85 protein-coding genes, 1 rRNA gene, 1 other RNA gene and 1 pseudogene (1 of these 88 running past the window's edge) are annotated in these 115,343 nt (G+C 69.8%); 51 read left to right on the forward strand and 37 right to left on the reverse strand.

From position 1 onward, the window contains the following. The first annotated feature begins 141 nt into the window (after positions 1-141). Positions 142-258 (forward strand): 5S ribosomal RNA (gene rrf / locus ACZ4RZ_RS27975). A 117-nt stretch (positions 259-375) separates the two neighbouring features. On the opposite strand, the gene ACZ4RZ_RS27980 is transcribed toward rrf, so the two are convergent. From ACZ4RZ_RS27980 to ACZ4RZ_RS28000, 5 genes are read right to left on the reverse strand one after another with little or no spacing between them, the layout of a single operon-like run. Next, the gene (locus tag ACZ4RZ_RS27980; RefSeq protein WP_467748646.1) at positions 376-1,686 is read right to left on the reverse strand and encodes a DUF58 domain-containing protein; all 1,311 of its coding nucleotides are present in this window, start codon (positions 1,684-1,686) and stop codon (positions 376-378) included. Further along, positions 1,686-2,675, reverse strand: a complete 990-nt coding sequence (locus ACZ4RZ_RS27985; RefSeq protein WP_467748971.1) for an AAA family ATPase — start codon at positions 2,673-2,675, stop codon at positions 1,686-1,688. The genes ACZ4RZ_RS27980 and ACZ4RZ_RS27985 overlap by 1 nt, the downstream gene beginning before the upstream one ends. Next, positions 2,675-3,865: a DUF4350 domain-containing protein gene (locus ACZ4RZ_RS27990; protein ID WP_467748648.1), complete on the reverse strand. Its 1,191-nt coding sequence runs from the start codon at positions 3,863-3,865 to the stop codon at positions 2,675-2,677. The genes ACZ4RZ_RS27985 and ACZ4RZ_RS27990 overlap by 1 nt, the downstream gene beginning before the upstream one ends. Beyond that, on the reverse strand, positions 3,862-4,608 hold the full coding sequence (locus ACZ4RZ_RS27995) for a DUF4129 domain-containing protein (protein WP_467748650.1): 747 nt from the start codon (positions 4,606-4,608) through the stop codon (positions 3,862-3,864). The genes ACZ4RZ_RS27990 and ACZ4RZ_RS27995 overlap by 4 nt, the downstream gene beginning before the upstream one ends. Positions 4,609-4,612: 4 nt before the next feature. Beyond that, positions 4,613-5,977 carry a DUF7847 domain-containing protein gene (locus ACZ4RZ_RS28000; RefSeq protein WP_467748652.1) on the reverse strand — a complete coding sequence of 455 codons (1,365 nt, stop codon included), beginning with the start codon at positions 5,975-5,977 and terminating at the stop codon, positions 4,613-4,615. 140 nt (positions 5,978-6,117) lie between these two features. Here ACZ4RZ_RS28000 and mtnA point away from each other — a divergent pair, with 140 nt between their 5' ends. Both mtnA and ACZ4RZ_RS28010 read left to right on the forward strand, forming a co-directional pair. Next, on the forward strand, positions 6,118-7,263 hold the full coding sequence (mtnA, locus tag ACZ4RZ_RS28005) for an S-methyl-5-thioribose-1-phosphate isomerase (RefSeq protein WP_467748654.1): 1,146 nt from the start codon (positions 6,118-6,120) through the stop codon (positions 7,261-7,263). A 168-nt stretch (positions 7,264-7,431) separates the two neighbouring features. Beyond that, positions 7,432-7,575, forward strand: a pseudogene (locus ACZ4RZ_RS28010) (helix-turn-helix domain-containing protein); the annotation flags it as partial. Positions 7,576-7,749: 174 nt separating this feature from the next. On the opposite strand, the gene ACZ4RZ_RS28015 reads toward ACZ4RZ_RS28010, so the two are convergent. After that, complete coding sequence (locus tag ACZ4RZ_RS28015) at positions 7,750-8,559, reverse strand: PRC-barrel domain-containing protein (RefSeq protein ID WP_467748656.1); 810 nt, start codon at positions 8,557-8,559, stop codon at positions 7,750-7,752. Positions 8,560-9,238: 679 nt separating this feature from the next. Here ACZ4RZ_RS28015 and mtrA point away from each other — a divergent pair. The 6 genes from mtrA (at position 9,239) to ACZ4RZ_RS28045 (ending at position 17,023) form a co-directional block, all read left to right on the forward strand. Next, positions 9,239-9,928, forward strand: coding sequence for a two-component system response regulator MtrA (mtrA, locus tag ACZ4RZ_RS28020; RefSeq protein ID WP_015659998.1), 690 nt, complete (start codon positions 9,239-9,241; stop codon positions 9,926-9,928). Between the two features lies 1 nt (position 9,929). Then, positions 9,930-12,017: an MtrAB system histidine kinase MtrB gene (gene mtrB, locus ACZ4RZ_RS28025; RefSeq protein ID WP_467748658.1), complete on the forward strand. Its 2,088-nt coding sequence runs from the start codon at positions 9,930-9,932 to the stop codon at positions 12,015-12,017. Continuing rightward, positions 12,007-13,851: an LpqB family beta-propeller domain-containing protein gene (locus tag ACZ4RZ_RS28030; RefSeq protein WP_467748660.1), complete on the forward strand. Its 1,845-nt coding sequence runs from the start codon at positions 12,007-12,009 to the stop codon at positions 13,849-13,851. The genes mtrB and ACZ4RZ_RS28030 overlap by 11 nt, the downstream gene beginning before the upstream one ends. 273 nt (positions 13,852-14,124) lie before the next feature. Further along, on the forward strand, positions 14,125-15,063 hold the full coding sequence (locus ACZ4RZ_RS28035) for a ComF family protein (RefSeq protein ID WP_467748661.1): 939 nt from the start codon (positions 14,125-14,127) through the stop codon (positions 15,061-15,063). Between the two features lie 314 nt (positions 15,064-15,377). Beyond that, positions 15,378-16,070: a ribosome hibernation-promoting factor, HPF/YfiA family gene (hpf, locus tag ACZ4RZ_RS28040; protein ID WP_373294433.1), complete on the forward strand. Its 693-nt coding sequence runs from the start codon at positions 15,378-15,380 to the stop codon at positions 16,068-16,070. Between the two features lie 206 nt (positions 16,071-16,276). Next, positions 16,277-17,023: a response regulator gene (locus ACZ4RZ_RS28045; protein WP_399405583.1), complete on the forward strand. Its 747-nt coding sequence runs from the start codon at positions 16,277-16,279 to the stop codon at positions 17,021-17,023. Positions 17,024-17,070: 47 nt separating this feature from the next. Here the strand turns inward: ACZ4RZ_RS28045 and ACZ4RZ_RS28050 are convergent, their stop codons facing one another. Further along, positions 17,071-18,261, reverse strand: a complete 1,191-nt coding sequence (locus ACZ4RZ_RS28050; protein ID WP_467748663.1) for a winged helix-turn-helix domain-containing protein — start codon at positions 18,259-18,261, stop codon at positions 17,071-17,073. A 290-nt stretch (positions 18,262-18,551) separates the two neighbouring features. Next, positions 18,552-19,136, reverse strand: a complete 585-nt coding sequence (locus ACZ4RZ_RS28055; RefSeq protein WP_467748664.1) for a GNAT family N-acetyltransferase — start codon at positions 19,134-19,136, stop codon at positions 18,552-18,554. Positions 19,137-19,380: 244 nt separating this feature from the next. On the opposite strand from ACZ4RZ_RS28055, the gene secA reads away from it, so the two are divergent. Beyond that, a complete protein-coding gene (gene secA / locus ACZ4RZ_RS28060) occupies positions 19,381-22,194 on the forward strand; it encodes a preprotein translocase subunit SecA (RefSeq protein WP_467748666.1) in 2,814 nt (937 codons plus the stop codon). 170 nt (positions 22,195-22,364) lie between these two features. Here secA and ACZ4RZ_RS28065 read toward each other — a convergent pair whose 3' ends face one another. Further along, positions 22,365-22,781, reverse strand: coding sequence for an Rv3235 family protein (locus tag ACZ4RZ_RS28065; RefSeq protein ID WP_467748668.1), 417 nt, complete (start codon positions 22,779-22,781; stop codon positions 22,365-22,367). Between the two features lie 811 nt (positions 22,782-23,592). Here ACZ4RZ_RS28065 and ACZ4RZ_RS28070 point away from each other — a divergent pair. Further along, positions 23,593-24,108 (forward strand): DUF6912 family protein, encoded by a 516-nt coding sequence (locus tag ACZ4RZ_RS28070; RefSeq protein ID WP_467748670.1) that lies wholly within the window; start codon positions 23,593-23,595, stop codon positions 24,106-24,108. A 168-nt stretch (positions 24,109-24,276) separates the two neighbouring features. Further along, complete coding sequence (locus ACZ4RZ_RS28075) at positions 24,277-24,942, forward strand: HAD family hydrolase (protein WP_467748671.1); 666 nt, start codon at positions 24,277-24,279, stop codon at positions 24,940-24,942. 262 nt (positions 24,943-25,204) lie between these two features. Here the strand turns inward: ACZ4RZ_RS28075 and ACZ4RZ_RS28080 are convergent, their stop codons facing one another. After that, a complete protein-coding gene (locus ACZ4RZ_RS28080) occupies positions 25,205-25,771 on the reverse strand; it encodes a DJ-1/PfpI family protein (protein ID WP_406169805.1) in 567 nt (188 codons plus the stop codon). Between the two features lie 721 nt (positions 25,772-26,492). On the opposite strand from ACZ4RZ_RS28080, the gene ACZ4RZ_RS28085 reads away from it, so the two are divergent. From ACZ4RZ_RS28085 to ACZ4RZ_RS28100, 4 genes are all read left to right on the forward strand, one after another. Continuing rightward, positions 26,493-31,433 carry an NAD-glutamate dehydrogenase gene (locus ACZ4RZ_RS28085; protein ID WP_467748673.1) on the forward strand — a complete coding sequence of 1,647 codons (4,941 nt, stop codon included), beginning with the start codon at positions 26,493-26,495 and terminating at the stop codon, positions 31,431-31,433. 285 nt (positions 31,434-31,718) lie between these two features. Next, the gene (locus tag ACZ4RZ_RS28090; protein WP_467748675.1) at positions 31,719-32,141 is read left to right on the forward strand and encodes a GtrA family protein; all 423 of its coding nucleotides are present in this window, start codon (positions 31,719-31,721) and stop codon (positions 32,139-32,141) included. A gap of 37 nt (positions 32,142-32,178) precedes the next feature. Then, positions 32,179-35,046: a bifunctional glycosyltransferase/CDP-glycerol:glycerophosphate glycerophosphotransferase gene (locus tag ACZ4RZ_RS28095; RefSeq protein WP_467748676.1), complete on the forward strand. Its 2,868-nt coding sequence runs from the start codon at positions 32,179-32,181 to the stop codon at positions 35,044-35,046. Then, positions 35,043-36,194 (forward strand): glycosyltransferase, encoded by a 1,152-nt coding sequence (locus tag ACZ4RZ_RS28100; protein WP_467748678.1) that lies wholly within the window; start codon positions 35,043-35,045, stop codon positions 36,192-36,194. The genes ACZ4RZ_RS28095 and ACZ4RZ_RS28100 overlap by 4 nt, the downstream gene beginning before the upstream one ends. Before the next feature lie 45 nt (positions 36,195-36,239). Here the strand turns inward: ACZ4RZ_RS28100 and ACZ4RZ_RS28105 are convergent, their stop codons facing one another. Further along, entirely contained in the window at positions 36,240-37,064 is an 825-nt protein-coding gene (locus tag ACZ4RZ_RS28105) for an ABC transporter ATP-binding protein (RefSeq protein WP_467748680.1), read from the reverse strand. Then, positions 37,057-37,971, reverse strand: a complete 915-nt coding sequence (locus tag ACZ4RZ_RS28110) for an ABC transporter permease (RefSeq protein ID WP_467748681.1) — start codon at positions 37,969-37,971, stop codon at positions 37,057-37,059. Before ACZ4RZ_RS28110 ends, ACZ4RZ_RS28105 begins: the two co-directional genes overlap by 8 nt. Before the next feature lie 171 nt (positions 37,972-38,142). Between ACZ4RZ_RS28110 and ACZ4RZ_RS28115 the strand changes: the two genes are divergently transcribed. Beyond that, entirely contained in the window at positions 38,143-38,769 is a 627-nt protein-coding gene (locus ACZ4RZ_RS28115) for a TetR/AcrR family transcriptional regulator (RefSeq protein ID WP_467748683.1), read from the forward strand. Between the two features lie 27 nt (positions 38,770-38,796). On the opposite strand, the gene ACZ4RZ_RS28120 is transcribed toward ACZ4RZ_RS28115, so the two are convergent. From ACZ4RZ_RS28120 to ACZ4RZ_RS28145, 6 genes are read right to left on the reverse strand one after another with little or no spacing between them, the layout of a single operon-like run. Further along, positions 38,797-38,979 (reverse strand): hypothetical protein, encoded by a 183-nt coding sequence (locus tag ACZ4RZ_RS28120; RefSeq protein ID WP_467748685.1) that lies wholly within the window; start codon positions 38,977-38,979, stop codon positions 38,797-38,799. Next, the gene (locus ACZ4RZ_RS28125; protein WP_467748687.1) at positions 38,976-39,656 is read right to left on the reverse strand and encodes a class I SAM-dependent methyltransferase; all 681 of its coding nucleotides are present in this window, start codon (positions 39,654-39,656) and stop codon (positions 38,976-38,978) included. Before ACZ4RZ_RS28125 ends, ACZ4RZ_RS28120 begins: the two co-directional genes overlap by 4 nt. A gap of 46 nt (positions 39,657-39,702) precedes the next feature. Further along, positions 39,703-40,641 carry an ADP-ribosylglycohydrolase family protein gene (locus ACZ4RZ_RS28130; RefSeq protein ID WP_467748688.1) on the reverse strand — a complete coding sequence of 313 codons (939 nt, stop codon included), beginning with the start codon at positions 40,639-40,641 and terminating at the stop codon, positions 39,703-39,705. 44 nt (positions 40,642-40,685) lie between these two features. Beyond that, a complete protein-coding gene (galE, locus tag ACZ4RZ_RS28135) occupies positions 40,686-41,666 on the reverse strand; it encodes a UDP-glucose 4-epimerase GalE (protein ID WP_467748690.1) in 981 nt (326 codons plus the stop codon). Between the two features lie 56 nt (positions 41,667-41,722). Then, positions 41,723-43,318, reverse strand: coding sequence for a glycosyltransferase family 2 protein (locus ACZ4RZ_RS28140; RefSeq protein ID WP_467748692.1), 1,596 nt, complete (start codon positions 43,316-43,318; stop codon positions 41,723-41,725). A 55-nt stretch (positions 43,319-43,373) separates the two neighbouring features. Then, on the reverse strand, positions 43,374-44,654 hold the full coding sequence (locus tag ACZ4RZ_RS28145) for a glycosyltransferase 87 family protein (RefSeq protein ID WP_467748693.1): 1,281 nt from the start codon (positions 44,652-44,654) through the stop codon (positions 43,374-43,376). 93 nt (positions 44,655-44,747) lie between these two features. Here ACZ4RZ_RS28145 and ACZ4RZ_RS28150 point away from each other — a divergent pair, with 93 nt between their 5' ends. Beyond that, entirely contained in the window at positions 44,748-46,313 is a 1,566-nt protein-coding gene (locus ACZ4RZ_RS28150) for a glycosyltransferase family 39 protein (RefSeq protein ID WP_467748694.1), read from the forward strand. Here ACZ4RZ_RS28150 and ACZ4RZ_RS28155 read toward each other — a convergent pair. Then, a complete protein-coding gene (locus ACZ4RZ_RS28155) occupies positions 46,310-46,816 on the reverse strand; it encodes a MarR family winged helix-turn-helix transcriptional regulator (protein WP_467748696.1) in 507 nt (168 codons plus the stop codon). The two genes, ACZ4RZ_RS28150 and ACZ4RZ_RS28155, sit on opposite strands and share 4 nt — an antisense overlap. A gap of 125 nt (positions 46,817-46,941) precedes the next feature. Here ACZ4RZ_RS28155 and ACZ4RZ_RS28160 point away from each other — a divergent pair, with 125 nt between their 5' ends. Then, a complete protein-coding gene (locus ACZ4RZ_RS28160) occupies positions 46,942-47,355 on the forward strand; it encodes an organic hydroperoxide resistance protein (protein WP_467748697.1) in 414 nt (137 codons plus the stop codon). A 400-nt stretch (positions 47,356-47,755) separates the two neighbouring features. Beyond that, a complete protein-coding gene (locus ACZ4RZ_RS28165) occupies positions 47,756-49,402 on the forward strand; it encodes an arabinofuranosyltransferase AftB family protein (protein ID WP_467748698.1) in 1,647 nt (548 codons plus the stop codon). Between the two features lie 84 nt (positions 49,403-49,486). On the opposite strand, the gene ACZ4RZ_RS28170 is transcribed toward ACZ4RZ_RS28165, so the two are convergent. After that, positions 49,487-51,067 (reverse strand): hypothetical protein, encoded by a 1,581-nt coding sequence (locus ACZ4RZ_RS28170; protein ID WP_467748700.1) that lies wholly within the window; start codon positions 51,065-51,067, stop codon positions 49,487-49,489. 540 nt (positions 51,068-51,607) lie between these two features. On the opposite strand from ACZ4RZ_RS28170, the gene ACZ4RZ_RS28175 reads away from it, so the two are divergent. Continuing rightward, the gene (locus ACZ4RZ_RS28175) at positions 51,608-52,633 is read left to right on the forward strand and encodes a hypothetical protein (RefSeq protein ID WP_467748702.1); all 1,026 of its coding nucleotides are present in this window, start codon (positions 51,608-51,610) and stop codon (positions 52,631-52,633) included. A gap of 23 nt (positions 52,634-52,656) precedes the next feature. On the opposite strand, the gene ACZ4RZ_RS28180 is transcribed toward ACZ4RZ_RS28175, so the two are convergent. The 7 genes from ACZ4RZ_RS28180 to ACZ4RZ_RS28210 all read right to left on the reverse strand — a co-directional run bounded on the left by ACZ4RZ_RS28180 (position 52,657) and on the right by ACZ4RZ_RS28210 (position 67,400). Beyond that, positions 52,657-54,903 carry a bifunctional glycosyltransferase/CDP-glycerol:glycerophosphate glycerophosphotransferase gene (locus ACZ4RZ_RS28180; protein ID WP_467748703.1) on the reverse strand — a complete coding sequence of 749 codons (2,247 nt, stop codon included), beginning with the start codon at positions 54,901-54,903 and terminating at the stop codon, positions 52,657-52,659. A 4-nt stretch (positions 54,904-54,907) separates the two neighbouring features. After that, positions 54,908-57,112, reverse strand: a complete 2,205-nt coding sequence (locus tag ACZ4RZ_RS28185; protein ID WP_467748705.1) for a bifunctional glycosyltransferase/CDP-glycerol:glycerophosphate glycerophosphotransferase — start codon at positions 57,110-57,112, stop codon at positions 54,908-54,910. 123 nt (positions 57,113-57,235) lie between these two features. Then, on the reverse strand, positions 57,236-59,503 hold the full coding sequence (locus ACZ4RZ_RS28190) for a bifunctional glycosyltransferase/CDP-glycerol:glycerophosphate glycerophosphotransferase (protein ID WP_467748707.1): 2,268 nt from the start codon (positions 59,501-59,503) through the stop codon (positions 57,236-57,238). A 151-nt stretch (positions 59,504-59,654) separates the two neighbouring features. Beyond that, entirely contained in the window at positions 59,655-60,563 is a 909-nt protein-coding gene (locus ACZ4RZ_RS28195) for a carbohydrate ABC transporter permease (RefSeq protein WP_467748709.1), read from the reverse strand. Then, a complete protein-coding gene (locus ACZ4RZ_RS28200; RefSeq protein WP_467748711.1) occupies positions 60,560-61,903 on the reverse strand; it encodes a carbohydrate ABC transporter permease in 1,344 nt (447 codons plus the stop codon). Before ACZ4RZ_RS28200 ends, ACZ4RZ_RS28195 begins: the two co-directional genes overlap by 4 nt. A 7-nt stretch (positions 61,904-61,910) precedes the next feature. Further along, complete coding sequence (locus ACZ4RZ_RS28205) at positions 61,911-63,317, reverse strand: ABC transporter substrate-binding protein (protein ID WP_467748713.1); 1,407 nt, start codon at positions 63,315-63,317, stop codon at positions 61,911-61,913. Positions 63,318-63,623: 306 nt separating this feature from the next. Then, entirely contained in the window at positions 63,624-67,400 is a 3,777-nt protein-coding gene (locus ACZ4RZ_RS28210) for an FHA domain-containing protein (protein WP_467748715.1), read from the reverse strand. 456 nt (positions 67,401-67,856) lie between these two features. Here ACZ4RZ_RS28210 and ACZ4RZ_RS28215 point away from each other — a divergent pair, with 456 nt between their 5' ends. The 4 genes from ACZ4RZ_RS28215 to ACZ4RZ_RS28230 all read left to right on the forward strand — a co-directional run bounded on the left by ACZ4RZ_RS28215 (position 67,857) and on the right by ACZ4RZ_RS28230 (position 73,320). After that, on the forward strand, positions 67,857-69,557 hold the full coding sequence (locus ACZ4RZ_RS28215) for a serine/threonine-protein kinase (RefSeq protein ID WP_467748717.1): 1,701 nt from the start codon (positions 67,857-67,859) through the stop codon (positions 69,555-69,557). Between the two features lie 179 nt (positions 69,558-69,736). After that, positions 69,737-70,978 (forward strand): serine/threonine-protein kinase, encoded by a 1,242-nt coding sequence (locus ACZ4RZ_RS28220; RefSeq protein WP_467748719.1) that lies wholly within the window; start codon positions 69,737-69,739, stop codon positions 70,976-70,978. Positions 70,979-71,233: 255 nt separating this feature from the next. Continuing rightward, a complete protein-coding gene (prfB, locus tag ACZ4RZ_RS28225; RefSeq protein WP_467748721.1) occupies positions 71,234-72,340 on the forward strand; it encodes a peptide chain release factor 2 in 1,107 nt (368 codons plus the stop codon). Between the two features lie 326 nt (positions 72,341-72,666). Next, positions 72,667-73,320: a hypothetical protein gene (locus tag ACZ4RZ_RS28230; RefSeq protein ID WP_467748723.1), complete on the forward strand. Its 654-nt coding sequence runs from the start codon at positions 72,667-72,669 to the stop codon at positions 73,318-73,320. 95 nt (positions 73,321-73,415) lie between these two features. Here ACZ4RZ_RS28230 and ACZ4RZ_RS28235 read toward each other — a convergent pair whose 3' ends face one another. Beyond that, entirely contained in the window at positions 73,416-73,607 is a 192-nt protein-coding gene (locus ACZ4RZ_RS28235; RefSeq protein ID WP_028805018.1) for a hypothetical protein, read from the reverse strand. 375 nt (positions 73,608-73,982) lie between these two features. Here ACZ4RZ_RS28235 and ftsE point away from each other — a divergent pair, with 375 nt between their 5' ends. From ftsE to ssrA, 5 genes are all read left to right on the forward strand, one after another. Then, positions 73,983-74,672 (forward strand): cell division ATP-binding protein FtsE, encoded by a 690-nt coding sequence (ftsE, locus tag ACZ4RZ_RS28240; RefSeq protein WP_369246992.1) that lies wholly within the window; start codon positions 73,983-73,985, stop codon positions 74,670-74,672. Positions 74,673-74,705: 33 nt separating this feature from the next. Next, positions 74,706-75,626, forward strand: a complete 921-nt coding sequence (ftsX, locus tag ACZ4RZ_RS28245; RefSeq protein WP_467748724.1) for a permease-like cell division protein FtsX — start codon at positions 74,706-74,708, stop codon at positions 75,624-75,626. Between the two features lie 67 nt (positions 75,627-75,693). Then, positions 75,694-76,860, forward strand: a complete 1,167-nt coding sequence (locus tag ACZ4RZ_RS28250) for a S41 family peptidase (RefSeq protein ID WP_467748726.1) — start codon at positions 75,694-75,696, stop codon at positions 76,858-76,860. A gap of 103 nt (positions 76,861-76,963) precedes the next feature. Next, positions 76,964-77,497 (forward strand): SsrA-binding protein SmpB, encoded by a 534-nt coding sequence (gene smpB / locus ACZ4RZ_RS28255; protein ID WP_467748972.1) that lies wholly within the window; start codon positions 76,964-76,966, stop codon positions 77,495-77,497. Positions 77,498-77,623: 126 nt separating this feature from the next. After that, positions 77,624-77,993, forward strand: a transfer-messenger RNA (tmRNA) gene (ssrA, locus tag ACZ4RZ_RS28260). 69 nt (positions 77,994-78,062) lie between these two features. Here ssrA and ACZ4RZ_RS28265 read toward each other — a convergent pair. From ACZ4RZ_RS28265 to ACZ4RZ_RS28295, 7 genes are all read right to left on the reverse strand, one after another. Next, positions 78,063-80,981 carry a glycoside hydrolase family 3 protein gene (locus ACZ4RZ_RS28265; RefSeq protein ID WP_467748728.1) on the reverse strand — a complete coding sequence of 973 codons (2,919 nt, stop codon included), beginning with the start codon at positions 80,979-80,981 and terminating at the stop codon, positions 78,063-78,065. A 49-nt stretch (positions 80,982-81,030) separates the two neighbouring features. Further along, on the reverse strand, positions 81,031-82,041 hold the full coding sequence (locus tag ACZ4RZ_RS28270) for a LacI family DNA-binding transcriptional regulator (RefSeq protein WP_467748730.1): 1,011 nt from the start codon (positions 82,039-82,041) through the stop codon (positions 81,031-81,033). Between the two features lie 2 nt (positions 82,042-82,043). Beyond that, entirely contained in the window at positions 82,044-84,293 is a 2,250-nt protein-coding gene (gene yicI, locus ACZ4RZ_RS28275) for an alpha-xylosidase (protein ID WP_467748731.1), read from the reverse strand. 11 nt (positions 84,294-84,304) lie between these two features. Further along, complete coding sequence (locus ACZ4RZ_RS28280; protein ID WP_467748733.1) at positions 84,305-85,126, reverse strand: carbohydrate ABC transporter permease; 822 nt, start codon at positions 85,124-85,126, stop codon at positions 84,305-84,307. Then, the gene (locus ACZ4RZ_RS28285; RefSeq protein WP_467748735.1) at positions 85,123-86,088 is read right to left on the reverse strand and encodes a carbohydrate ABC transporter permease; all 966 of its coding nucleotides are present in this window, start codon (positions 86,086-86,088) and stop codon (positions 85,123-85,125) included. The genes ACZ4RZ_RS28280 and ACZ4RZ_RS28285 overlap by 4 nt, the downstream gene beginning before the upstream one ends. Then, positions 86,085-87,377: an ABC transporter substrate-binding protein gene (locus tag ACZ4RZ_RS28290; RefSeq protein ID WP_467748737.1), complete on the reverse strand. Its 1,293-nt coding sequence runs from the start codon at positions 87,375-87,377 to the stop codon at positions 86,085-86,087. Before ACZ4RZ_RS28290 ends, ACZ4RZ_RS28285 begins: the two co-directional genes overlap by 4 nt. Before the next feature lie 391 nt (positions 87,378-87,768). Beyond that, positions 87,769-89,112 carry an MFS transporter gene (locus tag ACZ4RZ_RS28295; protein ID WP_467748739.1) on the reverse strand — a complete coding sequence of 448 codons (1,344 nt, stop codon included), beginning with the start codon at positions 89,110-89,112 and terminating at the stop codon, positions 87,769-87,771. A gap of 83 nt (positions 89,113-89,195) precedes the next feature. Between ACZ4RZ_RS28295 and ACZ4RZ_RS28300 the strand changes: the two genes are divergently transcribed. From ACZ4RZ_RS28300 to ACZ4RZ_RS28365, 14 genes are all read left to right on the forward strand, one after another. Continuing rightward, complete coding sequence (locus ACZ4RZ_RS28300) at positions 89,196-90,188, forward strand: LysR family transcriptional regulator (protein ID WP_467748741.1); 993 nt, start codon at positions 89,196-89,198, stop codon at positions 90,186-90,188. 344 nt (positions 90,189-90,532) lie between these two features. Next, positions 90,533-91,576 (forward strand): hypothetical protein, encoded by a 1,044-nt coding sequence (locus ACZ4RZ_RS28305; protein WP_467748743.1) that lies wholly within the window; start codon positions 90,533-90,535, stop codon positions 91,574-91,576. Beyond that, positions 91,576-93,786 (forward strand): glycosyltransferase, encoded by a 2,211-nt coding sequence (locus ACZ4RZ_RS28310; RefSeq protein WP_467748744.1) that lies wholly within the window; start codon positions 91,576-91,578, stop codon positions 93,784-93,786. The genes ACZ4RZ_RS28305 and ACZ4RZ_RS28310 overlap by 1 nt, the downstream gene beginning before the upstream one ends. Next, entirely contained in the window at positions 93,783-95,045 is a 1,263-nt protein-coding gene (locus ACZ4RZ_RS28315) for an acyltransferase family protein (protein WP_467748746.1), read from the forward strand. Before ACZ4RZ_RS28310 ends, ACZ4RZ_RS28315 begins: the two co-directional genes overlap by 4 nt. A gap of 203 nt (positions 95,046-95,248) precedes the next feature. Continuing rightward, entirely contained in the window at positions 95,249-95,905 is a 657-nt protein-coding gene (locus tag ACZ4RZ_RS28320; protein ID WP_467748748.1) for a hypothetical protein, read from the forward strand. Beyond that, positions 95,905-96,942: a hypothetical protein gene (locus ACZ4RZ_RS28325; RefSeq protein ID WP_467748974.1), complete on the forward strand. Its 1,038-nt coding sequence runs from the start codon at positions 95,905-95,907 to the stop codon at positions 96,940-96,942. Before ACZ4RZ_RS28320 ends, ACZ4RZ_RS28325 begins: the two co-directional genes overlap by 1 nt. 128 nt (positions 96,943-97,070) lie before the next feature. Further along, positions 97,071-97,394, forward strand: coding sequence for a hypothetical protein (locus ACZ4RZ_RS28330; protein ID WP_467748750.1), 324 nt, complete (start codon positions 97,071-97,073; stop codon positions 97,392-97,394). Next, positions 97,391-98,740, forward strand: coding sequence for a zinc ribbon domain-containing protein (locus ACZ4RZ_RS28335; RefSeq protein ID WP_467748752.1), 1,350 nt, complete (start codon positions 97,391-97,393; stop codon positions 98,738-98,740). The genes ACZ4RZ_RS28330 and ACZ4RZ_RS28335 overlap by 4 nt, the downstream gene beginning before the upstream one ends. Positions 98,741-98,767: 27 nt before the next feature. Beyond that, positions 98,768-99,430, forward strand: a complete 663-nt coding sequence (locus ACZ4RZ_RS28340; RefSeq protein WP_467748754.1) for a hypothetical protein — start codon at positions 98,768-98,770, stop codon at positions 99,428-99,430. Positions 99,431-99,454: 24 nt separating this feature from the next. After that, positions 99,455-100,144 (forward strand): hypothetical protein, encoded by a 690-nt coding sequence (locus ACZ4RZ_RS28345; protein WP_467748756.1) that lies wholly within the window; start codon positions 99,455-99,457, stop codon positions 100,142-100,144. 487 nt (positions 100,145-100,631) lie between these two features. Further along, on the forward strand, positions 100,632-101,186 hold the full coding sequence (locus tag ACZ4RZ_RS28350; RefSeq protein WP_467748758.1) for a hypothetical protein: 555 nt from the start codon (positions 100,632-100,634) through the stop codon (positions 101,184-101,186). A gap of 194 nt (positions 101,187-101,380) precedes the next feature. Next, positions 101,381-102,352, forward strand: coding sequence for a hypothetical protein (locus ACZ4RZ_RS28355; RefSeq protein ID WP_467748760.1), 972 nt, complete (start codon positions 101,381-101,383; stop codon positions 102,350-102,352). 176 nt (positions 102,353-102,528) lie between these two features. Beyond that, complete coding sequence (locus ACZ4RZ_RS28360; protein ID WP_467748762.1) at positions 102,529-103,911, forward strand: nitrate/nitrite transporter; 1,383 nt, start codon at positions 102,529-102,531, stop codon at positions 103,909-103,911. Positions 103,912-104,010: 99 nt separating this feature from the next. Continuing rightward, positions 104,011-105,162, forward strand: coding sequence for a uroporphyrinogen-III synthase (locus ACZ4RZ_RS28365; RefSeq protein WP_467748764.1), 1,152 nt, complete (start codon positions 104,011-104,013; stop codon positions 105,160-105,162). On the opposite strand, the gene ACZ4RZ_RS28370 is transcribed toward ACZ4RZ_RS28365, so the two are convergent. Then, a complete protein-coding gene (locus ACZ4RZ_RS28370; RefSeq protein ID WP_467748765.1) occupies positions 105,111-105,674 on the reverse strand; it encodes an anthrone oxygenase family protein in 564 nt (187 codons plus the stop codon). The two genes, ACZ4RZ_RS28365 and ACZ4RZ_RS28370, sit on opposite strands and share 52 nt — an antisense overlap. Before the next feature lie 163 nt (positions 105,675-105,837). Between ACZ4RZ_RS28370 and ACZ4RZ_RS28375 the strand changes: the two genes are divergently transcribed. The 6 genes from ACZ4RZ_RS28375 (at position 105,838) to ACZ4RZ_RS28400 (ending at position 113,237) form a co-directional block, all read left to right on the forward strand. Continuing rightward, complete coding sequence (locus ACZ4RZ_RS28375; protein WP_467748767.1) at positions 105,838-106,425, forward strand: CGNR zinc finger domain-containing protein; 588 nt, start codon at positions 105,838-105,840, stop codon at positions 106,423-106,425. A 359-nt stretch (positions 106,426-106,784) separates the two neighbouring features. Beyond that, a complete protein-coding gene (locus ACZ4RZ_RS28380) occupies positions 106,785-107,315 on the forward strand; it encodes a sigma-70 family RNA polymerase sigma factor (protein WP_037619265.1) in 531 nt (176 codons plus the stop codon). Continuing rightward, on the forward strand, positions 107,312-108,136 hold the full coding sequence (locus ACZ4RZ_RS28385) for an anti-sigma factor family protein (protein ID WP_467748769.1): 825 nt from the start codon (positions 107,312-107,314) through the stop codon (positions 108,134-108,136). The genes ACZ4RZ_RS28380 and ACZ4RZ_RS28385 overlap by 4 nt, the downstream gene beginning before the upstream one ends. 83 nt (positions 108,137-108,219) lie before the next feature. Then, entirely contained in the window at positions 108,220-110,775 is a 2,556-nt protein-coding gene (locus ACZ4RZ_RS28390; RefSeq protein ID WP_467748771.1) for a HelD family protein, read from the forward strand. 395 nt (positions 110,776-111,170) lie between these two features. Next, entirely contained in the window at positions 111,171-112,604 is a 1,434-nt protein-coding gene (locus ACZ4RZ_RS28395; protein ID WP_467748772.1) for an NAD-dependent malic enzyme, read from the forward strand. A 351-nt stretch (positions 112,605-112,955) separates the two neighbouring features. Continuing rightward, on the forward strand, positions 112,956-113,237 hold the full coding sequence (locus ACZ4RZ_RS28400) for an HU family DNA-binding protein (protein ID WP_007382399.1): 282 nt from the start codon (positions 112,956-112,958) through the stop codon (positions 113,235-113,237). A gap of 253 nt (positions 113,238-113,490) precedes the next feature. Here the strand turns inward: ACZ4RZ_RS28400 and murA are convergent, their stop codons facing one another. Next, positions 113,491-114,831: a UDP-N-acetylglucosamine 1-carboxyvinyltransferase gene (gene murA / locus ACZ4RZ_RS28405; protein WP_467748774.1), complete on the reverse strand. Its 1,341-nt coding sequence runs from the start codon at positions 114,829-114,831 to the stop codon at positions 113,491-113,493. A gap of 280 nt (positions 114,832-115,111) precedes the next feature. On the opposite strand from murA, the gene ACZ4RZ_RS28410 reads away from it, so the two are divergent. Continuing rightward, positions 115,112-115,343, forward strand: partial view of a YqgE/AlgH family protein gene (locus tag ACZ4RZ_RS28410; RefSeq protein WP_467748776.1) — the 5' end (the start) only. Its footprint extends 341 nt past the window's final position; the window shows 232 of its 573 coding nt (coding positions 1-232); it begins with the start codon at positions 115,112-115,114; its stop codon lies off the right edge, out of view.

Below are 115,343 nucleotides of genomic sequence, written 5' to 3' on the forward strand. Positions count from 1 at the left end.
CCGCTGGAGGTGACTGGTACTAATAGGCCGAGGGCTTGTCCTCAGTTGCTCGCGTCCACTGTGTTGGTTCTGAAACCACGAACAACCCCATGCCCGGGGGCCACCGGGCATGGTGCGGTAGTTTGACAAGTTTCATAGTGTTTCGGTGGTCATAGCGTGAGGGAAACGCCCGGTTACATTCCGAACCCGGAAGCTAAGCCTTACAGCGCCGATGGTACTGCAGGGGGGACCCTGTGGGAGAGTAGGACGCCGCCGAACTAATTGTAGAGAAACCCCCGTACCGGGAAACCGGTACGGGGGTTTTCTGCGTTCGGGATCATTTTCGGCATACTTCCAGGGGCCTCTTGAAACAAGAGGCCCCTTTTTTGCGTCCGCTTACAGCCGCCCCGCGGCCTTGAGCGCCAGATACGCGTCCGCGAGAGCAGGCGCCAGGTCGTCCGGAGGCGCGTCGACGACCGTGACACCGTGGCGCCGAAGCTGTTCGGCGGTGCGATGTCGTTCCGTCTCGGCCTGGGCCGCGGCGGCCGCTTCGTACACCGCTTCGGCGTTTCCCCGGGCCTTCGCCATACGGGCGATGTGCGAATCGGCCACCGATGCCACCAGGACCGTATGGCGCTGAGTGAGGAGCGGGAGCACGGGGAGCAGGCCCTCCTCGACGGGGGCCGCGTCGAGGCTGGTGAGCAGCACGATCAGGGATCGGCGCGGGGCCGTACGGAGTGCCGTGGCGGTGAGGCCGCGGGCGTCCGTCTCGACGAGTTCCGGTTCGAGGGTCGCCATCGCGTTGACCAGGGAAGGGAGGACGTCGCCCGCCGCGCGGCCCTGGACGAGGGCGCGGACTCGGCGATCGTACGCGAGGAGGTTCACGCGGTCGCCGGCCCGGGAGGCCAGGGCCCCGAGGAGCAGAGCCGCGTCCATGGAGGCGTCGAGGCGTGGGGCGTCACCTACGCGGCCGGCAGAGGTGCGGCCCGTGTCGAGGACCAGAAGGATGTGTCGGTCGCGTTCGGGGCGCCAGGTGCGTACGGCGACCGTGGTCTGGCGGGCGGTTGCGCGCCAGTCGATGGAGCGGGTGTCGTCGCCGGGGACGTATTCGCGAAGGCTGTCGAATTCCGTGCCCTCGCCCCGCGTGAGCACGCTGGTGCGGCCGTCGAGTTCGCGGAGCCGGGCCAGTTTGGAGGGGAGGTGCTTGCGGCTGGTGAAGGGCGGCAGGACTCGTACCGTCCAGGGGACTTTGTGGCTGCCCTGCCGGGCGAAGAGGCCGAGTGGGCCGTATGAGCGGATGGTCACGCGGTCCGCCTGGCGGTCGCCGCGGCGGGTGGGGCGCAGGCGGGTCGTGAGGCGTCGGCGTTCGCCGGCGGGGACCCTAAGACGGTGACGGGAGGCCGCTACCTCGGTGCCGGGTTCCCAACTGCTCGGTGGCCACGCGTCGCGAAGGTGGGCGCGCAGGGGGCGGCCGGAGGAGTTGGTGACGGTCAGGGTGACGTCGGCGGTTTCGCCGAGGCGTACCGAGGTGTCGCCGGAGCGGGTCAGCCCGAGGCGCCGTACAGGAGCCGCGAGGGCGGCGTCGCAGGCGCAGGCCAGGGCCAAGGGCGCGTTCACGGCGAGGATGCCCGTCCAACTCGGCTCCCAGATGCCTACGGGGAGTGTGCCGAGGGCCGCCAGGAGGGCGGCACGTCCGGTGAGTGCCATCAGCGGGGGACGGGGACGTGGGCGAGGATCGCGTTGATGACGGAGTCGGCCGTCACGCCCTCCATCTCTGCCTCGGGGCGGAGTTGGATGCGGTGGCGGAGGGTGGGGAGGGCCAGGGCCTTTACGTCGTCGGGGATGACGTAGTCGCGGCCGGTCAGCCAGGCCCAGGCGCGGGCCGTGGCGAGGAGCGCTGTCGCACCACGAGGGGACACACCGAGGGTGAGGGACGGCGAATCGCGGGTGGCGCGGCAGATGTCGACTACGTAGCCGGTGATTTCGGGGGAGACGGCTGTCTTGGCGACGGCGGCGCGTGCGGCTTCGAGATCGGCCGGCCCGGCTACGGGGCGTACGCCGGCGGCGCGCAGGTCGCGCGGGTTGAAGCCCTCGGCGTGGCGGGTGAGGACGTTGATCTCGTCCTGGCGGGACGGCAGAGGGATCGTCAGTTTGAGGAGGAAGCGGTCCAGTTGGGCTTCGGGGAGGGGGTATGTGCCCTCGTACTCGACGGGGTTCTGGGTCGCGGCGACCAGGAACGGCTCGGGGAGCAGTCGCGGAGTGCCGTCGACTGTGACCTGGCGTTCCTCCATCGCTTCGAGGAGGGACGACTGGGTCTTGGGCGGGGTGCGGTTGATCTCGTCGGCGAGGAGGAGATTGGTGAAGACCGGGCCCGGCTGGAAGGAGAACTCGGCAGTGCGGGCGTCGTAGACGAGGGAGCCCGTGACGTCGCTCGGCATCAGGTCGGGAGTGAACTGGACGCGCTTGGTGTCGAGTTCGAGTGCGGATGCGAGAGCGCGGACGAGCAACGTTTTGGCGACTCCGGGGACTCCTTCAAGTAGAACGTGTCCGCGGCAGAGGAGGGCGACGACGAGACCGGTCACGGCGGGGTCCTGGCCGACCACGGCTTTGGCGATCTCGGCGCGGAGGGCCTCCAGGGAGGAGCGGGCGGTGCCCGGATCCCCGGCGTACCCGGCGTTGTCAGTGGTCGGGTCCATCATGAACGGCGTACCTCTCTTTCGAGGGCGTCGAGTTGGTCGGCGAGTGCGATGAGGGCCGCGTCGTCGCGGGGTGGCGGCCCGAAGAGGAGGGAGTGCAGGGCCTGGCCGTCGCCTTGGAGGTGGGCGGACAGGGCGGGAAGCAGGGCCTCGGGCGCGTGTGCCTGGGCGGGGGGTACGCCGATGAGGGGGGCGAGGCGGGTGCGGGTGGTGGAGCGCAGAGCGCTCGCCGCGCGGTCGCGGGCGTTGGCTTTGCGGTAGAGGCGGGCGCGGCCTTCGACGGTTTCGGAGGCGCGGATCGCGACGGGGAGGCGTTCGGGTACGAGGGGGCCGAGTCGGCGTGCCCGCCAGAGGGCGGCCAGGGCTGCCGCGATGAAGAGCTGCAGCGTGCCCCAGAGCCAGCCCGAGGGGAGCAGGTCGAAGAAGCTCTGGTCGCCCGCGTCGGTGGCCGAGGTGTCGGAGAGGGAGGGGAGGTACCAGACCAAGTGGGAGCGGGAACCGAGCAGTTGAAGGGCGAGCGAGGCGTTGCCCTGCTCGTCGAGGCGGTCGTTGTAGAGGATGTCGGGGGCGCCGAGTACGACGGTGTCGCCGCTCCCGGAGGCCGCCGGGAGGCGCAGGAGCGCGGGCAGGCCGTCGCTGGGGTAGCACGCGTCGGCGCCTGGATCGGTGGTGGTGTAGCGGACGCCGCCCGTGTCGGCGCTGCCCGCTCGCCGGGCGGCGGGCAGGGTGCAGTCGGGGGAGAGCGTCGAGTCGAAGCTGACCGCGGGGTCGGCGGTGACCCTGGGGGCGAGGGTGCCGAGCGAGGCCGACCCGGGGGAGATCAGGATCGTACGTCCGTCGGACTTCTCGGTCGCCGTGTGAAGGAGCGTCTGCTGACGTTTGGTCAGCAGGTCGGGGGCGGCGATCAGGAGAGTGGTGTCGGAGCCGGCCGCGGCGCGGGCCTTGTCCAGAGTGGTGACCACGCGCGTGGACACGCCCCGTTCGGCGAGGAGTTCGGCGACGGCGCGGCTGCCGTAGGGGTCGGCGGAGCGCGGGTCGAGGCGGCCGTGCTGGGCGTCCGAGCGGACCGCAGCGATTGCTACGGCGGCCGCCAGCAGGATCACGAGCGCGATGACGACGCCGCGGGCGCGGGTCCACACCTGGCGGGCGGTGGGCGAGACAGAGGTGGACGTAAGGGTGGCCTCGGTCATGAGGCGGCCCCCTGGCGGCCGTTGTGGGCCGTGCTCTGGGCGCTGTTGGCGAGTACGGGTTTGGTGCGCTCAAGGTCGCGGTCGAGTTCGGTGAGGCGTTGGTATGTGCGCGAGTCGGCGGCCCGTCCGCCGTACGTGACGTCGTCGAAGTCCCGGGCCGCTGCGCTCAGTCGGTCCGTGTGGGAGGGCAGGGTGCGGCTCGCTTCGGCGGCCGCCTCGTCCGCTGTGCGGCCCGGGCGCGGATCAAGCAGAGCGCGCTCCTCCAAGGAGCGGACGATGGCGCGCATGCGTTCCTGGACGGCCTGGTTCCAGTGGCCCTGGGCGGCGTGTGCCTCGGCGGCCGCGCGGTGTTCGGCGGCGCTCCTGGGGCGGTCGTCGAAGAGTGCGGCGGACGACGTGGGAGTGCGGTGGGGGGTGCCCAGGCGCCACCACAGGGCGGCGACGACCGCCACCACGGTCAGCACGATGACGACAAGTCCGAGCGCTCCGCCCGGCGTTGCGGCGGAGGCGGCGCTGAACAGCTTGTCGACCCAGTCCCAGAAGGCGTTGAGCGCACGCTGGACCAGGCCGGGGTCGTTCTCGTGGTACATCCGCTTGGACAGCTCGCGCTTGGCCGCCTCCCGCGCGGGGTCGCGCGGGATCGTCACCGGTGGTTCGTCGCCGCGCGGCAGTGCGAGGACCGCTGTGGCGCCGGCGTGCGGCAGTGCCAGTACCGCCGTGAGAACTCCCCCCGCCGGACTCACCGCATCAGCTCCCCGGGGTGGTGCCGGGGGCGTCGGGGCCGTAGTCCTGGACGCCGGCGGCGCGGGCCAGGTCGAGGTCGAGCGCCTCGCGGCGGATGCGCTGGTCGATGTAGAGGAGCACGGTGACGCCCGCGGTGATCGGGAAGGTGAGCATGGATCCGATCACCGAGCCGATGCCGCTGACGATCAGGAACGTCCAGCCGAGATTGCCGCTGCCGCTGTTGAGGAAGCCGGTGACGCCGTCGCCGCTCAGCGCCGAGGCGAGGAAGGCGAACGGGATCACGACGATCGACGCCACGATGTTGGCGATGATCGTGGCGAGCAACTGGATGCCGAAGACCCGCCACCACGAGCCGCGCACGAGCTTCGCGGAGCGGCTCATCGACTTCCAGATGCTCTGCTTCTCCAGCATCAGCGCCGGCGAGGCGAGCGAGAAGCGGATCATCAGCCAGAGGGCGACGATGCCGGCGCCGAGTCCGCCGAGGACGGCGAGTGCGACGCCCGCGTCGCCGGCACCGGCCACCGCGGCGAGTACACCCGGCAGCGTTCCGAGGGCGACGACCGCGACGGCGATGAGCGGCAGCAGGAAGGTCAGGCCGAACAGCTTCGCCAGCTGCGGACGTGCGTCCTGCCAGGCCTTGGCCGTGGTCACCGACTTGCCGAGCACCGCGCGGCTGGTCACGCTCGTGAGCAGGGCCGTCGCGACAATGGTGCCGAGCAGGGTGATGAGCAGGACGACGCCGGAGCTCAGCATCGTGTCGCCGAGGGCGCGGCTCAGCTCGCCGACGGTGGCGCTCGGGTCGTTGAGGGCGTCGGTGCTGGCGCTGTCGTTCAGGACGAAGCCCTGGAGCAGGATGACCGCGATCTCCGTGACGACGGCGACGGTCAGCGAGATGCCGAGGACGGTGCGCCAGTAGGTGCGCATCGTGGAGACGGCGCCGTCGAGGATCTCGCCGACGCCCAGCGGGCGGAGCGGGATCACGCCGGGCTTGGCGGCAGGCGGCGGTCCGCCCCAGTTGCCTCCCCAGCCGGCGGGACCTCCGGGGCCGCCGTATCCGCGACTGGGGCCTCCCCATCCGCCGTACCCGCCGCCCTGGCCTCCGCCACCAGAGGGGCCGCCGGGGTGCCCGCCGCCCCAGCCCGGTCCGGGCGGAGGTGGTGGCGGCGTCTGGCCGGGGCTCTGCGGGCTGGGAGCGGACCACTGGCCGGGCGGGGGCTGCTCCTTGGACCACTTCGAGGGCGGTTCCGGCTGGTCCGTGCCGCCCTGGTCCGAGGGCTGCTCCGTGGGCTGCGCGGCGCCGGAGGAGTCCGGCTCCTGCCCGTCGGAGGGGGCAGATCCGGGCGAGGCCCAGCCCGGAGTGTCTTTCATCGTCGCTCCTTCACGGTGCCCGTCCGCGGTCGCGGCGGCAGGTTGGCAGCCATCGTGCCACGGTGTGCCCGGCAAGGGACCGGGCGCCGTATGGGCTGCGCACCTTCAATTGTCCGCTCGGTACGGGGCAGACTGGGCGGATGGCTGATCAGTACGCGCAATCCCGCGAGGACAGCGGGTCGACGGAGATACCGGTGCTCCGCTGGGACGAGCCACCCGAAGGCCCCGTACTGGTCCTTCTCGACCAGACGAGACTGCCGGCCGAGGAAGTCGAGTTGGTGTGCACCGACGCTCCCGCGCTGGTGGAGGCGATCCGCACGCTCGCCGTGCGCGGGGCGCCATTGCTCGGCATCGCGGGGGCGTACGGCGTCGCGCTCGCCGCCGTGCGTGGCTTCGACGTGGACGACGCCGCCCGGGCGCTGGCCGGCGCCCGGCCCACCGCGGTGAACCTTGCTGTCGGCGTGCGCAGGGCGCGGGCGGCGTACCGTGCCGTGCTCTCCGCCGGCGGTGATCAGAAGCGGGCCGCCGGGGCGGCACTCGCCGCGGCTCGGGCGTTGCACCGGGAGGACGCCGAGGCCAGCGCCCGGATGGCCGAGCACGGCCTGGCGCTGCTCGATGAGCTGCTGCCGGGCGGCGGGCACCGGATCCTGACCCACTGCAACACCGGGTCACTGGTGTCCGGTGGGGAGGGCACGGCGTTCGCGGTGGCCCTCGCGGCCCACCGCGCGGGGCAGTTGCGAAGGCTGTGGGTGGACGAAACGCGGCCGTTGCTGCAAGGTGCTCGCCTGACGGCGTACGAAGCGGCGCGCCACGGGATGGCGTACACCTTGCTCACGGACAACGCGGCGGGCTCGCTGTTCGCTGCGGGGGAGGTGGACGCGGTGCTGATCGGGGCCGATCGGATCGCGGCCGACGGTTCGGTGGCGAACAAGGTGGGGAGCTATCCGCTCGCGGTGCTGGCCAGGTATCACCACGTGCCGTTCATCGTGGTGGCGCCGGTGACGACGGTGGATCCGGGCACCCCGGACGGAGCGTCCATCGAGGTCGAGCAGCGTGCGGGTCATGAAGTGACCGAGATCACAGCACCTCAGGTGCCGGTGGCGGGAGCGGAAGCGGGAGGCGGGATACCGGTGGCACCTCTGGGGACCCAGGCGTACAACCCGGCGTTCGACGTGACGCCGCCCGAGTTGGTGACGGCGATCGTCACCGAAGTGGGCGCCGTGTCGCCCGTGACGGCTGAGGCGCTCGCCGAGCTGTGTGACAGGTCACGCCAGGTAACGATTTAGTTAATGGGATGATGTCGACCTGATCGACGAGAACGGCCCCTCCACCTGCGGCTATTTGCCGGGCGAGGGGCCGTGACATCCAAGCGCTACATCAAGCAGCGTCTGAAGGCCTCTGGGCAGCTTCCAATTGCCGGATGAGCGCCGGTTGCCGTAGCAGCCTCCCGTCCGAAGACGCTGCACGGTTGACGGCGGCGGTTTGAGCAGGAGGGCATGCCCGGCCTGCTGGATCGCTCCCGGCGGCCGCGGAACAGCCCCACGCGCCTGTCCGCCGAGGTTGAAGCCGAGATCTGCCAGCTGCGTCGCCAGCATCCTCCCCGGTGAGGGTCTCCCGCCCGCTGGCTTTCTGAGGCGTCAGGCGGGCGCGCTCGACTGGTGCGGTCTCGTGCTCGGCCTCGGGGATCTCCGGCCCCGGACTTGGCCTGATCCGCATTGGTGTCGGTGATCGGCGCGCGTTCCACGCGGACTTCCTCGTGGCGCGGGGGCGGTCTACTGCTGCTCTTCGGTGATCACGTACTTGCGTAGCCGGGGCCGCCCTGTTTCACGGCGCTCGGTGCCGAGGTGCATCTGCTCAGCCGAGTGCGTCATTGCCTCATCGTCTGGGGAGCTGTTGGAGCCGGCAGAGAGTGTGTCGACGTTCTCTCTGCCGCTGCGGGCGATGCCCGAGGCGGTGGTGTCGTCGTAGTCGCTCTGCGTGGCGGTGGTGTCGACGTGTTCTTTGCCGCTGCGGGCGATGCCCGAGGTCGTGGTGTCGTCGTAGTCGCTCTGCGTGGCGGTGGTGTCGACGTGTTCTTTGCCGCTGCGGGCGATGCCTGAGGTCGTGGTGTCGTCGTAGTCGCTCTGCGTGGCGGTGGTGTCGACGTGTTCTTTGCCGCTGCGGGCGATGCCCGAGGCGGTGGTGTCGTCGTAGTCGAGCGCGGTGCCGTCAGTGGCGGTGTCGGTGGAGGGCCGGGGGGTGGTGTGGGCCCAACCGCCGCCGGGCTGGTTGGCCTGTTGCCAGGCTTCGTCCCAGGCGATGCCGTAGTGCTCGTACAAGCGGTGTTCCTCGTCCTCAGAGAGGTGGGCGCCGGCGTCGACGTCGACGTTGGGGGCGTCTTTGACCGTGTCCTTGGCGTAGGGGACCTCGAGGTGGTCCTCGACCATGGTGGCTTCACGGATGGGGACGAAGGATTCACTGGTGCCGAACAGGCCGGTCTTGACGCTGACCCATTCCGGCTGGCCGGTGACCTCGTCGAGGAAGACATGCTTGGCGTCGCCGATCTTGTTCCCCTCGGCGTCGTGGACGGGATGGTCCAGCATGGCTGGAATCTGTTCTTGGGTGATCATCTCTGCTTCCCATGTGTTGATCGTTCGCGTAACCCGCAGAACTGCACGGAAACACCCTTTTGCCTAATTATCGCCCTGATGGGGGTGGGTGAGTCATTGTGAGCCAGGGCCGGATTGGAAGTGCGGGATGCCTGGTTTGGGTCGTCCTGGACCCGTTGGAGGGCGAGTTACGCGATGCCGACCGAGGCGCCCGGAAGCGGTCCAGGCGCGTTCGGGGCTGGGCGGTCACCGGCGGGCGCCGAAGACGAACTCGCAGTCAGGCCCCGCAAGAACCCCGGACCGATCACCAAGCTCTACGTCAAAGGCATGGGCACCCAGAGGGCCGGTCAAGCATCTCCCGACGACAAACCGTCAAGGAAGTCCTGAGACCCCACATCGAGATCGGCCGACCGAACAGCAGTCGACCGCGTAGTCACGTGATCGCCAAATGAGGCGAGGGCGGGGTGAGAGGTCATGATCACTCGCCCTATGGACGGCTCCCGCCTGAAGCCGTTCCGCCGACCGTGTGGTCACGCTCAGCTAGCCACTAGCTGACATCCGTTACTGGCATCAACGGCCACGGGCGAGGGCAGACAGTGACGGCTACATACGACTATCGTCACGGGCCGGTGACCTTGTTCACCACTGCCTTCGCCACCGTTACGAGAATGGGATGATGTCGTTTATGAAGGGACGAGTCCTTGTCGTCGATGACGACACCGCACTGGCCGAGATGCTCGGCATTGTGCTGCGTGGTGAAGGTTTTGAGCCGTCTTTCGTAGCCGACGGCGACAAGGCGCTGGCCGCTTTCCGTGAGACCAAGCCCGATCTGGTGCTCCTGGACCTGATGCTTCCCGGCCGGGACGGCATCGAGGTGTGCCGCCTGATCAGGGCGGAGTCCGGGGTGCCGATCGTGATGCTCACGGCGAAGAGCGACACCGTCGATGTCGTAGTGGGCCTCGAGTCGGGTGCCGACGACTACATCGTAAAGCCGTTCAAGCCAAAGGAGCTGGTGGCGCGGATCAGGGCGCGGCTGCGCCGTTCGGAGGAGCCGGCGCCCGAGCAGCTGGCCATCGGTGATCTCGTCATCGACGTGGCCGGTCACTCTGTGAAGCGGGACGGGCAGTCGATCGCGCTGACGCCGCTGGAGTTCGACCTGCTGGTGGCGCTGGCCCGCAAGCCGTGGCAGGTCTTCACGCGTGAGGTCCTGCTGGAGCAGGTGTGGGGCTACCGCCACGCGGCGGACACCCGCCTGGTCAACGTCCATGTCCAGCGGCTGCGCTCCAAGGTCGAGAAGGACCCTGAGCGGCCGGAGATCGTGGTGACCGTCCGTGGTGTCGGTTACAAGGCCGGACCGAGCTGACATGTCCCGGGACAGTGCCGCTTCGGCGCCCGGTGAGCCGGGGGCCCGTTCGGAGCGGCCTGTCGGCCGGAAGGTGACGGGCTCCCGCTGGGGGCGGTTCATGGAGGGCGGGCTGCTGCAGGGCGGAGTCCAGGGCAGCCCGGTCCTTCGGCTGTTCATGCGCTGGGTGCGCCGGCCGCTGCTGCCCGTGATGCGGCTGTGGCGGCGCAACATCCAGCTCAAGATCGTCGTCACGACGCTGCTGATGTCGCTCGGAGTCGTGCTGCTGCTCGGCTTCGTGGTGATCGGGCAGGTGCGCAACGGGCTGCTGGATGCCAAGGTGAAGGCGTCGCAGAGCCAGGCCGTGGGCGGGTTCGCGGTCGCCGGCCAGAAGGCCGACAGTGCGGCGAGCGCGAGCGGCGACGACAACTCGGGCTCCGACGGCAATCCCGTACAGAACGTCAGCGGATGGATGAGCGATCTCGTGGAGTCGCTCTCCAGCGGCGGCCAAGGCGCCTTCGACGTCGTGACCCTCAGCACCACCGCCGCGGACAACGAGAACAGAGGGCTCGGACAGCGCGCCTCAGGAACCGTCGAACCGACCCTCAGCGTGCCGGAGGACCTGCGCAAGCGCGTCGACGCCGGCACCGGCGTGGCCCAGAGTTACACGCGCATCATCTACACCAACAACCGGGAGACCCAGCCGGCGCTCATCATCGGCAAGCAGGTCAACGACCCGAACGGAGACCCGTATCAGCTCTACTACCTCTTCCCGCTGACGCAGGAGGAGAAGTCGCTGAGCCTGGTCAAGGGGACACTGGCCACGGCCGGACTGTTCGTCGTGGTGCTGCTCGGGGCCATCGCATGGCTCGTGGTGCGCCAGGTCGTCACGCCGGTGCGGATGGCGGCGGGGATCGCCGAGCGACTGTCCGCCGGGCGCCTCCAGGAACGTATGAAGGTCACCGGCGAGGACGACATCGCGCGGCTCGGCGAGGCCTTCAACAAGATGGCGCAGAACCTGCAGTTGAAGATCCAGCAGCTGGAGGACCTGTCGCGGATGCAGCGGCGGTTCGTGTCCGACGTGTCGCACGAGCTGCGTACGCCGCTGACGACCGTCCGCATGGCGGCCGACGTCATCCATGAGGCGCGGGTGGACTTCGACCCGGTGACCGCGCGGTCCGCGGAGCTGCTGGCCGACCAGCTGGACCGGTTTGAGTCGCTGCTCGCGGACCTGCTGGAGATCAGCCGGTTCGACGCGGGCGCGGCGGCCCTGGAGGCCGAGCCGATAGACCTCCGCGAGGTCGTACGGCGGGTCGTCAGCGGGGCCGAGCCGCTCGCCGAGCGCAAGGGCACGCACATACGTGTCGTCGGCGACCAGCAGCCGGTGGTCGCCGAGGCGGATGCCCGGCGTGTGGAGCGGGTGCTGCGCAATCTCGTCGTCAACGCCGTGGAGCACGGCGAGGGCAAGGACGTGGTCGTCAAGCTGGCAGCGGCGGGCGGGGCGGTCGCGGTCGCCGTCCGCGACTACGGCGTCGGGCTCAAGCCCGGCGAGGCGACCCGGGTGTTCAGCCGCTTCTGGCGGGCCGATCCGGCACGCGCGCGTACCACCGGTGGAACGGGGCTCGGGCTGTCCATCGCGCTGGAGGACGCACGGCTGCACGGCGGCTGGCTGCAGGCGTGGGGTGAGCCGGGCGGCGGTTCGCAGTTCCGGCTGACGCTGCCGCGGACGGCGGACGAACCGCTGCGGGGGTCGCCGATACCGCTGGAGCCCAAGGACTCCCGGCGAAATCGTGGACTTAATGACGCCGGTCTGCCGCTCGGCGGCAGCGGCAAGCTCGCCACCGTGCCGGTGCAGCAGCCCGTGGGCGGGAATGTGCCGCCCATGCCGCCGCGCGCGCCCATCGTGCCGCGACTGGCCGGGGTGTCGCCCACGGCCGACCCGACGGCGTTGCCGGGCAACGGCGCGCGCGTGGTGCCGCGGCCCACCGGGGCCGCAAGGCGGCCGGACGACACACGTGCCGCGGGCGGGGAGCTTACGGTGGAGGAGCGCGGGCCCGACGGCGGGGAGCCGGAGGAGCTCGGACAAGGGGAGGCATTTCGTGGGCGCTGACCGCGAGAGGTGCGGCGGCCGTGGGCGTCCGGTGCGGGTGGGGGCGTACTTCTGCTGTGGTGCGCTGCTGCTGACCGGGTGCGCCTCGATGCCCGACAGCGGGGGTCTGAGTGGGGTCGAGTCGACGCCGAGGCAGGACGCCCAGGTCCGGGTGTTCGCGAAGCCTCCGCGTCAGGGCGCCTCGCCCGCGGAGATCGTGCAGGGCTTCCTGGAGGCGCTGACCAGCGATGATCCCGACTATCACACGGCGCGCGAATATCTGACGGCGAGCGCATTGAAGACGTGGAATCCGAACCGGTCCACGACCGTGCTCGCGGAGGGGCCGAACGCCGAGTCGGTGACCTCGGGGGTCAGGGAAGGCTCCGACGACTTCCTGTACCGGTTGAGCGGCACCAAGGTCGCCACGGTGGATCGGCAGCACGCGTACGCGCCGGACTCGGGCCCGTACAGCAGGACGGTGCATCTCACGCAGCAGAAGAACACCAAGGAGTGGCGCATCGACGGGCTGCCCCAGGGTGTCCTGATGGGCAGGACCGACTTCCAGCGCAACTACAAGTCGGTCAACAAGTACTACTTCGCTTCGAACGTGTCCTCCGGAACGGGCGGACAGCTGGAGACCGTCGCCGATCCGGTCTATGTGCGCAAGCAGGTGGACCCGATGACACAGATGGTCCGCGCGCTCCTCAAGGGCCCCACGCGCTGGCTGGACCGGGTGGTCGGTTCGAGCTTCCCCTCGGGTACGGAGCTGAAGAAGGGCGTCAAGTCGCTGTCGCCCGACGACCGCAACAGGGTCACTGTGCCGCTGAACGAGAAGGCCGACCACGTCGGACAGGGGCAGTGCTCCAGGATGGCGGCCCAACTCCTCTTCACGTTCAAGGATCTGACGCCCACCGGGGTGGACGAGGTGGAGTTGCAGAAGTCGGACGGTTCGCAACTGTGCGTGCTCACCGAGGACCAGGCCGAGGGCATCGCCTCGAACGGTACGGGGCGCCATGCCGACTACCAGTACTTCATCGACGACAAGCAGCGGCTCGTGCGGATGCCCAGCAGCGGCAGCGACAAGAAGCCCGAGCCGGTGCCCGGTGCGCTGGGCGAGGGCGACAAGAAGCTGCGGTCTGCCGCGGTGTCGCGGGACGAGAGCAGCGCGGCAGGGGTGTCGACCGACGGGACGTCGCTGTACGTCGGCTCACTGGTGTCGGGCGGTTCGCTCGGCGAAGCGGTGCTGCACAGCCAGGGCAGGACGACGGACGACCGGCTGACGACGCCCAGCTGGGACGGCAAGGGCGACCTGTGGGTGGCCGATCGCGATCCGAAGAACCCCCGGCTGCTTCTGCTGCAGAAGGGCGCTGGCGATCCGCTGGTGGTCCAGACGCCGAACCTCAACGGGCGCATCGAGGCCGTACGGGTGGCCGCCGACGGTGTGCGGATCGCGCTGATCGTCGAGAAGGACGGCAAGAGTTCGCTGCAGATCGGGCGCATCGAGCGCGACGCCAAGTCCGGTGAGCCGCCCGCCGTCTCAATCTTCGATCCGCGCTCCGTGGCACCCCAGCTGGAGGAGGTCGCGGCCATGTCGTGGGCCGGGGACAGCCGGCTCGTGGTGGTCGGGAGCGAGAAGGGCGGTGTGCAGCAGATGCGGTACGTCCAGGTCGACGGCTCCACTCCGGTGGGCACCGCGCCCTCCGCGCTGACGGGCGTCAAGGAGATCGCGGCGTCCGAGGACGAGCGGCTGCCGCTGGTGGCGCACTCGGAGGAGGACGGGATCGTGCGGCTGTCTTCCGGGGAGCAGTGGCAGAAGGTGGTCAAGGACGGGACCGCGCCGGTCTATCCCGGATAGGTCCGTGCGTCTGTCCCGGGTGGGCCTGGGCGTCTTTCTCGGGTGTACGTGCGCGTCCTCTCCGAGTGGAGCTGTTCGCTTGCCCTGGGTAAGCGTGCGCACCGGCCCTGGGTAAGCCTGCTCGCTTGTCCCGGGCAAGTCTGCTGGTTTCCCCGGGTAAGTCCGCGCGTTTTCCTGGTGGGGCCTGGCCGCGCGCGACGGCCGCAGGAGTTATCCACAGGCAGTTATCCACAGGGGTGGCCGGTCGGCCCATGCCTTGGCACAGTGGTGGGCATGCGGGGGTGGTGGCAGGACCTCACCGATCTGGTGCTGCCGGCCGAGTGCGGAGGCTGCGGGAGGCCTCGCACGGTGCTCTGCCCTGAGTGCCGTGCCGCCCTGAGTGGGGCCTTACCGAGCCGGGTGCGACCGGTGCCGGAGCCGATTGGGCTGCCTGTGGTGCACGCGGCGGCTCGCTACGAGGACGAGGTGCGGGCGGCACTCCTCGCCCACAAGGAACGGGGCGCGCTGGCGCTGGCGGCGCCGCTCGGCGTGGCCCTGGCGGCGGCTGTGCGGGCGGGGCTGGGGCAGCTACGGAGTCCTGGTCCGGGCGGGCGGCCAATGGCTACGGAGGAGCGGCTGGGGCCCAGGAAGGGGCAACTGCGGGGCCAGGGCGGTCGGCCCGGGTTCGGCGAAGGACGGCCGATGTCGGCGGAGAGCGGACGGCGCCAGCTGGACGCTGCCGCCGGAGTCGTCCCGGGACCAGTGCTGCTGGTGCCGGTGCCGTCGTCGCGGCGGGCGGTGCGGGCGCGGGGGCATGATCCGGCGCGGCGGATCGCGCTCGCGGCCGCGGGTGAGCTGCGGCGTACGGGGATGCCGGCCCGGGTGCTGAGCGTGCTGGTGCAGCGGCGTGCCGTGGCCGACCAGTCCGGGCTCAACTCCCGGCAGCGGCTGGACAATCTCGCGGGCGCCCTTGAGGTGGCCGCCGGGGGTGCCCGGCTGCTGGCGGACGGTGGCCGGGTCGTGCTCGTGGACGATCTGATGACGACGGGCGCCTCACTCACGGAGGCGGCGCGGGCCGTACGGGCCGCGGACGCAGGGGTGGAGGGGACGAACGTGACAGAAGCGGTGCGCCGAATGGCGGATACGGGTGAAGTCGGGGACACCGGCCGCGAAACGATCTGCGCGGCTGTGGTCGCAGCTGCACCAGACTCTTTCGAAATAAACCGGAACTGACTGAGAACATGCATCGTTGCAGGTAACGAGAGGGTCAATTCACCTGAATGGAGGTACGCCGCAGTAGAGGGTGACGACATCCGTCCGGGCGAGATATGTTCGGTTGTGAGGCAATGGCGCTGGCCGTACCTCGCGAATCCGAATGCTGTCCTGCGGGTTTTCTCAATCACCCGCCTCGGTGGGGTGTAGATCTTGTCCTTGGGGGAGGAGGAGGTGAAAGTCACCGAGTCCGAGGTTCCGGGACACACCGGAGCCTGGTGCAAAAGGGAGATGCTCCGCCAGTGGAGCGGGGCTATCCGGGAACGGAGTTCTGCGTGGACATCGTCGTCAAGGGCCGCAAGACCGAGGTGCCCGAGCGGTTCCGCAAGCACGTGGCCGAGAAGCTGAAGCTGGAGAAGATCCAGAAGCTCGATGGCAAGGTGATCAGCCTCGACGTCGAGGTGTCCAAGGAGCCCAACCCCCGACAGGCCGACCGTAGCGATCGAGTGGAGATCACGCTCCGCTCCCGCGGTCCCGTGATCCGGGCGGAGGCAGCGGCAAGCGATCCGTATGCAGCACTCGACCTGGCCGCGGACAAACTCGAAGCCCGGCTGCGCAAGCAGCACGACAAGCGCTATACCCGCCGTGGCAACGGCAGGATCTCGGCCGCCGAGGTCGCCGACCACGTCCCGGGTGCCGCGACGCTGAACGGCAACGGCAGCGTCGTCCACGACGAGGAGCCGGAAGGCGTGCCGACCAAGAAGATCGGCTCCCTCGAGATCATGGGTGAGGGCCCCTGCGTCGTCCGCGAGAAGACCCACGTGGCCGCCCCGATGACGCTCAACCAAGCGCTCTACGAGATGGAGCTGGTCGGGCACGACTTCTATCTGTTCGTCGACTCCGAGACGAAGGAACCGAGTGTCGTCTACCGGCGGCACGCGTACGACTACGGCGTCATCCACCTCAGCACGGACCCGATGGTCGCCCAGGCCGGAGCGGATGCGCCGGGCGGTGCGCTCGGCGGCTGACCCTCCCCGGTGACAGCTGGGCTGGTGCCCCTGGAGTGCGCGTGCGCCCCCAGGGGCACCGGTGTGCGACCATTTCGCACCCCGCTCTGTCACCGCACTGTCGTCCGGGCATGAAATCATGGCCGCACCGGCCCCAACCGGTGGGCCGTTGCCTTGGGTTGGCGACGGCACAGAAACACAGGCCACGGCCTTCAGGGGGAGGAACGATGGCGGACAGCTTCGGACCGATGCGTGACGAGGATGCCGACGGCGGCGTCGTCGGCATGGGCCCGGACGCGGGCACTCCACGCAAGGAGCCCATCAGGGTCCTTGTCGTGGACGACCACGCCCTCTTCCGCCGCGGTCTGGAGATCGTGCTCGCGGCCGAGGAGGACATTCAGGTCGTCGGCGAGGCGGGCGACGGGGCGGAGGCGGTCGACAAGGCCGCCGACCTGCTGCCGGACATCGTGCTGATGGACGTACGCATGCCGAAGCGGGGCGGTATCGAGGCGTGTACCTCCATCAAGGAGGTGGCCCCCAGCGCGAAGATCATCATGCTGACGATCAGTGACGAGGAGGCCGACCTCTACGACGCGATCAAGGCGGGCGCGACGGGTTATCTCCTCAAGGAGATCTCCACGGACGAGGTGGCCACGGCCATTCGTGCGGTGGCCGACGGGCAGTCGCAGATCAGTCCCTCGATGGCGTCGAAACTCCTCACCGAGTTCAAGTCGATGATCCAGCGGACCGACGAGCGCCGACTGGTGCCCGCGCCGCGGCTCACCGATCGCGAACTGGAGGTCCTCAAGCTCGTCGCCACGGGGATGAACAACCGGGACATCGCCAAGGAGTTGTTCATCTCCGAGAACACGGTGAAGAACCATGTGCGCAACATCCTGGAGAAGCTGCAGCTGCACTCCAGGATGGAGGCCGTGGTGTACGCGATGCGGGAGAAGATCCTCGAAATCCGCTAGCCACGCGGCCGGCCTCGCCTGTGGTGCTCGGCCGGCCCGGCCCGTGGCTAGGCGAGGGCGCGGGACAGCTCTCTGGTGAGCGGCTCGCGCAGTTCGGGCGCGTCCACCCGTTCCACCCGTATGTCCGTGCAGTCCACCCAGCCCGCTGCCTCGACCAGGGCCTGGGCCACTGCAGGGACGGCCTTGGCGCCGTCCAGCGTGACCTGCTTGGCGACCAGGGTGCGGCCCTCGCGGGCGGGGTCCACGCGGCCGACGAGGTGGCCACCGGCCAGGACCGGCATGGCGAAGTAGCCGTAGATCCGCTTCGGCTTGGGTGTGTACGCCTCCAGGCGGTGGGTGAAGCCGAAGATCCGCTCAGTGCGGGCCCGTTCCCAGATGAGTGAGTCGAACGGTGACAGCAGGGTCGTACGGTGGCGGCCGCGTGGGGCCGTCTCCAGCGCCGCCGGGTCGGCCCACGCCGACTTGCCCCAGCCCTCCACCGTCACCGGGACCAGGCCCGAGTCCGCGATCACCGCGTCGACCTGCTCGCCCTTGAGTCGGTGGTAGTCGGCGATGTCCGCGCGTGTGCCGACGCCGAGGGACTGGCCCGCGAGGCGGACGAGGCGGCGCAGGCACTCCGTGTCGTCCAGCTCGTCGTGCAGCAGCGCGTCGGGGATGGCGCGCTCGGCGAGGTCGTACACCCGCTTCCAGCCGCGACGTTCCGTGCACACCACCTCGCCGTACATCAGGGCGCGCTCGACGGCGACCTTGGTGCCCGACCAGTCCCACCACTCGCTGGTCTTCTTCGCGCCGCCCAACTCCGTGGCTGTGAGGGGGCCTTCGGCGCGGAGCTGCTTGATGACCTGGTCGTAGGTGCCGTCCGGCAGGGCGTGGTTCCAGTGCGGGCGGGCTCTGTAGGCGCGGCGGCGGAAGGCGAAGTGGGGCCACTCCTCCACGGGGAGGATGCAAGCTGCGTGGGACCAGTACTCGAAGGCGTGCGGTGCGCCGTCCGAGCCCGGCGTCCAGTAGGCGTTGTCGACCGTCTTGCGGCCCACCGCGCCCAGGCGGGCGTACGGGATGAGTTCGTGGGAGCGGGCGAGGACGGAGATGGTGTCGAGTTGGACCGCGCCCAGGTGTCGCAGGACTCCGCGGACGCCGGCCCTGCGGTCCGGAGCGCCCAGGAAGCCCTGGGCCCGGAGGGCGATGCGGCGGGCTTCGTCGGTGGAGAGTTCGGCGGTGGGACGCGGGAGACTCGTCATGCCCACACGGTAGGCGGTGCCACTGACAACGGGGCCGGCCTGGGGTTTGGGGGCCCGGCCGGGGGCGTCCGGTTCGCGCGTGGCCGGCGTGGGTGTGACCCCATGGGTTTTCGCCCCCTCCGCACCTACCCGTCCCGTACCTGGGGCTCCCCCCAGACCCCCGTATCGGCCTTGACGGCCCCGTCCTCAAACGCCGGACGGGCTGGGTGGTGCCGGCCCGGGCAGGGAGGTACTGACGAGGGCGGATGGGACCAGCGAGGGTGGGTGGGATGCGGCTCACGGTGTTGTTCTCAGGTGCCGGACGGGCTGGGTGGTGCCGGGAGGTATGGGGCCGTTGACGGGATGCCCAGGTCGGAGGGGAGCAAGGAACCCACCCAGCAGTCTCGGCGTACTCCCTTGTTGCTGATGGCGGAGCGGAGGGTGCCCTCCACGGTGAAGCCGGCTCGTTCGGCCACCGCGCGGGAGCCCGTGTTGCCGACCTCGGCGCGCCATTCGATGCGGTCGATGGACAGGTCCGTGAAGGCCCAGCGGGCGGCGGCGGTGGCGGCTTCGGTGATGTAGCCGTTGCCGCGGTGTTCCTTCGCCGTCCAGAAGCCGATCTCGCCGACGCCCAGGGAGCGCATGGTGATGGCGAGCATGCCCGCCAACTCCCCGGAGGGGAGGAAGACGCCGAAGGTGAACATGGAGCCGTCCGACCAGCCGTCGGGCACCATCTGGTCCGTGAAGCTCACCGCGTGCTCGCGCAGATAGGGCGACGGGATCGTGGTCCAGCGCTGGATGTCGGGGTCCTGGACGGCGTCGTACACGGTGTCCGTGTCGTGCGGGCCCACGGTGCGCAGGACGAGACGGTCGGTGGTCAGGGTGACGGGGTCCATCGGCCGATTCTGCTCGGGCAACCGGAAGGAAGCCATTCCTTTGCTGTGAGTGAGACTGTCGTTACTTTTCGCAGCGAGAACGCGGCACCTTCAGCATCCCCTGTCCGTTGTCCTAGTGGCTGTCACTGGCAGACCTCCCGGCGCGGTGCGGTCCTCGCTTACGATGGCCGTTGCTCAAGCTGTCATTTGTAACTGTCATTGAAACCGACCGTCCCAGGCCCGACCGGCAAGGAGACAAACCCCCGTGTCCGTCCTCTCGAAGATCATGCGTGCAGGCGAAGGCAAGATCCTGCGCAAGCTGCACCGCATCGCGGACCAGGTCAACTCCATCGAAGAGGACTTCGTCGACCTCTCCGACGCCGAGCTGCGGGCCCTCACCGATGAGTACAAGCAGCGGTACGCCGACGGCGAAAGCCTCGACGACCTGCTGCCCGAGGCGTTCGCGACCGTCCGTGAGGCGGCCAAGCGCGTGCTGGGCCAGCGTCACTACGACGTGCAGATGATGGGCGGCGCCGCCCTCCACCTCGGCTATGTCGCCGAGATGAAGACCGGTGAGGGCAAGACGCTCGTCGGCACCCTGCCCGCGTATCTGAACGCCCTCTCCGGAGACGGCGTTCACCTCATCACGGTCAACGACTATCTGGCCGAGCGCGACTCCGAAATGATGGGTCGCGTCCACAAGTTCCTGGGTCTGACCGTCGGCTGCATCCTCGCCAACATGACGCCGGCCCAGCGCCGCGAGCAGTACGCGTGCGACATCACGTACGGCACGAACAACGAGTTCGGCTTCGACTACCTGCGCGACAACATGGCGTGGTCCCAGGACGAACTGGTGCAGCGCGGCCACAACTTCGCGATCGTCGACGAGGTCGACTCCATCCTCGTCGACGAGGCCCGTACGCCGCTGATCATCTCCGGCCCGGCCGACCAGGCCACCAAGTGGTACGGCGACTTCGCCAAGCTGGTCACCCGCCTGAAGAAGGGCGAGCCCGGCAACCCCCTCAAGGGCATCGAGGAGACCGGGGACTACGAGGTCGACGAGAAGAAGCGCACCGTCGCCATCCACGAGCCCGGCGTCTCCAAGGTCGAGGACTGGCTGGGCATCGACAACCTCTACGAGTCGGTGAACACGCCGCTCGTCGGGTACCTGAACAACGCCATCAAGGCCAAGGAACTCTTCAAGAAGGACAAGGACTACGTCGTCATCGACGGCGAAGTCATGATCGTCGACGAGCACACCGGCCGTATCCTCGCCGGCCGCCGCTACAACGAGGGCATGCACCAGGCGATCGAGGCGAAGGAAGGGGTGGACATCAAGGACGAGAACCAGACCCTCGCCACGATCACCCTGCAGAACTTCTTCCGCCTCTACGGCAAGCTCTCCGGCATGACCGGTACGGCGATGACCGAGGCCGCCGAGTTCCACCAGATCTACAAGCTCGGTGTCGTCCCGATCCCGACCAACAAGCCGATGGTCCGCAAGGACCAGTCAGACCTGATCTACCGCACCGAGGTCGCCAAGTTCGACGCGGTGGTCGACGACATCGCCGAGAAGCACGAGAAGGGCCAGCCGATCCTCGTCGGTACGACGTCGGTCGAGAAGTCCGAATACCTCTCGCAGCAGCTCTCCAAGCGCGGCATCCAGCACGAAGTGCTGAACGCCAAGCAGCACGACCGTGAGGCGACGATCGTCGCCCAGGCCGGCCGCAAGGGCGCCGTGACCGTGGCCACGAACATGGCCGGTCGTGGTACGGACATCAAGCTCGGCGGCAACCCCGACGACCTCGCCGAGGCGGAGCTGCGTCAGCGCGGCCTCGAGCCCGAGGAGCACATCGAGGAGTGGGCCGCCGCCCTGCCCGCCGCTCTGGAGAGGGCCGAAAAGGCCGTGAAGGCGGAGTTCGAGGAGGTCAAGGAGCTCGGTGGGCTCTACGTCCTCGGCACCGAGCGGCACGAGTCGCGCCGCATCGACAACCAGCTGCGTGGTCGTTCCGGCCGACAGGGCGACCCGGGCGAGTCCCGCTTCTACCTGTCGCTGGGTGACGACCTGATGCGCCTGTTCAAGGCGCAGATGGTCGAGCGCGTCATGTCGATGGCGAACGTGCCTGACGACGTGCCGATCGAGAACAAGATGGTCACGCGCGCGATCGCGTCCGCCCAGTCGCAGGTCGAGCAGCAGAACTTCGAGACGCGTAAGAACGTCCTGAAGTACGACGAGGTCCTCAACCGGCAGCGCGAGGTCATCTACGGTGAGCGCCGCCGCGTCCTGGAGGGCGAGGACCTGCAGGAGCAGATCCAGCACTTCACGGACGACACGATCGACGCGTACATCGCGGCCGAGACCGCCGAAGGCTTCGCCGAGGAGTGGGACCTGGACCGGCTGTGGGGCGCTTTCAAGCAGCTCTACCCGGTGAAGGTCACCGTCGACGAGCTGGAGGAGGCGGCCGGTGACCGGGCCGGTCTGACCGCGGAGTTCATCTCCGAGTCCATCAAGGACGACATCCATGAGCAGTACGAGGCCCGTGAGGCGCAGCTCGGCTCCGAGATCATGCGTGAGCTGGAGCGCCGGGTCGTGCTGTCGGTGCTGGACCGCAAGTGGCGCGAGCACCTCTACGAGATGGACTACCTCCAGGAGGGCATCGGCCTGCGTGCCATGGCGCAGAAGGACCCGCTGGTCGAGTACCAGCGCGAGGGCTTCGACATGTTCTCCGCCATGATGGACGGCATCAAGGAGGAGTCCGTCGGCTACCTGTTCAACCTGGAGGTCCAGGTCGAGCAGCAGGTCGAGGAGGTTCCGGTCGAGGACTCGGTGCCTTCCCTCCAAAAGGAGGACGTCGTCCCCGCGGGTGCGCGTCCGGAGATCCGTGCCAAGGGCCTCGACGCTCCACGGCGCCCCGACCGGCTGCACTTCTCCGCGCCGAAGGTGGACGGCGAGGGTGGCATCGTCGAGGGCGACTTCATCGATGACAACGGCGACGAGCCTGTGCGCTCCGAGGCGGACGGCCTCACGCGCGCGGAGCGCCGCAAGCAGCAGAAGGGCGCGCGCCGGCGCAAGAAGTGACGGTCGCCGCGGGCGAGCGGTAGCGCCGCCGCGCAGCGCCGGCTACGGCCGCTTGTGCGGATCGTCGCCGCTGTCGCGTAGCGCCGGTCACGGTCGCTTGTGAGGGCCGGGCACCTTGGGTGCCCGGCCCTTTGCGTTGCCTGGGGGAGGCCTGACGGCGACGCTTCGGCTCAGTCGTCGTCCGCGCGGGGCATGCGCGGGCCGCCGAGCTCCACCGCCGTGCAGCGCCAGCGGAGGTCGGGGCCCTGTTCCAGGCGGAACGCCATGGCGCGGAGCTGTTCGCCCGCCCCGATACGGGCGAAGGCCTCGATCGCGCCCGGGCGCGGTACGTAGTAGCCGATGTCGCGGACGACCGGTCGGGTGCCGCGGGCGCGCAGGGGGCCGCGCTCGGCGAGCCAGGCCAGTTCGTCGTAGGCGCGGCCCGCGGTGTGGCGCAGCATGCAGTGGACGGGACGCTGACCGCTCAGTACGGCGAGCAGACGGTCGGCGAAGAGGTCGGTGGGGCGGGGTTGGGGAGCGGGCCTGCGCGGGGCGTCGGCGGGGGCGGTGAGAGGCGCGGCTCCGCCGCCCGGGAACGGCGAGGGCACGGTGTCGCCCGGCGCCGGGCTGTCGCCCTGTGCCGGGCGCAGGGAGCCGCGGATGGGTGTCGTCAGCAGGAGGGCCGCCGGTGCCTCCAGGGACGTGCCTGCGCCCGGTGGGGTGGGCCGTGACGTGCCTGCGCCCGGTGGGGTCGGTCGTGACGTGCCTGCGCCCGGTGGGGTGGGCCGTGACGTGCCTGCGCCCGGTGGGGTCGGTCGTGACGTGCCTGCGCCCGGTGGGGTCGGCCGTGACGTGCCTGCGCCCGGTGGAGTCGGTCGTGATGCGCCCGCGCCCGGTCGGGTCGGCCGAGGTGCGCCGGCGCCGGGCGGCGCCGGCGGTGGGCTGCCGCCCGGGGTCCTGCGGGGTGCTCCCGCTCCCGGCGTGCGGGGTGGCGTGCTGCCCGGGCGGCGGGTGTCCTGTCGGCCGGGTGGGCGGGTGCCCGGGTGGCGCTTCGTCCTGGTCATCACCTTGTTCATGCGTCGTTCCCGATCGCTGGGGCCCGGTTGATACCGGGCGGTAACTTTCGCGTTGGGGATCTTGTACGAGGCGGAAGCGGGCCTGCGCAAGGACGCCGGACGCGCGCCGGAGCGGCCGGAAGGTTCACCTATCAGGGTGGCCGGGCGGTGTGCGGGCCTTGGGGGAGCGGGGCGTCCCGGGTGAATCCGCGGCCCGGGGTGGACGCCCCGGAGGGTGCGATCGGGGGCTCGAAAGGGGACGCCCGCACGTATCCTGAAGGCCCTCCCGGGAGGCGCGGGACCGCCCTCCTCGGAGCCCTCCGACCACGCAATCGGAGCCCTCCGACTACGAAAGTGGCCAGCCATGCGCGTCTACGTCCCTCTGACCCTCTCCGGTCTCGCCGAGGCGTACAAGACGGGAGAGCTGGAGGCGGGACCTTTCGTCGCGTACGCCGTCACGCCCGCGTTGCGTGAGTGGTACCTCTCCGACGACATCGAGGAGCTCGAGTACGCGGCGCTGAACCGCGCCGCGCTGGCCTCACTGCGGCTGCTCGCGGTCGACCCCGGGGCCGTTCGGCGGCGGGTCGTTGTCGCGGTCGACGTCCCGGACCGGGCCGCGGCCGCCGATCCCGACCGGGGGCTCGATCCCACGGCGCTCGGTGAGGTGCGGGTCTCCCAGGCAGTGCCCCTGGCCAAGGCGGCCGCCGTGCACGTCGACTCGGCCGATGCCGAGACGGATGTCGCCGCAGCCGCGGATGCGCTGGGCGCGGCGGACGTCGGGGACGACGACGCCCAGTTCATCGTCGACGGGGCCGAGGACCACGAGCTCCTGTGGTTCGCCACGCAGGAGATTCCCAACCTGGTGGGGCCGGGGGACTGACGCCGGCCTGCAGTGGCCGGGGGACGGGCGCGGCGTGGCGCCCGTCCCCCGGCTGCCGGGCGTCCAATTTCCGGTCACCCGGCGTCCATGGCCCCCAGCGCCCCTGTGTGCTTTCGCGCGCCTCCGGGCGATGAGGCCGTTGTCAGTGGCTGCGGGTACGTTCTTGTCATGGGGATGAACGGAGCGGCGCACATTGTGTGGGACTGGAACGGCACGCTGTTCCACGACAATGACGCGATCATCGGGGCGACGAACGCGGCGTTCGCCGAGCTGGGGCTGGAGCCGATCACGCTGGAGCGGTACAGGGCGCTGTACTGCGTGCCGGTGCCGAAGTTCTACGAGCGACTCATAGGACGGCTGCCGACGGATGCCGAGTGGCAGGTCATGGACGAGACCTTCCATCGGTACTACGCGGAGCACCGGACCGCGTGTGAGCTCACCGAGGGCGTTCCGACGCTGCTCGCCGGGTGGGGGGCGGCGGGGCGCAGCCAGTCGCTCCTGAGCATGTACGGGCATGACGAACTGGTCCCGCTGGTACGGGGGTTCGGGATCGAGCCGCACTTCATGCGTGTCGACGGTCGGACGGGGCCTTCCGGTGGCAGCAAGGCCGAGCACATGGTGCGGCACGTGGGCGCGCTCGCCGGCGTGGAGCCGTCCAGCGTGGTGGTGATCGGCGACGCGGCCGACGACGCGGTCGCCGCGCGGCACGTGGGGGCGCGGGCGGTCCTCTACACCGGGGGCTCCCACAGTCGCGCCAGCCTGGAGGAGGTGGGCGTGCCCGTGGTGGACAGCCTGGCGGAGGCGGTCGAGGAGGCAGAGCGGCTGGCGGCCTGACCGGGAGGCAGAACGGCCGGCGGCCCGACCGGGAGTCGAGCGACTGGCGGCCTGACCGCGGGCGGCGCCGGACAGTGCCGTGGGCGCCTCGTCCTCGTTGTCCGCCCGGGCGGAGACGCGACGGCCGCCCTCGTCGGTGGGGCAGCCGCCGCTCGGGCGGTCCAGCTCAGTGGGCGGGGTGGTTCGGCTCAGTGGCTCCTCGGGGCTGTGGGTCTTCGGGTGGGTCAGCTCAGCGGGCCCGGGGTGGTTCGGCTCGGGTGGTTCAGGTCACCGGCGCCTTCGCGCGCAGCACCGTCAAGAACTCGCGCATCCAGCTGGAGTGGTCCGGCCAGGCGCGGGAGGAGACCAGCATGCCGTCGACCACGGCTTCCGCGTCGTGGAAGGTCGCGCCGGCCGCCTGCATGTCGAGTTCCAGCGCGGGGTACGCCGTGACACGGCGGCCGCGCAGGGCGTCGACGGCTGCCGTCAGGAGGGGGCCGTGGCAGATCTGGGCCACCGGCTTGTCGGTGTCGAAGAAGGCCTTGAGGATCTTGCGGAGTTCGGGGTCGTTGCGGAGGTACTCCGGGGCTCGGCCGCCGGGGATGACCAGCGCCACATACTGGCCGGGGTCCACCTCCGCGAACGAGAGGTCCGCGGGCCAGGTGTAGCCGGGTTTCTCCGTGTAGGTGTCGAAGCCCGGTTCGAAATCGTGGACGACGAATTGCAGTTGCTTGCGGGTGGGGGCTGCGATGTGGACTTCGTAGCCTTCCTCGCGCAGGCGCTGGTATGGGTACAGGACCTCCAGTGACTCCGCCGCGTCGCCGGTCACTATCAGGATCTTCGCTGTCATGTCTGTGCCGCTCCCCTCAGCCTTGCCTGAGCCTTGCGTCAGCCATGGCTCAATTGTGCTGCGGTCTCCGTTGGGCGTCCTGGTCAACTTGCCTCGGGTGAGGGGCCTTGCCAAGGGGACGCGCGTGCTTTCGGGCACCCGGCGACGGCGGCTGAGCTCGGGATGGGGCGCGCTGCCCGGCGCTGACAGGGCGCCGCCCTCTTTGGGGCGGGCGCCGCCCCAGCGGCACGATTGCCGGCTGCTACGACTGGTGGGGGCGCAGCCACGTACGGGATCCCCGCCCCTTTCGTCCCTGTGCATACTGTCAAAGTTCCACCCCCGGTTTTGTACACATACGGCTCATGACGGCCCCCGGGTAGGTGGCGATAGCCTTGTGGCGTGATCAGCGCGATATCTCGCGGGGGCATCGTCGCCCCTGCCCTGCGCCCGGAGAGCACGGACGACATCCGTGACCGGGCGGCGGTCGCTGATCTTCGCGGGCGGGTCGGGGCGGCGGAAAGCGCACCCCGGACGCCGATGACACCCCGGGAACGGACGTCGCCGAGAGCAGCGTCACAGTCTCCAGGGGCGCCGAAAATGGCCGATAACCCCCCGCTCATCTCACCTTGCGGCATAGCGTCGGAGCAGACCGGACACCCCGCGTCACGGCGTTACGTCGGAAGAGAAGAGACCGTACTTCCTTCAACGTCACGCAACGGCGCGCGACAGGAGCCAGAGGACAATGCAGACCAAGCTGGACGAAGCAAAGGCCGAGCTGCTCGAACGGGCCGCCCGGGTAGCTGAGAACAGCCCGGTCGGGGGGCACCTACCGACTGGGACGACGGGCGAGGGCACCCCTGACAAGGACACCGTGCTCGCGTTCCTCCAGCGCTACTACCTGCACACCGCCCCGGAGGACCTCACCGACCGCGACCCGGTCGACATCTTCGGAGCCGCCTTCTCGCACTACCGACTGGCCGAGAACCGCCCGCAGGGCACGGCCAACGTGCGGGTCCACACCCCGACCGTCGACGAGAACGGCTGGACCTGCAGCCACTCCGTCGTCGAGGTGGTCACCGACGACATGCCATTTCTCGTCGACTCGGTCACCAACGAGCTCTCCCGCCAGGGCCGCGGCATCCACGTCGTCATTCACCCGCAGGTCGTCGTACGGCGTGATCTGACCGGCAAGCTCATCGAGGTGCTGCCCGGCCGGCCCACCGCCGAGGAGCTTCCCCACGACGCCCACGTCGAGTCCTGGATCCACGTCGAGGTCGACCGCGAGACCGACCGCGCCGATCTGAAGCAGATCACCGCCGACCTGCTGCGCGTCCTGTCCGACGTCCGTGAGGCCGTCGAGGACTGGGAGAAGATGCGCGACTCGGCGCTGCGCATCGCGGAGGAGCTGCCCAGGGAGCCGACCGCCGACGACCTGCGCGACCAGGAGGTCGAGGAGGCCCGTGAGCTGCTGCGCTGGCTCTCGGACGACCACTTCACGTTCCTGGGGTACCGGGAGTACGAGCTGCGCGACGACGACTCGCTCGCGGCCGTGCCCGGCACCGGACTCGGCATCCTGCGCTCCGACCCGCACCACGCCGGGGAGGACAGCCACCCCGTCAGCCCGTCCTTCGAGCGGCTGCCCGCCGACGCCCGCGCGAAGGCCCGCGAGCACAAGCTGCTGGTGCTGACCAAGGCGAACAGCCGGGCGACCGTGCACCGGCCGTCGTACCTCGACTACGTCGGTGTCAAGAAGTTCGACGAGAACGGGAACGTCATCGGGGAGCGCCGCTTCCTCGGGCTCTTCTCGTCCGCCGCGTACACCGAGTCCGTGCGCCGTGTGCCCGTCATCCGCCGCAAGGTGGAGGAAGTCCTCAGGGGCGCCGGGTTCTCGCCCAACAGCCACGACGGTCGCGACCTGCTCCAGATCCTGGAGACCTACCCGCGCGACGAGCTGTTCCAGACCCCCGTCGACGAGCTCCGCTCGATCGTCACGTCCGTCCTGTACCTGCAGGAGCGGCGGCGGCTGCGGCTCTACCTGCGCCAGGACGAGTACGGGCGCTACTACTCCGCCCTCGTCTACCTCCCGCGCGACCGCTACACCACCGGCGTACGCCTGCGGATCATCGACATCCTCAAGGAAGAGCTGAACGGCACCAGCGTCGACTTCACGGCCTGGAACACCGAGTCGATCCTGTCCCGGCTGCACTTCGTGGTCCGCGTCCCGCCGGGCACCGAGCTGCCGCAGCTGTCCGACGCCGACAAGGAGCGCATCGAGGCGCGGCTCGTCGAGGCCGCCCGCTCCTGGGCCGACGGTTTCGCGGAGGCGCTGACCGCCGAGTTCGGTGAGGAGCGCGCCGCCGAGCTGCTGCGCCGCTACGGCAATGCCTTCCCCGAGGGCTACAAGGCCGACCACAACCCGCGCGCCGCGGTCGCCGACCTGGTCCACCTCGAAGCGCTCACGCGCGACAAGAGCAAGGACTTCGCGCTCAGCCTGTACGAGCCGGTGGGCGCGGCGCCCGGCGAGCGCCGTTTCAAGATCTACCGCACCGGTGAGCAGGTCTCGCTCTCCGCGGTGCTGCCCGCCCTCAACCGCATGGGTGTCGAGGTCACCGACGAGCGCCCGTACGAACTGCGCTGCTCGGACCGTACGACCGCGTGGATCTACGACTTCGGGCTGCGTCTGCCCAAGTCCCTGGTCGGCAACGGCGACTCCCTGGGAGACGACGGCCGCGAGCGGTTCCAGGACGCCTTCTCCGCCACCTGGACCGGGCAGGCCGAGAACGACGGCTTCAACGCCCTCGTCCTGAGCGCCGGGCTGACCTGGCGGCAGGCGATGGTGCTGCGCGCGTACGCGAAGTACCTGCGCCAGGCCGGTTCCACCTTCAGCCAGGACTACATGGAGGACACCCTCCGCAACAACGTCCACACCACCCGGCTCCTGGTGTCGCTCTTCGAGGCACGGATGTCCCCGGACCGCCAGCGTGCCGGTGTCGAGCTGACCGACGCGCTGATGGAGGAGCTGGACGCCGCGCTCGACCAGGTCGCGTCGCTGGACGAGGACCGGATCCTGCGGTCCTTCCTCAACCTCATCAAGGCGACCCTGCGCACGAACTTCTTCCAGGAGGCGCTGGGCGCCAGGTGGCACGAATACGTCTCCATGAAGTTCGACCCGACGGCCATCCCGGAGCTTCCGGCGCCGCGACCGGCGTACGAGATCTGGGTGTACTCGCCGCGCGTCGAGGGCGTGCACCTGCGCTTCGGCAAGGTCGCGCGAGGCGGCCTGCGCTGGTCCGACCGGAAGGAGGACTTCCGTACGGAGATCCTCGGCCTGGTCAAGGCGCAGATGGTGAAGAACACCGTCATCGTGCCGGTCGGCGCCAAGGGCGGCTTCGTCGCCAAGCAGCTGCCCGACCCGTCCGTGGACCGTGACGCCTGGCTGGCCGAGGGCATCCGCAGCTACAAGACCTTCATCTCGGCGCTGCTCGACATCACCGACAACATGGTGGCCGGTGAGGTCGTGCCGCCCGTGGACGTCGTCCGGCACGACGAGGACGACACGTACCTCGTGGTCGCCGCCGACAAGGGCACCGCGACCTTCTCGGACATCGCCAACGAGGTCGCGGAGAGCTACAACTTCTGGCTCGGGGACGCCTTCGCCTCCGGCGGCAGCGCCGGTTACGACCACAAGAAGATGGGCATCACCGCGCGCGGTGCCTGGGAGTCCGTGAAGCGGCACTTCCGGGAGCTGGGCGTGAACACCCAGACGCAGGACTTCACCGTGGTCGGCGTCGGCGACATGTCCGGTGACGTGTTCGGCAACGGAATGCTGCTGTCCGAGCACATCCGCCTGGTCGCCGCCTTCGACCACCGGCACATCTTCATCGACCCGACCCCGGACGCGGAGACGTCGTACGCCGAGCGCCGCCGCCTCTTCGAGCTGCCGCGCTCCTCGTGGGCGGAGTACAACGACGAGCTGATCTCGGCCGGCGGCGGTGTGTTCCCGCGTACCGCCAAGGCCATCCCGATCAACGCGCACATCCGCGAGGCCCTCGGCATCGAGTCCGGCGTCGCCAAGATGACTCCGGCCGACCTGATGAAGGCGATCCTCAAGGCGCCGGTCGACCTGCTGTGGAACGGCGGCATCGGTACCTATGTGAAGTCGTCCGCCGAGTCGCACGCGGACGTCGGCGACAAGGCCAACGACGCGATCCGCGTCGACGGCGCCGACCTGCGCGTCAAGGTCGTCGGCGAGGGCGGCAACCTGGGCCTGACCCAGCTCGGCCGGATCGAGTTCGCCCAGCACGGCGGCAAGATCAACACCGACGCCATCGACAACAGCGCGGGCGTGGACACCTCCGACCACGAGGTGAACATCAAGATCCTGCTCAACGCGGTGGTGGCCAACGGCGATCTGACCGTCAAGCAGCGCAACAAGCTGCTCGCCGAGATGACCGACGAGGTCGGCGCCCTGGTCCTGCGCAACAACTACGCGCAGAACGTGGCGATCGCCAACGCGCTGGCCCAGTCCGGGAGCATGCTCCACGCCCAGCAGCGGTTCATGCGCCACCTGGTGCGCGAGGGACACCTCGACCGGGCCCTTGAGTTCATGCCCACCGAGCGGCAGATTCGTGAGCGGCTCAACAGCGGGCAGGGCCTGACCGGTCCGGAGACGGCCGTCCTCCTCGCGTACACGAAGATCACGGTCTCCGACGAGCTGCTCTCCACCTCGCTGCCGGACGACCCGTACCTGCAGAGCCTGCTCTTCGCCTACTTCCCGACGGCGCTGCGCGAGAAGTTCCGCGAGCAGATCGAAGCGCACGCGCTGTGCCGTGAGATCGTGACGACCGTCCTGGTCAACGACACGGTCAACACGGGTGGTACGAGCTTCCTGCACCGCCTGCGCGAGGAGACCGGTGCCTCCCTGGAGGAGATCGTCCGGGCGCAGACCGCGGCCCGCGCGATCTTCGAGTCCAGCAAGGTGTGGGACGGTGTGGAGGCGCTCGACAATGTCGTCGCCGCCGACGTGCAGACCCGCATCCGGCTGCACTCGCGCCGGCTCGTCGAGCGCGGTACGCGCTGGCTGCTCAACAACCGGCCGCAGCCGCTCCAGCTCGCCGAGACGATCGGCTTCTTCAGCGACGGTGTCGAGCAGGTCTGGTCCGAGCTGCCCAAGCTGCTGCGCGGCGCGGACCTGGAGTGGTACCAGCAGATCTACGACGAGCTGTCGGGCGCCGGCGTCCCGGACGAACTCGCCACCCGCGTGGCCGGGTTCTCCTCCGCCTTCCCGACGCTGGACATCGTCGCGGTGGCCGACCGCATGGGCAAGGACCCGATGGCCGTCGCCGAGGTCTACTACGACCTCGCCGACCGCCTCGGCATCACCCAGCTCATGGACCGCATCATCGAGCTGCCGCGCGCCGACCGCTGGCAGTCCATGGCCCGCGCGTCGATCCGCGAGGACCTGTACGCGGCCCACGCGGCACTCACCGCCGACGTCCTGGCGGTGGGCAACGGCACCTCGACTCCCGAGCAGCGCTTCAAGGCCTGGGAGGAGAAGAACGCGGCGATCCTCGGCCGGGCCCGCACGACGCTGGAGGAGATCCGGGGCTCGGACTCGTTCGACCTCGCGAACCTGTCGGTGGCGATGCGGACGATGCGGACGCTGCTGCGGACGCATTCGTAGCCCGTACGCGGAGGCAGTCCGTACGGCGACGCAGTCCGTACCACAAGGGGGCGCCCCCGGTCTTGATGACCGGGGGCGCCCCGCTTTTCTTGTCGATCTCTGGGGGAAACCGCACCTGTAATTTACCTATTGCTGATAAAAGGGACAATTGTGACTGTGAACCTCTCCGAGGGGCGGGCCCGCGTGGGCCGTCAGGCCCCCGCGCCGACCCTCGTCCCGCCCGTCGCCAGTCCCAGTGCCAGTGCCAGTCCCAGTGCCAGTCCCAGTCCCAGTCCCAGTCCCGGAATGTTCGCGCGGGCGCGGCGGATCGCTCTCGAGGTGGCCAAGTTCGGGGTCGTCGGCGGCAGCGGAGTCGCGGTCAACATCCTCCTCTTCAACCTCCTGCTGCACGGTCTGAAGTGGGCCCCGATGGCCGCCACGGTGATCGCCAGCTGCATCGCCATGGGCACCAACTACCTGGGCTTCCGTTTCTTCGCGTACCGCGACCGGGCCTCGCGCACCAGGCGGCAGATCGTCCTCTTCTTCGCGTTCAGCGGGCTCGGCGTCCTCATGGAGAGCGGACTCTTCTATGTCGGCTATCGCGGCCTGGGTATGAGCAGCCCGCTCGGCTCGAACATCGCCAAGGCGCTGTCGATCGTGCTGGCCTCGGCCTTCCGCTTCCTGGTGTACCGGACGTGGGTGTTCCAACACACCAAGCACAGTCGATAACACGTCACGGCGAGGAGGTATGTCTAGGATTAATAGGATGAATGTGGATCAGCGCTGCGCGCCCGCCGTGTCCGTGGTCGTCATCGTCTACAACGACGCCGCCCGGTTGCCCACGGCCGTGCGCTCCGTCCTCGATCAGACGCTGCGCGGCGTCGAGGTCGTCATCGTCGACGACCGGAGCACCGACGGTTCGTACGAGGTGGCGCGGCAGCTGGCCGCCGAGCACCCCGACCGCGTACGCGCCTTCCAGCTGCCGGAGAACAGCGGCGGCTGCGGAGCTCCCCGCAACCACGGAGTCGGCCGGGCCCGAGGCGACTACGTCCTGTTCCTCGACAGCGACGACGTACTGGAGCGCAACGCCTGCCGCAACATGCTGGAGGCCGCCGAGAGCACCGGCGCCGACCTCGTCTCCGGCCTGTGCGTCCGGGTGCACGTCGACTCGCGCACGGGCAAGGAGGTCAAGTGGTACCCCTGGCTGTACGAGCGCACCCGCACCCTGGAGTCGATCTCCGAGCTGCCGGATCTGCTGGTCTTCGACACGCTTTCCACGAACAAGTGCTACCGCCGGCAGTTCCTGCTCGACGAGGGACTGGAGTTCCCCGTCGGCATCCACTACGAGGACCTGCTCTTCTCCGCCCAGGCGTATGTGGCCGCCCGCCGCATCACCCTCATCCCCAACCGGGTGTACGACTGGCGGGTCGTGGAGAAGTCGGCGGCGAAGTCGATCAGCAACCGCCGTGACGAGATCGCCAACTTCACGCACCGGATGGAGATCCACCGCCGGGTCGACCAGCTCCTCGCCGACAACGGCCTGTTGGAGCTGAAGTTCGCCAAGGACGTCAAGTGGCTCAAGCACGACCTCGTGCTGCATCTGCGGGAGCTGCCGTTCCGGGACGCGTGCTACCGGCAGGAGTTCGCGGAGATCGCCCGGGAGTACCTGGAGTCGATCGACCGCGCCGCCTTCGACGAGACCGAGCCCATCCACGCCATCTGTGCCTATCTGCTGCAGAAGGGCGACTGGGACAACCTCCTGCCCGCCGTGGACACGCTCACCAACCGCGACAAGATCTCCTCTCCGCTCGTCGAGCGCGACGGGCGCGTGTACTGGTGCGCCGAGCACCTCGACGAGGACGACGCCTTCGGCCGCCACATTCTGGACGTTACCGAGCTCGGCTACCACACCAAGCCGGTCGAGAAGATGTTCCTGCGCAACGTGCTCACCTCCTATGAGGAGTCCCGCGGCGAGGTGCGGCTGGCCGGACGGATCACCAACCCGCTCGGCGTCGTCCCGCCCGGCGCCCTGCTCGCCGGGGAGCTGGAGTTCTACGCCCGCCGTCCGGGTGTGCGCTTCCAGACCTTCCGCTTCCCCGTGGCGCGTGTGCGGCACGAGGGCGACGCCCTTGCCTGGGAGGCCACTGCGGACCTCGCGGCGGTCAGGCCGCTGGGCATCGTGGACGCCGTGTGGGACGTACGACTCCGCCTCGCCGTCGACGACGTACGCACCACGACCCGGCTCACCGCCGCCGAACCCGACCTGGCCGGCGGCCGGCTGCCCGTACGGCCCCGGCTCACCCGTCTGGTCGCCGACCGCATCGAACCGATGGTCTCCTCGCGCGGCCACCTCGCCTTCCGGCTCGTCCCCGACAAGAAGGCGAACGAACTCGTCCAGCGGGGTGTGCACGGCCGGGCGGGCACGCTCGCCAAGTCCGGCTACCGCAAGGCCAGGGCGCTGCGCAAGCGGATCACCTCCGGCGACACCAAACTCCGTCTGTACCACGAGGTGTTCAGCCGGCTGCCGGTCAAGAAGGGCCTGGTCGTCTTCGAGAGTCACCTGGGCCGGCAGTACAGCGACAGCCCCAAGGCGATCTATGAGGAGATGCGCCGCCAGGGCCTGGAGTTCGAGGCGGTGTGGGCGTACGAGGGCAGTCCGGACGGATTCCCGGCCGACGCCACCCTCGTACGCCGCTGGTCTCTGCCGTATCTCAAGGCCCTCGCGCAGGCCGAGTTCTGGGTCGACAACCAGAGCTATCCGCTGAAGCTCACCAAGCGGCGCGAGACGACGTACATCCAGACCTGGCACGGCTCCGCGCTCAAACGGATGGGTTTCGACGAACCCGAGTGGAAGCTCAAGTCCCGTGCGGCGCAGGCCGAGCAGCAGCGCACCCTCGACCGCTTCGACCGGTTCCTGATCCGCTCCGAGCACGATGTGCGCACCCTCGCACGGGCGTTCCGGCTCCAGGAGCGGACGCTGCTGCGGGTGGGCTACCCGCGCAACGACGAACTGGTGCAGGCCAAGGAGCGGGAGGAGGTCACCGGACGCCGTGAACGCGGGCCACTCGCCGCCAAGCTGGGTATCTCGGAGGGCAGGCAGGTCCTGTTGTACGCCCCGACCTTCCGCCGGCGCGGCGGTGGGCAGCGGTTCGAGCTGCCCTTCGACGTGGAGCGCTTCGCCGACACCTTCGGCGACCGCTACGTCCTGCTGGTGCGTTCCCACTACCTCAACCACGTCGTGCTGCCGCCGTCCGTGCGCGGCCGCGTCATCGACGTCACCGCCCACCACGACATGACTCCGCTGCTGGCGCTGGCCGACGGCCTGATCACCGACTACTCGTCGGTGATGTTCGACTACGCACTCCTCGACCGGCCGATGTTCTTCTTCGCCTACGACTACGAGGAGTACGTGCACGAGGGCCGTGGGACCTACTTCGACCTGTTGGAGAGGGCGCCCGGCCCCGTCGTGCGCAGCCAGGACGAACTGCACGCGGTGCTCGGCTCGTTGGAGGAACAGCTGACCAAGTACGCGGCCAGGCGGGAGCAGTTCACCGCAGAATTCGGCGAGTACGACAAGGGCACCGCGGCCCGGAGCATCGTCGAGCAGTTCTTCGCGCAGTGGAGGCGTGGATGACCGAGTATCCGCAGCGGGACATCTTCTTCGTCTCCAACAGCGTGAACGAACTGGGCGGGGTGACCAGTTGGTCGCACCAGATGGCCCGCCTGTTCACCGAACGGGGCCACCGCGTCCACGTGATCGGCATCACCGAGCCCGCGGTCGTCCAGGCCATCGGCGAACTCCCTTACCCCACCACGACGTTGTACGACGTCCACCCGCCGCGCGTCGGCTCCGCGCGTGGCGTCAAGGGGCGGCTCAATGTGGCCGAGCGGAAGGCGCGTGCCGAACGCGCGGCGGGGATGCGGGAGCAGGCCGCCAAGCTGACCGCGCTGTTCCGGGCCGCGCGCCCCGGCGCCGTCGTGATCGTCACGCAGGTGTGGGCCATGGAGTGGGTGGAGCTCGCCGACACGGCCGGTCTGACCGTCATCGGCATGAGCCACGAGTCCTTCCGGTACGCGAGGACGACCTCGCGCTTCCGGCGGGTGCTGAAGCACTACAAGGACGTCGACCGGATGCTGGCGCTCACCCGCGAGGACGCCGACCTGTGGATCGGGCAGGGCATGAACAACGCCTCGTTCATGCCGAACCCCATCCCGTTCCTGCCCGAGGTGCCCTCGCCGCGTACCGAGAACGTCGTCGTCAGCGTCGGCCGGCTGCACGACCAGAAGGGCATCGACATGCTCCTCGACGCCTGGGCGGAGGTCGTGCCGAGCCACCCCGACTGGCGCCTGCGGATCTACGGCTCCGGCGAGGACGAGGAGATCCTGAAGAAGCAGTGCACGGCGCTCGGACTCGACGACTTCGTGGAGTGGAAGGGGAGGACGAGCGACGTACCGGGCGCCATGCACGGCGGCTCCGTCTTCGTGCTGCCCTCACGCGGGGAGGGGTTCCCGCTCGTCCTCATGGAGGCCATGGCGACCGGCCTCCCGGCCGCCGCCTTCGACTGCGCCCCCGGCGTCCACGAGATCATCCACGATGGCGAGGACGGTTTCCTCGCCACCCTCGGCAACACCGGCGAACTCGCCCGCAGGCTGGACACGTTGATGTCGGACAAGGGGCTGCGGGACGCGATGGGGGAGGCGGCCCGGGTGAACATCCAGCGCTACACGGCGGACGAGATCGTGCGGCGCTGGGAGGAGCTGTTCGCCTTCCTGGAGAGATAGGGGCGCCCCCTGAGGGGGCCGCCCCTATCGGCGGGGGCGAGCCCCCTACTTCCCCGTGAACTTCTCGTACTCCTTGAGCACATCCTCCGTGGGCCCGTCCATCCGCAGCTCCCCGCGCTCGAGCCACAGCACCCGGTCACACGTATCCCGGATCGACTTGTTGTTGTGGCTGACGAGGAAGACGGTGCCCGCGGACTTGCGCAGCTCCCGGATCCGCGCCTCGGAGCGCTTCTGGAAGGAGCGGTCCCCGGTCGCCAGGGCCTCGTCGATCATCAGCACGTCGTGGTCCTTCGCGGCGGCGATGGAGAAGCGCAGCCGCGCCGCCATGCCGGAGGAGTACGTCCGCATGGGGAGGGTGATGAAGTCGCCCTTCTCGTTGATGCCGGAGAAGTCGACGATCTCCTGGTAGCGCTTGCGCACCTGTTCCCTGGACATGCCCATCGCGAGGCCGCCGAGGTAGACGTTGCGCTCGCCGGTGAGGTCGTTCATCAGGGCCGCGTTGACGCCGAGGAGCGAGGGCTGGCCGTCGGTGTAGATCTTGCCGTTCTCCACGGGGAGCAGGCCCGCGACCGCCTTGAGCAGGGTGGACTTGCCCGAGCCGTTGGTGCCGATCAGGCCGATGGCCTCGCCCCGGTACGCCGTGAAGGAGACGCTCTTGACGGCGTGCACCTTGCGGACGCCCGCGGCCTGCTCGGCCTTCTTGCGGCGCAGGATGCGGTTGAGGGCGGCGGTGGCGCTGCCCTTCCCGGCGCCGGTGCCGTTGACGCGGTAGACGATGTCGACGCGGTCGGCGATGACGGTGGGGACGCGCGCGTCCTCGATACCGGCCGCGGTCGCGGGCCGGATGTCCTGCGTGATGGTGTCAGCCACGTCCGTACGTCTCCTCGGCCTTCCAGAAGTAGATGAAGCCGCCGACCCCGGCGACCAGCGCCCAGCCGATCGCCAGTGCCCACACGTGGTGCGGCAGCTGGTGCGCGTGGAAGCTGTCGATCAGCGCGAAGCGCATCAGGTCGATGTAGACGGCGGCCGGGTTGCTCGCAAGCGCGATCTCCACCCAGTGCGGCACGCTGCTGTGCTTGAGCATCTTGTCGATGCTCCACATGACACCGGAGACGTACATCCAGGTGCGCAGGATGAACGGCATGAGCTGCGCGATGTCCGGCGTCTTGGCACCCATCCGCGCCATGACCATCGCCACGCCCGCGTTGAAGGCGAACTGCAGTACCAGCACGGGCACGGCCAGCAGCCACGAGGCGCTCACAGGCACGCCGAAGCAGAGCAGGATCACGATCAGCGCGGCCATCGAGAACAGCAGCTGCTGGAGCTGCTGGATGGCGTACGACACCGGCAGCGCGGCCCGCGGGAAGTGCAGCGCACGGACCAGGCCCAGGCTGCCGGAGATCGCCCGGGTGCCCGCCATGATCGAGCTCTGCGTGAAGGTCCAGATGAAGACGCCGGTGACCAGGAACGGGATGAAGTCCGGCACACCGTGGCTGGTGCCGAGCAGCACGCCGAAGATGAAGTAGTAGACCGCCGCGTTCAGCAGGGGGGTCATCACCTGCCAGACCTGGCCGAGCTTCGCCTGGCTGTACTGGGCGGTGAGCTTGGCGGTGGCGAACGCGGTGATGAAGTGGCGGCGCGCCCACAGCTGCCGGACGTACGCGGGCAGGGACGGGCGGGCGCCGCTGACGGTCAGGCCGTACTGGGCGGCGAGCGCCGCGGCGTCGTCGGCGGGGGAGACCGACGTCGGGGGCGGTGTGTGGAGGACCTGGCTCACATCCGCTGCTTTCGCTCGGGGGTGGAGTGCGCGGGGTCTGTCCTTGACGTTTCTTACTGCGTCTTTGCCAGCTTCTTACGTCGGGACGGGACCGTATCGTCGCAACGTGAGCGTAGGGCTTTTCGACGTCGGAACGCAACCGTTTCGTCGTAACGGCCTATGCTGGTCCGTATGACGCCGAACGCCGATGCCCCCAAGACGCAGCCGCGCCGACGGGCCCCCGCCGGGGCGGCCGTCCTCCGAGAGGATGTGACCGAGGCCATCCGCGCCGCCGTCTTCGAGGAACTCGCGGCCGTCGGCTACGCCCGCATGTCCATCGAGGGCATCGCGCGCCGCGCGGGCGTCGGCAAGACCGCTGTCTACCGGCGCTGGCGGTCCAAGCTGCACTTGGTGCTCGACCTGGTCTCGGCGATCGCGGTCCAGGGGCTGCCCGCCCCTGACACGGGCTCCCTGGAGGGCGATCTGCGGCTGCTCTACGAGGTCACCTCGCGCGCCCTGCGCCACCCCGTCGCCGGGCAGATCATCCCCGACCTGCAGGCCGAGGCGGCCCGCAACCCCGACATCGCGGACGCCATGCAGAAGGCGCTGCGCGAGGGGCAGCAGGGGGTCGCGAGCGGAATCGTGGCGGCGGCGGCCGCGCGGGGTGAGGTGCGCGAGGACATCGACCTCGAACTCGCGCTCGACCTGATGTCAGGCCCCCTGTACTGGCGGGCGGTCGTGGTCCGCGGGCCCAAGCTGCCCAAGGGCTATCTGGCGAGTCTGGCCCGGGCCACGGCGGCGGCGCTCAAGGCGCTGTGATCACGCGGCCGCCTTCGCGGAGGCCGGTCACGCGGTTGCCCGGCGGCCCTTGAGGAGGCTGACGCCGGCTCTCAGCGAGACGACGCCCATGCCGACGGCGGTCATGACCGCCCTACGTGCCGTCGACCACGAAGGGGCGGCCGCGGCGACGACGAGGTTGAACAGGAACAGGAACCAGAGGACGGGCTTCGAGGCGAGCAGCGACTTCATGAGGAGTGTCCCTTCGCGGCGAGGAGGCCGAACAGGTCGGGCACGCCGCCCGGCCCCGCCTCGGCGGTGCGCACGATCGGCAGGCCGGCCGTGGCGTTGAGGAGGTCCGCGAGCGGGAGGTGCCAGGCGCCGACACGGGCCCGGACACCCGCCGCGTTCCACGCGTCGAAGCTGCGGGACCGGTCGGCGTACCGCTCGTCGAGCAGCACCCTCGGCCGGTCGCTCCAGTCGGCGAACGCGCCGATGAAGCACGGATGCACCCCCAGGTGCACGAACCGCCCTCCGGTCCGCAGCACCCGGGCGACCTCCCGCAGCACGGCCGCGTAATCGGGCACGTCGGTGTGGGCCGGCGCACACGCGACAGCGGGCACGGCCCCGTCCCCGAACGGCAACGCCGTGGCGTCACCCGCGACGACGGACAACCGCCCCACCGCGTACCGTAGTTGACCACCCGACAGATCCACCCCGACGGGCGTCCACCCCAGCCCGCCCAACACCGGCGCATGGGCCCCCGTCCCACAGCAGACGTCCAGACACGTCCCCTCGCCCGGCCCCAGCAACTCCTCGATCGCGGCGTGCACCCGCTCGATGTACGCCCCCGCCGTGCCGGCCGACATGAAGTCGTTGTACCAGTCGGCGTGTTCGTCATACGTCGCTGCGCTCGCCCCGGGCCCCATGCGGTTGATGCCAGGGAGAGCACCCAGGGCCGCACGGGCTGTTCGCTCAGGGCATGGCGTCGTCCGGCCGACCGGCCAACCGACGGGCGAGGTGGGTGAGTTCCGCCGCCCGCAGGACTCGTCCGCCGGAGCCCGGCAGAGGGACGTGCAGCGGCTCGGTCCACCGCTCCGGGATGGCGTCCGCTCCGTATACGGCGCCTGCCAGGCCGCCGGTCACGGCCGCGACGGTGTCCGTGTCGCCACCGAGGTCGATCGCGGCCCGTACGGCGTCCTCGTAGGAATCGGTGGTGCGCAGGGCCCAGACGGCGGAACCGAGGCAGGGCCATACCGCGCCGTTGAATTCGGTTGCCTGGTCGGGATGCCAGTCCGGGGCGAGGACGGTGGCGTAGCGGGCTCGGTGGTCCGGGTGGACGACGTCGAGGGTTTCCGGGATCGCGGTGAGGGGGTCTTGGCCGGCCAACGCCACGCGGACCAGTTCGTGGAAGAGCGCCGTGCCTTCCCAGGCCGCCCGGTCGCCGTGGGTGAGCGCGGCGATGCGGCGGGCGGCGGCCATGGTGGCGCTCCGGCCGTGCTGGGCGAAGTGGACGGCGGAGGTCGACGCCCGCATCAACGAGCCGTTTCCGGCGGCTCGTTGGTTCGTCTGATAGTGGATGGCCGCGGCCAGGTCCCAGGGGTCTCCGCCGTTGAGGACCGCCTCGGTCTGCAGGCCGATGTCCTTGGGGTCGGCTGCCGCCCACCGCTGGAATCGGCGGAAGATGTCCGGGAGTTCGAGGCCGTCGTGCTCGAGCAGCGATTCACCGACCAGCACGGCCATCTGCGTGTCGTCGGTGGCCTCCCCCGGGTCCCAGCCACCGCCCCCGCACATCTCGCCGCCGTACCTGGGGCTGGGGAAGCGGGCAGTGAACGCTCCTTCGGGACCGAACTCGAACGGGGCCCCGAGGGCGTCGCCCACTGCCGAGCCGAGGATGGTGCCGGTAGCGGTCATTGGGGGAGCCTACGGGGGCGTCGGCGGGCCCGAGGGCCAAGGGGCTAAGTGCGGCTCGCCCCCGGGTGCAGGCGTACCCAGCCTTCCCAGGCCGACGTGATCATGTCCTGGACGTCGTACTTGGCCTTCCAGCCCAGTTCGGTGGCGATGCGGTCGGCGGACGCGACGACGCGGGCCGGGTCGCCGGGGCGGCGGGGGGTGGTGACCGGGGGGCGGTCGTAGCCGGTGAGGGCGTTGATGCGGTCGATCATCTCGCGGACCGAAACGCCTTCGCCGCGGCCGATGTTGAGGGTGAGGTCCCTGCCGGGGGACGCCTCCAGGGCGCGGGCCGCGGCCACGTGGGCCTCGGCCAGGTCGACCACGTGGATGTAGTCGCGGACGCACGTTCCGTCGGGGGTGGGGTAGTCGTCGCCGAAGATGCGCGGGGGCGCGTTCTCCGTGAGCTTTTCGAAGACCATGGGGATGAGGTTGAAGACGCCCACGTCGGCCAGTTCCGGGGACGCCGCGCCCGCCACGTTGAAGTAGCGGAGGGAGGCGGTGGACAGGCCCGTGGCACGGCCCGTCGCGCGGACCAGCCACTCGCCGGCCAGCTTTGTCTCGCCGTACGGGCTCATCGGCACGCATGGCGTCTCCTCCGTCACCAGATTCACGTCCGGCATGCCGTACACCGCCGCGGACGAGGAGAAGACGAACGAGCCGACCCGCGCGGCCGTCACCGCTTCCAGCAGCACCCGCAGGCCCTCGACGTTCTCCCGGTAGTAGTGCAGCGGAAGGTCCACCGACTCGCCGACCTGCTTCTTCGCCGCCAGATGCACGACACCGGTGACGGAGTGCTCGGTGAGGGTCCGGGACACCAGCTCGCCGTCCAGGGTCGAGCCGACGACCAGCGGGACATCGGCGGGTACCCGCTCCGCGATCCCCGTGGACAAGTCGTCGTAGACCACGGCCGGTACGCCCGCGTCGAGCATCGCGCGGACGACGTGCGCCCCGATGTAGCCGGCGCCGCCGGTGATCAGCCAGGTCATGTGCGACCGTCCCTCGTCAGTGAGCCGTGGTGATGCGTGTGTCGTGCGGTCGCGTATCAGTGAACCAGGCGTTTGAGGCGCCGGCGTACCACATCGGTCATTCCTCTCCATCCGGACGCCGTGCGCAGCGCCAGCGCCCCCGCGTGCGTGCGGTACGGCTGCACCAACAGGACGCCGCGGCGGGCGTCGAGGACGGCGCGGCGGCGCAGCAGGCCAGGGCCCGCGAGCGCGTGCGCCGTGGCCTCCCGGCTGGTGCCGTCGCGGAAGCGGAGCGCCAGCCGGAGGTCCCACGTTCCCGCGCCCAGCGCCGCCAGGTCCACCGGCGTCTGGGCCGTCCAGACGTCGCCGTACCGGTCCGGCAGGAGGTTCACCTCGCGGCGCAGTCCCACACGGCCCTCCTCCCGGTGCACGAACTCCACGTCCACCGACGCCGGACCGGCTTCCGCCATCCGCCCGTACAGCTCGTGCAGGCGCAGCCGCAGCCGGGTGCCACGCGCGCGGGGCCGCAGCTCGGCGTCGACGGTGGCCGGCAGCAGGTGGGCGGGGCGCGTGAGGAGGTGGTCCAGCGTGACCTGGGGGAGGTCGTCCGACCAGATGGGTGTGGCGTCGGAGGCGCGGGCGTACGGCGGGAGCAGCCGGGCCGGGCGGGCCGCGAGCTCCTTGAGACGGGGCAGGTCGCGGGGGGTGGGGGAGGCCAGCACGACGCGGGCGACGAGGCGGCCGGGGGCGGTCGGGTTGACGGCGAAGTCGGTCGCGTCGAAGGACGAGAGGTACGCGCGCGTGAGCTCCCACCAGGCGCTCCGGTACTCCGGGCCGCGCAGTTCGAGTTCGCGCGTGTACATCCGCAGCTCGTGGTCGAGGAACTTGGCGTGCGCCGCCCGCGCGAGCTCCTTCTCGCCCGCGCCGAGCAGGATCTCGTGTGCGGCCCGGTTCGCCTCGGTCCTGGCCCGCCAGTTGGCGATGTCCGCGCGGTCGAGCGAGATCGAGAGGTGAGCAGCCTCGCGCCGTACGTGCCAGACGTACACCGTGTCCGGGATGAGCGCGATACGCGGCCCGGCGGCCAGCACGCGCGCGGTGAACACGAAGTCCTCGTAGCGGAAGCGGCCCTCGGGGAAGCGGATCCCGTGCTCGCGCAGGAAGTCGGCGCGGTACAGCTTGTTGACGCACAGCGTGTCGCGCACCAGGCGGGTGCGCCGAGCGGGGTGGGAGACGAGGGCGGGCTTCGCGTAGAGGGCGCGCTCCCAGGGGATCTCGCGGCCCGACGGCAGTTCCCGGCGCACGCACAGACCGGCCGCGACCTGCGTGCGCTGCCCGTCCGCCGCCGCGAGCAGCGCCTCCACCGCGCCGGGCGGCAGCACGTCGTCGCTGTCCAGGAACATCACGTACGGGGCCGTAGCCGTGTCGATTCCGTCGTTGCGGGGGCTGCCGCAGCCGCCGCTGTTGACCGTGCGGCGGATCACTCTCAGGCGTGGCTCGGCGGCGGCGAGGCCGTCGAGGAGAGCTCCGCTGCCGTCCGTCGAGCAGTCGTCCACGGCGATCACCTCACGGACGGCCGGCCCCTGCGCGAGCGCCGAGCGCACCGCGTCCGTCACATGGGAGGCGTCGTTGTACCCGATGACGACCACACTGACCTGCGCGTGCTGAGAGTTCATGGGATCCACGGGCCGAAACGGTAGGTGTTGCGGGTAATTTTCCGTTAAGAGGCACTTAGTGTCTCGTGCGGAAGACGGCAGGAATCGGGTGCGGGTTCCGTGGAGACCCGTCGGATTTGACCCGGCCTGTCGCATATGTCATGGCCATGGGAAGGCCCGACCGCCACAGCCGCGCGAACGACAGTCCCGCGGCCGTCGCCAGCAGACCGTTGCGTACGAGCATCAGCAGGCAGCCCGTCCACGTGCTGTGGACGACTTCCCTGTAGAGGCCGGGGTACGCCACCGAGCTGACCGCCGTCGCCGCCACGATCAGCGCGGCCACCGGGCGCTGTGTGGTGTGCCGCGAGGTCAGGCACACCGCGGACAGGCCGAGCAGCCACACCATGTACTGGGGGCTGATCACCCGGCTCGTCACTGTGAACAGCAGCACGGCCGCGAGCGCCGCGTCGTAGGCGGTCGCCGCCGTCCAGCGCCGCGCCCGCACCCGCCACAGCAGCAGGAGCCCGAACGCGGCGACCGTGAGGGCCAGCGAGACGGCGGTCACCACGGAGACGTACGGGCCCACGAACTCCATCGCTCCGTACTGGTAGCGCACCGTCCCCGGCCACCCGGCGCGGCGCGCGAAGCCCAGGACCGTGCCCCCGAGCGACTCGATCTGCACACCCCGGCCGCCCTGCTGGCGCAGGAAGTCGAACGGGTCGCTGAAGACGGCTGTCAGCAGGACGAGCAGTGCGACCGCCGTGATCACTGCTGACGTCCAGACCTGCCGGGTCGTACGGCCCCGGGGGATCCCGATCAGTGTCAGCGCGGGCCAGACCTTCGCCAGCGCCCCCAGCGTGGCGAACGCGCCGCACGCGCGCGTGGAGCGCGACAACGCCAACAGCGAGATGACGGCGAAGGCGGTGACCTGGACGTCGTAGCGGGCGAGCGGGATGTGCAGAAGCAAGGGGAGGCCCCATGTCCACAGGACGGCGCCGCGCAGGCTGCGCCCGGGCCGCCGCCCCGCGCGCGTGAGGGCGTAGGTGATCCCGGCGTCCGCGAGGAGCGTGAGCGTCACGAAGGCGGTGAAGTACGTCAGCGTCGGCAGCAGGGCGGGCGCGAGCAGCACCGGGCCCGCGCCCGGCGGGTACTGCCACAGGCCGTCGCCCACCGGAAACGCGCCCTGCGACAGGACGCCGTACCAGCGGAAGTACAGGTGCCCCACCTCGCTGGAGACCCCGCCCCGGCCGAGCGCGGCGAGGCCGTCGTGGGCGAGCAGCCACAGCATCAGGGAGCGGGTGGCGAGCCAGGCGGCGGCGAGGGCAAGCGGGCGGTGGGGTCTCTTCAAGGCGCTCATCAAGCCCGGATCGTAAGCCGCATGGATGCCTCACGACAGTTGATATGCCGTCAATCACCATCAAACGTTGGGTAATAGCAAAAAATCGGTCCCATGGTGAACGCGTGGGTGAGGTGGTCCGGGGCCGGGCGTTCGGGGGCGGCGGCCGTCCTGCTGCCCGTGTCCGCCATGCTGGTGATCGGGCTCTGGGGGCTCGACCGCGGCGGCATGTGGCGGGACGAGGCGGTGACCTTCCAGGTCGCGCGGCGCTCGGTGCCGCAGATCTGGCAGCTGCTGCACTCCGTCGACGCGGTGCACGGCCTCTACTACCTCCTGATGCACGCCGCCCTCGCCCCGCACCCCGGCGAGGTCGCCCTCCGGCTTCCCTCGGTCTGCGCCGCCGCCACCGCCGCGGGCCTTGTCGCGGCCCTCGGCGTCCGTCTGTGCCGCCCGCGGGTCGGCCTGTGGGCGGGGCTGCTGTACGCCGTCACGCCCATGGCCGGGCACTTCGCGCAGGAGGGCCGGTCCTACGCGCTCGTCGCGGCCGGGACGGCGGGGGCGACCGTGCTGTTGGTGCGGGCCATGGGGGTCCCCCCTGTTCGAGCGGAGCTGCGAACTTGGGCGCGGGCCGGAAGCTGGTGGGCGTACGCAGGGGTGGTCGCCGTGACGTGTCTGCTGCACGAGCTGGCGATGCTCCTGCTGCTCGCGCACGCGGGGACGCTGGCGCTCGTGCGGGTGCCGGCGCGGGTGTGGTGGCGGTGGGGGTGTGCGGCGGGAGCCGCGGTCATGGGGCTGGTGCCGCTCGTCCTCGTCTCGCGGGGGCAGTCGGCGCAGGTTGCGTGGCTGCCGCGGCCCGACACCGGGAGCGTGGAGCGACTGCTGGCGGCGTTCACGGGGCCGACGCTGCTCGTGGTCGTGCCGTACCTGGTCCTCGCCGCCCTCGCCGTGCGGCCGCCGTTCGTGCGCCGGGGCGAGCTGTCGCTCCCGGCGGTCGCCCTGCCCCTCATGGTGGTCCCGCCGGCGGTGCTGATGACCGTCTCGCAGTTCTGGCCGCTGTACGACGACCGTTATGTGCTGTACGCCCTCGCCGGGGCGCCCCTGCTCGCCGCGGCGGGCGCCGAACGGCTGGTGGGCCTGCTGCCCCGGCTGCGCCTCACCGTCCCCACCGGACCGCGCATCACCCTCACCGGCGTCCTGACCATCGCCCTCGCCTTCGCCGTCCAGCTCCCCCTCCTCCGCGAGGACCGCGCCGCCGACCTGCGCGCCGACAACCTCGCCGCCGTCTCCGCCACCGCCCACCGCGAACTGCGCCCAGGCGACCCGGTGTTGTTCCTGCCGTCGATCGTGCGACGGTCGGCGCTGGCGTATCCGAAGGGCTTCCGCGGGATCCGGGATGTCGCGCTCAGTACGCCGGGGCCGGCGTCCGGAACGCTGTACGGGCTGGAGGCGGACCCGGGAGAACTGCGCCGCCGGCTGGCCGGGCTCGACAGGGTGTGGGTGGTCGCCGAGCCGTTCGCGCTGCGCCCGACCTGGTATCCGGCCAGCCCGACCGAACAGGTCAAACTCACCGTGGTCGACGAGGAGTTCGTGGCTCAGGAGGAGGTCGTGCGGAAGGGCGTGACCCTGCGCCTGTATGTGCGCAGGGCGCCCACGCCGGACATCGGCTGGGTGGTCGACTAGACGCAGCCCGGCGTCTCCTCCAGGGCCGCCTCGTCCAGTGCCGCCGTCAGGCGGTCGAGGCGGGCCCGGAGGTCGCGGATCTCTTCGAGGTCGGCGCCCGTCGCCGCGGCGATCCGGCGCGGTACGTGCAGGGCGCGCTCGCGCAGGGCGACGCCCTCGTCGGTGAGGTGGACGTGCACGGAGCGCTCGTCGCGGGCGTCGCGCTCACGTCGTACGAGACCGGCCGCCTCCAGGCGCTTGAGCAGCGGCGACAGCGTCCCGGAGTCCAGCCGCAGGTGCTCACCGACCTTCTTGACGGGCAGCTCGCCGTGCTCCCACAGCACCAGCATCACCAGGTACTGGGGGTAGGTGAGCCCGAGGTCCTTGAGGATCACGCGGTAGACGCCGCCGAAAGCGCGCGAGGCGGCGTTCAGGGAGAAGCAGATCTGCTGGTCGAGACGGAGGTAGTCCCCGTCGGACGGCGCGGGCGGGGCCTCGGGGCTCGGGGGGGGTGTGGCGGTCATGACTCCAGGATAGCTCTTGTGAGCCATTTAGTTGTGCGCAATTGAATTGCGTGCTCTAATTGAGGCCGTGAGGCGGTCGGACCGGCCGCCCCGGCAGGACTTTGACTTTGAGAGGGACGGTCTCCATGGACGCGATCTACACCGCTGTCGCCACTGCCACCCACGGCCGCGAGGGCCGCGCCGTCAGCTCCGACGGCAAGCTCGACCTGCAGCTGGCCCCGCCGGTGGAGCTGGGCGGGAACGGGCAGGGCACCAACCCCGAGCAGCTCTTCGCCGCCGGGTACGCCGCCTGTTTCGCCAGCGCCCTCGGCCTCGTCGGCCGCGCGGCCAAGGTCGACGTCAGCGAGGCCGCGGTGACCGGTGAGGTCGGCATCGGCAAGCAGGGCGAGGGCTTCGCCCTCAAGGTGACCCTGCGCGTCGAGCTGCCCGACTCCGTCGACGAGGCGACCGGCCGCAAGCTCGTCGAGCAGGCCCACCAGGTCTGCCCCTACTCCAACGCGACCCGCGGCAACATCCCGGTCGAGCTCATCGTCGAGTAATTCCGGAAGACGCGGTGACCGTGCCCGGCTCCCCGCGTCCCCGCAGGGGCGTGGAGCCGGGCGACGAGGCAGCCGCGAGCCGTCGCGGCCTCCCGCCCTCGTTGCGGGCGGGGTCGGGCCAGTCGGGTGCGGCAAGGCCCGGGCCGCAGCCCGCGACGAGGTGGGCGGCGTGGTACGCGTCCGTGATGGCCGCCTGGCCGGGCTTGATGTGCGGGACCCGGGACTTTCACCTCCCCGAAGACGCGAGCGCTCGCCCCTCCTCCCATTCAAGCCGCCCCTGACCAGAGCCGATGCACAGGGCATGACGTCGACGCACTCCCGGCAACGGTCACCCGAAGCACTCGGTAAACGGCGGCTACCCAGGCAGCGCGGTGGCCAACTCGCCACCGGGAAACGGTACTTGCGGCCCGCCATCGCCCTCCTGCCGGCCCTCGTCATCGGCTTTGCCGGATTCCAGCGGCGCTGGATGGCGGACGACGGGCACATCTACCTGCGCACCGTGCGGCAGATCCTGGCGGGGAACGGGCCCGTCTTCAACGCGGGTGAGCGCGTCGAGTCGTCCACCGGCACTCTGTGGCAGTGGCTGCTCGTGCTCGGGGGGCTGCCGGGATTCGATGTCGCGGCGCTGGCGATGTACGGAGGGCTGTTGCTCACCGTCGCGGGATTCGCGTTGGCCGGGCTCGCGGCGCTGCGGCTGTACGAAGGCGGAGGCAGGGGCCGGAGCGGGGCTGCCGCCCGAAACCCGATCCCGCTCGGCGCCCTTGTCCTGCTCGCGCTGCCGCCCGTCTGGGACTTCGCCACCTCTGGCCTGGAGACGGGGCTCGCCACCTGCTGGATCGCGGGTGCTTGGCTGCTGCTCATCTCGCGCCCGGACCAGCTCGGCACGTGCGTCGTCGTCGGACTCGGGCCCCTCGTTCGGCCCGACCTCGCCCTCGTGACGGTCGTGTTCCTCGGCGCGCAGTGGCTGATGGAGCGCCCCTCGCGGCGTGCGGCACTCACCGGCCTGGGGTCGGCGCTCGCACTTCCGATGGCGTACGAGATCTTCCGGCTCGGGTACTACGGGCAGTTGATGCCGCTGCCCGCCGTCACCAAGGAGGCCTCGCGGAGCCTGTGGGGGCGCGGGTTCGGGTATCTCGGGGACTTCGCGGGGCCGTATCTGCTGTGGGTTCCGGCGCTGTTCGTCATCGCTGCCCTGCTGCCCGTGAAGGGTGAGAGGCAGTCCGGGCCTCCGCTGGTTCCCGCGCTCGCACCCGTCGTCGCGGGGCTCCTGTGCTGGGCGTACGTCATCAAGGTGGGCGGCGACTTCATGCACGGGCGGATGTTGCTTCCGGGGCTGCTGCTCATGCTGCTTCCCGTGTTCCTTGTGCCCGCGACCCGGACGAGCGCGGTGGTCGCCGTCGCGGTCGGCGTCTGGGCCGTCGGGTGCGCGGGCTGGCTGCACATTCCCTACGAGGGGCGGATCGGGCCTGCCGGGATCGCTGACGAGCGGGGTGTGTACATCCGCCAGAACGCGTCCGAGCACCCGCTCCACCACACCTTCGCGGCTCATCCGCGCAACAAGAGGTACGGGGAGCTCGTTCGCGCGGCCGCCCGGTCAGGCGCACCCACGCTCTTCCTCGGCACCGGCTCGTACCCCGCCAACTCGCCTTCCGTTACCGGCGTTTTCACCGTCCTCGGCTTCAACGGCAGCGTCGTCCCGCTGAACGGAGCCGCCCTCGACTCCATCGGCCTCGCCTACCCGCTGGCCGCCCATTCCGAGCGCATCACCGGCAGCCGTGTCGGGCACGACAAGAGGCTGCCTGACGAGTGGATCGTCGCCGACCGCGCCGCGCCCCACACCCTCCCGCACGGCATGAACCCGGCGTTGGTCAACGCCGCGCGCCGCGCTCTGCACTGCGGGCCGCTCGCCGAACTCCGGGCGGCGACCCGTGATCCGCTGACCCCGGGCCGCTTCTGGCACAACATCACCGGCGCCTGGCAGCGCACTGCGTTCCGCTTTCCGAACGACCCCGTGCGGGCCGAGCACCAGCTGTGCGGCACACGGTGACCGACCCCAGGTCGGTGTCCTGTCCGTCCGGCTGCAAGCGGGCGACGAGTCCATTCCGGGTCTCCCGTAACCCTCGCGAACTGCTCAGCGCCCCACCCTCGCGAGTACCTCGCCCGTCTCCCGGCTCCACGCCACCACCGTCGCCTCCACGGGCACCCGCCGCCAGCGCGTCAACAGCAGCCAGCGGACGTGGTAGCGGCGGGTGACGGCGCCGCGTTCGGCACGGGTCGACGCCGGGTCGAGGTAGCCGCGGACCGCCGCGAGCCGGTGCAGCCGCTCACCCTCGTCGAGGGCTGGGTCGGGCCAGAGGGGCGCGGCGAGGTCCGGGCCGTAGCCCGAGATGAGATGAGCGGAGTAGAAGCCGTCCGTGATGACCGCTTCGCCGGGCTTGATGTACCGCGCCGCCCACGCGTACGTCGGCCAGTGCGGCGGCTGATCGAAGCCGATGGGGTCGAGTGTGCGCGGCACCACCGCGCCGGCCTGCACGGTGAGGAAACCGATGCAGGCCCCGACGGCCGCCGCCCCGCCCAGCAGGCGCCGCCCGGATCGCCACGGTCCCGGCGCCGCCAGCTCCACCCCGAGCGCGAACTGCAGCGGCACCAGCGTGAGCCCCAGGATCCTGCCGTACGTGTAGTGCCCGCTGACCCAGCCGTACGCCACCGCCAGGCACTCCAGCGCGAACATCAGCACCAGCGGATCCCGCCACCAGTGCCCTTCGCTCCGCCCGGCCCGCCGCGCCCGCAGCCACAGCGCGGGCACCCCGATCAGCGCCAGCCAGAAGTGCCCGGGCAGTCCGTCGTACAGCCGCTCGTGCATCGCGTCCACTCTGCGGTCTCCGGTGAGCGCGAAGACGTCGAAGTACGGCCAGAAGGACGCGACCAGCAAGGCCGTCCCGGCCGCCATCGCCCACCGGCCCACGACGGCCGGCCGCCACCCGCGCTGCCATGCCGCCACGAACGCCATCGCCCCGAGCACCGCGGCGATCGACGTGATCGGGTGCACGAGCAGGATCAGGCCGTACAGCGCGCCGAGCCCCTTGTACCCCCACAGGCTCCGCAGACCGCTCGGACCGACGTACCGGACGAGTCCGCCGGTGCCTCGCGCGAGCCTGCCCGTCAACGCCCAGGCCCAGAAGGTCAGTCCGATGGCGAACGCCGACGGATAGCCGAGGTTCCCCGTCATCGACATCAGACCCAGATATCCGCTCCACCAGGCCCGTTCGGTGCCCCACAGCAGCACCATCGCGAACAGCGACAGGACCGGAGCCCATTGGCGAGGTGTCAGGACACGGACGAAGCGGCCGATGCCGGTCAGCAGGACCAGCAGATTGAACGGTCCGGCGAGCCGTACGACGTCCCAGCCGCCCAGCCCTGTCAGCCGGGCGAAGGCTCCCTGGGCGACCGCGTACGGGGAGTAGTACGGGCTGCCCGCGCCGGGCAGATCCGCCATCGGGTGGAGAGGGTGGAGGAGATGCGCCTTGAGGCGCTCGACGACCGCCGCGTGCTGGCCGGCGTCGCAGCACAGCGGGACGCGCCAGTACGCGAGCGACATCACCAGCCAGAACAGGGCGGCGATGAACTGGTACGGGGTCGGACGCCAGGCGGCACCGCCGCGCAGCGCGGTGGCACCGCGCCCGGCCCGTCGGACGAGGACGTCGGCGCTCACCGGGTGGCGGTGGGGGACGGCTGAGCAGTAGGGCGCATGTATCGCGTTTTCCCTCTCGCGGCGGCTTGTTTTCCTGCCGTCACGCCTTCGAGTGATGTGCGTCGACCCGTGATCGTTGTGAGGGATTACGCCTCTCGGTGGATCTCGGCAGCCGAGCCTGCGACGAGGCGAGTTTTCGGCGGGACTGTACCGCCGCGCGTGATAGGCCATTCGACGATGTGGAAAGCAAAGAGGTTCCTCCGACCGCCGTCGCCTGCACGTGACCGACGTGTGCTCCTTTTCTGCTTCTTCGTGTTCGCCCTTGTGTTCACCGGGGCGCAGTCGGTGCAGATCCAGGGACGTGCCGCCATGGACACACGCCAATACGTGGCACACAGCTACATGTTGCAAGGGGTCGGCCGAGAGGAGGCTTCTCAGCGAGCGCTGGACTATTTCTGTGACAGTGTGCGTGTCAGGTCCGCTCGGCAGGCGAGCGCGGATCTGGCGCGCTACCGGATGAAAAACGCCGGAAAGGCTGCGTATCAGCAGTGCCGGAAGGTGATGGAAGGCCGCGTCGCGCGTAACGCCGAGCGCACCGATGTGAGTGGATACATGGCGCTGTTCAGCGATCCGCGCCTCTCCGCGATCTTCGCCGCCAGACCCGGATACCCCCTGTACACGATTCCCTTCACCCGCGTCTTCGGCCTGGTCGTCGGCCTGTGGGCGGCGTCGCTCCTGGCGACTGTCCTGGCCAGCGGCTTTGTGGTCCTGATTCTGCGGACGCTGGGGGTCTCCGTCCCCGTCGCCCTCCTGGGACAGGTCCTCTACTACGCGCTGCCCACGGGGAAGGAGGCCATGCTGCCCATGTGCGAAGGGCTGCTGCTGTGCCTTCTTCTCGCCGCCGTCCTCGGATGCGTCCGCGTACTGCGGGACCGGATTTCGTCGGGAACGGCGCTTGCCCTCTCGGCGTTCGCCGGCGCGGCATGTGTCAAATACGCGCAGACGCTGCTGGCCGTCGCCGGAATCGCGGCGATGACCGCACTCATCGCCTGTGCGCGCTGGGTAAGGCGGCGGGAGTTCTCACGGCCGGAATTGGCGGTCCTCGCCGCAACGGTCGCGTTCGCGTCGGTGCTTCAGCTCGTCATCGTCGCCTTCGGGCTGCCGAGTACACAGGCCAGTCTTCGGGACCTGATGTCCGTTCACTTCACGAGGCACATGGACCCTCACCCCTGGCACGAGTTCCTGCGTCTGAGCGTCGCCTACTGGAGAGAATGGCTGCGCGATGCGTTGGTACAACCGCTGGTGCCGCTCCTCCTCGCGGGCGGGGCATGGGGCGCCTTCCGGTACCACCGCCCGTTCGGGTGCCTGATCGTCGGCATCGCCGTCGCGGGCATCGTCAACCAGGCCGGACATCCCGAAGTCTCCGTCGGTCCCCGGCTGATGGTGATGGCCATGCTGCTTCCCGTGTGCGGTATCCCGCTCCTTGTCGAGAGCCATACGAGACGGCACGGCAAGAGGGGGCCGGAGACGGTCCTGCCCCCTCGCGTGGGCGTTCAGAAGTCGGTGCCCGAGGCCGCCTCGCGGTGAGCTCCCGCGCGGCGGCGTTCGGGTCAGCTGTACTCAGGAAGGCGGGTCGAGCCGTCTGCGGCCGCGGGGATGTTGATCAGCGCTCCGTCGCCGGCCGCCCTGTCCGTCGCCTCGCCCAGCAAGACCTGCCGTACTACGCGTTCCGCCGCTCGCCCGTCGTCGTACTCGCAGAAGCGCTCCCGGAACGCCCGCCGCAACCGCGTCGACTCCGCGTCCCGCCAGGCACCGGAGACGAGCACCTTCGCCAGTTCCTCGTCGGAACGTGTCACGTGGCCCGGGGGCTCGGCGGTGATGTCGAAGTAGGCGCCACGGGCCGCCAGGTAGGCGGCCCAGTCGTCGGCGTGCACGACGATGGGCCGGTCGAGGTTGGCGTAGTCGAACATCAGGGACGAGTAGTCGGTGATCAGGGCGTCGCTGGCCAGCATGACGTCCTCGACGTGCGGTTCGTCGGTGACGTCGGTCAGCGTGCCGCGTCGGTGCAGATCGCGCAGCAGCAGCGCCCGTTCGTGATGGCGGGTCAGGCTCGGGTGGAGGCGGACGAGCAGTCTGTGTCCGGGGCCGAGCGCATCGGCCAGAGCCTCCAGGTCGACACGCCAGACATGGCCGCCCTTGCGGTAGTCGCGAAGAGTCGGCGCGTACAGCAGGACCGCCTCCGACGGCTGAATGCCGAGTCGGTCGCGCACTTCGGCGGCGCGCGCGGTCCCGCCGCGGACGAGGACGTCGTTGCGGGGGCTGCCACTGCGCAGTGATGTGAAGCGACAGGGATAGGCCCGCTGCCAGATCTCCTCGGAGTACCGGTTCGCCACCAGGCTGACGTCCCACCTGTCGCTGCGCCGCAGCATCCCGCGGACGTCCGTGCCGTGCCGGGCACCTGGACGGTTGAGAAGGTCCAGCGCCATGTACTTGAGAGGAGTGCCCTGGTGCGTCTGGACGTGCACGGCACCGGGGCGCTTCACCAGATCACCGGCCCAGTTGCGGTTGTTGACCCAGTACGTCGCGCGCGCCATCACCCGGTAGTAGCGCCAGGATCCCGGCGTCACGTGGTCCGTGCCCGGTGGCAGCAGTTCCACCGCATCGGGCTGGACGACCCACACGCTGCGGATGCGCGGTGCCACTTCGGCGGCCTGCGTGTGAATCGCGTAGGGATCGCCGTTCACGGCACGGCTGTGCCCGGCGGAGTAGACGGCGAGACGCGGGTCGAGGGCACGCTTCAATTGGATCCTGTACCAGCACCGCTTGACCTGCCCGGCGACCAGCGTGCGCAGCTTCCGCATCCTGCTCCCCACCGCGCGCCTCACGCGGCGCAGAGCGTGGAGCGAGACGTGAGCAGGGTGAGGAGCCACGGCCAGGAGCCGGATCTCCGCTCGGCGTGCTCCGAGCGGGGGGACGAAGCCTGGCGGCACATGCTTTCGGTAGAACTTCCGAATCCGCCGGTAGAAGTCCCGTCGGTCGCCGCGGAGCACACGGTCGGGGCGGGCCAGGGCGAACAGCATGTGGTCCAGGGCCCGTTCGAACAGCAGTGGTCGGGCCCAGTCGAGGCCGGGCCGCTCGGCGAGGAACGCGAAGAGCCCTTCGTACTGCTCGAAGATCTCGAAATGCCTGCGCCCGGGAGTACGGGTGATCGCACCTTGACGCCGCTGTCGGTATTCGACACCTACGCGGTCCAGACAGGCGATCCGCTCTGCCGTGACCATCGCCTGGTAGGTGACGGGTGCGTCTTCGTACAGTCCCGGCGCGTACTGGAAGCCGTGCCGGAGGAAGAAGTCCCGGCGGAACGCCTTGTTCCAGGCGACCAGGAACAGCTGCAGGTATTCCGGGTGGTCACGGATGCCGAACGTGCCGGTGCCGGCCTGTTCGAGCAGTCCGGCGGCATCGCTGCGGCCGCCGCGGCCCCACCAGTGGGTGCGCACGTGGTCGAAGACCAGGATGTCGGGGTCGCGGGTCACGTCGAGCCGGTCGGCGACCGCCCGCAGCAGCCCAGGCGTGTAGTTGTCGTCGCTGTCGAGGAAGAGGACGTAGTCGCCGGTGGCGTGCCGAAGGCCGGCGTTGCGGGCGCGGCCGAGGCCCACGTTCTCGGACAGGTGAACGGCTTTCATCCGCGGATCGAGGGCCGCGTACTCGTCGAGAATCGCCCCGGAGCCGTCGGGTGAGCAGTCGTCGACGGCGATCACCTCAAGGTCGGTGAACGACTGGTCGAGAACGGAGTCGAGGCATTCGCGAAGGAACCCCTGGACCTTGAAGACAGGGACGATGATGCTGAAGCGGGGCACTGTGTCAGCTCCTCCGAGCGGTCGTCACGGCGGCGGGTGCGGGCGTGCGTTGCGCGAGCGGAACCGGCGGCTCGATGGCCTCGGCCGGTTCCCCGAGCAGCACGCGGCGTACGACGCGGTCGGCGGCGTGGCCGTCGTCGAACTCGCAGAACCGGGCCCGGAACCGGGCGCGCAGCGCGGCCGATTCGGCTCCGGCCCAGGCGCCGGAGCGGAAGACGGAGGCCAGTTCGTCGGCGGTGCGGGCGACCGGGCCGGGCGGGGAGCTCAGGAAGTCGAAGGTGACTCCGCGCGTTTCGCGGTACACGTCCCAGTCATCGGCGTACACGACGATCGGCCGGTCCAGGTTGGCGTAGTCGAACGCGATCGACGAGTAGTCGGTGATGAGGGCGTCCGCCGCGAGACAGACGTCCTCGGACGAACGGTGGGCCGTGACATCGATGACACGCTCGTCGCGCAACCGTCCCTGGTCGCCGTCGTAGAAGTAGTGGGCGCGCAGCAGCACCACGAAGTCGTCCCCGAGGGCGTCGCACAACGCCTCCAGGTCGAGTTGCGTGTTGAACCCCGTGTGGTAGTCGCGGTGCGTCGGCGCGTACAGGAGCGCTGTGCGGCCTTCGGGAACACCGAGCTGCTTGCGGATGCGGTGCACATCGGCCGCTGACGACGTGTAGTAGACGTCGTTGCGTGGATAGCCGTATTCGAGCATCTCGTAGGAGGACGGGAAGGATCGCTCCCACACCTCCGTGGAGAGCCGGTTCGAGCTGAGGTTGTAGTCCCAGCGGTCGACCCGGCTCAGCAGGCGGTCGAAACTTCCGGTGGCGGCGGCAACCACCGGGTATTCGGCCTGTTCGACGCCCATCTTCTTCAGCGGTGTTCCGTGCTGGGTGGACAGGTGAATGGAGCCGGGGCGTTTGACGACAGCCCCCTCGAAGTTGGCGTTGTTGACGAGGTATTTGGCGCGAGCCAGCACCTCCCAGTAGCGGCGGCTGCCGATCACCGCGTGGTCGATGCCCTTGGGCAGGTGCTCCACCGCGTCCTCGGTGACGAGGAACACCGAGCGGATGTGAGGGGCCAGACGCTGGGCGGCCGAGTGGATGGCGGCCGGGTTGCAGGCGTAACCGCGGCCCCAGTACGCGCAGTAGACGGCGAGGTTCTCGTCGAGGGCGCGACGGAGGTGGGCCGCGTAGAGCGCGCGGGTGCGCAGCATCCTCGGGCGCGGCACCCCCTGAGCCGCCTTCGCGGCCGCCTGGTTGGCGCCGCGCAGCGCCCGGAACGCGCTGTAGGCACCGGTCGCGAGCAACCGGTGCTGCACCCCGAGACTGCCCGCCGGCGGCCGGAACCCGGCCGGGCGGTGGCGCCGGTAGAGCCTGCCCGCGCGGCGGAAGAAGGCCCGGCGGCGGCGTGCGGGTACCCGCGTCGGATGGGCCGCCGTCTTCAGGACGAGGGCGAAGAGCTGGCCGAACAGCGCGTGCGACTTGGCCTCGGACACGGTCTGTTCGGCGGCGCGGGTGAGCACCAATTCGACCTGGTCGAGGAGTTCGAACTGGTGCTCACCCGGGGTGTTGAGGCGACTGCCCTGGCGACGCAGGTGATGACGTACGCAGACCGTGTGCAGCACCGCCGTGCTCCCCCAAGTTCTCGACTCCGCTCGAACAGGGGGGACCCCCGTGGTCGCGAGGGTCACCAGGCCGCCCCAGCCCGCGTCCGTGAAGTGCCCGCCGGGAAAGGTGAGTCGGTGCTCGGCGAGGAAGGCGCGACGATAGGCCGCGCTCCATGCCGGGACGTGTACGCCGATGACCTCCGGGTCCTTGTCGAGCGGGGGCCTGCTCGACTCGCCCTCCCACCAGTGCACCCGCTCGTGCCCGAAGTAGAGGACGTCGGTGTCGGCCCGCAGCTCGGCGTCCAGGGCTCCCAGCGCGCCCGGCACCAGATCGTCGTCGCCGTCGAGGAAGAGCAGATACGTGCCGTTCGCCGCCGCCATCCCGGCGTTGCGCGCCGCGCTCAGCCCGCCCGACGGCGGCGAGTGGACCGGAGCGACCCGGGAGTCCCGCGCGGCGTACGCGGCGGCGACCGTCCCGGCCGGGGAATCGGGCGCGTCGCAGACCGGGATCAGCTCGAAGTCGCCGAAGGACTGGGTGAGGACTGAGTCCAGCGCTTGGGCCAGTCGCCCGGCGACTCCATGGGTAGGCACGATGACGCTGAAGCGGGGCATTCTGCTCTTTCTCTCAAGGGGCGCTGAGCTGGGGTTTCATCGCCCTGGTCGCCCGGCGGGCCGCCAGGTGGCGGGCCGGGTGGGGGTGGGCCGCGACGGGCTGGAGGGCACGCGGACTCCGGTTCAGAGGTTCTCGGTGACGGGGACGGCACCGCCGGGCGGCGGCACGGTCGCGAGGGGAGCGGCAGGGTGGGCCGCGGCCGCCGAAGGGACCGGGTGGCGTTTGGTGAACGGGGTGAACGGCGGCAGACCGGCGGTCTGGCCAAGGACCACACGGCGTACCACCCGCTCGGCGGCGCGCCCGTCGTCGTACGGGCAGAAGCGCTCGCGGAACGCGGCCCGCAGCTGCGCGGAGCGCGAGCCGCGCCAGTGTCCCGTGGCGAAGATGTCGATCAGCTCGTCCTCGCTGCGCGCGACCGCGCCCGGCGGGAACGCGCGCAGGTCGAAGTAGGTGCCGCGGGCCGCCTCGTACGCCTCCCAGTCGTCCGCGTGGATCACGATCGGCCGGTCGAGACCTGCGTAGTCGAACATCAGGGACGAGTAGTCGGTGACCAGGGCGTCCGAGGCGAGGCACAGCGACTCGATGCTCGGATGGCCGGACACGTCGATGAGGCGGCCACCGGAGGCGCTCGCCGGCGGGGCCTCGTACGAGTGATGGGAGCGGGTCAGCACGACGAAGCGCGGGCCGAGTCGGCGCAGCACGCGCTCCAGGTCGAGGGCTTGGCGCTGGGTGCGGCGGTAGTCGCGGTACGTCGGTGCGTACAGCACGGCGACCGCGCCCTTGGGGATGCCGAGCGACTCGCGCAGCCGGGACACGTCCGCCGAAGTCGCCCGCTGGAACACGTCGTTGCGCGGAAGGCCGTACTCCAGCGTCGTGTACGAGGACGGGAAGACGCGCTCCCAGACCAGAGTGGAGTGGCGGTTGGCGGACAGGCAGTAGTCCCACTTGTCGACGCTGCGCAGCAACTCGGCGAAGTCCGTGTCGCGCGCGGCCGCCGGGCGGTCCTGGAGGTCGAGGCCCATGCGCTTGAGCGGGGTCCCGTGCTGCGTCTGGATCATGATCTGGCCGGGGCGTTTGACCAGCCGCCGGTCGAAGTTGACGTTGTTCACCAGGTACTTGGAGCGGGCGAGCGCCGTCCAGTACCCGGCCGTCCCGGGGCGCAGCCTGCGCGTCGAGGCCGGGATCGTGTGGTGGTGCTCGGCATGGGCGATCCACGCGGTGGTGATGTGCGGCGCCCAGGTGCGGAAAGCGGACTCCAGGGCGCCCGGGTTGCAGCCGTGGCCGCGGCCCCAGTAGCTGGAGAAGACGGCGCGGTCGGCGCGCAGCGGGAGGCGGAGCTGGACGCGGTAGTGGAGTTGCAGCGCGGCGCCGCGGGTCCTGCGGAGCAGCGTCTTGGTCCGGCGCACAGTCTGTCTGCGGACGCGGGACGCCAGTGACAGCAGGCGGTACGCGCGGTGGGTGCCCAGCCTGACCAGCGCGTGCTTCACGCGGGTGCGGAGCGGGACCGGGGCGCCCGGTGTGCGGTAACGGCGGTAGTGGGCACGGGACTTGCGCAGGAATGCGGCCCGGGAGCCGCGCGGCAGCCGCTCGCGCTTGAGGAACAACGTGGAGAAGTGGTCGACCATGCGGCGGAAGAGCACCGGGCGCCAGCGGGCCAGCTCCGGGCGGCTGTCGATGTGCGCGAAGACACGGTCGTACTGCTCGAAGATGTCGAAGTGCTTGCGGCTGCTGGTGCCGAGGATGCTGCCGTGGCGCCGCTGGCGGTAGTGGACGCAGACCCGGTCGAGGGTGGCGATCGTCTCGGCGGACATCAGCACCGGATAGGTCCAGGGTGTGTCCTCGTAGTAGCCGGGCGGGAAGGCGAAGCCCTCGCGCTCGACGAACTCCCGGCGGTACGCCTTGTTCCACGCCACCATCAGGACCCGCAGCAGCCCCGGCCGGTCGGAGAGCCGGAACGGCGCCGGGCCCTCCTCCGTCAACTGCGCCGCGAACTGGTTGCGGACGGCCTCGCCCGACCAGTACGTGCGCGCGTAGTCGTAGACCAGGACGTCCGGTTCGGAAGTCTCCTTCAGCCGGTCGGCGATGGCGCGCAGAGCGTCCGGGGTGAGGCTGTCGTCGCTGTCCAGGAAGATCAGGTAGTCGCCGGTGGCGAGTTCGAGGCCCGCGTTGCGGGCGCGGCCCAGGCCCACGTTCTCGGCGAGATGGACAGGGCGTACGCGGGCGTCGCGGGCCGCGAACTCGTCGATGATCGCCCCGCAGGCGTCGGGCGAGCAGTCGTCGACCGCGATCAGTTCGAGGTCCGGATAGGACTGTTCCAGGACGGATTCCAGGCACTCGTGCAGGTACGCCTGAACCTTGTACGCGGGGACGATGACACTGAACCTGGGCAAGGGACATCCATGGGTCGGCGCGGGCATACCTGCCCGGGAACGGCCGAAGGGGTGACTTGGTTACGCCAGATGTGGCATACGGGGGATGTCCGGTGAACGCGGAGGGGTGGGCCGGTGTCCGGCCCGCCCCTCAAGTGCGCTTTTCCGAGCCCTACTTCACCGCACCCGCCATGACTCCGGACACGAACTGCCGCTGGAACGCGAAGAACACGGCCAGCGGGATCACCATCGAGATGAAGGCGCCGGGCGCCAGCACGTCGATGTTGTTGCCGAACTGACGTACCTGTGTCTGCAGTGCGACCGTGATCGGCTGGCTGCCCGAGTCGGAGAACACCAGCGCGACCAGCATGTCGTTCCACACCCACAGGAACTGGAAGATCCCGAGCGAGGCGATCGCGGGACCGCCGAGCGGCATCACGACCCGTACGAACAGGCGCAGTTCACCGGCGCCGTCCAGGCGGGCCGCCTCCAGGAGCTCGCGCGGGATCTCCGCGAAGAAGTTCCGCAGCAGGAACACCGCGAAGGGCAGGCCGAAGCCCACGTGGAAGAAGACCACGCCGATGATCGACCCGAAGATGCCGATCTTGCCGAAGAGTTCGGCGATCGGGATCAACGCCACCTGTACGGGAACGACCAGCAGTCCGACCACGCCCAGGAACCACCAGTCGCGGCCGGGGAACTCCATCCAGGCGAAGGCGTAGCCCGCGAGCGAACCGATCACGACGACGAGGACGGTCGCCGGGACCGTGATCAGCACCGTGTTCACCAGCGAGTTGGTGATGTCGCTGTTCTCCAGGAGCTTCTGGTAGCTGTCCACGGTGAGCTGCGAGGGCTCGCTGAAGACCTTCCACCAGCCGCTCGCGCTCATGTCCTCCGGCTTGCGCAGTGAGGACAGCAGCAGCCCGATGGTCGGCACCAGCCAGAACAGCCCGACGAGGAGCAGGAAGACACGGAGCAGACCACCGCTGACCCCGCTCGCGAGCCGTGAGCCGAGGGACTGCTTCTCCTTCACGGCCGCGACGGGCGCGGCTTTCGTGAGCCTGCCGGCGTGGGTGGTCATCGCCGCACCTCCCGCCTGAGCCTGCGGATGTTGAACAGCATCACCGGGATCACGAGCAGCAGCAGGAACACCGCGATGGCGCTCGCGATGCCCGGCTGGTCCTCCGAGAAGCCCTTGCGGTACAGCTCCAGGGCCAGCACGTTGGCGTCGTCCTGGGACGAGCCCGGCGCGATGATGAAGACCAGGTCGAAGACCTTCAGCACGTTGATCATCAGGGTGACGGTGACGACCGCGAGCACGGGCGCGAGCAGTGGCACCGTGACCCTTCTGAAGACCTGCCACTCGTTCGCCCCGTCGACCCGGGCGGCCTCAAGGAGCTCGCGCGGCACTCCTGCCAGCCCCGCCGCGATCAGCACCATCGCGAAGCCCGCCCACATCCAGATGTACGAGCCGATGATGGCGGGCGTGACCAGGGACGGGCCGAGCCAGTCGAGGCCGTTGTACGGCTCCTTGAAGTTGCTTGCCGGGAGGCGGAGCTGGGCCCCGTCGGCCTTGCCCGAGAGTGTGAAGGTGCCATCGTCGCGGACCCTGGTCGAGTCCACGACCTTGTCGTCCTTGACGGCCTCGACCTTCATGCCCGCGTAGCCGAGCTCACCCGTGTCCACCTGGCCGAGCTTGCCGACGCCCTTGCCGCGGGCGAAGTCCTGCCAGGCCGTGCCGGTGACCTTGCCGGGCTCGGCCTTGGCCTGTACGGCCTTCTTGGCGCTGTCGGGCATCTGGTCGGGGGCGACTCCGACGAGAGGGAGGGTGACGGACTGCCCGACTTGGACGGGGTCCTTGGTGATGAACCCGCCACTTCGGGGTTCGAGGGGCGACTGCCGCCCCGGGTGGGCCTTGGGGAACGCGGACGACTCGGCGAACGTGTCGTGGATGCCGACCCAGACCGCGTTCGCGACCCCCTTGTCCGGGTCCTGGTCGTACACCAGCCGGAAGATGATGCCCGCGGCGAGCATCGAGATCGCCATCGGCATGAAGACGACCAGCTTGAACGCCGTGCCCCAGCGCACCCGTTCGGTGAGCACCGCGAAGATCAGACCGAGCGCGGTCGCGATCGTCGGCGCGAAGACCACCCAGATGATGTTGTTCTTGAGCGCGGTGCGGATGCCGTCGTCGGTGAACAGGGACTTGTAGTTGTCGATGCCGGCGAAGCCGTCGCCGGACTGGTTGTAGAAGCTGCGGACGACCGAGTACCCGATCGGGTAGACCACGAGCGCGCCGAGCAGCACGAGGGCCGGCAACAGGAAGAGCGCTGCCATGGTCTTGCGGGTGCCGGTCACGCTCTTGCGCGGGCGGGGTGCGGCGGGGGTCGGGGGGACCTCCGCCGCCGCTGCCGACGTCATCGCCGGATCAGCTTCCGCTGCCGTACGCCGCCGCCGCGTCCTTCTCCAACTTCGCCTGGGTGCCCGCGACGTCGGTCGGGTTCTTCAGGAAGTCCTGGAGATCCTTCCACTCGCCCTTGCCGGGCGTGCCGCCGAAGGCCTGCGGGGTCTGGTCGGACATGTCGAAGCGGAAGTCGTCGCCGGCCGCGATGAGCGCCTTGGCGATCTTCTGCTGCACGGCGTTCGGGTATGCCGAGTTCGGCACGTTCTTGTTGGGGGAGAGGTAGCCGCCGAGCTTCGCCTGGATCGTCGCCGCGTCCGGCGAGGCCAGGAAGGTGGCGAGTGCCTGGGCCGCCTTGGAGTCCTTGAGGATCACCGCGGCGTCGCCGCCGGAGACCACCGGCGCGGTGCTGCCCACCGTCGGGAACGGGAACACCTTGGCGTCCGTGCCTACCTTGGCCTTCGTCTCCGCGATGTTGACCTGCACGAAGTCGCCCTCGTAGACCATGGCGGACTTCGGCTGGTCGCCGCCGGTGAAGGTCTGCGTCACGGAGGCCGGGAACTCGGTCTGCAGCGCGCCGGACGCACCGCCCGCGACGAAGTCCTTCTTGCCCCAGATCTGGGCGAGGGTGGTGAGGGCCTGCTTGACGGACGGGTCCGTCCACTTGATCTTGTGCTGGGCGAGCTGGTCGTACTTCTCCGGGCCCGCCTGGGAGAGATAGATGTTCTCGAACCAGTCGGTGAGGGGCCAGCCGTCGGCACCGGCGACGGAGAACGGGGTGACACCGGAGTCGTAGATCGTCTGCGCGGTACTCAGGAGGTCCTGCCAGGTCTTGGGCTCCTTCGCGCCCGCGTTCTCGAAGACCTTGGCGTTGTACCAGATCAGCGACTTGTTGGCTGCCTTGTAATAGACGCCGTACTGCTTGCCGTTGACCTTGCCGATGTCCTGCCAGCCCTGCGAGTAGTTCTTGCTGAGCTCCGCCTGCGCTTCGGCGCCGATGGGCTTCGCCCATTTCTTGTCCACGGCCTGTTTGATGGCCCCGGGCTGCGGCAGCATCGCGATGTCCGGCGGCTGGCCACCGGCGATCTTCGAACCGAGGAAGTTGATGATCGGGTCCTGCGCGGGTACGAAGGTGACCTTCGCGCCGGTGCGCTTCTCGAACTCCGCCAGCACCTTCTTGAAGTTGGCCTGCTCGGGGCCGGTCCACACGGCGGCGACCTCCAGGCTGGCGCCGTCGAGCTTGGGAAGGGTGACCGTGCCGCCGCTGCTGCTTTCCTTGCCGGTGCCGTCGTTCCCCTTGTCCTTGTTGTCGCTGCCGCATGCCGTGAGCGTGAGCGCGCCGGCGATGACGGCGGCTGCGGCGGCTTGTGCGGCCCTGCGTGACCTGTGCGTGGAGTGATTGGGCGACCTGTGCATACGAAGATTGCTGCGCATCACTGCCCCGTTCTTCGTTCCTCGTCGAACGTCCGAGCGCTGTCCCGTGCGCTCTGGTCTACGCCCGGGGCTTCAGGGCGGCAAGAGCGCCAACGGTGTCAAGTGAGCGATCGTGATTGGGTCGTGACGTGGGCTCGCGCTGCCGCCCCGTCAGGGGCGCGGGGAACTGCGCGACCAGCCCCCACCGGTCCGCAGCCACAAGACAACCCGAGGGGGTCTGGGGGCGGAGCCCCTCAGGTACGGGACGGGTGGGGGCGGAGGGGGCGAAAACCTCGCCGGCCCCCACCCGCCCACCAGCACAGGACGTCAAAGCAGCGACGGCACCTCGACCGCGGCCACAGACCGAGCCGCCCGCTCCAGCGCACTGGCGAGCAACGCCAAGTCCGTCGGCCCGTTGCCGAGCTCGCGAACGGGTCGCCGCGCCGGCGGATCGCCCATGCGATGCCACTCCAGGGGCACGACGGTGGGGCGGAGGGTAGCCGTACGGGGAATGCGCCCGGTGACCCGACCGCCCTGGAAGGGCGTGTCCCGCCCGTCCGCGCGAAGCAGCCGCCCCCGCCCGGGAGCCGGCTCGTCCGGCCCCGTCGACACCGCGTCGAGAGCGATCCGCACCGCGGCGGAACGCCCCAGCTCGGACCCCGCCGTACGCCCGTCGACCCCGCCCGCCGCCACAAGGTGCACCCCGAGCCGCTCCCCCTCACGGGCAACGGCCTCAAGGGCCCGTATGACGGACCCGGCCGCAGGCCGCCCCGGCGACCCCAACGGGGGCGACAGCAGCGCGTCCAGGTCGTCGACCACCACGACAAGACGGGCGAGCGGCGGCCCCGGCTCCGCACGCTCCCGCGCGGCAGCCGGCCGCAACCGCAGCGTCGAACTGGGCGGCGCGTCCAGATCCCCGGCGCCGGACGACGCCCCGGACACCATCCCTGCCGAGGACGACTTGGCCGAACGCTGGGCCACGATCCGGCCGGACACCTCGCGCCGGGTGTGCCACTCCGTGAAGTCGAGCCGCCCGAGCAGCTCGGCCCGCCGCTTCAGCTCGGCGCTGAGGGCCTGGGCGAACTCCCGCATCCGTACGGGGTCGTTGGCGGTGAGATGGGTCGTGACATGCGGGAGGTCCGTACAGACCTGGAGCCCCGCGCCCCGCCCCGCGCCATTGCCCCCGGTATCGTCCCGCCCGTCTATCAGTACGATCCCGAGCCGGTCGGGCCGCTCCGCGGCGGCGAGGGACGCGGCGACGGAACGCAGCAGCTCCGTACGACCGCTGCCCGAAGGCCCCTCGATCAGCAGATGCGGGCCCTCGGCGGGGAGATCCACGTCCACGGGCCCGCGCGGCCCGGCGCCGAGGACGACCCGGCCGCGCCCACCGAGCGCCTCGCTGTCGTCGGCCGCGTCCGCCCAGCGCGCCATCAGCGAGGCCGGGGTGGCCCGTGCGAGCCCCAACTCGTCGAGCAGACGCGCCACTTGAGGCAGCGGCGCGGACACGCGCGTGTGCCGGTCGCCGTGCGCGCCGTCGGTCCGCAACGGCGCGAGCGCCCGTGCGAACCGCTCGGCCCACGCGACCGAGACGGCGTCTATCGCGGCGACGGTGCCATGCCCCACGGGGCCGCGCGCCAGGTGCCCGGTGGTGCCGACATGGGTGTGGCCACCGCGCATCGAACCGGCATCCGCCCCGACGGCTCCGACGCGCGGGGAGCCTCCGTGGGTGGCGTCGGCGTTGGTGGGTCCGGCGTGGGTGGGGCCGGCGTGCGGGGGCCCGCCACGAGCCGGGCTGCCGTACGCCGGCCCGCCACGCGCGCGTTCCGCGGAGCCGCCCAGCGAGGACCCCCCGCGCCCGTCCTGCCCAGACCCTCCGAGCCCACCCCGCCCGGCCCCCGCGGCATCGCCCGCCGTGCGCCGCGCGGCCGCGCCCGGGTCGGCACCGGCAGGCCCGCCCGGCGCGACCCGCATCAGCCGCAGTGCCGTGGCCACGTCCCCGCTGAGCAGCGCGACCGCTCCGCACTCGCGGAACGCCGGCGATGTCTCGCACGCCGCCTCGTACGTCTCCGTCACCGGCGACGCGGGCGACGCCGCGGGGGTCTCGGCGAGGCACACCACATGGATCCCGGCCCGCGCCCCCTCGTGGGTCAGCCGCACCACGGCCTCTCGCACATCGGCGCCCCCGGGGTCCCCGTCCACGACCACCACGGTGTACGGCCCCTCGAAGGCTCCGTCCGCCTCGTCGTCGTCCCGCGCCCAGGACGGCCGCCGCGCCGCGCCCCGTACATCGTCGCCGGGACGTGGGCCTCGGCGGGGGGCCGGAGCGCCCGGTGCGCGGCCCGCTTCGGTCAGGTGGTCCTCCAGGCGGCGCAGGAGTTCGTCCGTGCGGGCCGTCGCCTGCTCGCGGTCGTAGGCGAGGAGGAGGCGGCAGTCCTGGCCGTGGGTGGGGCGGAGGTGGGGGAGCCAGCCGAGCCAGGACCACTCGGCGGTGCGCTCCTCCACCGTGCGAGATCGGTCCGTGCTGATCAGAACGATTTCGAGGGTCTCGGGGGAGTGCAGCGCGGCGAGCTGCGCCACCAGCGCGCGGGCCAGCCCCGCGAGGCGCGGACGAGGCCCGGCCAGGCCCAGCGCGCCGACCTCCCGCAGGCCGGTGGTCACCGGCACCGCCGGCAGCAGGCCCGAGCCGTCGGGCGCCGCCCGGTCGGCCGTGCCCAGCCGTACGGTCAGTGCCTCCGGGTGCCCGGGGCCGCGTTCCCACAGCCGCGGTCCCGGCCCCAGCGCGGTGAGCAGCAGCGTCGCGGGGTCGGGCCAGCTCTCGGGCGACCGCTGCATCGCGGGGAGCGGATACTCCACCGCGGCTTCCCCGTCGTCGTACGGGTCCTGCCCGGCTCCCGCCGGTCCACCGCGTCCTGTGGCCAGCCGCCGCGCCCAGGCGCCGATTCCGCCCCGCTTGCGCACGCCCGACGGGACGGCCGTGCCCCGAGGGGGAGTGCCTTTGCGGGTGCTCGCGGAGCCCGCGCTCGCGGAGTCCGCGGTCTCTGCCGGGGGCTCGTCGTGCCCGGCCCGCTCGGGGGTGTCGCCCCGTTCGGCGCCGCGGGGCCGGCTCTCGATGCCTGGTGCCCCGCCCTGTTCCGGCACGACGGACGGCGCGGGAGACGGCCCGCCGGAGGGCGCGGCCTGCGGTACGGCCCGACCGTGCTCCTGCGCGGCCGGGACTCCCTCCGCCGCTCCCCACTCCGGCGCTCCATAGGCGTGATGCGTGTCGCCGGTGGGCGGCGCGCCCGGGGTGCCGTCGGTCTGCCCGGCGGCGGGGGGCCGGGCGGCGCCCCCCACGCGCGCGTGGGGCACGCTCGCGGCCGGCGATGCCGGCTCCGGGCGAGCGGGGCCGCGGTCACCGGGGGCACCGGTCCCCGGCCCGGCGCCGACGGTCACCCGTACATGCCCCTCCCCGTCCGGCGTCGTCCCCAACGCCCCCGTGCCCCCGGGCGGAGCCAGCCGCAGGGCGGACTCGCCGACGCGGAGGAGGGCTCCCGGGGCGAGGCGGACGGGGCGGGTGGCGACGCGGGTGCCGTCGAGTGCCGTGCCGTTCGTGGAGCCGAGGTCGGCGACCGAGACGCGGCCCTCGGGGGTGACCGTGACCGCGCAGTGCAGGCGGGAGACGTCGGGGTCGTCCAGCGGCACGTCCGCGTCGGCGGAGCGGCCGATGCGGATCTGGCCCCCGTGCAGGAGGTGGACGCCGCCCGCGTCGGGGCCCGCGACCACATGGAGCTGGGCGGCGCCGTCGTCCACGTCGGGGCCGGGCTCCGCGGGCGCGCCCAGGGACAGCACGGCGCCGTCCGTCAGGGGCGGCTCGCCCAGCGTGCAGCGCTGACTGTCGAGCCGCTCCGCACCCGCGTACAGCACGACCTGACTTCCCCCAGGCTCTCGGCTTCGCTCGAGCGGGGAGGTACCTCCATCCCCGCCGACCGCCGAGGCCAGGCCCGACGCGACCGCGGCCAGCGCCGTCCCGGCGGGTGCGGTGACCAGCACATCGCAGGCCGCGGCTCGCCCCCGCGGCTCCGAGGGCGGGCCCAGCGGGTCTACGACGGTCAGCCGGATCTGCATCGCCGTCAGCGGTCCCTTCCGCGCAGGTGTCCGCGACGAGGACGAGGCTGCGCTGCGGTCCCCCACCGCAGATTCCCCCACCGCACACGGGCACGTCGGCCAGTACTGGAGGCATCCTCGCACCTGCCACTGACAGCGCGCCCGCCCCCCACCCGTAAGTGATCTTGATTGGTCGGCTCTGCCCGTAAAAGTGCCTGACCAGTGCGCGACCGGTGCCCGCTTGAGATCGGTCACGCCCACCATTCGGCAACCAAGTGACCAGACCGAGCGTCTTTCCATCGAACACGCGCGGGAAGGCGTACGTAAGCGCTTATGCGAAGCACAGGCGCTCACGGGAAGCACAGAGAGACGACAGCCCAGTGCCGGGTACGGCGGCACTACAGTTGGGTCGGAACACCTGTACCACGGTGATCACGGTGGACGGACCAGGCAAGCAAGCAACAGGGAGCGCATGACGTGCGGCCGGTAGGGAGCAAGTACCTCCTTGAGGAGCCGCTTGGGCGCGGCGCCACAGGCACCGTCTGGCGAGCCCGCCAGAGGGAGACCGCGGGCGCCGAGGCGGCCGTGGCCGGACAGCCCGGCGAAACTGTGGCGATCAAGGTCCTGAAGGAAGAGCTCGCGAACGACGCGGACATCGTGATGCGGTTCCTGCGGGAGCGGTCGGTGCTGCTCAGGCTGACCCACCCGAACATCGTGCGGGTACGTGACCTCGTCGTCGAAGGCGATCTGCTCGCGCTCGTCATGGACCTGGTCGACGGGCCCGACCTGCACCGCTACCTGCGCGAGAACGGGCCCTTCAGTCCCGTCGCCGCGTCCCTCCTCACCGCCCAGGTCGCCGACGCGCTCGCCGCCAGCCACGCCGACGGCGTCGTACACCGCGATCTGAAGCCCGCGAACGTCCTGCTCAAGCAGGACGGCGGCCAGATGCACCCGATGCTGACGGACTTCGGCATCGCCCGGCTCGCCGATTCCCCGGGCCTCACGCGCACCCACGAATTCGTCGGCACGCCCGCGTACGTCGCGCCCGAGTCGGCGGAGGGGCGTCCGCAGACGTCCGCCGTCGACATCTACGGGGCGGGCATCCTGCTGTACGAGCTGGTCACCGGGCGTCCGCCGTTCGCCGGCGGATCCGCGCTCGAGGTGCTGCACCAGCACCTGAGCGCCGAGCCGCGCCGCCCGTCGACCGTGCCGGACCCGCTGTGGACCGTCATAGAGCGCTGCCTGCGCAAGAACCCGGACGAGCGGCCCAGCGCCGAGAGCCTCGCGCGCGGGCTGCGCGCCGTCGCCGCGGGCGTCGGTGTGCACGCGAACGCCGCGCAGATCGCCGCCGCCGAGGGCGTGGGCGCGCTGCTCGCCCCCGACCCGGCCCCGGCGACCGTCCCGGGCGTGCCCGGCTCGGCCGACCCCACCCAGGTGCTGCCGCAGGGCGCGGGCGCCTACGACCCGTATGCCGCGACCAGCGTTCTGCCGCACACCTCCGGAGACGCCGACCCCACGTCCGTCCTCCCGAACCGTGGTGCGGCCGACCCGACCGCCGTCATGCCTCCCGTGCCGCAGCACCAGCCGGGCGGACAGCAGGGTCAGGCGGGCCGGCCCGAGGACCCGCATCCCTGGCAGAGCCAGCTGCGCGCGGCCCGCGACCGCAATGAGCAGACGCAGGTCCAGTACCTCGACCCGAACGAGGATCCGCTGCGCCGTCGCCCGCAGCGGCAGGTCGCCCGGCCCCAGCAGCGGCCGCAGCAGCAGCGTGGGCAGCAGCCGCCGCCCGGGTACGGATATCCGCAGCAGCAACAGCCGCAGCAGTACGCGCCTCAGCACCAGCAGCCGCAGCGGTACGCCCCCGCGCCCCAGCAGCAGCCCCAGCCGCAGCGGTACGCGCCCGCTCCGCAGCAGCCTCAGCAGCCCGCGCCGCGTCAGTCGCGCGAGCCGCGGCAGCGCAGCGCCAACCCCATGAAGATCCCGGGGCTCGGCTGCCTCAAGGGGTGTCTGTTCACCATCCTCATCCTGTTCGTCGCGAGTTGGCTGATCTGGGAGTTCAGTCCCCTTCAGGACTGGATCGGCTCGGGCAAGGGGTACTTCGCCCAGCTGAAGGATTGGTACAACACCGTCAGCGGGTGGATCGGCGATCTCGGCGGGGGCGGCCCCTCCGGCAACTGACCCCGGAGCAACTGCCCCTCGGGCAGGCGACTCTGGGGATTTGTCGACATCTGACGGGTGATTTCCGTCTCCGCGGTGAAGATTGGCTCGTCGGGCGCGTAGTTTTGTCGGCTGGGGGTCCGGGGGCTGGCCCCCGGGATGGCCCAGCAGCGACAACAGGCGTCTCGGTGGGAGCAGTCTTGGCACGCAAGATCGGTAGCCGGTACACCGCGAACCAGATTCTGGGGCGGGGCAGTGCCGGCACGGTGTGGCTGGGTGAGGGGCCGGAGGGGCCCGTCGCCATCAAGCTGCTGCGCGAGGACCTCGCGTCCGACCAGGAGCTCGTGGGGCGCTTCGTGCAGGAGCGCACGGCGCTGCTCGGTCTCGACCATCCGCACGTGGTCGCGGTGCGCGACCTGGTGGTGGACGGCAACGACCTCGCGCTCGTCATGGACCTCGTCCGGGGGACCGATCTGCGGACCCGGCTCGACCGGGAGCGGAGGCTCGCCCCCGAGGCCGCGGTCGCGATCGTCGCGGATGTCGCGGACGGGCTCGCGGCCGCGCACGCCGCGGGGGTCGTCCACCGGGACGTGAAGCCCGAGAACGTCCTGCTCGACATGCAGGGCCCGCTGGGTCCCGGCGGATCCCACCCCGCCCTCCTGACCGACTTCGGTGTGGCCAAACTCATCGACTCGCCCCGCCGGACCCGGGCCACGAAGATCATCGGTACGCCGGACTATCTCGCGCCCGAGATCATCGAGGGGCTGCCGCCGCGGGCAGCCGTCGACATCTACGCCCTGGCGACTGTCCTGTACGAGCTCCTTGCCGGCTTTACGCCCTTCGGGGGCGGGCACCCGGGGGCGGTCCTGCGCCGGCACGTCACGGAGACGGTCGTACCGCTGCCCGGCATCCCGGACGAGCTCTGGCAGCTGATCGTGCAGTGCCTGGCGAAGGCGCCGGCGTCGCGGCTGCGGGCCTCGGAGCTCGCGGCGCGGCTGCGGGAGCAGCTGCCGTTGCTGGCGGGGATGCCGCCGTTGGACGTGGACTCGCCGGACGCGGAGTCGGCGGACGCGGACGAGGCGTACGAGGAGACGGCGGAGCCGTCCGCTCCCGCGGCGCGGGAGCGGCGGGGGGCCGTGCCGCTCGTGCCGGGCGCTGCGCCGGACTCGAACCGGGATACGCATACGTCGATGCGGGTGCCGGGGCCGGACGAGCTGGCGGGGGGCGCGCGCGGTACGGCCCGTGCGCCGCGGGCCGCGGGTGCGCCCCGGCCGGGGTCGGCGCGGCATCGGGCCTCCGCGCGGCGGCGTCGCATCACGCTCGGGGCGGCTGCCGTGGCCCTTGTCGCCGCCGTGGGCGTCGGCACCTGGCTCGCCACGTCCGGCGACGACGCGGGGGCGACGCCGCCGGACACGAAGAACTCGGCTCCGGCGTCCCCGTGACCGCCCGGTGGGGGTTGGGGGTGGGTTTTTCGCCCCCTCCGCCCCTACCCGTCCCGTACCGGCCCTTCCGCTGCGGGTGGGTGGGGGCTGGTCGCGCAGTTCCCCGCGCCCCTTCAGGGGCGCAGCCCCCGGGGGATGTGAACGGGTAGGGGTGGCGAGGGCGAGAAACCCACCCCAGCCGCTGTGGCGCCTGGCATGCCGGTCCTGTAGGGGCGAGCGGCGAGGCTCGCTTGTCGTAGCCGTTACGCTGGAGGCGTGGCAGTCGTCGATGTATCCGAAGAGCTCAAGTCCCTCTCCTCGACCATGGAGTCGATCGAGGCCGTCCTGGACCTCGAGAAGCTGAGGGCAGACATCGCCGTGCTCGAGGAGCAGGCGGCCGCGCCGTCCCTGTGGGACGACCCGGACGAGGCGCAGAAGATCACCAGCAAGCTGAGCCACCTCCAGGCGGAGGTCAGGAAGGCCGAGGCGCTGCGCGGGCGTATCGATGATCTGGGCGTGCTCTTCGAGATGGCGGAGGAGGAGGACGACCCGGACACCCGCGCCGAGGCCGAGTCCGAGCTCGCTTCCGTCAAGAAGGCGCTGGACGAGATGGAGGTCCGGACGCTGCTGAGCGGCGAGTACGACTCCCGTGAAGCCGTCGTCACCATCCGTGCCGAGGCCGGCGGCGTCGACGCCTCCGACTTCGCCGAGAAGCTGCAGCGCATGTACCTGCGCTGGGCGGAGCGGCACGGCTACAAGACGGAGCTCTACGAGACCTCGTACGCGGAAGAGGCCGGCATCAAGTCGACCACCTTCGCCGTCCACTCCCCGTACGCGTACGGAACGCTGTCCGTGGAGCAGGGCACCCACCGGCTCGTCCGCATCTCGCCCTTCGACAACCAGGGGCGTCGCCAGACCTCCTTCGCCGGTGTCGAGATCCTGCCCGTCGTCGAGCAGACCGACCACATCGAGATCGACGAGTCGGAGCTGAGGGTCGACGTGTACCGGTCGTCCGGGCCGGGTGGTCAGGGCGTCAACACCACCGACTCCGCGGTGCGGCTGACCCACCTTCCCACCGGCATCGTCGTCTCCTGCCAGAACGAGCGGTCGCAGATCCAGAACAAGGCCTCGGCCATGAACGTTCTGCAGGCCAAGCTCCTCGAGCGGCGCCGGCAGGAGGAGCAGGCCAGGATGGATGCCCTGAAGGGCGACGGCGGCAACTCCTGGGGCAACCAGATGCGTTCGTACGTCCTGCACCCGTACCAGATGGTCAAGGACCTGCGCACCGAGTTCGAAGTCGGCAACCCCGAGGCCGTGTTCGGCGGCGAGATCGACGGCTTCCTCGAGGCCGGAATTCGCTGGCGCAAGCAGCAGGACAAGTAGGCGGGCAACAGGCGGGCGTATTCGTGCCCCATTGAAGCCTCTTTGTCGACAAGGCAACTGCCGTCCATCGGACGGCAGTTGCCTTTTGTGTGGGGGTTGTCTGGGTTTTACGTCACAGTCACATGTCCGCACGGCAGGCAAATGATGTTGATCTGGACATCGCGTACGCAACGACCTTGACGTTGCTTTGAAAACTGGGAAGGCTAACGCGTGGCATGCGTATCTCTGGGGCGCATGTGAACCGGGGGGCTTGAGAGAAGCCACCTGTGACGCCGTGGCCCCGGGCGCTGCTCCATTGACGATGAGCTACTGGGGGTAGCAGGCAGATGACCAAGAAGACGCGGATCCGCGTGGCGCGGATAGCCGCCGGTACGATGATTGCCGCCGGTGCTTCGCTGACCGCCGCGGGTGCCGCTTCGGCGCTCGACCTCGGCGTGAACGTGGGCGGCCTGAATGTGGGCGTGAGCGCGGACGAGAACGGTGTCGGCGTGAAGGCGGGTCTCGACGACCCGACTCCGACCCCGACCGAGACGGGTATCCCGACCGAGGAGCCGCCCACGCCCACCGTGGTGCCCACGGAGCCCACCGAGGAGCCGACCGAGCCCACGGAGGAGCCGACGGAGCCCACGGAGGAGCCGACGGAGCCCACGGAGGAGCCCACCGATCCGACCACCGAGCCGACCGACCCCGGCAACGGGAACGGCAACGGGAATGGGAACGGCAACGGGAACGGCAACGGCAACGGCAACAACAACACCGACCCCGACGGTGGCTCCTCCACCCAGGAGGAGGGCTCCTCGGCCCTCACCGATACGGGCTCGGACACCTCGACCCAGGGCAAGAACGACGGCGAGCTGGCCGAGACGGGTGCCGGTCAGACCACGTTCCTGCTGGTCGGCGCCGCCACGATGATCGCCGGCGGTATCGGCTTCCGCATGCTGCCGCGCCTCGCGGGCGGCCGCGGCGGTGCCGCAGCCTGACCGACACATGCGTGACGAAGGGCCCGGAGCAGCTCGCTCCGGGCCCTTCTCGTGTCAGGGACGCCTCACGGGCGGGCGCACCGCCCGCGCCCGTCTCACACCGTCTGGTGGGCCACCAGCGCCAGTGCCGCGATCAGCACGGCCAGCAGGGCGATCAATGCCATGGGGTTCAGGCCCGCGAAGGGGCTCTCCTGCTGGAGCCGCTCGCGGTTCGCGCGGCAGACGGGGCAGCGGCCCTCGCTCACGGGCGCCGCGCAGTTCGCGCACACCAATCGGTCGTACGTCATGCGCTCGCCCTCCTTGCGCCGTATCCCCGTACACAACGCTCTACATAACGCTGCGGGGGACGCAACCGTTCCCCCCTCCACTGTGCCAGGTTCCGCCGATTTCGGCGCGGTTCGCTTTATCCTGCCCCGCGCTCCGGGGGTCAGTCCCTGAAAACGGCACTCTGGGAGGGTGGCTGAGGGCGTTCTCGCGACTGCGGACCGTAGTGGGTCGTTCGCGCAGTTCTCCGTGCCCCTGCGGGGACGCTCCCCGAGGGGCACTTCCAAGCCCCGTACAAAACCGCACAAGCCCCTCGCAACCGCTACCAGAGCCTGCGCTTGCGCACCTGGGTCGCGTATGGTCACGCACACCTACCCCCGGCGACCCGTGGTGCATCCGTGATCCGATTCGACAACGTCTCCAAGGTCTACCCCAAGCAGACCCGCCCCGCTCTCAGGGATGTCTCCCTGGAGGTCGAGCGCGGAGAGTTCGTGTTCCTCGTGGGGTCCTCCGGCTCCGGAAAGTCCACCTTCCTGCGGCTGATCCTCCGCGAGGAGCGGTGCAGTCACGGTCAGGTGCACGTCCTGGGCAAGGACCTCGCGCGCATTTCCAACTGGAAGGTGCCGCAGATGCGCCGCCAGCTGGGGACCGTGTTCCAGGACTTCCGCCTCCTGCCGAACAAGACGGTCGCCGAGAACGTGGCCTTCGCCCAGGAGGTCATCGGCAAGTCCCGTGGCGAGATCCGCAAGTCCGTGCCCCAGGTGCTCGACCTCGTCGGCCTGGGCGGCAAGGAGGACCGGATGCCCGGCGAGCTGTCCGGTGGTGAGCAGCAGCGCGTGGCCATCGCGAGAGCCTTCGTGAACCGGCCCAAGCTCCTCATCGCCGACGAGCCGACCGGAAACCTCGACCCGCAGACCTCCGTCGGCATCATGAAGCTGCTCGACCGCATCAACCGGACGGGCACGACCGTCGTGATGGCCACCCACGACCAGAACATCGTGGACCAGATGCGCAAGCGCGTCATCGAGCTGGAGAAGGGCCGTCTCGTCCGCGACCAGGCGCGCGGCGTCTACGGCTACCAGCACTGATCATCGTCCACGGAAAGGTCTGAAGAAGACGCCATGCGCGCGCAGTTCGTTCTGTCGGAGATCGGTGTCGGTCTCCGCCGCAATCTGACCATGACCTTCGCGGTCGTCGTCTCGGTCGCCCTCTCACTCGCCCTGTTCGGCGGTTCGCTCCTGATGAGCGACCAGGTCAACACGATGAAGGGCTACTGGTACGACAAGGTCAACGTCTCGATCTTCCTCTGCAACAAGAGCGATGCCGAGTCCGACCCCAACTGCGCCAAGGGCGCGGTGACCGCCGACCAGAAGAAGCAGATCCTCGCCGACCTGGACAAGATGTCCTCGGTCGTGCAGAAGGTCAGCTATGAGTCGTCGGACCAGGCGTACAAGCACTACAAGGAGCAGTTCGGCGACTCCCCGCTGGCCAGCTCCCTCACGCCGGACCAGATGCAGGAGTCGTACCGGATCAAGCTGAGGGACCCGGAGAAGTACCAGGTCATCGCGACGGCCTTCGACGGGCGTGACGGCGTGCAGTCCGTGCAGGACCAGAAGGGCATCCTGGACAACCTCTTCGGGCTGCTCAACGGCATGAACTGGGCCGCGCGCGCGGTGATGGCGATGATGCTCGTCGTCGCACTGATGCTGATCGTCAACACGGTGCGCGTCTCCGCGTTCAGCCGACGGAGGGAGACGGGGATCATGCGCCTCGTCGGCGCCTCCGGCTTCTACATCCAGGCGCCGTTCATCATGGAGGCCGCGGTCGCCGGGCTCATCGGCGGTGGCGTCGCCTGCGGATTCCTGCTGATCGCGAGGTACTTCATCATCGATCATGGTCTGGCGCTGTCCGAGAAGCTGAATTTGATCAATTTCATCGGCTGGGACGCCGTGTTGACGAAGCTGCCGCTCATTCTCGCGACGAGTCTGCTGATGCCCGCGCTGGCCGCGTTTTTCGCGTTGCGCAAGTACCTGAAGGTGTGACGCATGCCAAGGGGGCCGTACTGCCAACCGGCGGTACGGCCCTTTGCGTTGTCCTAGACTCACCGGCATGTCAGGTCGTGACCTGTTCTGTGAGCCCCGCCGCATCCGCCGCGGGGCCGCCCTGACATTGCTGTTCGCGAGCGTCCTCGTCACCGGTGCGGCGACCGGATCATTCTCCGACCCCGGCCGGAAGTCTCCTTCCTCCACGGCCCGTTCGACCCCCACGGGCCACCACGAGGACGTCACCGAGGCCGCCGCCGAGGCGATGGCCGACGGCAAGTCGCCCATGGAGGCCGCCGAGCGCGCCGTCAGCCGCAGCGGCGACCGCTGGGGCGCGGTCTACTCTCAGGGCGAGTACGAGGAGTTCGAGGAAGCCCTCGACGGCCAGTACACCGGCGTCGGGCTCTGGGCCCGGCGCGAGCGTGACGGACGTATCGAAGTGGCCCGGGTGCAGACCGGCTCGCCCGCGGCCGCCGCCGGGATCCGCAAGGGCGACCGGCTGCGCAGCGTCGACGGCGAGAAGGTCGACGGCCGGCCGGTCACCGAGGTCGTCTCGTTACTGCGCGGCGACGCGGACGACGCGGCCGCCGGCACGGAGGTCGCCCTCGGCCTGGAGCGCGGCACGCGCGCGTGGAGCCGGACGCTGCGCCGGGCCAAGCTGTCCACGGACTCCGTGACCGTCCACAAGCTCTCCGGCGGCGTCACCGTGATCAAGGTCGCCGCCTTCACCAAGGGCTCGGGCGATCTCGTACGGACCGCCGTCGCCCAGACCCCCCGGCGGGCCGGAATCGTCCTCGATCTGCGCGGCAACTCCGGAGGCCTGGTCACCGAGGCCGTCACCGCCGCCTCGGCCTTCCTCGACGGCGGCCTCGTCGCCACCTACGACGTCAATGGCGAGCAGCGCGCCCTGCACGCCGACCCCGGCGGCGACACGGCCAGACCCCTGGTCGCGCTCGTCGACGGCGGCACGATGAGCGCGGCCGAGCTGCTCACCGGAGCCCTCCAGGACCGCGGCCGCGCGGTCGTCGTGGGCTCCAGGACCTTCGGCAAGGGCTCGGTCCAGATGCCGAGCCGGCTGCCCGACGGCTCCGTCGCCGAGCTGACCGTCGGGCACTACCGCACCCCCTCCGGGCGCAGCGTCGACGGCCGGGGCATCACCCCCGACCTGGAGGCGGACGACGGTTCCCTGCAGCGGGCCGAGACGGTACTGAGCGGGCTCGGGGACGAGTCGTAGCCGGCCTTCACGGTTCTCGTGACCGGCCGTTCGAGGGCTTCGTAATCGGCTTTCCCCCTGACCCCTCTGTAGTGCGAAAATGAGCAGCACTATGAGCAAGGGAATGTACGTACCGAAAGAGTCCCAGCCCAAGCAGGGCGGGGCGGCCTCCGCCAAGGCCAAGGACGGCAAGCGCAAGATCGTCGCGCAGAACAAGAAGGCACGGCACGACTACGCGATCATCGACACCTACGAGGCCGGGCTCGTGCTCACCGGCACCGAGGTGAAGTCGCTGCGCCAGGGACGCGCCTCGCTGACCGACGGCTTCGTCCAGATCGACGGGAACGAGGCGTGGCTGCACAACGCCCACATCCCCGAGTACAGCCAGGGCACCTGGACCAACCACTCCGTGCGCCGCAAGCGCAAGCTGCTGCTGCACCGCGAGGAGATCGACAAGCTGGAGTCGAAGTCCCAGGAGACGGGTCACACGATCGTGCCCCTCGCCCTGTACTTCAAGGACGGCCGCGCGAAGGCCGAGATCGCGCTCGCCCGCGGTAAGAAGGAGTACGACAAGCGGCAGACCCTGCGTGAGAAGCAGGACCGGCGCGAGTCGGACCGCGCGATCGCGGCGGCGAAGCGCAAGCAGCGGGGCCAGTAGCCGCGCGGCCGTCGGGAATACGCTGGCACCCGGCCGTGTTGGTCACGTACGATGGAGCAGTCCCGCTGGTGACGGGACGCTGGATTCGCCGAGTTTTCAGTGAGTCCACCTTTGAAAAATCAACATGGGGATGATCGGTTTCGACAGCGGCTGTTGAAGCAGGGGAAGCGTGTCGAGGAAGCGGCAATGATCTCGTAAACCATATGTCGCAAAAAATAATCGCCAACACCAAGCGCGATTCCTTCGCCCTCGCTGCCTAAGTAGCGACTTGCGAAGTGTCAGCCCGGGGCTGTTCCCGACCCGGATCCTGGCATCAGCTAGGGAACTAAACTCCTGGACCCGGTCACGGGGTGCAGGAGGAAATCAAACAGTGGCTGGGCCCGTCGGCGACTTGTTCGCGTGATCGCCGGGGCCGAGAAAATCGCAGCGAACTGCACACGGAGAAGCCCTGATTTTGCACCGTTGGACGCGGGTTCGATTCCCGCCATCTCCACTTCATCCCATGTGGGTCAAGCCCCGCTGCTGTGGCAGCGGGGCTTTTTCCTTTCGGTGAACCTTCGCTGCTTCAGCGGAGCGAGAAGGTCGACAGGCGCAGCCCCGCGCTCAGCACCAGGTACACATCCCGGCGGCCCTGCGCCGCCGAGGTCAGGGCGCTGGTCACGGTCTCGTAGTCATACGCCGATGCCGTGCCGTCCGTATGTGCCGTACCGACCAGCGTGCCCGTCGGCGACCCGAGACGGATCTCGACCGTGCCCGAGCCGGTTCCCGCCACCCGTGCGGTGAAGCGCGCCGCCCCCGAGCCGAGCCGGGCGTCCGCGAACTTCAGCCAGGCCCCGTCATCCGATGCGCCCACCGCCGTACCGCGCGCCTTCGACTCGTCGACCAGCCGGACGTCCGCGTAGTCGTCGAAGTTCTCCGCCCGGGTCACCCTGGCGAGATCCCGGGCCGGGATCGTCTCGCCGTGCGCCGTCAGCGTCGTACGAGCGCGGATGTCGGACGAGGACGCGCCGATCAGGACGTCGTACATGCCGCTCTCCACCACCCACCGCGAGCGCGTGACGTCCCAGTGCGCGAGGTCCTTCGTGCGCAGCTTCAAGGTCACCGTCTTCGTCTCGCCCGGCTTCAACGACACCCGCGCGTACGCCTTCAGCTGCTTCAGCGGCTGTTTGTCGCGCGAGATCCGCTGGTGCGTGTAGAGCTGGACGACCTCGTCGCCGGCGCGGTGTCCGGTGTTCGTCACCGCCACCTCGTAACCGCCGTCGACGCGCTTCGGCGCGCCATAGCGGAAGGAGGTGTACGAGAGGCCGTAGCCGAAGGGGTAGAGGGGCTGACCCTTGAAGTACTGGTAGGTGCGGTCGGACTTGATGATGTCGTAGTCGAGGATCGACGGAAGGTCGGACTCCGACCGGTACCAGGTCTGGGTGAGGCGGCCCGCCGGGTTCGTGTCGCCGTAGAGGAGGTCGGCGAGGGCGTTGCCGGTCTCCTGGCCCGCGTGGGTGGTCCACAGGACGGCCGGGACCTCCTTCTGGAGGGCGCCGAGGGTGGTCGGATAGCTGTTCTCGACGACCACGACCGTCTTCGGGTTGGCCGCGTGCACCGCCTTGACCAGGGCTTCCTGCGAGGGTGCCAGGCCCATGTCGGTGCGGTCGTGGTCCTCGCGGCCGTTGATCGAGGGCATCGAGCCGACCACGACCACCGCCGTGTCCCTGCCCTTCACCGCGGCCACCGCCTCGTCGACCCCGCTGCGTACGACGTCCTTCGCGTAGTGCGCGGCCTGTTCCTTGGAGACCAGACCGAGGGCGCCGTCGTCGCCGGTCGGACCGAGGTAGACGGGGTTCGACCACCAGGACTCGGCGGTCTCGTACCCGGCGTACCGGAGCAGGTAGCCGCCGTCGTCCTGGCGCTCCAGCTTGAACTGCTGCTGGACGTACCAACCGTTGGGCTGCACCTGGTCGTTGACGAAGTTCGCCCAGTTGTACCCGACGTACTTTCCGTTGGCGGCCGAGCGCAGCGTCACGATGCCGGAGCCCCAGTCGAAGACGTCGAACTGCGAGGCCGGGCCGGTCTCCGTGCTCTCCTTGAGAGCCGCTCCCGTGTCAGAGGTCCCCGCCGTGACGTACTTCCCCGTCGCCGTGTCCTTCAGCGCGATGCGGTCCGCGCCCTCGCTGCTCGCCACGGAGGTGCCGAGCTTCGCCTCGATGCCCTGCTTGGGGGTGACCGCGTACGGCAGCGTTCCCGAGTACCAGTCGGTGTAGAGGGTGTCGGCGAGGGGGCCCACGACGGCCACGTCGTTCGCGGACTTCTTCAGAGGCAGCGCGTTCTGGTTCTTCAGGAGCACCGCCGCCTCCGTCGCCGCCTCGCGGGCCAGCTTCCGGTGGGCGGGGCTGTTGATCACGGACTTGTCGATGGAGCCGTAGGTGCCGCCGTTCGGGTCGAATTCGCCGAGCCGGACGCGGACGGCGAGGATGTGGGAGACGGCCGTGTCGATGTCCGATTCCTTCAACAGGCCTCGCTCCAAGGCCGAGTTGACGGCCGTGACCGTCGGTCCGGAGTCCGCGCTGTTGTCCGTGAAACTGTCGATGCCGGCCTTCAGCGCGGCCGCGTCACCCTCGGCCAGCGTGGGGTAGTAGTTCTGGGTGGCGGGGAGCAGGTTGCCGGGGGCGAAGGCGTCGGTGACATTCAGCAGATCGCGCGACGTCCAGGACCGTACGACGTCGTTCAGGTCCGGATCGACCGTGTTGGGGCGGCCGTTGACCAGGTTGTAGGAGGACATGACGCCCGTCGCCGCGTCCGCCTCGATCGCCGGCTCGAAGGCCGCCTCGTCGTACTCGTGCAGCACGCGCGGGCGCAGGTCTGAGGACGTGGTCGCGCGGTGCACCTCGTTGTTGTTGGCGAGGTAGTGCTTGAGGGTGGGGGCCGTCTTGAGGTGGTCGGGATCGCCGCCGGTCAGGCCGTCGCCGTACGCCGTGGAGATCGAACCGGTGAGGTACGGGTCCTCGGAGTAGCCCTCCTCGTTGCGTCCCCAGCGCGGGTCGCGCAGCAGGTTCACCACCGGCGCCCAGAGGTTGAGGCCCCAGCCGTCCGGGCGCTCCTGCTGAAAGCCGCGCGCCTCGTCGCCGACCGCCGAACCGACCTGTTCGATCAACGCCGGGTCCCAGGTCGACGCGAGCCCGATCGCCTGCGGGAACACGGTGGTCCTGCCCAGCCAGGCGACGCCGTGCAGGGCCTCGGTGCCGGTGCGGAACGCCTGGATGCCGAGTCGGGGGATCGCGGGCTCGTACTGGTGGAGGAGGGAGATCTTCTCGTCGAGGGTGAGGCGGTCCAGCAGGTCGTCGACACGCCGGTCGACGGAGAGGTGCGGATCGCGGAAGGCGTACGTGGGGCCGTCGGCCGCGGCCGGCACGGTGGCGCCGAGCCCTGCGATCAGGGCCATCGCGACGACGACCGTGATTCTCTGTCTTCCCTTGTTTCGCTTGCCTTTCATGACACGGCTCCTTCGACTAGGGCCTTGCACTGGGGCGTTCAACGGCACTTCAGGGGGCCGCACGGCGGGCCGTGCTCGCCCGCTCCGTCAGCCGGGGAGCCAGCAGCGTCGCCTCGGGCACCTCCGCGCCGCCCAGCTTCTTCATCAGCAGCTCCACCGCCCGCGCCCCCACCTCGGCGGACGGGATGGCGATGGACGTGACGGGGACACGGACGCCCTCGGCGAGTTCGTCCGGGCAGATGGCAGTGACGGACAGATCGCCGGGGACCCGCAGACCGAGCTGCTCGAAGGCGTCGATCAGCGGCTCGAGGATCGGCTCGTTGTGCACGACGACTCCGGTCAACGCCGGGTGTTCGCGCAGCAGTTGCTCGGCGACCCGGCGCGCGGCGGCGGGCGAGGCCTCGCAGGGGTGGACCGAGGACGCGAGGCCGCCCCGGTCGGCGGCCGCCGTGAACCCCTCGACCACACGCTGGGCGAACGCCGTCCCCCGCACATACACCTCGGGCGGCGACCCGACCAGCGCCACGACCCTGTGCCCGAGCTCCGCGAGGCGCTCGACGCACAGCTCGCCCGCCGCCTTGAAGTCCAGGTCGATACAGGTGAGCCCGTCCGGGGCCGCGGGGAACCCGATGAGCACGGACGGCCGGTCCAGTGCGCGCAGCAACGGCAGCCGGGCGTCGTGGAGCTGGACGTCCATCACGATCAGCGCGTCCACCAGAGCGGTGTCGGCGACCCGGCGCAGCCCGTCCTCGCCCTCCTCCTGGGTGAGCAGCAGGACGTCGTGGTCGTGCCGGCGCGCCGCCGTCACCACCGACACCGCGAACTGCATCACGACCGGCACATGGATGCCCGCCCGCAGCGGCACCACCAGCGCCAGCACGTTCGAGCGGCTGCTGGCCAGCGCCCGCGCGCCCGCGTGCGGCCGGTAGCCCAGCTCGCGGATGCTCGCCGCGATGCGCTGCCGGGTCTCCTCGGAGATCGGGCGCTTGCCGCTGAGTGCGTACGAGACGGTACTCGGGGACACCCCGGCGTGCCGCGCCACATCGGTGATCTTGACCATGCTCAGTTCAGCTCCAACGACAGGAAGCCCGTCCCGGCCTTCGCCCGTGTTTCGCGCTCACCCGCGGCCAGCCCCCAGGGCGCCGAGGGGTCACTGGACGAAGCCCGCAGCGTGTCCCCTTCGCGTACGACGGTGAAGGTGACGCCGCCGACCGGCACCGTGACCTGCGCGCCGCGCTCCAGGCCGTACGCGCGCAGGGTGACCCCGTCCGTGTGGTCGTAGTCGGGCCGGTCGTCCACCGCGCCCACCGGGATCACCGCCCCCGGCCGCACCAGCAGCGGCACGCTCAGGAAGCCGTGCCGCTCGCGCACCCAGCGCGGACCGGCCACCGTCTGCCCGCTCAGGAAGTGGGTCCAGGTCCCCGCGGGCACGTAGTACGAGACATCCCCGTCGTCGCTGAAGACGGGCGCGACCAGCAGATCGGGACCGAGCATGTACTGCCGCTCCAGATGCGCGCACCCAGGATCGTCCGGGAATTCGAGAACCATCGCCCGCATCATGGGCACGCCCTCCGTGTGGGCGGCGCGGGCGGCCTCGTACAGATAGGGCATGAGGCCGAGCTTCAGCCGGGTGAACAGCCGCAGGACGTCCACGGCCTCGTCGTCGAACAGCCAGGGCACGCGGTACGAGGACGAACCGTGCAGCCTGCTGTGCGAGGACAGCAGCCCGAAGGCGATCCACCGCTTGAACAGCGCGGGCGTCGGCGTCCCCTCGAACCCGCCGATGTCATGGCTCCAGAACCCGAACCCCGACATCCCGAGACTCAGCCCGCCGCGCAGCGACTCGGCCATCGACTCGTACGTCGCCTCGCAGTCGCCGCCCCAGTGCACCGGGAACTTCTGGCTCCCGGTGGTCGCCGAGCGGGCGAAGACGACGGCCTCGTGCTCGCCCCTGTGTTTGCGGAGCACATCGAAGACGGTCTGGTTGTAGAGGTAGGTGTAGTAGTTGTGCATCCGCTCGGGGTCGGCGCCGTCCGCGTAGGCGACATCGACGGGGACCCGTTCGCCGAAGTCGGTCTTGAAGCAGTCGACGCCCTGGGAGAGCAGTGCTTCCAGTTTGGCCGCGTACCACTGCCGGGCCTCTTCGCTCGTGAAGTCGACGAGCGCCATGCCCGGCTGCCACAGATCCCACTGCCAGACGCTGCCGTCCGGCCGCCTGAGCAGATGCCCGAGGGCCCGCCCCTCCGCGAACAGCGGCGACCGCTGCGCGATGTACGGATTGATCCATACGCAGATCCGCAGCCCCTTGTCCTTGAGCCGCGCCAGCATCCCCTCCGGATCGGGAAAGACCCGTGGATCCCACTGGAAGTCGCACCAGTTGAACTCGCGCATCCAGAAACAGTCGAAGTGGAAGACGGAGAGCGGCAGTTCACGCTCCCGCATGCCGTCGATGAAGGACGTGACGGTGGCCTCGTCGTAGGAGGTGGTGAAGGACGTCGAAAGCCACAGCCCGAACGACCAGGCGGGCGGCAGAGCCGGCCGCCCGGTGAGTGCCGTGTACTTGCGCAGGATGTCCTTCGGGGTCGGGCCGTATATGACGTAGTACGTCAACTGCTGTGTCTCGGCGCTGAACTGGACCCGCGAGACCGCCTCCGAGCCGACCTCGAAGGAGACCAGGCCGGGGTGGTCGACGAAGACGCCGTAGCCCGCGTCCGTCAGATAGAACGGGACGTTCTTGTACGCCTGTTCCGTCGCCGTGCCGCCGTCGGCGTTCCACATGTCCACGACCTGGCCGTTCTTGACGAGCGGCCCGAAGCGCTCGCCGAGACCGAAGACCTGAGCGCCGACGCCGAGGTTCAGCTGCTCACGCAGATAGTGGGCGCCGGTCGCGTCCCGCATGATGCCCATGCCCTTGGGGCCGCTGGTGGTGAGGGTGCGGCCATGGGCGAGGAAGTCGATGTGCCAGGGTGTGGTGCGGGCGACCCGGACGGACAGCGCGCCCGCGGTGAGGGTCGCGTGCTCGTCGTCGTACTCGGCGTGGGGCGTGAACCCCGTGCCCTGGACCTCGAATTGGGGCCTCCTCGGCTCCTCGCCCTGGAAGTGCGTGAACGTGACGCCGATGACATCGGGCATCGGCGCGTGCGCGCTGATCGTCACGACCGGTCCCTTCAGCAGGTCGCCGCGGTGGCGGATGGGCTGCGTCGGCGCGTGGATCTCCAGGCCGCCGGGCCCGGAGGTCACATCGAGGACCTCGACCGGGTGGGCCGCGGTGACACCCTCGCGCAGCAGCCAGTAGCCGTCGGTGAACTTCACGCCCGCACCCCTTACTTGACCGCGCCCACGGCGATGCCGCGGGTGAGGGTCCGCTGGAAGACGAGGAAGAAGACGATGGCGGGGAGGACGCCCAGCAGGGCGGCCGCGTTCGTCATCGTGGCGTCCATCAGGCGCTGGCCCTGGAGGACGCCGAGCGCCACCGACACCGTCTGGTTGTCGTTGGAGATCAGCATGACCAGGGGCAGCAGGAATTCGTTCCAGGTCCAGATGAAGAAGAAGACGAGCAGCACACCGATGGTGGGGCGGCTGACCGGGACCACGATCCGCCACAGCACCTGCCACTTGTTCGCCCCGTCGATCCGGGCGGCCTCGATGATCTCGCGCGGGAACTGCCCGAGGACGGAGGAGAGCAGATACGTGCCGAAGGCCGCCTGGACGACCGTGAACACGATGATCACGCTGAGCCGGGTGTCGTAGAGGCCCGCCTGCTTGCTCAGGTAGTAGATCGGATAGACCAGCGCCTCCTGCGGCAGCATGTTCGCCAGCACGAAGAAGGCGAGGACCCAGGTGCGGCCTTTGATCCGGCCGATACCGATCGCGTACGCGTTGAGGATGGACAGGGCGGCGGCCCCGATCGCCACGGAGCCCGATATCAGTACCGAGTTGAGGAGCTTCTGCCCGAAGTCGACGCGTTCCCAGAAGTCCTTGAGGCCGTCGACGTAGAAGCCCTCGGGCAGGCTGAGCGGCCCGTGCTCCGCATACTCGGCGGGGGACTTGATCGCGTTGATCGCGACGATGAGGAACGGCAGCACCATGAACAGGGCCGCGATGACGAGCGCGACGAGCACCGGACAACGACGTAGGGAGGTCATGCGCGGATCCCTTCCTCGGCGTCCTCGGCGCGGGTCTGGAAGGTGAGGCCGATGAGCGCCAGGACGAGGGTGATCACCGTCAGCACGGTGGAGATCGCTGCGCCGTAGCCGACCTGGGTCTTCTCGAAGAAGGTGGTGAAGGAGAAGTAGGAGGGCACGTCCGTGGCGCCGCCGGGGCCGCCCTTCGTGAGGACGTACACCGCTCCGAAGACCTTGAGCGCGGCGATCGTGCACCACAGCAGCACGACGTAGATCTCCGGCCTGATCTGCGGCAGCGTGATGTGCCAGAAGCGGCGCCACCAGCCGGCGCCGTCCAGCTCGGCGGCCTCGTACAGCTGCGGGTCGACGCGCTGCAGCCCCGCCATGAAGACGACCAGCGGGAAGCCGATCTGCACCCACACCATCACCCCCATGACGCTGTAGAGGGCGATGTCGGGGTCGCCGAGCCAGTCCTGTTGCCAGGAGCCCAGGCCGATCGCCTTCAGCAGCTCGTTCAGGGAGCCGTTGTCGGGCGCGAGGATCCAGCTCCACACGATGCCGGCGACGGCGATGGGCAGGACTTGGGGGAGGTAGAAGCAGGCGCGGAGGGCCGCGGCTGTCTTCGTCCCGAAGTGCTTGCCGACGAAGTCGAAGAGGGCGGCGGCGAGGACGAGTCCGATGACGGTCGGTACCACGGCCATGGCGACGACCATGAACAGGCTGTGCCGGAAGGACGCCCAGAACTCGGAATCGTCCATCAGCTCGCGGTAGTTGGCGAGCCCCGACCACTTCGGGGAGCCGACGCCCTGCCAGTCGGTGAAGCTGACACCGGTGTTCATCAGGAACGGGACGACGACGACCGCGAGGAAGGCGAGGAAGCCGGGGAGCAGGAAGAGGGCGTAGGAGTTGCGGGGGCGGCGCGGGTGCCTCACTGCGTGCTGCTTGTGGATCACCCGGCCGCCCCGCTCGACGGTGACCGTCATGCCTTCGGTACGCCCTTGTCGTACGCCTTTTGCAACGCGCTCAGATAGGCATCCGGTTTCTCGCTCCCCGTGATCAGCTTCTGGGTCTCCGAGACGAGGACGTCGTAGAAGCCGGCGACGGGCCAGTCGGGATAGAAGGCCAGTCCGTCCTTGCCGGACAGGGTGTTGAAGTTGGCGATGAGGGACTTGGACCGCGGATCGGTGATGGCGGCGGGGTCGGCGGCCACGGGAACGCCGCCCTTGTTGCCCAGCAGGTTCTGGATCTTCTTCGACATGGTGATGTCGATGAAGTCGTAGGCGAGTTCCTTGTTCTTGGCGTTCTTGGGCACGACCCAGAGGTTTCCGCCGGAGCCGAGCGTGAGGTTGCTGCCCGGCCAGAGGAACGTGCCCCAGTCGAAGTTGTTCTCCGTCTGGAAGCGCCCGTACCACCAGCTGCCGCTGAACAGAATCGGACTCTTGCCCTGAATGAAGGAGACGCCCGCTTCCTCGGCCTTGGTGCCGGTGGACTTCTTGCTGATGTAGCCCTTCTTGACCCAGTCGGCGAAGGTCTCGGCGGCGTACGTCCAGGCGGCGTCGTGGAAGTCGGTCCTGCCCTTGTAGAGCTCGTACTTGTCGACCCAGGAGCGGTCGGCCTTCGACAGCGCCAGCTGGTAGAGGTACTGCTGGGCCACGTACTCGGCGCCGGCGTTCGCGAGCGGGGTGATGCCCTTCGCGACGAACTTGTCCATGGCGGCGGTCAGTTCGCCGAGGGTGGTGGGCTCGGCGATGCCGTACTTCTTGAAGAGGTCCTTGTTGTAGAACACCATCGTGTACTCGGCGTAGTTGGGCACGCCGTACCACTTGCCGGAGCCCATGACCCCGCTGGCGTCGTACTGGCTGATCGTCCGTACGCCGCCGCTGATCTCCTTGTCCCAGCCGCGCTTGGTGGCCTCGGCGGTCAGATCGGTGAGCAGGCCCTGCTTGGAGAGTGCGCCCGCGGTCGCGTTGCCCTTGTTGTACTCCATGATGTCCGGCGCGTCGTTCGAGTTGAGGACCATCGGGGCGGTCTTCTGGATCTGTTCGAAGCCCTTCTCCTCGAACTTCACCCGCACGCCCGGATGCTTCGCCTCGAACTCCTTGATGGCCTCCTTCCAGGCCACGCCCATCGCGCTGTCGGGTCCCTCGTAGTGCCACAGCTTCAACGTCTTGCCGTCGGATCCGCCGCTGTCCGAGCCGCCGCAGGAGGCCAGCAGCAGCGTCCCCACCAGGGCCACCGCCGTCGCCGCCGCACGCCTTCGTGTTGTCAACATCCACTGCCTCCAGGGGAGTTGGATGGGTTTCAGGTCCGTCACGCAGCACTCGTCGAATCGTTTCGATGCGTGACGTCGAAGCGCTTCGACGGGGGAAGGTATGTGGGGCCTGTGGACGCGTCAATGGGGTGCGCGGGAATTGGGGCGGGGGTTCGGTGGGTCGGACGGCGGGGACAGGGTTCTGTCCGCCCCGTAAGGGGCGCGGGGAACTGCGCGACAAGCCCCCACGCACCCGCAGCAAAAAGACAACCCAGGGGGTTCGGGGCGTAGCCCCAGGTACGGGACGGGTAGGGGCGGAGGGGGTGAAAACAAGGCGGGGTCAGCACCGATCAGGGTCCAGGTCAGGGTCTGTGCCCACCGGATTGCCCACGCCGCGCATGGGCGTCCGCGCTCAACGTCGTACCGCACGGCGCGATGTGTCGCGCACCGCATGGCGTACGGCGCTCGCCGTCGCGATCGCGAGCGCAAGCGCCGCCGCCGTGACCGGAACCCCGTACCCCGCCGTCGTCGACACGTGCTCCACCACCCACCCGCCGACCGCCGAGCCGCAGGCGATCCCGCCCAGGAGGCCGGTCACCGCGAGGGTCATGCCCTCGTTCAAGCGGCCCTCGGGGGTGCGGTGCTGGACCAGTGTCATACCGGTGACCATCGTCGGGGCGGTGGCCGTCCCGGCGACGAGCAGGGCGCCCGCGACGACCAGGAGGGAGCCCGTCAGGGCGGCCGCGAGCAGCGGCAGGGTCGTGATCGCCGTCATGGCGGCGACGCACAGGGGGTAGCGCCGTGCGACCGGACCGCCCGGCTTCAGGGCGCCGTAGAGCAGCCCGGCCGCGCACGAGCCCGCCGCCTGCAGCGCGAGGACCGCGCCCGCGGCCGACTTGTGGCCCTGCGCGTCCGCGAACGCGATCGTGACGACCTCCATCGAGCCGAAGACCGCGCCGGTGGCGAGGAATCCGAGGAGGAGGGCGGGCATTCCGGGGGCCCGGACGGGGGACTTGGTGGCTTTCGTGCGGGGCTGGGGCGGCGGCTGCGTCGAGCGCTGGGCGGCGAAGATCAGTACGCCGGTCATCATCAGGGCGCCCCCGACCAGCGTGCCCGCCTCCGGGAAGAACGTCCCGCACAGGAAGGCCGCGAACACCGGGCCCAGCATGAAACACAGCTCGTCCGCGGCCTGTTCGAAGGAGTTCGCGGTGTGCAGCGCGGCCGGCTCGCCCTTGAACAGGTGCGCCCAGCGGGCGCGTGACATGCCACCCGTGTTGGGCGTCGTGGCCGTGGCGGCGTACGCGGCGAAGAGGGTCCAGTCCGGCGCCCCGTAGTGCACGCACAGCACCAGCGCGATGCCGCCCAGCAGGGCGAACGCGGTGGCGGGCACGGCGATACGGGCCTGACCGTGCCGGTCGACCAGACGCGCGGTCCAGGGGGCGACCACCGCCGTCGCCGCCAGCCCGGTCGCGGTGACGGCACCGGCGAGCGCGTACGAGCCCCGCGAACCCGCGATCATGATGACCGCACTCACGCTGAACATGCCCATGGGGAGCCGCGCGATGAGATTCCCGAGGGTGAAGGCGCGGGCGCCGGGGGTGGCGAAGAGGCGGTGGTACGGGGACGAGGGTGTCCGGCGGCTTCGGACCGGCTGTCGACGCGGGCTGAAGTCGACGGCTACGAGGGTGTCTCCGGTGACGGTGAGGAGCGGCAGGGGGGTGTGGTCGTACCCCTGCTCGGAGGTCTGTTGCGGCATGGATCAACGGTCGCCCGGGCCGGCATGCGCGGTCCAACACCTACTCCGTAGCGATTGACGCACCTGCGTTGTAAGTTCGCGTGATGCCCGCGCCGCGAACCTTCACCGCTCACCTCGACCCCCGCCTCCTGCGCGCCTTCCTCGCCGTGGCCGAGGAGCTGCACTTCACGCGTGCCGCCGCCCGGCTGTACGTCGCCCAGCAGGCGCTGAGCCGTGACATCCGGCGGTTGGAGCGCGAGCTCGGGGCGGAGCTGTTCGTGCGGACCACCCGGCAGGTGACGCTGACGGCGGACGGCGAGCGGCTGCTGCCGTACGCGCGTCGCGCGCTGGAGGCGCAGGACGCGCTGCTCGCGGCGTTCGCGCGCAGCCCGCGGGAACAGCGGCCCCTCCTCGTCGACGTCAACTCTCCGGGGCTCATCTCCAGCCGCGTCCTCGAACGGGCCCGCGAACTCGCCCCCGGCAGTGAGCTGATGGCCCGCTTCGAGAGCGGGCTGACGGGCGCGGCGGGGGAGCTGCTCGCCGGTCGGCTGGACGCGTCGTTCGGGCGGTTCGGCGGGCTCGACCCGGTGGTGCGGGCCCGGCTGGAGCAGCAGCCCGTACGGTACGAGCCGATGGCCGTCGTACTGCCCGAGGAGCATCACCTCGCCGCCCTGGACGCGGTGCCGTTGGACGCGCTCGCCGGGGAGACCGTGTACGCGGGTGCGGGAAACCCCCGGACGCTGGAGTGGACCGACCTGGCACGTCAACTGTTCGAGGGACGCGGCATCGAACTCGCGCCACCCGCGCCGGTGGCCGTCGGCGCCGAGGAGTTCCAGCGGATCATGGCCAAGAAACGCAACCCCGTCCTCGCCGTGGTGGATTTTCCGGCCATGCCCGAAACGGTACTGAGACCCCTCATCGACCCCGTCCCCCTGTCACCCGTGTCACTGGTGTGGCGGAAGGGACTGGTGCACCCAGGGATCGACGCCCTTCGACGAGCGGCCGTCGAACTCGCGGGCGAGGAGGGGTGGCTCCAGCGCCCCGAGGGGGGATGGATTCCGGCCACCGATGCATTCAGCATGATGAGTCACAGATGAGACGCGAGCGCACATGTCCTCCACGTGCGCTACATTCATCGCCCGGGCGCAGTGTGGTAAAGGGGGCGCTCGGATCGGGTGGGGGCCCGGTCCGGACGACAATTGAGTAGTGCCCGGAGTCGTCGCGCACCCGAGAACTGTCCCGTGGGGGGATGTGCGTGCGCGTGGAAAACTGGCGGAATGACGCCCAACCGGATCGACGAGATGTCGATCAGCCGGAGGGGCGCGGAGCCGATCCGTCACCTTGGCAAGGAGCCGACGCATCGGACGCTCGGCGAGCCGACGACTCGGTCTTTCGGCACGGAGCCGACGACTCGAGCGTTCGGCGAGGAGCCGAAGAATCCGTGGTCCGGCCAGGAGCCGACGACGCTGTTGCCTGGCCGGAGGCCGGCGGTAGAACGGCGTCCTGGCCGCGGGCCGGGCAGCGCACCGAGCGTGATTCGGAGCCGGAGACCGAGGTGCTGTCGGACCCGTTTCCGGGCGCGGGCCTTGGCGTCGGCGCGGGCCTCGGTGCCGCCGCGGACCGCACCACCGGCGCCGGTCTTGGTGCCGAGGCCGATCCCTTCTTCGGGACGGCCGTAGCCCCGGACCCCGAGCGCCGGCGCGGTGGCCACCTCGGCGAACACCCCGCGTGGGAGGAGTCCGAGGACCCCGGCCACACCCACGATCCGCACGAGGTGACGATCCAGCTCGACGGCGCCGGACGCCAGTTGGAGGACTGGCTGGTCCAGCAGGCCAAGGACGCCCCGGGTGCCCAGGAAGGCTCGGACGGGCCGGTCTTCGTCGACGAGTCGGGCCGCCGCAGCCGCAGATTCCGCCGCTTCGGCATCCTTGTCGGCATCGCCTGCGCGGTCTACGCCGTGGTCATCGTCGCCACGCTCCTGTCGGGAAATTCCAACGCGCCCTGGCTCCCGGTGCCCGGCCAGCAGGACGAACAGCCGGCCGGACAGGTCGACACGTCGCCGCTGCCCGCCGAGACGGTGAGTCCGTCGGGTACGGGCAGCGCCTCTCCGGGCGCGAGCGCGACGGCGGGTGACGGTACGACGCCGTCGCCGGGCGCGAGCCCGACGCCCGACGCCTCGGGCAGCGCGGCCGACCTGGGCACGTCCAGCGACCCCAAGCCCTCGACGTCGGCCACGACGAAGCCGAACCCGGGCACGAGCACCACCAAGGACCCGGACCCCGGGACGACGCACCCGGTGGTCGACCCACCGACCCCCACACCCACGGACACCGGCACGGCCACGGCCGATCCCACGGAGAGCGCGGTCACCGACGGGTCCGGTTCCGGAACCGTCGCGGAGGGCTACGCCTCGCCCGTCGAGCAGGGCCCCCTGGAGCCAGAGCCGAGCACCACCAGCTCCTCGTACCCGGAGAACATCCTCTGATGGCATCCCGCACCAGCCGTCACGGTCCCGCACCCAGTACGCGGCGGCCGGAGCCCAACCCCAGGCGACGACGCCTGCCCATGCGCTTTCTGCTGCCCTCGCTCGTTCTCCTCGCCCTGATGGCGATGCTGATGCTGCGCGGTTACGTGCACAGCGAGATCCTTGCCGACCACCGCATCCAGCCCGAGGCGTCCACCGACAAGGTGCCGGAGAAGATCCTCAAGGGCGGCCCGGTCATCGACACCCGCAGCGGCCGCACGACCAGCATGACCGTGCCGGACCACCGCCTCGTCCTCACCTTCGACGACGGCCCGGACCCCAAGTGGACTCCCAAGGTCCTCGACGTCCTCGAGGCGCACCACGCGCACGCCGTCTTCTTCGTCACCGGCACCATGGCCTCGCGCTATCCGGAACTGGTGCGCCGCATGGTGGAAGAGGGCCATGAGGTGGGCCTGCACACCTTCAACCACCCGGACCTCTCCTACCAGTCCAAGAAGCGCATCGACTGGGAGCTGTCCCAGAACCAGCTGGCCCTGGCGGGCGCGGCAGGCATCCGTACGTCCCTCTTCCGGCCCCCGTACTCCTCCTTCGCCGACGCCATGGACGACAAGTCCTGGCCGGTGACGCAGTACATCGGTACGCGCGGCTACATCACCGTCGTCAACAACACCGACAGCGAGGACTGGCAGAAGCCCGGCGTCGACGAGATCATCCGCCGGGCCACCCCGCACGGCGGCAAGGGCGCGATCGTCCTGATGCACGACTCCGGCGGTGACCGCCACCAGACGGTGCAGGCGCTCGACAGCTTCCTGCCCGACCTGCAGCGCCAGGGCTACGAGTTCCAGAACCTCACCGAGGCGCTCCACGCCCCCAGCGCGCACACCGAGGTCACCGGCCTCGACCTGTGGAAGGGCAAGACCTGGATCCACCTGGTCCAGGCCTCCGAGAAGATCACCGACGCCCTCGTCATCGGCATCGCCATCATCGGCGTCCTGGTCTTCACGCGCTTCGGGATGATGCTCCTGCTCTCCGCCGCGCACGCCCGCCGGGTGCGGCGCCGGGACTTCCGCTGGGGCCCGGCCCCGATCACCGAACCGGTGTCGGTGCTGGTCCCCGCGTACAACGAGGCGAAGTGCATTGAGAACACCGTTCGTTCGCTGATGGCGAGCGAACACCCCATCGAGGTCATCGTCGTCGACGACGGCTCGAACGACGGCACGGCCCGCATCGTCGAGGGTCTGCGCCTGCCGAACGTACGCGTCGTACGCCAGCACAACGCGGGCAAGCCGGCGGCCCTCAACAGGGGCCTGGCGAACGCCCGTTACGACATCGTCGTGATGATGGACGGCGACACCGTCTTCGAACCGGCTACGGTCCGCGAACTGGTCCAGCCCTTCGCCGATCCGACGGTCGGCGCGGTCGCCGGCAACGCGAAGGTCGGCAACCGCGACTCCCTCATCGGAGCCTGGCAGCACATCGAGTACGTGATGGGCTTCAACCTGGACCGCCGGATGTACGACATCCTGCGCTGCATGCCGACCATCCCGGGCGCGGTCGGAGCTTTCCGTCGCTCGGCCCTGGAACGCGTCGGCGGCATGAGCGACGACACGCTCGCCGAGGACACCGACATCACGATGGCCCTGCACCGCGACGGCTGGCGCGTGGTGTACGCGGAGCAGGCCAGGGCCTGGACCGAGGCCCCGGAGTCCGTCCAGCAACTCTGGTCCCAGCGCTACCGCTGGTCGTACGGCACGATGCAGGCGATCTGGAAGCACCGGCGGGCACTCGTCGAACGGGGTCCGTCGGGCCGCTTCGGCCGCGTGGGCCTCCCGTTGGTGTCCCTGTTCATGGTCCTGGCGCCGCTGCTGGCGCCCCTGATCGACGTATTCCTTCTGTACGGGGTCGTCTTCGGCCCGACGCAGAAGACGATCGTGGCCTGGCTGGGCGTGCTCGCGATCCAGGCAGCGTGTGCGGCGTACGCGTTCCGCCTGGACCGAGAACGCATGACCCATCTGATATCCCTCCCCCTCCAGCAAATCCTCTACAGGCAGTTGATGTACGTGGTCCTCCTCCAGTCATGGATCACCGCCCTCACCGGAGGCCGTCTGCGCTGGCAGAAGCTGCGGCGCACGGGCGTGGTGGAGGCACCGGGATCGATCCCGCGGCAGCGGGCGGCACGCGGCGGGAATGATCGGAGGCCGGTGGGATGACGACGCACGAGTACACGGCGGGGGCGACACCGACACCGCCGCTCGGCGCACCCCAGGTAGTCCCTCAACAGGCCCCGGCACCCGCGCCCAAGAAGCCGGGCCGAGACCGCTACCTGGACCTGCTCCGCTCGATAGCCCTGGTCCGAGTGGTGGTCTACCACCTCTTCGGCTGGGCATGGCTGACGGTGCTCTTCCCCTCCATGGGCGTGATGTTCGCGCTGGCGGGATCGCTGATGGCGCGTTCGCTGAGCCGCCCCGCGCTGAGCGTGATCCGCGGCCGGGTCCGCCGACTGCTGCCGCCCCTGTGGGCGTTCAGCGCGGTGGCGCTCACCCTGATGTTCGCGGGCGGCTGGAGCGTGACGAAGGACCCGGACCACGGGGGTACATGGGGCCTGGTCGAGATGATCAACTACGTCATCCCCTTCGGAGCCCCGCCCTTCCCCTGGCACATCGGGGACAAGGCGGGCCTCCTGGAGGACACGTGGGCGGTCCAGGCGGTGGGCCCGCTGTGGTACCTGCGGGCGTACCTGTGGTTCGTGGTGGCGTCACCGCTCCTCCTGTGGGCGTTCCGCCGGGTTCCGTGGGCGACGCTGCTCTTCCCGCTCGCGTTGACCGCGATCGTCGGTACGGGCGTTGTGACCATCCCCGGGGAGATGGGCAACACCATCTCCGACTTCGCGGTCTTCGGCGGCTGCTGGGTCCTGGGCTTCGCCCACCACGAGGGCCTGCTGACGAAGGTCCCCCGCTACATCGCCGTTTCCTGCTCCAGCCTTGTGATGGCCTTCGGCCTGTGGTGGGCGTCGGGCCACCTGGGCCCCGACGGCTGGGACCTGAACGACATCCCGCTGGCTCAGGCGACGTGGTCGTTCGGCTTCGTGGTGATCCTGCTCCAATACTCCCCGTCGTGGCAGGAGTTGCCGGGCCGCCTGGCCAAGTGGGACACGTTGGTGACGCTGTCGAACAACCGCGCCGTCACGATCTACCTCTGGCACAACATGCTCATCATGGCCACGGTCCCGATCATCGACCGGGCGTACGACCTTCCGTTCATGCAGAGCGATCGGGCGGTGGGGGCGCTGGATACGACGTACATGCTGTGGATGTTTGTGCTGGTGTGGCCGCTGATCGGGTTGGCGATCGTCGCGTTCGGGTGGATCGAGGACATCGCGGCGAAGCGGAGTCCTCGGCTGTGGCCGAACGGGGCGAAGGGGCGGGGACGGGCCGCCCGGACCGCTCGCCCCGGTTCGCACCGGGGCTGACGACTTTGCAGCGGCCAAGGCGGTCACGATTCGGGCCCTGCAGCGTCACCCAATCGGTGCTTGTGGGCCCTGACTTGGCGAGCTTCTGTGCGTCTACGCCGGATTTGTCGCTCCCGTTGACGTAATTCGCTCTGGTGTCGCCACACGCGTCACCGATAGCGTGTCGGGGCCCTCACGAACCCCACGCCGCACAGGAGCCTGCCGTGAACCGCCGTCCCCGCCTGCTCACTTCAGCCGCCGTTGGTGCGGTGGCTGCGCTGCTTCTGACCGCGTGCGGTGGGGGCGGTGGCGGATCGAAGGGGAATGACAAGATCGCGGGGGCGGATACGGGGGGTGAGACTTCGGCGTCGCCTAGCGCTTCGGCCTCCGCGGCCGCCGAGCGCCCGAAGATCGAGCTGCCGTCCGATCTCACGTACACCTTCGAGTGGCCGAAGACGGGGGACAAGGCCAAGGACGCGGTCCTGAGCGACAGTGAGCAGTTCATCAAGGCCGTGGACATGGCCATTGCTGAGCAGGACCCGCTTCACAAGGCATACCGCTTCTACTCCGAAGGCACGGCGGCGGCCGGGAGTCAGAAGTTCATCCAGGAGTTCGTGGATTACAAGGACCGCATCACCGGAGCAAAGCGTTACTACAACGCCAACGTGAAGATCAACGCTGACGGAACGGCGGGCTTTGTCTACTGCGAGGACCAGAACAAGGCCTACAACAAGAGCCTGAAGACCGGCAAGACCGAGGTGACTCCGAAGTCGAAGGACAACTACGTCCTCTACAACAGCCGACTGCGGGTCAACAAGCAAGGCATCTGGATCACGGAGAAGCTGACGTCGCAGCGGGGGAGCAGCGCGTGCCAGTCTTGATGAAGTACAGGAACGCCGGAGCGGTCGCCTTCATTGCTTCCACGGCCCTGCTGCTGTGCTCGACTCAAGCGTTCGCGGGGTATGGCCATGGCGGCAGCACCAACGGCTCGGATACCAGCGCATCTGGTAAATCCGACGGTACCGGCGGCGTTTCCGCACAGGCTGGAGCCGTTGTCTTCGACCGTTCGAAGAACGGATCGGGCGAGTCGGCGGGACCGGTGACGTCCACGACGTCCACCTGGACCCCGCCCGCGTGCTATTACGCCCCCAAGTACACCCCGGACGAGCTGCAGAAGTACTTGGAGCCGATCTGGAATGCCGAGTCGACCGGGTCCCAGTGGGACTTGGAGCAGCGCAACAAGTACGTGAACGGCGGCGAGTACAAGGACTTCAACAAGGCCAAGGCCGGCAAGGGCTATTGGTGGGACTCGTACGTCACCAAGGGGCGTGAGGGTGACCCGGGCGCCCTCGACTGCGACAAGCCCATCTTCTGGGTGGACAAGGGCGATCCCCCGCCCGCGGACATCCCCGAGGCGATCACCCCCGAGATGCTGGCGCAGCTCGCGTACGCCGAGATACGCGTCCCGTCGACGAAGGTGGACCTTGCCCCGGCGGGCACCACGAAGGTGAACCTCCCGACGTGGGCGTGGCTGGACACGGCGAAGTTCAAGCCGGTGTCGGTGACCGCTTCGGTTCCTTTGCTCAATGTCTCGGCGACAACCACGGCGGAGCCGGTTGCGCTGAAGATCGAGCCCGGCACGGAAGACGCCGCGACGTACCCTGCCTCCGGCGTCTGCGAGTTCGACAACGGCCACATCGGCGAGGCCTACGCCAAGGGCAAGTCGGAGGAGACCCCGCCCTGCGGCGTGCGCTACCTGCGCTCCTCGGGCGACGGCTCGTACAAGCTCAAGGCCACCATCACCTGGAAGATCCACTGGACGGGCACTGGCGTGAACGAGGAACGGGGCCTGCCGGACGGCACGTTCGGGGCCGAACAGGACGTCATCGTCCAGGAGATCCAGTCCGTCAACCGCTGACCGCGGTCACCACCCGTGTCCGGTAAGTGCTCCCTCTAAAGAGGGGAGCACTCCACCGGACGCCACGAAAGATCGCCGACGTCGTTCCTCCCAATGGTGCAGGTGAACCGGGAGAGGGGACGGGGCGCATGGCGGAACGGCTGGTCGTGGACGGGGACGAGCTCACGCACTTCATGAAGCTGCTCAGGAAATCGACCGACTCGCTGAAGGGCCTGCGCAAGGCGCTGGAAGACGCGACGGTCACGGGCCTGGGTACCGATGATCTCGACACCGCCTGTGAGGACTTCCAGGACGACTGGAAGTACGGGACCGACCAGATCGGTGAACAGACCGAAGATCTGGCCAAGATCATCGGAAAGAGCAGGGACAGCTACCGCGAGGTGGACAAGGCTCTGGAGGAGGCCCTGAAGAAGTCCAGGGCAGGCAAGGGCAAGAGCGGGGCTTCGAAGTGACGTACCCGCCGGGGAATTCAGGAGCGGCCCTCGACCCGCAGTCCCGAGCCGACCGCGACAAACCACAAGGCCTCAAGTCCACCCCGCGCATCCCGAACCCCGACTACCCACACCTCGGCTTCAACCCGGTACCGGGCAGCACCGAGACCGTGACCGGCCTGCGCAAGAAGCTCACAGGGTGCGCGAAGGTCCTCGAAGAGACGCACGACCTGGTCACCAAGCTCATGGACGGCAGCTACTGGAAGGGCGACGCGGCCGTCGCCTTCCGCGAGCAGCTCGACGGCGGACCGCTGCCACTGAATCTGAAGAACGCCGCGCACTCGATCCGCAAGGCGGCCAAGCAACTCGACCGCTGGGAAGGCGAGCTCGACGACTTCCAACGTCGAGCGAAGCGACTCGAAGAAGACGCGAAGGACGCGCAGGCCGTAGTGGACCGGGCGAAGGGCCACGCCACCAAGGCCGGCAACAGCCCTGACCTGCACAAGAAGGGCGCCACGCATGACGAGGCGCACAAGGCCCTGACCAGGGCGAACGCGGCCGTGGACGACGCCGAGGACGCGCTCGAGAAGATCCGGAGCAAGGCCCGCAAGCTAGCCGACGAGCACGAGCTTCAAGCCCAGCACCGGGCCCGCAAGATCCGCGACGCCACAAAGAAACTGGCGCCACACGAGCCGGGCTGGTTCGACTCGGCACTCGACTGGCTCCACGACAATCTGCCGGACATCCTCAGCTTTGTTGCGGGTGCCGCCGGCCTGGTGGCGATCATCTTCTCGGGGCCGCTGGGTGTCGCGATGGTGGCGGCACTGATGCTGACGGCCTCGACGCTCAGCGCAACGGCGTTGGGGCTGCGAATCTTCCAGGACCCCGAGATGTGGGCGTCGTTGAAGGACGGCTTCACCAAGTGGGAGTTCGACGCCGACTTCTTCAGCAACCTGGTCACCGTGGGAGGCGACGCCATGGGTGCGCTTCCGGGGCTTGGAGCAGCGGTGGTTGGAACCCGAGGAGCGGTAAACGCCATTCGTACGGGAAGCGAGACCCTCTCAATTGGGCAGAAGGCTGGCGTCTTCGGTTCCAAGATCATGGAAGGGGCCCAAGGCGTCTCACGCCTGGAAAATCCGCTGACCGGATGGCTGGTGCGCGGTGCAAGCGACACCGAGAAGGCGGAGAAAGCGGTAGCCGCCACGTCGGGCTTGATTGGTGTGGGTACCGGTGGCTTCGGTCTGGGCAACAGCATGGTGGATGCGGACGACGACGGCATTAAGGACGGCTCTGTTGCCGGAATTGACGGGACGCGGCTCATCCTCGACAACGGTGGAATCCTGAACCTCGTTGGCCATGCCTTTTGACCTTATTCCCGCAGAGAGAGCGCTCCAATGAACCCTGTTGACTACACCATCGCCTGGGGCCACCCGCTTACCCACCGGGCCTGGGCGCGCCACATGGCCATTAACGTCGCTGGCCTCATCGGATGGCTCGCCACTTGGATTGCTCTGCTAGCCGTGCTGGTCAGATTCCTGACTCCAGGATTTGCGTTCTTATTCCTACCGTTTCTGCTCTATTCCTTGTACCGAGCTGTGCTCCAAGTACGCTATTTTCCTGCAGCGCTCCGCATGCGGCGCATCTTGCAAACGTACCCGTGGCAAATTCTCCGCGGCGTACCTTCTGGGCTGACCAAGCACCCAGAGGTCCTCGGGAGACAGTACGGATGGTTCGAACTCCCCAATCCGGCCCACCCGGAGCAGCGACTTCCGTTGGTGTTCGCCGAGCATCTGCGCACGGAGTGGTGGAGTCGCCGTTTGGCCCCCCGTGCCAAGCCCGAGCTGAAGGCACAGATTGAGGTGGTGTGGTTCGCCGGCGACCCTCGCTTCATCGGTCTCGTCGCCGCGCCCACTCCGAATGGCGAGGCACCTCGCCGCCTGCATGTCCTTCAGCAGCGGTTGAGGGAGGAAGACGGCCGCAGTTTTGCGCACTGGAGCGCTACACCTGAGGACATCGAACGTGGCCGACGCGTCGGCATCCACCCCGCCCAGTCCTGATACGCGCCAGGAAGAGGCACCTTGATGGCCGTCCCCACCTTCACCCTCCACGACTCCGCCAAGGACCCCGCCACCGAACTCTGGTTCGCCGAACCCCCAGGCTTCGCCGCTCTACCGCTCGACGCCCTGTTGCCGGCGCCCGACTCCCCGGCTGCCGACGCACTACGCACCGCCCTCGCCCCATTCCTCGACGCGGCGCCCGAGGAGATGATCCGCCAGCAGTTCATCGCTCAATTCGCCCAGGGCCAGCAGTTGCTGAGCGCCCTGCGCGAGGTCGGCACCGTCCACTGCTCGATCGGCCTGCACCGCGACGACATCGACGACACGGGCAACAGCAGTGGTCGGCCCCTGCTCTCCCTCTTCACCCTGTCTTGGCGTAACACTGCTCTGGTCTCGCGTGCCGTCACCGCGGCCCGCGCCGTGACGTCGGCTCGAGGCCACACCCGATTCGAGTACCTCGAACTTCCCTGCGGCCCAGCCACCCTCAGCGAGACCGTACTTATGCCCTCGGTGGACAGCGGACTTCGCCAGGCACCCCTGATCCAGATCCACGCCCACCTCCCGCACCCGGACTGCAAACGTCTCGTCGTCCTCACGCTGAGTACGACGGCTGTGCACCGCCGCGAGCAGTACCGCGCGATCCTTCGGGAGATCGGCGAGACTGTCAGCTTCGACAATCCACTGGAGCCCGGCATGAGCGAGACGCATTCCTGAGGCTGCTCGTCGGCAAGTGGCAACCTTGGGTCAACGGGGAGTGCGTCTTCCCCTGTTGGCCCTGTGCCCGAGGGATGACCGAGTGGCGCAAAGCTGCCAATCAAATGAGGCGCTTTGCAGGGCCCCGACGGCGCGAACTGCGTCCGCATTGCCCGCCACTCCCCAGGCGGTTACGAGTGGGGGTGTGGGACATCAGTGCGCACATCCCCGGCCGCCCTTCGGTAAGCCGCCCGGAGATCGGGACCGCCCTGCTCGGCGGGACGCCGACGGCGGGCGCCGACTGCTCTTCGTACAGGAATGCGCGAACTCGTGGGGTGGCTGGCCCTCGACGACGACCTACTTGAGGGGGGAGCCGGGAAGCCGCTGTGGTTCGAGGTCGGCAGGCCTGGCAATACCCCAGGCCGGAGTTTCTTCGACCCGGAATCCGGCCTCCACTACAACCACCACCGGCAGAGTAGTCCAGGAAGGCTGACGGAGAACCTCTGAAATGTTGCACGAAATCGAGGACATCGAGCAGGAGAAGCGCCGGCTGACACACAGGCCGCCGGTGCAGGACGCTCCTCCCGTCCTGTGCGCGTTCGATGTCCTGACGAACAGCCCAGTCGAGAAGTACAGCGCCAGGATTCGGTACGTACTGAGTGCCGCCCTGGACCTGGCTGTCTCAGAGTCATTCGATGGCGACGACCTCCCCGCCGACGCGGTCCCCGAGTGGGTGGCTGTCGCCAGCCGCAGCTCGTCCTCGACGATCCCCGAGTTCGCTCAGCACGGCATGGATCGCTACGCGGCAGCCATCAAGGGTGGGGCGTGGGAGCTGCAGGAGTGGTTGTTCCAGTTCGACCCGGATTCCGAATTCCGCGGCTGGGCCTGGTGGGATCTGACGCGGACCGGCGAGGGCAGGGTGCGAATCTGGGTGGACACATGGGGTGAGTCTTTCTTCGCCTGCGACGAGCTTCGCTGGCTCGCTTACACCGCTGGCGCCTGCGAGGTGAGCGGCCCGATCCTGGTGAGGACCTCCAACTGGGTTTCCGCAGTTGCTCCTTGACAAGCAATGATTTTGGAGATGACGCGGCGTAATGGTCAGAGTTTCATTGGGATCGAGGTTGCGCTGTTCCCGTCAACGCCAGGTCAAGGCCCGGTAAATCAGGTTGCCCTGCCGTTCTGTGGAGGTGTGGGCGCGTGAAAGGCTGGGCCGGTTGCGGATGTGAACGGGTGGGCCCGGTGGGGAGTTGGGGCGGCATGAGCAAGCGGCAGATTCGGAAGATGTTCCAGTTGATGGCCGCGGGGGAGGCGGTTCAGCTCACGAGTCCCATGGCCTCGGTGAAGAAGCTGGCTCGACTCGCCTTCATAGCCCAGCAGTTCGGGTACGAGTACGCCGACGTACGTCAGGGCAGCGGGCGGAACAACGCGCTCACGATGCTCATCGTGCCCGACCCCAGCCCGCAGGCCCAGGCACGGGCCGCGCAGAACTGGGCGCAGTTTCCGCAGGCCGGGGACGGGCAGTCGCTGCCGCCCGTCATTCCGGACGCGCTGGAGCTGCTCAAGGCCCGCATCAACTTCGACCTCACCGGCAAGAACGCCGAGAAGCGGATGCTGTACGGGGTGGTCGGCGTCACCGTCGGCTGTGTCGTCCTGGCGGTCCGGGCCGGTGGGGATTCCGTCGCCTTCGCCGTGGCGGGCGCTGTGTGGGCGGTGCTCATGGCCGTCTTCGGCATCGGCCTCGTCGTGACGCGCAAGCGCAACGCCAAGTTCGCGGCGCGGCTGCAGGCCGCCGGGTTCGCGCCCGTCGCGGAGGAGGGCGGCCGGGTGCGGTATCTGCCGCCGGCGCCGTACGCGCAGCAGGTCGCCGGACCAGGGGCATACGCTCCGCAGGCGCCGGGCCCATACGGTCAGCAGCCGGTGCCCGGCCAGTACGCCCAGCAGCCGGTACCCGGCCAGTACGCCCAGCAGCCGGTTCCCGGCCAGTACGGTCAGCCGCAGGCACCGGGGCCGTACGGCCAGCCGCAGGCTCCGGGCCCGTACGGCCAGCAACCGACCCCGGACCCGTACGGCCAGCCGCAGGCACCCAGCCCGTACGGACAACAGCAGCCCCCCAGCCCGTACGGACAACAGCAGCTCCCCAGCCCGCCGTACTACGGCCGGCCGGCCCCGGGCTCCTACCCCCAGCCCCAGCCCGGACCCCAGCCCGGCCCCGTCCCCCCACAGCACTGAGTACCGAGAAGACGAACCGCGCCCTCACCGCCGCCCCCGCGGCCGAGTGAGAGCAACGTTCCCTTCCGGTCACCCACAGCCACAGGCCGGAAACGCGCCCTCCCTACCTTCGGGTGTCATCCCCAGGCAAGCCCAGGAATGACACGAGCACCGCACCGGAGAACAGTGGAGGCGTCATGACAGCCCCTAGTACAGCCCCCGCACGGAACAGGGGAGGCCGCTGGATCGAGCAGTGGGATCCGGAGAACGAGGCCTTCTGGCAGGAGACCGGGGAGAAGGTCGCCCGGCGGAATCTGTTCTTCTCCGTGCTGTCCGAGCACATCGGGTTCTCGATCTGGACCCTGTGGTCGGTGATGGTGCTCTTCATGGGTCCCGAGTACGGGCTGACCCCGGCCGACAAGTTCCTGCTCACGTCGATGGTGACGCTGGTCGGCGCGGTCGTGCGGGTGCCGTACACCTTCGCCGTGGCGATCTTCGGCGGGCGGAACTGGACGGTGATCTCCGCCGGCCTCCTCCTCATCCCCACCATCGCCGCCTTCACGGTGATGAAGCCGGGGACCTCGTTCTCCACCTTCCTGTGGATCGGTCTGCTGGCCGGTATCGGCGGCGGCAACTTCGCCTCCTCGATGACCAACATCAACGCCTTCTTCCCGCTGAGGAAGAAGGGATGGGCGCTCGGTCTCAACGCCGGCGGCGGCAACATCGGTGTGCCGGTCATCCAGCTGATCGCTCTCGCCATCATCGGCGCGAGCGGCGGACCGAGGGTCCTGCTGGGCATCTACATCCCGCTCATCGTCGTCGCGGCCGTCCTCGCCGCCCTCTTCATGGACAACATCGCGTCCGTGAAGAACGACACCGGCGCCGCCAAGGACGCCGCGAAGGACGCGCACACCTGGATCATGTCCTTCCTCTACGTCGGCACGTTCGGGTCCTTCATCGGCTACGCCTTCGCCTTCGGGCAGGTGCTGCAGGTCCAGTTCGGCCGTACGCCGCTCCAGGCCGCGTACCTCACCTTCATCGGTCCGCTGCTCGGCTCGCTGATCCGGCCCGTGGGCGGCTGGCTCGCCGACCGGTACGGCGGCGCGAAGATCACGCTGTGGAACTACGTCGGCATGGCCGTCGCCACCGCCATCCTGGTCGTCGCCAGCATGCAGAAGTCGCTGCCGCTGTTCGTCACCGTCTTCATCGTCCTGTTCGTGCTCAGCGGGCTCGGCAACGGTTCGACGTACAAGATGATCCCGGGGATCTTCCAGGCCAAGGCTCTTGCCAAGGGACTGGAGGGTGAAGAGGCCGCCGGCTACGGGCGCCGTCTCTCCGGGGCCTCGATGGGACTCATCGGAGCCGTGGGCGCGCTCGGCGGCGTGGGCATCAACCTCGCCTTCCGGCAGTCCTTCCTCTCCACCGGCTCCGGCACCGGCGCCTTCGTCACCTTCCTCGCCTTCTACGCGGTCTGCTTCGCGGTCACCTGGGCCGTATACCTTCGCCGCCCGACCGCCCAGGCTCAGGCCAAAGCTGCCCTCTCCGAGGCGAAGCCGCAGCTCAGCTACGCCGAGGTGTGACGTAACACCAGCGACATGAAGCCGAACCGAGCCTGTCACGCACCGTTGACAGGCTCGGTCGGCATCTAGGTGCCATGCCTCCAGCGCGAGACGAGAGCCATGTACGACGAACAGCAGCAAGCAGCCACCGGCCCCCTCGCCGGATTCACCGTGGGCGTGACGGCCGCGCGCCGGGCCGACGAGCTCGGGGCGCTGCTCCAGCGGCGTGGCGCCTCCGTCGTGCACGCGCCGGCCCTGCGTATCGTGCCGCTCGCCGACGACAGCGAGCTGCTCGCCGCCACCAAGGAACTGATCGACCAGGCACCGGACGTCGTGGTGGCCACGACCGCCATCGGGTTCCGGGGCTGGGTCGAGGCCGCCGACGGGTGGGGGCTCGGCGAGGACCTGCTCGCCCGGCTCCGCGGGGTCGAGCTGCTCGCCCGCGGGCCCAAGGTCAAGGGGTCGATACGGGCCCAGGGCCTGACCGAGGCCTGGTCTCCGTCCTCCGAGTCCATGGCCGAGGTCCTCGACCGGCTCCTGGACGAGGGGGTCGACGGGCGCCGCATCGCCATCCAGCTGCACGGCGAGCCGCTGCCGGGATTCGTGGAGTCGCTGCGCGCCGCGGGCGCCGAGGTCGTCGGGGTCCCCGTGTACCGGTGGATGCCGCCGGAGGACATCGGGCCCGTCGACCGGCTGCTCGACGCGGCCGTCACCCGGGGCCTGGACGCGCTCACCTTCACCAGCGCGCCCGCCGCCGCCTCCCTGCTGTCCCGGGCGGAGCACCGGGGACTGCTTCCGGAACTTCTCGCCGCCCTCCACCACGACGTGCTGCCCGCCTGCGTCGGCCCGGTCACCGCGCTGCCGCTGCAGGCCCTGGGCGTCGACACGGTCCAGCCCGAACGCTTCCGGCTCGGCCCCCTCGTACAGCTGCTGTGCCAGGAACTGCCGGGGCGGGCCAGGACTTTGCCCATCGCCGGGCACCGGGTGGAGATCCGCGGGCACGCCGTGATGGTGGACGGGGCGCTGCGACCCGTGCCGCCGGCCGGGATGTCGCTGCTGCGGGCCCTGTCGCGGCGGCCCGGCTGGGTGGTGGCCCGGGCCGAGCTGCTGCGCGCGCTGCCGGGTGCCGGGCGGGACGAGCACGCCGTCGAGACGGCGATGGCCCGGCTGCGTACGGCACTGGGCGCGCCCAAGCTCATCCAGACGGTGGTCAAGCGCGGCTACCGGCTCGCGCTCGACCCGGCCGCGGACGCCAAGTACGCCGACGCGTAAGACCTTCCGGACCTTCCGTACAGAAGGAGCGCGCGTGCCAGGCACGCCAGCGCGAGCGTCGAGAGCAGAGCCCGTACGACGTTCCAGGCCACCCATGTGTCCTCGAACTTCTCGCGTACGGCGGCCGGGTCGGCGATCTTCGCCGGGTCGCCGGCGTTCGCGAGGTCGTTGTTGAGCGGGATGTTCACGACGACGGTGAAGAGGAAGGCCAGCGCGTACGCGGCGAGGGCCGCGAACACCCACCACCGGTACGGGGAGTTCCGCAACTGCCAGGCGGAGATCGCCGTCAGGGCCGACGCGCCCATGAAGCTCAGGAAGAACACCGGGTTCTGGATCACGTCGTTGATGTTCTGCATGACCTCGATGAAGACGCGGTCGTCGCTGCGGGCCAGCGACGGCATGACGTCGCAGGCGAATATGTAGAAGACCCCGGCGATCAAGCCCATCGCGACCGTGGCCGCGCCCAGTACACCTCCGGCGGTCGTACGCCGCCCCGTGCTGTTGTCTGTCATGTCCTTGAGTCAACCGGCGCCGCGGCACGGGTGACATGGCTCAGACGCGCGGCCCCATAAGCGCGCGTCCAGCAGATGAGCGGTATTGAGTCTTCCGGCCACGCGTGCGGGCATGCACTGTAGGGGGTACGACAGCGGGTAACCCCAAGGCGGTGACAGGCACATGGCATCGGGCATGGCCACGGCCTCGTACGAGCTGCGGTTCGACTCCGGGCGGATCTGCCTGGACCTGACGGCGACCACCCATCCCGAGGAACGGCTCGACTCGGCCGCCCGGCTGCGCGCCTGGATCGCCGCGTCGGGACTCGTGCCCGCGGGGACGCCGCTGGCATCGGTCGACGCGACATGGCTGCTCGGCTTCCGTGAACTGCGCGGACACGTCGCCCAGTTGGTGCGCGGCGAGCTCGACGCGCGGCCCGCCGACGCGGCACTCGCCCGCGTCAACGCGGTCGCGCTGGACACCCCGCCCGCGCCCTGGGCGGTACGCGCGGACGACGGTTCGCTGCACCGCAGGCTGCGCACCTCGCCCGGCTGCGCCGAACTGCTCTCCGTCGTCGCCCGGGACGCCCTGGAACTGCTCACCGATCCGGTGGCGCGGGCGAGCCTGAGGCAGTGCGAGGGGGACAACTGTCCGATCGTCTACCTCGACACCTCCCGGGGCCGGCGCCGACGATGGTGTTCCAGTGAGGTGTGCGGCAACCGGGAGCGGGTGGCCCGGCACCGCCGCCGGGCGGCTCTCGCACGTGCGTGAGCGGGCGCCCCGTGTCCGCGCGTGATCCTCCGGACCCTCCACGTACGGGACATTCGGACGTTCCGCGGGATGTGATCCTCCCCACTCCGGCCCCGAGTGGTCCTTCCGGTCGTGGATCAGCGCGCGGGCCCGGATGTGACCCGTACGTGACCCCCCGACCGCATCCAGTTTTCAGAAAGCCCTTCAACTCCCTCTTCACACCCTGACCAAGAAATATGTGCGACCACTTTGAACACGCGCCCGCCTGCGCACGTACCCGGAGATGAGCGACCGACTGGGGGAACCCCCGGACACCGGAGGTAGGCGTGCGCAAGGATTCCGCCGTGGCTGATGAACGAAGGCCAAGGGCCCGACATCGCATGTCCCAGCAGTCCTCGTCGACCGAACCCGACGAGGAGCTGATGCGTGCGTTGTACCGGGAACACGCGGGACCCCTGCTTGCCTACGTGCTGCGGCTGGTCGCCGGAGACCGGCAGCGCGCCGAGGACGTCGTGCAGGAAACGCTCATCCGTGCCTGGAAGAACGCCGGTCAGCTCAATCGTGCGACCGGTTCGGTACGACCCTGGCTGGTGACGGTTGCCCGGCGCATCGTCATCGACGGCCACCGCAGCCGGCAGGCCCGGCCGCAGGAGGTGGACCCGTCACCGCTGGAGGTCATCCCCGCGGAGGACGAGATCGACAAGGCGTTGTGGCTGATGACACTGTCGGACGCGCTGGACGACCTGACCCCTGCTCACAGGGAAGTTCTGGTCGAAACGTACTTCAAAGGGCGTACGGTCAATGAGGCGGCCGAGACGCTCGGCATACCCAGCGGCACCGTGCGCTCCCGGGTGTTCTACGCCCTGCGCTCGATGAAGCTGGCGCTGGAGGAGCGGGGGGTGACGGCATGAACACGTACGGGGGTTACGGAACGGGCGGTCCAGGGGCCATGCAGGGACCACAGGGACAGCAGAACCCGGGTGACAACATCCACGAGACCGTCGGCGCCTACGCGCTCGGGATTCTCGACGACGCCGAAGCAACCGCTTTCGAGGGACACCTCGCCACCTGCGAGTGGTGCGCCCAGCAGCTCGACGAGCTTGCCGGGATGGAACCGATGCTCGCCGCGCTCGCGGATCTGCCCGCCTCCCAGGGCACACCGGCCATCGGTGAGTCGCTGTCCGCCCGCCCGAGCCCACGGCTTGCGGAACGGCTGGTCGACGAGGTCTCCGAGCGGCGCGCCCTGAAGCGCCGGCGCGGGATGTACCTGGTGGCGGCCGCGGCCGCGCTGATCATCGGCGGTCCGCTGACGGTGATGGCGGTCAACGGCGGCGGTACCAGCAATGAGGCCGGGATGGCGCACCCCACGAGCCCGGCCAGGGCCGCCTTCGACGTCATGAAGGACAGGGTCTCGGCCACGGACCCGAGCACCAAGGTCAACGCCGTGGTCGCCGTCGAGAAGAAGGACTGGGGCACCCACGCCGTCCTCCAGCTCAAGAACGTCAAGGGCCCGCTCAAGTGCTCCCTGATCGCCGTCGGCAAGAACGGCGAGCGCGAGACGGTGACCTCCTGGGCGGTCCCGAAGTGGGGTTACGGCGTCCCCAACGCCAAGACCGAAGAGGCGAAATCCCCGCTCTACGTGCACGGCGGCGCGGCCTTCTCGCCCAATGAGATCGACCACTTCGAGGTCATGACCTTCGACGGGAAGCGGCTCGTGGAGGTGGACGCGTGAGCGAACCCCTCGCGCGCACGTAGCCTGGCGGGGCCCCCTTCGCGTACGGTTGACGGCTGCCCAGCACGTCAGAAGGGGGCCCGGTGGCCGCTCAGGCTCAGCAGGAAACCGCGCTCGGCTCGGTCCGCGAATCCGCGAAGGACGACTCCGTCAAGGACGACTCCGTACGGGACCGGGAGATCAGCGTCGAACAGGAACATCTGGACCGGGTGTACCGGCGCCTCGAGGAGAAGATCCACGAGGCGGAGTTCCTGATGAACGACGCCGCCAAGCGCGGTCAGGTCGGTACGCCGGGGGCGCTCGCGGAGCGGGACGCCCAGGTGTTCCGCGCGGGAATTCACCTCAACCGCCTCAACAACGAGTTCGAGGACTTCCTCTTCGGCCGTATCGACCTGCTCCTGGGGAAGGACGGCAAGAAGGGCCCGGACGGCGCGTACACGGCGGTGGAACCGGCCGAGGGCGCCGTCCGCGAGGACAACAGCGCCGACATCGCCGAGACGCTCCACATCGGCCGGATCGGCGTCCTCGACGCGGACTACGCGCCACTGGTCATCGACTGGCGGGCGCCCGCCGCGGCCCCCTTCTACCGCTCCACGCCGGTCGACCCGGGACGTGTCGTACGCCGTCGGGTCATCCGCTCCAAGGGGCGCAAGGTCCTCGGTGTCGAGGACGACCTGATGCGCCCGGAGCTGAAGGCCGCCCTGGACGGCCGTGAACTCCCGGTGATCGGCGACGGCGCGCTGATGGCCGCGCTCGGGCAGGCCCGCAGCCACACCATGCGCGACATCGTGGCGTCCATCCAGGCCGAGCAGGACCTGGTGATCCGGGCGCCCGCCGCGTCCGTGACGTACGTGGAGGGCGGCCCGGGCACGGGCAAGACGGCGGTGGCCCTGCACCGGGCGGCGTACCTGCTCTACCAGGACCGTCGCCGTTACGCGGGCGGCATCCTGATCGTCTCCCCGACCCCGCTGCTGGTTGCCTACACCGAGGGCGTCCTCCCCTCCCTCGGCGAGGAGGGCCAGGTCGCCATCCGCGCGATCGGCTCGCTCGTCGACGGCGCGGAGGCCACGCTGTACGACTCCCCGGCGGTGGCCCGCGCCAAGGGCTCGTACCGGATGCTGAAGGTGCTGCGGAAGGCGGCGCGCGGGGTGCTGGAGGGGCCCGGCGGCGGCTCCGGGCGTTCCGCCGGGGGTACGGACACCATCCACGGCAGGACCGACGCGGCCGGAGTCTCGGGGAACGGCGGCGTGGACGCACTGGGCACCGGCCTGCGGGCCGGCGACCGCGGCCCCCACGCCGAGCAGCTCGCCTTCGGCGAGGAGGCCGGGGCCGCCGGGCAGGGCGGCCCGGAGGGTGGGGCCCCCGCCGGTCCGCCCACCCGCCTTCGCGTCGTTGCCTTCGGGCGGCGGCTGGAGCTGGAGGCGGCCGAGCTGGACCGGATCAAGCGCAACGCACTCGGCGGGACCGCGCCCGTCAACCTGCTGCGACCCCGCGCCCGCAAGCTGCTGCTCGACGCGCTGTGGGCGCAGTCGGGCGCCGGGACGCGGCACACGGACCCGGAGCTGGCCGCCGAGCTGCGGTCGTCGTTCGACGAGGACATCACGTCCGAGCACGACTTCATCGAGTTCCTGGACGCGTGGTGGCCGGAGCTGACCCCCCGCAGCGTGCTGGCCGCCATGGCCGACGAGCGGCGGCTCGGACGCTGGGCGCGGCGGATCCTCAACCCCGGCGAGATCCGCCGGGTGGCGCGCTCGTTCAAGCGGGACGGTTTGTCCGTTCATGACGTGGCCATCCTTGACGAGCTCCAGGCGATCCTCGGCAGCCCGGCCCGGCCCAGGAAGAGGCGCGACCTCGATCCGCTCGACCACCTCACGGGGCTCGAGGAGCTCATGCCCGCACGCGAGGAGTCGCAGCGCGAGCGCGCCGAGCGGCTGGCGCAGGAGCGGACCGAGTACGCGCACGTCATCGTCGACGAGGCGCAGGACCTCACGCCCATGCAGTGGCGCATGGTCGGGCGGCGGGGCCGGCACGCCACCTGGACGGTGGTCGGCGACCCGGCTCAGTCCTCGTGGTCCGACCCGGACGAGGCCGCCGAGGCCCGTGACGAGGCCCTCGGGACCCGGCCCCGGCGCCGCTTCACCCTCACCGTCAACTACCGAAACCCCGCCGAGATCGCCGAGCTGGCCGCCAAGGTCCTCGCCCTCGCCATGCCCGGCTCCGAGTCCCCGTCCGCCGTACGCTCGACCGGCGTCGAGCCGCGTTTTGTGACGACGAACCATGGACACAGCGCCGTCGTGAGGCACTCACTCGCGCAGGCGGTGCACGCCGAGGCGGCGCGCCTCCTCGACCGGGTGGACGGCACCGTGGGTGTCGTCGTCGCCATGAACCGGCGCGAGGAGGCCGCACGCTGGCTCGCCGGGCTCGGCGACCGCGTGGTGGCGCTCGGCAGCCTGGAGGCCAAGGGGCTGGAGTACGACGCGACGGTGGTCGTCTCGCCCGCGGAGATCGCCGACGAGTCGCCCGCGGGGCTGCGCGTGCTGTACGTGGCCCTCACCCGGGCTACGCAGCAGCTGACCGTTGTTTCCGGTGAGCGGGACCAAGCCGACGCGAACGGGGTGCCTGATCTGCTCCGGGACTGATGTGAGCGCCTTTGTCCTGCCCACCCATCCGTCTCGCCCCACTGGAAAGAACTCTCGGGACGGGAATTGCCTTACGGGGATCGTTTGTTACCGTTGACGTGGCACCGGCCCGATCCAAGCCCCCGGGCCCAACCTTCGTCGCTACGAGCGACCACTTGCCGCGAGGCGAGCATGGCGGGTCGGTGTCATTGAACGTCCGAGAGGCCCACGTCACCACGTGACGTGGGCCTCTTTTGTTGTGCTCTCGCTTCTCGTATGGTGGAAGAAGTTTTCCGAAAGTTTCCGCCGCTCACGAACAAAACGTTCGCAATCCGGGGCGGCTACCGCGTACTCGACGGTAGGTGCGACGATCGGACGGCATACCAGCGACACGGTGAAAGCAGAGGAAGTCGGCCATGGCAACGGCGCCCAGCGTCTCCTACTCGATTACGGTCCGGCTGGAGGTGCCCGCGAGCGGAACCGCGGTGTCCCAGATCACCACGGCCGTAGAGTCCCACGGAGGCTCGGTGACCGGCCTCGACGTGACCGCCTCCGGCCACGAGAAGCTCCGGATCGACGTCACCATCGCCGCGACCTCCACGGCCCACGCCGACGAGATCGTCCAGCAGCTGCGCGGCATCGAGGGCGTCACGCTCGGCAAGGTCTCCGACCGTACGTTCCTCATGCACCTCGGCGGCAAGATCGAGATGCAGTCCAAGCATCCGATCCGCAACCGTGACGACCTGTCCATGATCTACACCCCGGGTGTGGCCCGGGTGTGCATGGCGATCGCCGAGAACCCCGAGGACGCCCGCCGTCTGACCATCAAGCGCAACTCCGTTGCGGTCGTGACGGACGGCTCGGCCGTGCTGGGTCTCGGAAACATCGGGCCCAAGGCCGCCCTCCCCGTCATGGAGGGCAAGGCGGCCCTCTTCAAGCGCTTCGCCGGCATCGACGCCTGGCCGCTGTGCCTGGACACCCAGGACACCGACGCGATCGTCGAGATCGTGAAGGCGATCGCCCCCGGCTTCGCGGGCATCAACCTGGAGGACATCTCCGCGCCGCGCTGCTTCGAGATCGAGGCGCGGCTGCGTGAAGCCCTCGACATCCCGGTCTTCCACGACGACCAGCACGGCACCGCGATCGTCGTACTCGCCGCCCTGACCAACGCACTTCGCGTGGCCGGCAAGGCGATCGGCGACATTCGCGTCGTCATGTCCGGCGCGGGCGCGGCCGGTACGGCCATCCTCAAGCTGCTCCTCGCCGCGGGCGTCAAGAACGCCGTCGTCGCCGACATCCACGGCGTCGTGCACGCCGACCGCGCCGACCTGGTGGACGCCACCCCGGACTCGGCGCTGCGCTGGATCGCCGACAACACCAACCCCGAGGGCCTCACCGGCACGTTGAAGGAGGCCGTGCGCGGCGCCGACGTCTTCATCGGCGTCTCCGCTCCGAACGTGCTCGACGGCGATGACGTGGCCGCCATGGCCGACGAAGCCATCGTGTTCGCGCTCGCGAACCCCGACCCCGAGGTCGACCCGGCAATCGCCCGCCAGACGGCGGCAGTTGTCGCCACCGGCCGCTCCGACTTCCCCAACCAGATCAACAACGTCCTGGTCTTTCCGGGCGTCTTCCGTGGCCTCCTGGACGCCCAGTCGCGTACGGTCAACACGGAGATGATGCTGGCCGCCGCGACCGCCCTCGCGGACGTGGTGACCGAGGACGAGCTCAACCCGAACTACATCATCCCCAGCGTCTTCAACGACAAGGTCGCGGGCGCGGTCGCCGGAGCGGTGCGCAACGCCGCGCGGGCGGCGGGGGTGACGGAAGCGGACAACACGACCGTGTGAGCGCGGCCGTGCCGCGGCTGTGACGGGTGCCACGACCGCGCCGGATCCCGGCGCGTCGTGGACGCGGGACCTGTGGCCGCCTTTAGGGTGGCGGCCAGGCTCAGCCCTGCCCAGGCCTCTGCAGGGCCTTTTCGTGTGACTCCCAAGGGTGTTCGTGTGACTCCCAGGGGTGCCGGATTGGCTTTCCCGCCGCAGGTGGGGGCAGGATGCGTCTTCGGGCGCGAGGGTCTGGCTACGGACCCGGGTCCGGGGACCGACCGAGGACCCTGGCAGCATCGACTCCGCTGTGCCCAATATGCGGCTCCGCCGCGTGGCACGCCTCAACGGCAAGAAGAACACGGGAGTAACAACATGAACCGCAGTGAGCTGGTGGCCGCGCTGGCCGACCGCGCCGAGGTGACCCGCAAGGACGCCGACGCCGTTCTGGCCGCGTTCGCCGAGACCGTCGGCGAGATCGTCGCCAAGGGCGACGAGAAGGTCACCATCCCCGGCTTCCTGACCTTCGAGCGCACCCACCGTGCCGCTCGCACCGCGCGCAACCCGCAGACCGGCGACCCGATCCAGATCCCGGCCGGCTACAGCGTGAAGGTCTCCGCGGGCTCCAAGCTCAAGGAAGCCGCCAAGGGCAAGTAAGCCCACCTGTACGTTCCCGTACGCCACGGGACGCGTACGAGGCGCCAGTAACGCCAATGGGGCGGCCCCCTTCACCGGGGGCCGCCCCATCGTCGTACGTACGACTGCCGCTGTTACCCGAGCGCCTTGCCCGGCAGCTCCACCTTCGCGCCGAGCTCCACGAGCTTCTCCATGCTGTGTCTATCCGGGGGGTAACCCCCGGCCCCCAGCCGGGAGCGGCGCTGCCCCCGGGCCGGGGGTGAAGCGACTGCTGTTATCCGAGTGCCTTGCCCGGCAGCTCCACCTTCGCACCGAGCTCCACGAGCTTCTCCATGAAGTTCTCGTAGCCGCGGTTGATGAGGTCGATGCCGTGGACCCGGGAGGTGCCCTGGGCCGCGAGGGCGGCGATCAGGTACGAGAAGCCGCCGCGGAGGTCGGGGATGACCAGGTCGGCGCCCTGGAGCTTCGTCGGGCCCGAAACGACGGCCGAGTGCAGGAAGTTGCGCTGGCCGAAGCGGCAGTTCGAGCCGCCGAGGCACTCGCGGTAGAGCTGGATGTGCGCGCCCATCTGGTTGAGCGCGGAGGTGAAGCCCAGGCGGGACTCGTACACCGTCTCGTGGATGATCGAGAGGCCGGTCGCCTGCGTGAGGGCGACGACGAGCGGCTGCTGCCAGTCGGTCTGGAAGCCGGGGTGGACGTCCGTCTCCAGGGCGATCGACTTGAGCTGGCTGCCCGGGTGCCAGAAGCGGATGCCCTCGTCGTCGATCTCGAAGGCGCCGCCCACCTTGCGGTAGGTGTTCAGGAACGTCATCATCGAGCGCTGCTGGGCGCCGCGGACGTAGATGTTGCCTTCGGTCGCCAGCGCCGCGGAGGCCCAGGAGGCGGCCTCCAGGCGGTCCGGGAGGGCCGCGTGGGTGTAACCGCCGAGGCTGTCCACACCCGTGATGCGGATCGTCCGGTCGGTGTCCATGGCGATGATCGCGCCCATCTTCTGCAGGACGCAGATGAGGTCCTCGATCTCGGGCTCCACGGCGGCGTTGGCGAGCTCGGTGACGCCCTCGGCCAGAACGGCCGTCAGCAGCACCTGCTCGGTGGCGCCGACGGACGGGTACGGCAGCCGGATCTTGGTGCCGCGCAGCCGCTGCGGGGCCTCCAGGTACTGGCCGTCCGCCCGCTTCTCGATCTTCGCGCCGAACTGCCGCAGCACCTCGAAGTGGAAGTCGATCGGCCGCCCGCCGATGTCGCAGCCACCGAGCCCCGGGATGAACGCGTGCCCCAAACGGTGCAACAGCGGGCCACAGAACAGAATCGGGATGCGCGACGAACCCGCGTGGGCATCGATGTCGGCGACGTTCGCGCTCTCGACGTGCGACGGGTCGAGCACCAGCTCACCCGGCTCCTCACCCGGACGGACCGTCACACCGTGCAGCTGCAGCAGACCGCGTACGACGCGCACGTCGCGGATGTCGGGGACATTGCGCAGCCGGCTCGGCGCGCTGCCCAGCAGGGCGGCGACCATGGCCTTGGGTACGAGATTCTTCGCACCGCGGACACGGATCTCGCCCTCAAGCGGGGTTCCGCCGTGGACAAGCAGGACATCGTCGTTGACGGTCATGTATCTCGCGTTCCGGTGAGTTGGGCAGGTTCGAGTCGTCGGCAAGCCGGTTTGCGGGAGCCGATGAGCAAGGGTAATAGCCGCCCACCCCCCTTCAGTAAGCCCAAGTACCACCCAGCTACGTCATAGCTTTGCCACAACACGAACCGTTCCGAATCGGGCACACGGGGTCACCGGTTCGGGCGTGCGCGGGGGTCGCTTCTTTGCGCCCTGAGCTGCATTCACTCCCGTACCGGCATTGCCTCCCCACATGAAGGGAAGATGCGGGATCATGTCTGGCATGACCGAGGTGTCCTCGCTCACAGGGCGGCTGCTCGTGGCCACGCCCGCCCTGGCGGACCCGAACTTCGATCGCGCGGTGGTGCTGCTCCTCGACCACGACGAGGAGGGCTCCCTGGGCGTCGTCCTCAACCGGCCCACACCGGTGGACGTCGGCGACATCCTGGAGGCCTGGGCGGACCTGGCCGGCGAGCCCGGCGTCGTCTTCCAAGGCGGCCCGGTGTCGCTGGACT

This window comes from Streptomyces sp. NPDC027189, assembly GCF_055566975.1.

What these genes read in the sequence shown, in the direction of transcription:
- ACZ4RZ_RS27985 (WP_467748971.1), bottom strand. Translation starts at nt 2,675, where the DNA reads ATGGACCCGACCACTGACAACGCCGGGTACGCCGGGGATCCGGGCACC.
- murA (WP_467748774.1), bottom strand. Translation starts at nt 114,831, where the DNA reads ATGACCGTCAACGACGATGTCCTGCTTGTCCACGGCGGAACCCCGCTT.
- ACZ4RZ_RS28250 (WP_467748726.1), top strand. Translation starts at nt 75,694, where the DNA reads ATGTCAGGTCGTGACCTGTTCTGTGAGCCCCGCCGCATCCGCCGCGGG.
- ACZ4RZ_RS28350 (WP_467748758.1), top strand. Translation starts at nt 100,632, where the DNA reads ATGTTGCACGAAATCGAGGACATCGAGCAGGAGAAGCGCCGGCTGACA.
- ACZ4RZ_RS28205 (WP_467748713.1), bottom strand. Translation starts at nt 63,317, where the DNA reads ATGCGCAGCAATCTTCGTATGCACAGGTCGCCCAATCACTCCACGCAC.
- ACZ4RZ_RS28000 (WP_467748652.1), bottom strand. Translation starts at nt 5,977, where the DNA reads ATGAAAGACACTCCGGGCTGGGCCTCGCCCGGATCTGCCCCCTCCGAC.
- ACZ4RZ_RS28130 (WP_467748688.1), bottom strand. Translation starts at nt 40,641, where the DNA reads ATGACCGCTACCGGCACCATCCTCGGCTCGGCAGTGGGCGACGCCCTC.
- ACZ4RZ_RS28200 (WP_467748711.1), bottom strand. Translation starts at nt 61,903, where the DNA reads ATGACGTCGGCAGCGGCGGCGGAGGTCCCCCCGACCCCCGCCGCACCC.
- ACZ4RZ_RS28195 (WP_467748709.1), bottom strand. Translation starts at nt 60,563, where the DNA reads ATGACCACCCACGCCGGCAGGCTCACGAAAGCCGCGCCCGTCGCGGCC.
- ACZ4RZ_RS28365 (WP_467748764.1), top strand. Translation starts at nt 104,011, where the DNA reads ATGTACGACGAACAGCAGCAAGCAGCCACCGGCCCCCTCGCCGGATTC.
- ACZ4RZ_RS28300 (WP_467748741.1), top strand. Translation starts at nt 89,196, where the DNA reads ATGCCCGCGCCGCGAACCTTCACCGCTCACCTCGACCCCCGCCTCCTG.
- ACZ4RZ_RS28125 (WP_467748687.1), bottom strand. Translation starts at nt 39,656, where the DNA reads ATGGGGCCCGGGGCGAGCGCAGCGACGTATGACGAACACGCCGACTGG.
- ACZ4RZ_RS28095 (WP_467748676.1), top strand. Translation starts at nt 32,179, where the DNA reads ATGAATGTGGATCAGCGCTGCGCGCCCGCCGTGTCCGTGGTCGTCATC.
- ACZ4RZ_RS28230 (WP_467748723.1), top strand. Translation starts at nt 72,667, where the DNA reads ATGACCAAGAAGACGCGGATCCGCGTGGCGCGGATAGCCGCCGGTACG.
- ACZ4RZ_RS28070 (WP_467748670.1), top strand. Translation starts at nt 23,593, where the DNA reads ATGCGCGTCTACGTCCCTCTGACCCTCTCCGGTCTCGCCGAGGCGTAC.
- ACZ4RZ_RS28395 (WP_467748772.1), top strand. Translation starts at nt 111,171, where the DNA reads ATGGCAACGGCGCCCAGCGTCTCCTACTCGATTACGGTCCGGCTGGAG.
- ACZ4RZ_RS28160 (WP_467748697.1), top strand. Translation starts at nt 46,942, where the DNA reads ATGGACGCGATCTACACCGCTGTCGCCACTGCCACCCACGGCCGCGAG.
- smpB (WP_467748972.1), top strand. Translation starts at nt 76,964, where the DNA reads ATGTACGTACCGAAAGAGTCCCAGCCCAAGCAGGGCGGGGCGGCCTCC.
- ACZ4RZ_RS28400 (WP_007382399.1), top strand. Translation starts at nt 112,956, where the DNA reads ATGAACCGCAGTGAGCTGGTGGCCGCGCTGGCCGACCGCGCCGAGGTG.
- mtnA (WP_467748654.1), top strand. Translation starts at nt 6,118, where the DNA reads ATGGCTGATCAGTACGCGCAATCCCGCGAGGACAGCGGGTCGACGGAG.
- ACZ4RZ_RS28045 (WP_399405583.1), top strand. Translation starts at nt 16,277, where the DNA reads ATGGCGGACAGCTTCGGACCGATGCGTGACGAGGATGCCGACGGCGGC.
- ACZ4RZ_RS28370 (WP_467748765.1), bottom strand. Translation starts at nt 105,674, where the DNA reads ATGACAGACAACAGCACGGGGCGGCGTACGACCGCCGGAGGTGTACTG.
- ACZ4RZ_RS28055 (WP_467748664.1), bottom strand. Translation starts at nt 19,136, where the DNA reads ATGGACCCCGTCACCCTGACCACCGACCGTCTCGTCCTGCGCACCGTG.
- ACZ4RZ_RS28075 (WP_467748671.1), top strand. Translation starts at nt 24,277, where the DNA reads ATGGGGATGAACGGAGCGGCGCACATTGTGTGGGACTGGAACGGCACG.
- ACZ4RZ_RS28035 (WP_467748661.1), top strand. Translation starts at nt 14,125, where the DNA reads ATGCGGGGGTGGTGGCAGGACCTCACCGATCTGGTGCTGCCGGCCGAG.
- ACZ4RZ_RS28355 (WP_467748760.1), top strand. Translation starts at nt 101,381, where the DNA reads ATGAGCAAGCGGCAGATTCGGAAGATGTTCCAGTTGATGGCCGCGGGG.
- ACZ4RZ_RS28345 (WP_467748756.1), top strand. Translation starts at nt 99,455, where the DNA reads ATGGCCGTCCCCACCTTCACCCTCCACGACTCCGCCAAGGACCCCGCC.
- ACZ4RZ_RS28100 (WP_467748678.1), top strand. Translation starts at nt 35,043, where the DNA reads ATGACCGAGTATCCGCAGCGGGACATCTTCTTCGTCTCCAACAGCGTG.
- ACZ4RZ_RS28380 (WP_037619265.1), top strand. Translation starts at nt 106,785, where the DNA reads ATGTCCCAGCAGTCCTCGTCGACCGAACCCGACGAGGAGCTGATGCGT.
- ACZ4RZ_RS28210 (WP_467748715.1), bottom strand. Translation starts at nt 67,400, where the DNA reads ATGCAGATCCGGCTGACCGTCGTAGACCCGCTGGGCCCGCCCTCGGAG.
- ACZ4RZ_RS28325 (WP_467748974.1), top strand. Translation starts at nt 95,905, where the DNA reads ATGAAGTACAGGAACGCCGGAGCGGTCGCCTTCATTGCTTCCACGGCC.
- ACZ4RZ_RS28340 (WP_467748754.1), top strand. Translation starts at nt 98,768, where the DNA reads ATGAACCCTGTTGACTACACCATCGCCTGGGGCCACCCGCTTACCCAC.
- ACZ4RZ_RS28285 (WP_467748735.1), bottom strand. Translation starts at nt 86,088, where the DNA reads ATGACGGTCACCGTCGAGCGGGGCGGCCGGGTGATCCACAAGCAGCAC.
- ACZ4RZ_RS28150 (WP_467748694.1), top strand. Translation starts at nt 44,748, where the DNA reads ATGGTGAACGCGTGGGTGAGGTGGTCCGGGGCCGGGCGTTCGGGGGCG.
- ACZ4RZ_RS28290 (WP_467748737.1), bottom strand. Translation starts at nt 87,377, where the DNA reads ATGTTGACAACACGAAGGCGTGCGGCGGCGACGGCGGTGGCCCTGGTG.
- ACZ4RZ_RS28175 (WP_467748702.1), top strand. Translation starts at nt 51,608, where the DNA reads ATGGAAGGCCGCGTCGCGCGTAACGCCGAGCGCACCGATGTGAGTGGA.
- ACZ4RZ_RS28280 (WP_467748733.1), bottom strand. Translation starts at nt 85,126, where the DNA reads ATGACCTCCCTACGTCGTTGTCCGGTGCTCGTCGCGCTCGTCATCGCG.
- ACZ4RZ_RS28140 (WP_467748692.1), bottom strand. Translation starts at nt 43,318, where the DNA reads ATGAACTCTCAGCACGCGCAGGTCAGTGTGGTCGTCATCGGGTACAAC.
- ACZ4RZ_RS28080 (WP_406169805.1), bottom strand. Translation starts at nt 25,771, where the DNA reads ATGACAGCGAAGATCCTGATAGTGACCGGCGACGCGGCGGAGTCACTG.
- mtrA (WP_015659998.1), top strand. Translation starts at nt 9,239, where the DNA reads ATGATGTCGTTTATGAAGGGACGAGTCCTTGTCGTCGATGACGACACC.
- ACZ4RZ_RS28295 (WP_467748739.1), bottom strand. Translation starts at nt 89,112, where the DNA reads ATGCCGCAACAGACCTCCGAGCAGGGGTACGACCACACCCCCCTGCCG.
- ACZ4RZ_RS28235 (WP_028805018.1), bottom strand. Translation starts at nt 73,607, where the DNA reads ATGACGTACGACCGATTGGTGTGCGCGAACTGCGCGGCGCCCGTGAGC.
- ACZ4RZ_RS28330 (WP_467748750.1), top strand. Translation starts at nt 97,071, where the DNA reads ATGGCGGAACGGCTGGTCGTGGACGGGGACGAGCTCACGCACTTCATG.
- ACZ4RZ_RS28050 (WP_467748663.1), bottom strand. Translation starts at nt 18,261, where the DNA reads ATGACGAGTCTCCCGCGTCCCACCGCCGAACTCTCCACCGACGAAGCC.
- ACZ4RZ_RS28375 (WP_467748767.1), top strand. Translation starts at nt 105,838, where the DNA reads ATGGCATCGGGCATGGCCACGGCCTCGTACGAGCTGCGGTTCGACTCC.
- ACZ4RZ_RS28185 (WP_467748705.1), bottom strand. Translation starts at nt 57,112, where the DNA reads ATGCCCCGCTTCAGCGTCATCGTGCCTACCCATGGAGTCGCCGGGCGA.
- ACZ4RZ_RS28315 (WP_467748746.1), top strand. Translation starts at nt 93,783, where the DNA reads ATGACGACGCACGAGTACACGGCGGGGGCGACACCGACACCGCCGCTC.
- ACZ4RZ_RS28270 (WP_467748730.1), bottom strand. Translation starts at nt 82,041, where the DNA reads ATGGTCAAGATCACCGATGTGGCGCGGCACGCCGGGGTGTCCCCGAGT.
- ACZ4RZ_RS28085 (WP_467748673.1), top strand. Translation starts at nt 26,493, where the DNA reads ATGCAGACCAAGCTGGACGAAGCAAAGGCCGAGCTGCTCGAACGGGCC.
- ACZ4RZ_RS28015 (WP_467748656.1), bottom strand. Translation starts at nt 8,559, where the DNA reads ATGCTGGACCATCCCGTCCACGACGCCGAGGGGAACAAGATCGGCGAC.
- ACZ4RZ_RS28155 (WP_467748696.1), bottom strand. Translation starts at nt 46,816, where the DNA reads ATGACCGCCACACCCCCCCCGAGCCCCGAGGCCCCGCCCGCGCCGTCC.
- ACZ4RZ_RS28145 (WP_467748693.1), bottom strand. Translation starts at nt 44,654, where the DNA reads ATGAGCGCCTTGAAGAGACCCCACCGCCCGCTTGCCCTCGCCGCCGCC.
- ACZ4RZ_RS28265 (WP_467748728.1), bottom strand. Translation starts at nt 80,981, where the DNA reads ATGAAAGGCAAGCGAAACAAGGGAAGACAGAGAATCACGGTCGTCGTC.
- ACZ4RZ_RS28115 (WP_467748683.1), top strand. Translation starts at nt 38,143, where the DNA reads ATGACGCCGAACGCCGATGCCCCCAAGACGCAGCCGCGCCGACGGGCC.
- ACZ4RZ_RS27990 (WP_467748648.1), bottom strand. Translation starts at nt 3,865, where the DNA reads ATGACCGAGGCCACCCTTACGTCCACCTCTGTCTCGCCCACCGCCCGC.
- mtrB (WP_467748658.1), top strand. Translation starts at nt 9,930, where the DNA reads ATGTCCCGGGACAGTGCCGCTTCGGCGCCCGGTGAGCCGGGGGCCCGT.
- galE (WP_467748690.1), bottom strand. Translation starts at nt 41,666, where the DNA reads ATGACCTGGCTGATCACCGGCGGCGCCGGCTACATCGGGGCGCACGTC.
- ACZ4RZ_RS28310 (WP_467748744.1), top strand. Translation starts at nt 91,576, where the DNA reads ATGGCATCCCGCACCAGCCGTCACGGTCCCGCACCCAGTACGCGGCGG.
- ACZ4RZ_RS28090 (WP_467748675.1), top strand. Translation starts at nt 31,719, where the DNA reads ATGTTCGCGCGGGCGCGGCGGATCGCTCTCGAGGTGGCCAAGTTCGGG.
- ACZ4RZ_RS28120 (WP_467748685.1), bottom strand. Translation starts at nt 38,979, where the DNA reads ATGAAGTCGCTGCTCGCCTCGAAGCCCGTCCTCTGGTTCCTGTTCCTG.
- ACZ4RZ_RS27980 (WP_467748646.1), bottom strand. Translation starts at nt 1,686, where the DNA reads ATGGCACTCACCGGACGTGCCGCCCTCCTGGCGGCCCTCGGCACACTC.
- ACZ4RZ_RS28385 (WP_467748769.1), top strand. Translation starts at nt 107,312, where the DNA reads ATGAACACGTACGGGGGTTACGGAACGGGCGGTCCAGGGGCCATGCAG.
- ACZ4RZ_RS28360 (WP_467748762.1), top strand. Translation starts at nt 102,529, where the DNA reads ATGACAGCCCCTAGTACAGCCCCCGCACGGAACAGGGGAGGCCGCTGG.
- ftsX (WP_467748724.1), top strand. Translation starts at nt 74,706, where the DNA reads ATGCGCGCGCAGTTCGTTCTGTCGGAGATCGGTGTCGGTCTCCGCCGC.